Annotated in this window: 71 protein-coding genes and 5 pseudogenes; 41 read left to right on the plus strand and 35 right to left on the minus strand. The window is 45.2% G+C overall.

Annotated features, from left to right (window positions below; translation table 11 throughout):
* Positions 1-139: 139 nt before the first annotated feature.
* The gene (gene uraH / locus AB6E30_RS09800; protein ID WP_004732855.1) at positions 140-493 is read right to left on the minus strand and encodes a hydroxyisourate hydrolase; all 354 of its coding nucleotides are present in this window, start codon (positions 491-493) and stop codon (positions 140-142) included.
* Positions 494-904: 411 nt separating this feature from the next.
* On the opposite strand from uraH, the gene puuE reads away from it, so the two are divergent.
* The 9 genes from puuE to AB6E30_RS09845 all read left to right on the plus strand — a co-directional run bounded on the left by puuE (position 905) and on the right by AB6E30_RS09845 (position 7,934).
* Positions 905-1,843, plus strand: coding sequence for an allantoinase PuuE (puuE, locus tag AB6E30_RS09805; protein ID WP_137002191.1), 939 nt, complete (start codon positions 905-907; stop codon positions 1,841-1,843).
* Positions 1,844-1,865: 22 nt separating this feature from the next.
* Entirely contained in the window at positions 1,866-2,381 is a 516-nt protein-coding gene (gene uraD / locus AB6E30_RS09810; RefSeq protein WP_371724933.1) for a 2-oxo-4-hydroxy-4-carboxy-5-ureidoimidazoline decarboxylase, read from the plus strand.
* 123 nt (positions 2,382-2,504) lie between these two features.
* Entirely contained in the window at positions 2,505-3,491 is a 987-nt protein-coding gene (gene alc / locus AB6E30_RS09815; protein WP_136982325.1) for an allantoicase, read from the plus strand.
* Positions 3,492-3,505: 14 nt separating this feature from the next.
* Positions 3,506-4,066 (plus strand): ureidoglycolate lyase, encoded by a 561-nt coding sequence (locus tag AB6E30_RS09820; protein WP_017083066.1) that lies wholly within the window; start codon positions 3,506-3,508, stop codon positions 4,064-4,066.
* Positions 4,067-4,080: 14 nt separating this feature from the next.
* On the plus strand, positions 4,081-5,397 hold the full coding sequence (locus tag AB6E30_RS09825) for a urate hydroxylase PuuD (RefSeq protein ID WP_061037654.1): 1,317 nt from the start codon (positions 4,081-4,083) through the stop codon (positions 5,395-5,397).
* Positions 5,398-5,744: 347 nt separating this feature from the next.
* Complete coding sequence (locus AB6E30_RS09830) at positions 5,745-6,182, plus strand: hypothetical protein (protein ID WP_004732861.1); 438 nt, start codon at positions 5,745-5,747, stop codon at positions 6,180-6,182.
* Positions 6,183-6,412: 230 nt separating this feature from the next.
* A complete protein-coding gene (locus AB6E30_RS09835) occupies positions 6,413-6,652 on the plus strand; it encodes a hypothetical protein (protein WP_017086627.1) in 240 nt (79 codons plus the stop codon).
* Between the two features lie 16 nt (positions 6,653-6,668).
* Positions 6,669-7,142 (plus strand): GrpB family protein, encoded by a 474-nt coding sequence (locus tag AB6E30_RS09840; RefSeq protein ID WP_137002188.1) that lies wholly within the window; start codon positions 6,669-6,671, stop codon positions 7,140-7,142.
* Between the two features lie 267 nt (positions 7,143-7,409).
* On the plus strand, positions 7,410-7,934 hold the full coding sequence (locus AB6E30_RS09845) for a hypothetical protein (RefSeq protein ID WP_136982328.1): 525 nt from the start codon (positions 7,410-7,412) through the stop codon (positions 7,932-7,934).
* On the opposite strand, the gene AB6E30_RS09850 is transcribed toward AB6E30_RS09845, so the two are convergent.
* From AB6E30_RS09850 to AB6E30_RS09895, 10 genes are all read right to left on the minus strand, one after another.
* Positions 7,931-8,812 carry an AEC family transporter gene (locus AB6E30_RS09850; RefSeq protein ID WP_004732869.1) on the minus strand — a complete coding sequence of 294 codons (882 nt, stop codon included), beginning with the start codon at positions 8,810-8,812 and terminating at the stop codon, positions 7,931-7,933. The two genes, AB6E30_RS09845 and AB6E30_RS09850, sit on opposite strands and share 4 nt — an antisense overlap.
* A 287-nt stretch (positions 8,813-9,099) precedes the next feature.
* Positions 9,100-10,434 carry a guanine deaminase gene (gene guaD / locus AB6E30_RS09855; protein WP_372056039.1) on the minus strand — a complete coding sequence of 445 codons (1,335 nt, stop codon included), beginning with the start codon at positions 10,432-10,434 and terminating at the stop codon, positions 9,100-9,102.
* Between the two features lie 59 nt (positions 10,435-10,493).
* Complete coding sequence (xdhC, locus tag AB6E30_RS09860; protein WP_136982330.1) at positions 10,494-11,375, minus strand: xanthine dehydrogenase accessory protein XdhC; 882 nt, start codon at positions 11,373-11,375, stop codon at positions 10,494-10,496.
* 48 nt (positions 11,376-11,423) lie between these two features.
* Positions 11,424-13,814, minus strand: a complete 2,391-nt coding sequence (gene xdhB / locus AB6E30_RS09865) for a xanthine dehydrogenase molybdopterin binding subunit (protein ID WP_372103400.1) — start codon at positions 13,812-13,814, stop codon at positions 11,424-11,426.
* Entirely contained in the window at positions 13,807-15,252 is a 1,446-nt protein-coding gene (gene xdhA / locus AB6E30_RS09870; RefSeq protein WP_372103402.1) for a xanthine dehydrogenase small subunit, read from the minus strand. The genes xdhB and xdhA overlap by 8 nt, the downstream gene beginning before the upstream one ends.
* A 509-nt stretch (positions 15,253-15,761) precedes the next feature.
* The gene (locus AB6E30_RS09875) at positions 15,762-16,496 is read right to left on the minus strand and encodes a GntR family transcriptional regulator (protein WP_017061609.1); all 735 of its coding nucleotides are present in this window, start codon (positions 16,494-16,496) and stop codon (positions 15,762-15,764) included.
* 194 nt (positions 16,497-16,690) lie between these two features.
* A complete protein-coding gene (locus tag AB6E30_RS09880; RefSeq protein WP_108185318.1) occupies positions 16,691-17,377 on the minus strand; it encodes a DNA-3-methyladenine glycosylase I in 687 nt (228 codons plus the stop codon).
* 83 nt (positions 17,378-17,460) lie between these two features.
* On the minus strand, positions 17,461-17,976 hold the full coding sequence (locus tag AB6E30_RS09885) for an N-acetyltransferase (RefSeq protein ID WP_102320853.1): 516 nt from the start codon (positions 17,974-17,976) through the stop codon (positions 17,461-17,463).
* A 42-nt stretch (positions 17,977-18,018) separates the two neighbouring features.
* Positions 18,019-18,645 carry an HD domain-containing protein gene (locus tag AB6E30_RS09890; protein ID WP_372103405.1) on the minus strand — a complete coding sequence of 209 codons (627 nt, stop codon included), beginning with the start codon at positions 18,643-18,645 and terminating at the stop codon, positions 18,019-18,021.
* Between the two features lie 186 nt (positions 18,646-18,831).
* Positions 18,832-19,491, minus strand: a complete 660-nt coding sequence (locus tag AB6E30_RS09895; protein WP_017064987.1) for an HAD family phosphatase — start codon at positions 19,489-19,491, stop codon at positions 18,832-18,834.
* 411 nt (positions 19,492-19,902) lie between these two features.
* Here AB6E30_RS09895 and AB6E30_RS09900 point away from each other — a divergent pair, with 411 nt between their 5' ends.
* Complete coding sequence (locus tag AB6E30_RS09900) at positions 19,903-21,231, plus strand: anaerobic C4-dicarboxylate transporter (RefSeq protein WP_010432780.1); 1,329 nt, start codon at positions 19,903-19,905, stop codon at positions 21,229-21,231.
* Between the two features lie 105 nt (positions 21,232-21,336).
* Here the strand turns inward: AB6E30_RS09900 and AB6E30_RS09905 are convergent, their stop codons facing one another.
* From AB6E30_RS09905 to AB6E30_RS09925, 5 genes are all read right to left on the minus strand, one after another.
* On the minus strand, positions 21,337-21,660 hold the full coding sequence (locus AB6E30_RS09905) for a DUF4144 domain-containing protein (protein ID WP_372103408.1): 324 nt from the start codon (positions 21,658-21,660) through the stop codon (positions 21,337-21,339).
* Between the two features lie 31 nt (positions 21,661-21,691).
* Positions 21,692-21,958, minus strand: a complete 267-nt coding sequence (locus AB6E30_RS09910; RefSeq protein WP_017061615.1) for a Txe/YoeB family addiction module toxin — start codon at positions 21,956-21,958, stop codon at positions 21,692-21,694.
* Entirely contained in the window at positions 21,948-22,205 is a 258-nt protein-coding gene (locus AB6E30_RS09915; protein WP_102456248.1) for a type II toxin-antitoxin system Phd/YefM family antitoxin, read from the minus strand. The genes AB6E30_RS09910 and AB6E30_RS09915 overlap by 11 nt, the downstream gene beginning before the upstream one ends.
* Before the next feature lie 186 nt (positions 22,206-22,391).
* A complete protein-coding gene (locus AB6E30_RS09920) occupies positions 22,392-23,183 on the minus strand; it encodes a CLCA_X family protein (protein WP_372103411.1) in 792 nt (263 codons plus the stop codon).
* A 120-nt stretch (positions 23,184-23,303) separates the two neighbouring features.
* Positions 23,304-23,993, minus strand: coding sequence for a flavin reductase family protein (locus tag AB6E30_RS09925; protein ID WP_017061618.1), 690 nt, complete (start codon positions 23,991-23,993; stop codon positions 23,304-23,306).
* Between the two features lie 233 nt (positions 23,994-24,226).
* Here AB6E30_RS09925 and AB6E30_RS09930 point away from each other — a divergent pair, with 233 nt between their 5' ends.
* The 3 genes from AB6E30_RS09930 to AB6E30_RS09940 all read left to right on the plus strand — a co-directional run bounded on the left by AB6E30_RS09930 (position 24,227) and on the right by AB6E30_RS09940 (position 27,949).
* Positions 24,227-25,558: a ferric reductase-like transmembrane domain-containing protein gene (locus AB6E30_RS09930; protein ID WP_372103414.1), complete on the plus strand. Its 1,332-nt coding sequence runs from the start codon at positions 24,227-24,229 to the stop codon at positions 25,556-25,558.
* A gap of 139 nt (positions 25,559-25,697) precedes the next feature.
* A complete protein-coding gene (locus AB6E30_RS09935; RefSeq protein WP_017054885.1) occupies positions 25,698-26,105 on the plus strand; it encodes a hypothetical protein in 408 nt (135 codons plus the stop codon).
* A 470-nt stretch (positions 26,106-26,575) separates the two neighbouring features.
* A complete protein-coding gene (locus AB6E30_RS09940; protein WP_102320859.1) occupies positions 26,576-27,949 on the plus strand; it encodes a carbohydrate porin in 1,374 nt (457 codons plus the stop codon).
* A 134-nt stretch (positions 27,950-28,083) separates the two neighbouring features.
* Here AB6E30_RS09940 and AB6E30_RS09945 read toward each other — a convergent pair whose 3' ends face one another.
* Positions 28,084-29,070 (minus strand): LacI family DNA-binding transcriptional regulator, encoded by a 987-nt coding sequence (locus AB6E30_RS09945; RefSeq protein WP_017061622.1) that lies wholly within the window; start codon positions 29,068-29,070, stop codon positions 28,084-28,086.
* Between the two features lie 234 nt (positions 29,071-29,304).
* Between AB6E30_RS09945 and AB6E30_RS09950 the strand changes: the two genes are divergently transcribed.
* The 3 genes from AB6E30_RS09950 to AB6E30_RS09960 all read left to right on the plus strand — a co-directional run bounded on the left by AB6E30_RS09950 (position 29,305) and on the right by AB6E30_RS09960 (position 33,341).
* The gene (locus AB6E30_RS09950) at positions 29,305-30,744 is read left to right on the plus strand and encodes a sucrose-specific PTS transporter subunit IIBC (protein ID WP_017064972.1); all 1,440 of its coding nucleotides are present in this window, start codon (positions 29,305-29,307) and stop codon (positions 30,742-30,744) included.
* 195 nt (positions 30,745-30,939) lie between these two features.
* Positions 30,940-31,899: an aminoimidazole riboside kinase gene (locus AB6E30_RS09955; RefSeq protein WP_372103416.1), complete on the plus strand. Its 960-nt coding sequence runs from the start codon at positions 30,940-30,942 to the stop codon at positions 31,897-31,899.
* Positions 31,896-33,341 carry a sucrose-6-phosphate hydrolase gene (locus tag AB6E30_RS09960; protein ID WP_136974160.1) on the plus strand — a complete coding sequence of 482 codons (1,446 nt, stop codon included), beginning with the start codon at positions 31,896-31,898 and terminating at the stop codon, positions 33,339-33,341. The genes AB6E30_RS09955 and AB6E30_RS09960 overlap by 4 nt, the downstream gene beginning before the upstream one ends.
* A 142-nt stretch (positions 33,342-33,483) precedes the next feature.
* Here the strand turns inward: AB6E30_RS09960 and AB6E30_RS09965 are convergent, their stop codons facing one another.
* Positions 33,484-34,926, minus strand: a complete 1,443-nt coding sequence (locus tag AB6E30_RS09965; protein WP_372103419.1) for an N-acylglucosamine 2-epimerase — start codon at positions 34,924-34,926, stop codon at positions 33,484-33,486.
* A 235-nt stretch (positions 34,927-35,161) separates the two neighbouring features.
* Here AB6E30_RS09965 and AB6E30_RS09970 point away from each other — a divergent pair, with 235 nt between their 5' ends.
* Together AB6E30_RS09970 and AB6E30_RS09975 are read left to right on the plus strand one after the other, a co-directional pair.
* Positions 35,162-35,704: a DUF2975 domain-containing protein gene (locus AB6E30_RS09970; RefSeq protein WP_029222378.1), complete on the plus strand. Its 543-nt coding sequence runs from the start codon at positions 35,162-35,164 to the stop codon at positions 35,702-35,704.
* Positions 35,705-35,714: 10 nt separating this feature from the next.
* A complete protein-coding gene (locus AB6E30_RS09975) occupies positions 35,715-35,948 on the plus strand; it encodes a helix-turn-helix transcriptional regulator (protein WP_017076933.1) in 234 nt (77 codons plus the stop codon).
* A 76-nt stretch (positions 35,949-36,024) separates the two neighbouring features.
* Here AB6E30_RS09975 and AB6E30_RS09980 read toward each other — a convergent pair whose 3' ends face one another.
* Positions 36,025-36,672: a glutathione S-transferase family protein gene (locus AB6E30_RS09980; protein WP_017076932.1), complete on the minus strand. Its 648-nt coding sequence runs from the start codon at positions 36,670-36,672 to the stop codon at positions 36,025-36,027.
* A gap of 117 nt (positions 36,673-36,789) precedes the next feature.
* On the opposite strand from AB6E30_RS09980, the gene AB6E30_RS09985 reads away from it, so the two are divergent.
* Positions 36,790-37,641 (plus strand): LysR family transcriptional regulator, encoded by an 852-nt coding sequence (locus AB6E30_RS09985; protein WP_372103422.1) that lies wholly within the window; start codon positions 36,790-36,792, stop codon positions 37,639-37,641.
* An 18-nt stretch (positions 37,642-37,659) separates the two neighbouring features.
* Here AB6E30_RS09985 and AB6E30_RS09990 read toward each other — a convergent pair.
* The 3 genes and pseudogenes from AB6E30_RS09990 to AB6E30_RS10000 form a co-directional block, all read right to left on the minus strand.
* Positions 37,660-38,646: pseudogene (locus tag AB6E30_RS09990) on the minus strand (sigma-54-dependent Fis family transcriptional regulator); the annotation flags it as partial.
* Positions 38,647-38,884: 238 nt separating this feature from the next.
* The gene (locus AB6E30_RS09995; RefSeq protein WP_017061630.1) at positions 38,885-39,622 is read right to left on the minus strand and encodes an NUDIX domain-containing protein; all 738 of its coding nucleotides are present in this window, start codon (positions 39,620-39,622) and stop codon (positions 38,885-38,887) included.
* 224 nt (positions 39,623-39,846) lie between these two features.
* Positions 39,847-40,248: a hypothetical protein gene (locus AB6E30_RS10000; RefSeq protein WP_017061631.1), complete on the minus strand. Its 402-nt coding sequence runs from the start codon at positions 40,246-40,248 to the stop codon at positions 39,847-39,849.
* Between the two features lie 306 nt (positions 40,249-40,554).
* On the opposite strand from AB6E30_RS10000, the gene AB6E30_RS10005 reads away from it, so the two are divergent.
* Positions 40,555-41,637, plus strand: coding sequence for a pyridoxal phosphate-dependent aminotransferase (locus AB6E30_RS10005; RefSeq protein WP_017066506.1), 1,083 nt, complete (start codon positions 40,555-40,557; stop codon positions 41,635-41,637).
* A 77-nt stretch (positions 41,638-41,714) separates the two neighbouring features.
* Here AB6E30_RS10005 and fghA read toward each other — a convergent pair whose 3' ends face one another.
* Both fghA and AB6E30_RS10015 read right to left on the minus strand, forming a co-directional pair.
* Positions 41,715-42,554 (minus strand): S-formylglutathione hydrolase, encoded by an 840-nt coding sequence (gene fghA / locus AB6E30_RS10010; protein ID WP_102320866.1) that lies wholly within the window; start codon positions 42,552-42,554, stop codon positions 41,715-41,717.
* A 155-nt stretch (positions 42,555-42,709) separates the two neighbouring features.
* Positions 42,710-43,858 carry an S-(hydroxymethyl)glutathione dehydrogenase/class III alcohol dehydrogenase gene (locus AB6E30_RS10015; protein WP_004732902.1) on the minus strand — a complete coding sequence of 383 codons (1,149 nt, stop codon included), beginning with the start codon at positions 43,856-43,858 and terminating at the stop codon, positions 42,710-42,712.
* A gap of 320 nt (positions 43,859-44,178) precedes the next feature.
* Between AB6E30_RS10015 and AB6E30_RS10020 the strand changes: the two genes are divergently transcribed.
* From AB6E30_RS10020 to folM, 7 genes are all read left to right on the plus strand, one after another.
* Positions 44,179-44,523 carry a multidrug efflux SMR transporter gene (locus tag AB6E30_RS10020; RefSeq protein WP_017061635.1) on the plus strand — a complete coding sequence of 115 codons (345 nt, stop codon included), beginning with the start codon at positions 44,179-44,181 and terminating at the stop codon, positions 44,521-44,523.
* A 232-nt stretch (positions 44,524-44,755) separates the two neighbouring features.
* Entirely contained in the window at positions 44,756-47,053 is a 2,298-nt protein-coding gene (pflB, locus tag AB6E30_RS10025) for a formate C-acetyltransferase (RefSeq protein ID WP_372103425.1), read from the plus strand.
* 428 nt (positions 47,054-47,481) lie between these two features.
* Positions 47,482-48,057, plus strand: coding sequence for a hypothetical protein (locus AB6E30_RS10030; RefSeq protein ID WP_136999152.1), 576 nt, complete (start codon positions 47,482-47,484; stop codon positions 48,055-48,057).
* A 330-nt stretch (positions 48,058-48,387) separates the two neighbouring features.
* Complete coding sequence (folK, locus tag AB6E30_RS10035) at positions 48,388-48,885, plus strand: 2-amino-4-hydroxy-6-hydroxymethyldihydropteridine diphosphokinase (RefSeq protein WP_372103427.1); 498 nt, start codon at positions 48,388-48,390, stop codon at positions 48,883-48,885.
* A gap of 97 nt (positions 48,886-48,982) precedes the next feature.
* Entirely contained in the window at positions 48,983-49,354 is a 372-nt protein-coding gene (gene folX / locus AB6E30_RS10040) for a dihydroneopterin triphosphate 2'-epimerase (protein ID WP_017067658.1), read from the plus strand.
* A gap of 18 nt (positions 49,355-49,372) precedes the next feature.
* Positions 49,373-50,011, plus strand: a complete 639-nt coding sequence (gene folE, locus AB6E30_RS10045) for a GTP cyclohydrolase I FolE (RefSeq protein WP_048611743.1) — start codon at positions 49,373-49,375, stop codon at positions 50,009-50,011.
* Complete coding sequence (folM, locus tag AB6E30_RS10050) at positions 50,008-50,724, plus strand: dihydromonapterin reductase (RefSeq protein ID WP_372103430.1); 717 nt, start codon at positions 50,008-50,010, stop codon at positions 50,722-50,724. The genes folE and folM overlap by 4 nt, the downstream gene beginning before the upstream one ends.
* A gap of 104 nt (positions 50,725-50,828) precedes the next feature.
* On the opposite strand, the gene AB6E30_RS10055 is transcribed toward folM, so the two are convergent.
* Positions 50,829-51,749, minus strand: a complete 921-nt coding sequence (locus tag AB6E30_RS10055; protein ID WP_017061644.1) for a helix-turn-helix domain-containing protein — start codon at positions 51,747-51,749, stop codon at positions 50,829-50,831.
* Positions 51,750-51,949: 200 nt separating this feature from the next.
* Between AB6E30_RS10055 and AB6E30_RS10060 the strand changes: the two genes are divergently transcribed.
* From AB6E30_RS10060 to eat, 3 genes are read left to right on the plus strand one after another with little or no spacing between them, the layout of a single operon-like run.
* Positions 51,950-53,362 (plus strand): ethanolamine ammonia-lyase subunit EutB, encoded by a 1,413-nt coding sequence (locus AB6E30_RS10060; RefSeq protein ID WP_017061645.1) that lies wholly within the window; start codon positions 51,950-51,952, stop codon positions 53,360-53,362.
* On the plus strand, positions 53,355-54,224 hold the full coding sequence (gene eutC / locus AB6E30_RS10065; RefSeq protein WP_372103432.1) for an ethanolamine ammonia-lyase subunit EutC: 870 nt from the start codon (positions 53,355-53,357) through the stop codon (positions 54,222-54,224). The genes AB6E30_RS10060 and eutC overlap by 8 nt, the downstream gene beginning before the upstream one ends.
* 24 nt (positions 54,225-54,248) lie before the next feature.
* A complete protein-coding gene (gene eat, locus AB6E30_RS10070; protein ID WP_017061647.1) occupies positions 54,249-55,646 on the plus strand; it encodes an ethanolamine permease in 1,398 nt (465 codons plus the stop codon).
* 408 nt (positions 55,647-56,054) lie between these two features.
* Here the strand turns inward: eat and mpaA are convergent, their stop codons facing one another.
* On the minus strand, positions 56,055-56,762 hold the full coding sequence (gene mpaA, locus AB6E30_RS10075; protein ID WP_372103435.1) for a murein tripeptide amidase MpaA: 708 nt from the start codon (positions 56,760-56,762) through the stop codon (positions 56,055-56,057).
* A 173-nt stretch (positions 56,763-56,935) separates the two neighbouring features.
* Here mpaA and AB6E30_RS10080 point away from each other — a divergent pair, with 173 nt between their 5' ends.
* From AB6E30_RS10080 to AB6E30_RS10095, 4 genes and pseudogenes are all read left to right on the plus strand, one after another.
* A complete protein-coding gene (locus AB6E30_RS10080; RefSeq protein WP_372103438.1) occupies positions 56,936-58,561 on the plus strand; it encodes an ABC transporter substrate-binding protein in 1,626 nt (541 codons plus the stop codon).
* Between the two features lie 170 nt (positions 58,562-58,731).
* A pseudogene (locus tag AB6E30_RS10085) lies at positions 58,732-59,217 on the plus strand (LysR family transcriptional regulator); the annotation flags it as partial.
* Between the two features lie 10 nt (positions 59,218-59,227).
* Positions 59,228-59,451, plus strand: a pseudogene (locus AB6E30_RS10090) (GGDEF domain-containing protein); the annotation flags it as partial.
* 208 nt (positions 59,452-59,659) lie between these two features.
* The gene (locus AB6E30_RS10095) at positions 59,660-61,165 is read left to right on the plus strand and encodes a putative bifunctional diguanylate cyclase/phosphodiesterase (RefSeq protein WP_372056327.1); all 1,506 of its coding nucleotides are present in this window, start codon (positions 59,660-59,662) and stop codon (positions 61,163-61,165) included.
* A gap of 157 nt (positions 61,166-61,322) precedes the next feature.
* On the opposite strand, the gene AB6E30_RS10100 is transcribed toward AB6E30_RS10095, so the two are convergent.
* The 4 genes from AB6E30_RS10100 to AB6E30_RS10115 all read right to left on the minus strand — a co-directional run bounded on the left by AB6E30_RS10100 (position 61,323) and on the right by AB6E30_RS10115 (position 66,657).
* Positions 61,323-62,738, minus strand: coding sequence for a fructose-specific PTS transporter subunit EIIC (locus AB6E30_RS10100; RefSeq protein ID WP_372103441.1), 1,416 nt, complete (start codon positions 62,736-62,738; stop codon positions 61,323-61,325).
* A gap of 13 nt (positions 62,739-62,751) precedes the next feature.
* Complete coding sequence (locus AB6E30_RS10105; RefSeq protein WP_372103444.1) at positions 62,752-63,192, minus strand: PTS sugar transporter subunit IIA; 441 nt, start codon at positions 63,190-63,192, stop codon at positions 62,752-62,754.
* 248 nt (positions 63,193-63,440) lie between these two features.
* Positions 63,441-64,658 carry a mannose-6-phosphate isomerase, class I gene (manA, locus tag AB6E30_RS10110; protein ID WP_372103447.1) on the minus strand — a complete coding sequence of 406 codons (1,218 nt, stop codon included), beginning with the start codon at positions 64,656-64,658 and terminating at the stop codon, positions 63,441-63,443.
* Positions 64,659-64,752: 94 nt separating this feature from the next.
* On the minus strand, positions 64,753-66,657 hold the full coding sequence (locus tag AB6E30_RS10115) for a fructose-specific PTS transporter subunit EIIC (protein WP_372103450.1): 1,905 nt from the start codon (positions 66,655-66,657) through the stop codon (positions 64,753-64,755).
* Between the two features lie 379 nt (positions 66,658-67,036).
* On the opposite strand from AB6E30_RS10115, the gene AB6E30_RS10120 reads away from it, so the two are divergent.
* Together AB6E30_RS10120 and AB6E30_RS10125 are read left to right on the plus strand one after the other, a co-directional pair.
* Positions 67,037-67,876, plus strand: a complete 840-nt coding sequence (locus AB6E30_RS10120; protein ID WP_372103452.1) for a helix-turn-helix domain-containing protein — start codon at positions 67,037-67,039, stop codon at positions 67,874-67,876.
* 551 nt (positions 67,877-68,427) lie between these two features.
* Positions 68,428-70,206, plus strand: coding sequence for a sodium:solute symporter family transporter (locus tag AB6E30_RS10125; RefSeq protein WP_029236500.1), 1,779 nt, complete (start codon positions 68,428-68,430; stop codon positions 70,204-70,206).
* Between the two features lie 155 nt (positions 70,207-70,361).
* Here AB6E30_RS10125 and AB6E30_RS10130 read toward each other — a convergent pair whose 3' ends face one another.
* Positions 70,362-71,135 carry a PTS sugar transporter subunit IIA gene (locus tag AB6E30_RS10130; RefSeq protein WP_372103455.1) on the minus strand — a complete coding sequence of 258 codons (774 nt, stop codon included), beginning with the start codon at positions 71,133-71,135 and terminating at the stop codon, positions 70,362-70,364.
* A gap of 7 nt (positions 71,136-71,142) precedes the next feature.
* The gene (locus AB6E30_RS10135; protein ID WP_017061658.1) at positions 71,143-71,445 is read right to left on the minus strand and encodes a PTS fructose transporter subunit IIB; all 303 of its coding nucleotides are present in this window, start codon (positions 71,443-71,445) and stop codon (positions 71,143-71,145) included.
* Positions 71,446-71,773: 328 nt separating this feature from the next.
* On the opposite strand from AB6E30_RS10135, the gene AB6E30_RS10140 reads away from it, so the two are divergent.
* Positions 71,774-73,639 carry a fructose-specific PTS transporter subunit EIIC gene (locus AB6E30_RS10140; RefSeq protein WP_372103457.1) on the plus strand — a complete coding sequence of 622 codons (1,866 nt, stop codon included), beginning with the start codon at positions 71,774-71,776 and terminating at the stop codon, positions 73,637-73,639.
* 125 nt (positions 73,640-73,764) lie between these two features.
* Here AB6E30_RS10140 and AB6E30_RS10145 read toward each other — a convergent pair whose 3' ends face one another.
* Positions 73,765-74,349 carry a TetR/AcrR family transcriptional regulator gene (locus AB6E30_RS10145; protein WP_017064940.1) on the minus strand — a complete coding sequence of 195 codons (585 nt, stop codon included), beginning with the start codon at positions 74,347-74,349 and terminating at the stop codon, positions 73,765-73,767.
* A gap of 335 nt (positions 74,350-74,684) precedes the next feature.
* Between AB6E30_RS10145 and AB6E30_RS10150 the strand changes: the two are divergent.
* Positions 74,685-76,664: pseudogene (locus AB6E30_RS10150) on the plus strand (methyl-accepting chemotaxis protein).
* Positions 76,665-76,785: 121 nt separating this feature from the next.
* Here the strand turns inward: AB6E30_RS10150 and AB6E30_RS10155 are convergent.
* On the minus strand, positions 76,786-77,949 hold the full coding sequence (locus AB6E30_RS10155) for an amino acid permease (protein ID WP_372103464.1): 1,164 nt from the start codon (positions 77,947-77,949) through the stop codon (positions 76,786-76,788).
* Positions 77,950-78,222: 273 nt separating this feature from the next.
* Here AB6E30_RS10155 and AB6E30_RS10160 point away from each other — a divergent pair.
* Positions 78,223-78,621: pseudogene (locus AB6E30_RS10160) on the plus strand (GNAT family N-acetyltransferase); the annotation flags it as partial.
* 236 nt (positions 78,622-78,857) lie between these two features.
* Positions 78,858-79,406, plus strand: a complete 549-nt coding sequence (locus tag AB6E30_RS10165) for a carboxymuconolactone decarboxylase family protein (RefSeq protein WP_017061666.1) — start codon at positions 78,858-78,860, stop codon at positions 79,404-79,406.
* A gap of 114 nt (positions 79,407-79,520) precedes the next feature.
* Here AB6E30_RS10165 and AB6E30_RS10170 read toward each other — a convergent pair whose 3' ends face one another.
* The gene (locus tag AB6E30_RS10170; protein WP_372103459.1) at positions 79,521-80,948 is read right to left on the minus strand and encodes a PLP-dependent aminotransferase family protein; all 1,428 of its coding nucleotides are present in this window, start codon (positions 80,946-80,948) and stop codon (positions 79,521-79,523) included.
* Positions 80,949-81,072: 124 nt separating this feature from the next.
* On the opposite strand from AB6E30_RS10170, the gene AB6E30_RS10175 reads away from it, so the two are divergent.
* A complete protein-coding gene (locus AB6E30_RS10175; protein ID WP_372103461.1) occupies positions 81,073-81,972 on the plus strand; it encodes a DMT family transporter in 900 nt (299 codons plus the stop codon).
* Positions 81,973-82,089 lie beyond the last annotated feature (117 nt).

Consider the following 82,089-nt stretch of genomic DNA (forward strand, 5'->3'; position numbering starts at 1 on the left):
TATAACTCTTTACCATGCTGTTCAAAAAACACTCACGAAAGATCAACACGCCCTAGTGAGTGCACACCTTTTGGGATGTACACGTGAATTTGTTTATGATTTGGTGATTGAGCCTAGTTCGAAGCTCTAGGTCACGAGACTAACTGCCCCGATAGGTTGAGAAACTGTAAGGCGAGACGAGAAGAGGAACGTGATAATGCGCTTCTGGATCATCTAAGCCGAAACGAATAACCACATCGTCTAGGAAAGGCACACCATCCAATTCCACACCTTTGCTTTTGTAGTAATCCGCAACGTAGAACACCAATTGATATTTCCCCGGTCGGAAATCATTCCCTGCCAGAATCGGCGCATCGGTTCGGCCATCGGAGTTCGTGATTACCGTCGCCAGCTTTTCTGTTGAGTCTTCATTGACCTTATAAAGCTCTACCTTGATCTCTGCACCCGGTAAGCCGTGAGTCGTGTCTAATACGTGTGTTGTTAATCTTCCCATAGTCCTTTAATAGCGCTTTTGGCGCTCCTCTGTTCCGTGGTTTATCTGTCTGTTTCGACCTTGCAAAGAATGCAACTGGTCACTTTGTTATCACTAACTATGTACGAACTGTACACAATTAGTAAAGCGAATTGTTGGAAAAATGTTAACTATTGTGTCGTTTTTTCTGACTTTATAGATCTTGATTATCGTTTTTTGGTGAGTTTTGGTTTTATTAAGTTGTTGTTTTTAATTAGTAATAGTGCGTAAATTTAACTTGAATAACAAAATCTTTACATTGAGATAAATAATTGTATACAATAAATGTACAGGGGTAAGGTTGCTCTGTTTATCGAGAATCCATTTGGTTGAATCATTTGGTGACTCACTTAAAGAGCGGCTAAGCCAACCACTTATGTTAGGAGTACTTGGATGAATAAGGATTATTCAAGAAATTTGATCGGTTACGGAGCTAACCCTCCAAACCCTCAATGGCCAGGTAATGCGCGCGTCGCGGTTTCTTTTGTATTGAACTATGAAGAGGGCGGTGAGCGTTGTTTGTTACATGGAGATGACGAGTCTGAAGCCTTTCTTTCAGAGATCCCGTCAGCACAGCCGATCAAAGGCGAACGTCACATGAGCATGGAGTCCATCTATGAATATGGTAGCCGTGCGGGTGTATGGCGTGTTCTTCGCTTGTTCGATGAATATGAAATCCCACTGACCGTCTTTGCGGTTGCAATGGCGATTGAGCGTCACCCAGAGGTTGCCAAAGCCATGGTCGAAGCGGGGCATGAAATCTGTAGCCACGGTTATCGCTGGATCGACTATCAATACATTGATGAGTCTGAAGAGCGCGACCACATGACCAAAGCGATCGAGATCATCCAACAAGTGACGGGTCAACGCCCACAAGGTTGGTACACAGGTCGAACAGGTCCAAATACGCGTCGCTTAGTCGCAGAAGAAGGCGGCTTTCTTTACGACTCAGATGCCTATGATGATGACCTGCCTTATTGGCACACCGAGACTGGTCATCCGCAATTGGTGATCCCTTACACACTTGATGTGAACGACATGCGTTTTTCAACGGCGCAAGGCTTTAACTCTGGTGAGCAGTTCTTCCAATATCTGAAAGACACGTTTGATACCCTTTATATGGAAGGCGAAACCGCACCGAAAATTATGTCGGTTGGGTTGCATTGTCGTCTGATTGGTCGCCCCGGTCGTATTGCTGCATTAAGACGTTTCTTAGACTACGTAAAACAGCACGACAGCGTGTGGTTATGTCGTCGAATCGATATCGCCAACCACTGGCACCAACATCATCCATATCAACCAAATAACGCTAATCATCAACAGCAAAAGTAGCAGTGAAGCAAGGAGGCTTAACGTGACTGAATTTCGATCATGCCAACCAACAACCATGGACCGCGATACCTTTGTCGCTCACTTCGCTGATGTGTACGAGCACAGCCCATGGGTTGCAGAAGTGGTGTATGACCAAGGTTTGAATGCCGAAGATGATCATATCGAGAATCTTCATCTAAAAATGGCATCAACCTTGTTAAATGCCGACCAAGGCAAACAGTTGGCTTTGATCAATGCTCACCCAGATTTAGCGGGCAGAGCAGCAGTAAACGGCGAACTCACCGAGTCGTCGACCAAAGAACAAGCGGGGGCGGGCATCGACCAGTGCAGCGCCGAAGAATTTGAAAAATTCACTTCTTACAACAACAGCTACAAAAGTCGCTTCAATTTCCCTTTTATCATGGCGGTGAAGGGAGCCAATCGTTACCAAATTCTTGAGTCGTTCGAGATGCGATTAGGAAATGATAGTGAAACTGAGTTTGCTACGGCGATTCAAGAGATCAACAAGATCGCGATGTTTCGTCTCTGGGATATGTAAGTTAACGGAGTTAACAGCTATCTCAGCCCAGTCTTAGTGCGCTAAAGGTTTGATTTGTAAAAACATAAGCCACTAAGTTCTCATTTTATTATTACTTGATTAATTTCATAGGATTACACGGACATGACCCATAAATTTGAACAGTACATAAACCTTGCAGACGAAAAACTCGGCGCAGAAGCTACGTTCGCAACCGACGACTTTTTCGCCGATAAAAGCCGTTTACTCAGCCATGCAGCACCAGAGTGGAAAGACGACTTATACGACGACAACGGCAAGTGGATGGACGGTTGGGAAAGCAGACGCAAACGCGGTGAAGGTTACGACTACTGTGTCGTTCGCCTTGGCCTAGCTGGCACCATTGCTGGCGTTGATATTGATACCTCATTCTTCACAGGTAACTTTCCACCTTCGGCATCAATTGACGCGTGTTATTCACCACAAGGTGAGCCAACAGACTCAACAGAGTGGCAAGAAATTCTGCCTTCAATGGCATTACAAGGTGATCATCATCATCTTGAAGCGATTGAAAGTGACCAAGTATTTACGCACCTACGCTTGAACATCTACCCAGATGGCGGTGTCGCACGCCTACGTGTTTATGGCCGACCAAGTGTAGATTGGGACGCAATTGATTCTCAGCAACAAGTTGACCTAGCATCGGTTGAACACGGTGGCCGAGCACTCGCATGTAGCGATGAGCACTACGGCAACAAAGCCAACATCTTAGGCCCAGGCCGCGGTGAAAACATGGGTGATGGCTGGGAAACAGCACGTCGTCGTACACCGGGTAACGACTGGGTTATCGTGGCACTAGGCCACCCAGGTAACATCGAACGCATCGTTGTTGATACAGCCCACTTCAAAGGTAACTACCCAGATAGCTGCTCAATTCAAGCGGCTTATGTGAAGGGCGGTACCGACGACCAAGTAGAAACACAAAGCCTATTCTGGCGTGAACTGTTGCCTGCACAAAAGCTGCAAGCGCACGAAATTCACGAATTCATTTCTGAGGTAAACGACCTTGGTGCGATTACCCACGTACGTGCAAACATATTCCCAGATGGTGGTATCAGCCGTTTGCGTCTGTTTGGTACGAAAGCGAAATAGGTAAGGAAATGAGTATGAGTAATGGAATACGTCGTTTATCCATCGAACCGTTAACCAAGCAGGCTTTTGCAGAGTTTGGCGATGTTATCGAGTCCGATAATAGTGATTTCTTCATGATCAACAGTGGATCAACACGTCGCTACCACAAGCTAGCGACAACGGATGTGCAAGACCAAGATGGAGAAGCCATCATCAGCATCTTCCAAGCCACACCGTTGAGCTACCCACTGACCATCAAAATGTTAGAGCGTCATCCACTTGGCTCTCAGGCATTCATTCCATTACTTGGTCAACCCTATTTAATTGTTGTTGCGCCAAAAGGCGACGATCCAACATTAGCCAATAGCCGAGCTTTCTTGAGCAACGGTCGTCAAGGAGTGAACTATCACAAAGGGGTGTGGCATCACCCAGTTCTCGCTCTCACCGAACAAGACCAGTTCTTGATCGTCGATAGAGGCGGCGAGGGGCATAACTGTGATGAAGTTTATTTCGACAGCGATCGCGTGGCATTGCATTTGGACGACTTGCCAACGGACGACAATAAGGAAGAGCAACGCTTAGCTAAAGCGTTGTGATACAGGAGTTTATTATGGATCCGCATATTACAGAATGGTTGAATTTAGCAATACGCTGGGCTCACATGATTGTTGGTGTTGCGTGGATAGGCGCATCATTTTACTTTGTTTGGTTAGAGAACAACCTTAACCGAGTAAACCCAAAAACTGGCCTTTCAGGCGACTTATGGGCAATTCACGGCGGTGGTATTTATCACCTAGAGAAGTACAAACTTGCGCCACCAGAGATGCCAGAGCACCTGCACTGGTTCAAATGGGAAGCTTACTTCACGTGGATCACCGGTGTGTGTCTGCTGGGTGTGGTTTACTACCTCAACGCTGAGATTTACCTGATTGCACCGGGCTCTGGCCTTGATTCAACAACGGCAATCGCGATTGGTATTGGTTCATTCGTTGCCGGTTGGTTTATCTATGACTTACTGTGTGACTCACCATTAGGTAAAACCCCCGTGTTACTTGGCGTTGTGTTGTTTGTGCTGCTCGTTGCTGCTACGTACGGCCTAACTCAAGTGTTCAGTGGTCGTGGTGCCTACATCCACGTGGGTGCGATCATTGGTACCATCATGGTGGGTAACGTATTCCGCGTTATCATGCCTGCACAACGCAACTTGGTGAAAGCGATTGAAGAGAAGCGTGAACCGGATCCGGCACTGCCAGCGAAAGGCCTACTGCGCTCTCGTCACAACAACTACATGACACTGCCAGTGCTGTTCATCATGATCAGTAACCACTTTCCAAGCACTTACGGCTCGGAATACAACTGGTTGATCCTTGCTGGCCTCGCGATTTTCAGTATCTTGGTGCGTCACTACTTCAACACCCGTCATGGTAGTCAGAAGTTTGCATGGACAATACCTGTAGCGGCATTGGGTATGATCACGCTCGCGTTTGTTACCTCACCTTATGCGAAAAAGCAGATGACTCCGGTTGTGCAAGCACCAGTGGTTCAAGAAGTGCAAGTCAGCGCGACTGAATCAGCGACAGAAGAACTTGCTGCAAACGACACCGCTTCAACGACTAGTTCTCAGGCCGCACCAGCAGACCACGCAATGCAAACTGCTAGCGCAGGCGTCAGCTTTGAAACCATCAACAAAGTCATTCAAGAGCGCTGTTCTGTGTGTCACTCATCAACCCCGAGCCACGCCGCTTTTGCTGCTGCGCCAGGTGGTGTGATGTTTGATACGCCAGAAGAGATCAAAGCCAACGTCCCAAGGATTGTTGCTCAAACCGTAACAACTAAGGTGATGCCGCTCGGCAACATGACTCAAATGACTGACGAAGAACGCGCACTGATCGGCACTTGGGTAGAGCAAGGCGCTACGCTTCAATAATGATGTGAATCCTTTACCTAAGAGCATGAGTCTTAGGTGAGGCTTGGGGAGAGTTTGGTTTCGGGCACGCGCCAAACTCATCCCACCCTGTTTCCCCGGTTCCTATAACCGGGGCTTTTTGTTTTTGGACAAAGGAAATGCAGAATTATCATTCAGTTGGTGACTCTAGGTGCATATGTGGTTTAGAGTTCGAAGAATTGGGTTTTATTAAGTATTTTGGTGTAATCAAATCTTTATGTTACCTATGCTAACAATTTTACTTGATTATTCTTATTAAAGTTAAAGCTGTATTGAAATATCAAGTGTGCATCCACCTAAACTTGACCTAGGCATATAGGAAACCATTAATGAGTAACGTTATTCCATTTAGAAAGAAACCAACTTCAACTCAACACCCGAAAACAACGATTAAGATGAGCGATTGCCATTTTGAAGAAAATGGTATCGGTATGCTTTTAGGAGAAGGTGTAGAAGTTGAAATGGATACAACTACTTTCCTTAACAATGGCATGGGGATTGTTGCTGGCTCAACCGATGAAAAATTTCTTCAAGCGTTGTCTGAATCAAAACCTCAAGAAAGGCTAGGGTTTGCGAATGAACTAAATCAATTCGCTAGCATTCCAGATAAAGAACTACGTACACAAGAAATAGAGAAGTCTTCTATTTCCAGGAAATTATCTTCAATAGCCAATATTGCGACTGTCACAACTTGGCTTAATGAAGTTATTGAGGGCGTATCAAGCGTAGATTTTGAAGCGTTATTAAATACGATTATGGGTAGCTAGCGAGATAAAAACAGCTGAAGAGAACTTACTTAAGCTTGGTATCTCGCATAGGTGGCTTACAGTCTTTTAGCTATATCGTTTAGCAAGGAAGCTCTGTGAGTCATTGCATGTCGATAGTAAGTACTTACGTTTAAACTGATTCATTGCGTGCGCAGTCCTGTATAAGGTTCTTGATATGAATCTCTACCCATGGCACTTTTAGTCCAAATTGACTTTAGTTAGGACAAAAAATGGAAGACTTGATAGTCGCGTATTTTAGGGCATTGAGCTCATTCTTTAGGTATCTGTTTCAGTCGATATTGATTGAGTTCATTGGTTACGGAGCTGGCTGGATAGTTTGTAAAGTATTCACATTGGGGCGCTTCCCCCCATTGATTCCAACTGAAAAAGAGCGAACCAGAATCTCTTATATCGGAGCTATTAGCATCGTGTTGCTTCTGTTAGCAATTGGTGTGTTCAATAGTTTGTGATTCGGAGTAAGGATATATGAAATTTTATCCCGCGGAACAATACCAAGCAGCTTGCAACGAGCTGTTTATCCGATACGAACGTGACATCAAAAAGCTAATCCCTAACGCGAGAGTTGAGCACGTAGGTGCATCTTCTATTCCATCTGCAGTATCTAAAGGCGACTTGGATATATTCGTCGGTATTGAATCGAGTGAACTTGAGTACGCCATTGAACAACTCACAACACTCGGCTTCAATGAGAAACTCGATACCTTAAGAACGCCGGAGCTGTGCATGTTGGAGTCTACATCAGGACATGACGTGGCCTTGCAAGTAGTTGCCAATGGTTCTGAGTTCGAATGTTTTCTAAGGTTTCGTGACAAGCTACGTGCGAATCCGGCATTAGTGGAGCAATACAACACCCTCAAAATGTCTTGTGAAGGTTGGCCACAAGATGAATACCGCGAAAAGAAGTCGGCTTTTATCGAGCATGTGTTGGCTTTGAAATAACAACAAGTTTCGATTGGATATTATTCATCCAAATCCTAACTTTTTGTGCTGTTTTTACTTTCCTCTTACACTCTTTTCAAATATCGAATTTAGTATCAAATTTCTCTTTGTTATACAGGCAAGTCTCTCATTATGAAGAACTTCTTTGATAGCGAACTCATGCTCTCTAGCTCTTTGAATTTCGTTTTGCTATCGCTTGGGCTAACGCTCCTTTTTCATCTTCCGATTTGGTGTGGGTTCAACTTGAGCCGACGCAAATGGAAGCTTATGGATTATTTATGGCCGTTCTTGGCGGGTATCGGGATGCTGGGTGCAGTGTCTGAGATTCGTGCGAAAGTAGCGGGTGATTGGGTTGAAACCGAACAAACTAGAGCGGTGGCGATTTTAGAATCGGTTCAGCAGTTTTCTTTGGATAAATTAAGAAGCGACATCTGTACAGGTCAGCCATCTTTGGACTCTCACGGGCAACACCATGAGGCGTGTTTATGGTATTTGAACACGGCGATCACGTTCAAAGATGTCGATTTCACCTTGTTACCCAACGCATCGGATTTTACGGTTCCTGCGCCGAGCGTGTCGCTGGTTGAAAGCGATGCCGTGTGGGTGGATGGTATGCTGAGTCAGTATGAGAAGCAGAAAAACCAATACATAAAAACCAGAGAAGCGCAGGTGAAGCAGCCATTAGAAAGCCTCTTCTGGTATGTGAGTCCTTACTTAGTCTGTTTCGCTATTGCTCTGCGCCTTACTAAAGTGACGGCAGAGCTTAAACTGGATAAGTGCGTAAACAATTAACTCGACATAGACAGCGCGAACGACAGTAAAATAGGCAAGGTAACCACACTTAGGAAGTTGCCGAACAACACCATAGATGCGACTTTAGGCGGCTCGACATTGAACCGTTCAGCGAACAGGTAGTTCATCACGGCAGGTGGCAGCATGGTGAACAGCACCATCATTTGTAGGTGCAGCGTTGGCAGCGGGATAAAGAAGTAGATGATGGCGAAGGCGATGGCACCAGTAAACAGCGATTGAGCCGTACACAGCAAGCCAACTTTGAGTCCGCTTAGCTTCAAGTTCACCATTTGCGAACCCAACGACAACAGCATAATTGGGACAGCAGCTTGTCCAAGCAGTGAAGTGGCTTCGTAGATTGGATTCCATACTGCAATGCCAGACAGGTTGAGCGTCATCGCTAATGCTGCGGCTAAGAATATCGGCATCTTGAGGATCTGTTTGATCGGATTACCTTCGCTTAGTAGCGCTAAACCGACACTAATGTGCACGCATGCCGATACCACAAACAGCAATACCGCAGGGGCTAATGCACTCTCACCAAAGGTATAGGTGAACAGGGGAATGGCCAGGTTGCCACTGTTGCGGAACATATGTGGCGGCGCCCAAGCTTTGAAGTTGAGCTTAAAGATCTTACAGATTGGTATCATCAATAAAGCGGGCACCAACACCGCGACCAAAGAGGCGGTGATGAGTGGCAGTTGTTCGGTGTCGAGAGGCATGGTGGTCAGCGAGGCAAACACTAGCGCAGGAATACACACATCCATGTTGATGCGATTGATCGGTTTGAAATCGGGCTTGAGCCAACGACCCACCGCAAAGCCAGCACTGGCTAAAGCAAAAACGGGAAACAGAATGCTGACGACCTGTTCGAACATAGAATTCCTTTCTAGATTGAGTGCTTCCATTTAGCTGAGAAACGAATGTTTTAGAGAGACGCTAAAGTGAAGTATGAAGTCGATATGTATAAACATTAACCTATCAATATAATGACTTGGCGTCACCGAAGATCGTTGTTTGTGAACGGTTAATTTATATTTCTTTGAATGAAGCACAAAAAAGACCAGTGGCATCAGCAACTGGTCTTTCAAGGCTAGATAAATCTGGACGGATTTTTAATTAACGACGGCTGTCGCTGTCTAGCGATTGTTACTCGGTTTTCAGTCTAGCTAACGAGCTTTTGATAATCTTTGAAATTCACATCGTAGGCTTTCTCGCCGTAGATGTAAGTCTCGCTGACGGTTCTGTCGTCACCCAGGCTCATCAATACAAATAGCTTCTCTTCAAGCTTGGTCGCTTGTTCCATTCTAAAGCGCATCAATTGTGTGGCGTGTAAGTCCAACACCACGAAATCGGCTTCTTTTCCTACTTCCAAGTTGCCAATCTTGTCTTCTAAATGCAGTGAACGTGCACCACCTAATGTGGCTAAGAATAGCGACTTAGCTGGGTGCAATTTCTTATGTTGAAGCTGCATGATCTTATAGGCTTCACTCATGGTTTGTAGGATTGAGAAGCTAGTGCCTGCGCCGACATCAGTCCCCATACCAACACGAATGCCGTGCTCTTCCATTTCTGGTAATCGGAATAAACCTGAGCCTAAGAACAGGTTAGAGGTCGGGCAGAAAGCAATGGCAGATTCCGTGTCGGCTAGGCGCTTACATTCGCAATCAGACAAGTGAATGCCATGGGCGAAAACCGAACGTTTGTGCAGTAGGCCATAGTGGTCATACACATCCAAATAGCTGTCGCGCTCTGGGAACAGTTCTTTTACCCATTCAATCTCTTTCTCGTTTTCAGAAAGGTGCGTGTGCATATACACATCTGGGTACTCTTCTAGCAATTTACCAACGGTAGCCAATTGTTCTGGTGTACTGGTTGGCGCGAAACGAGGTGTCACGGCATAAAGCAAACGCCTGCGGTTGTGCCATTTCTCAATCAGTTCTTTGGAGTCGGCGTAGCCAGATTCTGGCGTGTCGGTGAGGTAATCAGGCGCATTGCGATCCATCAAAACCTTACCCGCAATCATACGTAGGTTGCGCTTCTCAGCTTCTTCAAAGAAAACGTTAACCGACTCTTTGTGTACCGTGCCGAACACGAGTGCCGTGGTTGTGCCGTTGCTTGCTAGTTCGTCTAGGAATAGCTTCGCCACTTTGTGTGCGTAGACTGGGTTTTTGAAGCGCTTTTCTTCTGGGAAGGTGTAGTTCTCTAACCAATCAAGAAGTTGCTCACCGTAAGACGCGATCATCCCTGTTTGAGGGTAGTGGATGTGCGTATCAATAAAGCCAGAGGTGATCAGCTTGTCTTTGTATTCTTTGACTTCGAGTGTTTTAGGTTGGCGAGCCAATACCTCGTCGACATGGCCCAAGTCGACGACATGGCCGTTCTCAACCACTAAAACACCGTCTTCAAAATAGTCGTAAGACTCATCGATGCCGACGTCTTTTGGGTCGGCGACGCTGTGTAAAATACTGGCGCGATAAGCTTTGCGTTGCGTTGTCATGTTTACTTCCTTTTAATGACTTCAGCGACGTTATGGCCACTGAAGCTTTGCGACTTGTGTTAGGCGATCTTCTCTTCCAATGGTGGTTCGCCTACGTCGCTTGGTTGACTGTGTTGATCGGTCAAACCCTGATTTCGATATTGTTTGGTTGGGCGCTTTTGTTCAAGCGCTTGGCCTTGATAGTGTGCGATCAGTTCACCCGCAACCGATACCGCAATTTCGGCAGGATGTTTGCCATTCACGGCGCTAATGCCAATCGGGCAAAGCATGGTTTCGATTTGTTCTTGGCTGTAGCCGCGCTGCTCTAAGCGGAAGTCGAACTTCTTACGCTTGGTAAGCGAGCCGATCATGCCAAAGTAACGGCTGTCTTCACGGTCAATAATGGCTTTGGTTAGGTCAAAATCGAGCTGGTGGTTGTGGGTCATCACAAGGTAATAACTGTTTGGTTGCATGTGTTTCACTTCACCGACTGGGTCGTCTGAGACAAGCTTTTTAACACCGTGTGGCAGCGTTTCAGGGAACACTTCTTCACGTTCATCAATCCAGGTCACACGGAAGGGTAGGGTTGCGACAATGTGCAGCAGCGCTTTGGCAACGTGGCCTGCGCCAAACAGCACAAGGTGGTTCTGCTGAGTGCCAATCGGTTCAAAGCTTAACGTTGCCATTCCGCCACAACATTGGCCTAAACGAGCACCTAGGTTGAAGCGTTCCACTTTGAGCGATTTTTCACTGGCAATCAGCATCTCTCGAGCCATTTTAGTGGCCACATGTTCAAGGTGACCACCACCAATCGTAGCGATGATTCGGTCACGAGTGACAAGCATTTTGGTGCCCGCATCGCGTGGAACGGAACCTCTGTCTTCAAGAACCGTCACCATCACACACGGTTCGTAGTTCTCTTCCAGTTTTGCCAGTTCGTGAATCCAATTATCCTTAAACATACGTCCTCCTAAATCCCTTCTATACTTCCCAAGCTATCATGAGCCTTATTAAGCCGTTTCTGATTGAACATCGACCGAAGTCGGAGCCGTTTCAGTGACTTCCTGAATCGCCATCAGAATACGCTCTGGTGTCGCAGGTGTGTTGAGCTTAGGAATCGCGCCATCGACGGCGACATAGCTAATGGCATCTTTCAGTGCGCTCCATACCGACATACCCAACATGAAAGGTGGCTCACCCACGGCTTTCGAGTTGAATACGGTGTCTTCTGGGTTGTTACGGTTTTCTAAAAGGTGCGTTCTGAAATCAATTGGCATATCAGCAATTGCAGGGATCTTGTAGCTCGCTGGGCCATTGGTCATCAAGCGGCCTTGCTGGTTCCAAACCAACTCTTCCGTCGTTAACCAACCAACACCTTGCACAAAGCCACCTTCGACTTGGCCGATATCAATCGCAGGGTTCAATGAAGCGCCCACATCATGCAGAATATCGACACGCAGAATCTTGTTCTCGCCGGTTAGGGTATCGACGATAACCTCTGAACAAGATGCTCCGTATGCGTAGTAGTAGAAAGGGCGACCGCGCGCTTTCTCGTGATCGTAATAGATCTTCGGAGTGCGGTAGAAACCAGTGCTCGAAAGCGAGATTTGGTTAAACCAAGCCAGTTCAACAAATGAGTTGAAGGTCATGATCTCATCGCGGATCTGCACCATGCCGTTCTTAAATACCACCTCTTCAGGCCACACTTTGAAGTGCGAAGAAGCGAAGTCGATCAGGCGCTGCTTAATGGTCATTGCGGCGTTTTGCGCGGCCTTACCGTTGAGGTCGGTGCCCGATGAGGCTGCGGTTGGTGATGTGTTCGGAACTTTGTCTGTGTTTGTAGCGGTGATCTGGATACGTTCGACATCGACTTGGAACTCCTGTGCAACGATTTGTGCCACTTTGATGTTCAAGCCTTGCCCCATTTCCGTACCACCGTGATTCAAATGAATACTGCCATCGGTGTAGATATGGATGAGCGCACCTGCTTGGTTCAAGAAAGTCGCAGTAAACGAGATGCCGAATTTCACTGGTGTGATCGCAAGGCCTTTCTTCAAGATAGGGCTCTGCTTGTTGAACTCGGCAATGTCTTTACGACGTGCGTGATAGTCACTGCTGCGTTCAAGCTGTTCGGTTATCTCAGGTAAAAAGTTGTCTTCAACGGTTTGGTAGTAATGGGTCACGTTACGGCCTTCTTCGCCGTAGTAGTTCGCCTTACGTACTTCCAAAGGATCTTTTTTCAGGTAACGCGCAATCTCGTCCATGATGTGTTCAATGGTCATCATGCCTTGCGGGCCACCAAAGCCACGGTAAGCGGTGTTCGATGCTGTGTTGGTTTTGCATCGATGACCGACCACTGTCGCATCGCCTAGGTAATAAGCGTTGTCTGAGTGGAACATCGCACGGTCGACAATAGAGCTTGATAAGTCTGGTGAGTAACCACAGTTACCTGCAACGGTAATGTCGGCACCTTGAATTACACCATTGTCGTCAAAACCGACCGTATATTGGTTGTAGAACGGGTGGCGTTTACCGGTTTGCTGCATGTCTTCACTGCGCAGCAAACGCATTTTTGTAGGTCGGCCTGTAAGGTGGGCAATAACCGCAGCCATACACGCTGGAGAGGCCGCTTGGGTCTCTTTACCACCGAAACCACCGCCCATGCGACGCATATCAATCACGACTTTGTGCATCGGCACGCCAATCACTTCCGCAACCAGTTTTTGAACTTCGGTCGGGTTTTGAGTCGAGGTGTAAACGATCATGCCGCCGTCTTCGGTTGGCATTACGCTACTGATTTGAGTCTCTAGATAGAAGTGCTCTTGGCCACCGATCTCTAGGTCACCAGAGATCACGTGTTTTGCTTTTGCCAGTGCTGCTTTTGAGTCACCACGTTGTTGAGTGTGGCTTTCTGTTACGAAGTGCTCTTTCTCTAGCGCTTCTTTTACATCAAGAATCGCAGGGAGTTCTTCGTATTCAATGATTGCAGCGTGTGCGGCTTTACGCGCGGTTTCTAAATCATTGGCAGCCACGGCAATCACAGGTTGGCCGTAGTATTCTACTTTGCCGTCTGCAAGCAGTGGGTCACCCGGTAGGATGGCGCCGATATCTAGCTCACCCGGTACGTCTTTCGCTTGAATGGCAATCGCCACGCCTTCGAATTCGTAACACGGTGACAGGTCTATTTTGGTGATATTCGCGTGTGCTTGAGTGCTCAGGCGTGCGTAGACGTGCAGCTGATTTGGGAACTCTAGGCGGTCATCAATGTACACCGCTTCGCCCGTGACTTGCTTGGCTGCACTATCGTGTTTAACGCTTTTACCTACGCCAGTTTTTAGGTCTTGTTTTGCAATGGTAACCATCTCTTCGTGGGTCATCGCATGCTCGTGTGATTTAGACATAAGACGTTACCCTTGTTTCGATTTGGTTGTTTTTGTTCTGCTGTTCAATGAAGTAACGACGCAACATATTGGCTGCCGACAATGAACGGTATTCTTGGCTGGCACGGAAATCAGATAGCGGCTCAAAGTCGTTATACAGTTCCTGCATCGCTAACTTAATATTAGCGTCTGTCCATGGTTTGCCTAATAACGTATTTTCACAACGCGCCGCGCGCTTAGGTGTTGCAGCCATACCGCCGAAAGCGATACGAGCGTAAGAAACCTTGCCGTCTTCGATTTGAATATCAAACGCACCACACACCGCAGAGATGTCGTCGTCTAAACGTTTAGACAGTTTGTAAGCTCGGAAGCTGTCGTTAGTTGGCTTAGGAATGATGATCTGTTCAATGAACTCACTCTCTTTTTGCGCCGTCACTTTGTAGCTGATGAAGTAATCTTCAATCGGCATGGTGCGTGACTCGTCACCGCAACGAAGTTTGATCTTTGCGTTAAGGGCAATCAGCAGAGGAGGGGTGTCACCGATAGGCGAAGCATTCGCTACATTACCGCCGATGGTGCCTTGGTTACGCACTTGCAGTGAAGCAAAGCGATGCAGCAGTTCACCAAAATCTGGGTAGTGTTTTTTCAATAGTGAGTAAGAATCACTGATAGGCAGGTTGGCACCAATGATTAGATCGGTGTCGGTCTCTTCACATACCTTCATGTCTTCAACAAGGTTCACGCTGATCAGTGTTTCAATCTCACGATGGAATTGCGTCACTTCCAGCGCTAAATCCGTACCGCCAGCAACCAGCTTAGCGTTCGGGTGGGCTTGAAAAAGCTTGGCCAACTCATCGGTGCTTTTTGGGGAAAAAGCGGTGAGGTGACCAAGGCGTAAGTTGGCCTCAGTGTCTTGAATGCTTTCTAGCTTCTTGATGGTGTTGCGTTCAAGTTCAGCAAATTGGTCGATCAAAGGTTGGTCTGTTGAAAGTGACATCGCAGCATCAACAATTGGTCGGTAGCCTGTACAACGACATAGGTTACCCGCCAGTGATTCCATGACGTCTTCTTTGCTCGCATCGGGTTTGTTTTTGCCTAGCGCAAACATCGACATGATGAAGCCCGGCGTGCAGTAACCACACTGTGAACCGTGAAAATCAACCACCGCTTTTTGCACTGGGTGCAATGAGCGATCTCGATTTTGCAGATCTTCTACTGTGATCAGTTGCTTGCCATGCAGCGCTGAAACGAACGTAAGGCAAGAGTTCACCGAGCGGTATTGCAGTTGTCCATCAACCACTTCACCCAGAACTACCGTACATGCGCCACATTCGCCCGACCCACAACCTTCTTTTGTACCCGTCTTATTTATCTTGGTACGAAGGTAGTTGAGCACTGTCATATTTGGCGACAGATTATCTTCGCGTCTTATTTCCTGATTGAGCAAAAAAGTAATCAAGAGACCTCCTTGTAAATCGACATATTTCCATGTGTATTCTTTTTGACTTCTAGGTCAATAATTATCCATCCTGACCCTGCGGTCAACTATTTATTTACAAAAATGTAACAAAGATGGCTTGTCGTGAATTGTATACAATTTAATTTTGGTCATAGTCGTCTGTTTTATAAGGGTTTGGATTGAGATTGAACAGTTTTATGGTGTGAATGAATGGATAGCTATGTATACAAGATAAAGACAAGATTTATGGCACTGTTGGGAGTGATTCTGTAGAGGCTAAGATCGTTGTTGAGGCTAGAATAGACAGTGTTTTAGATGGATGTGAGCCGATCGTCGTCTTTATTTTTAGGGGAGAGGGCACAAAAAAGAGAAGTAAACACTAAGGCTTACTTCTCTCCTGTATTGTTAATAAAAAGCTGTTAACAAAAAGCTGTTAACAAAAAGCTGTTAACAAAAAGCTGTTAACAAAAAGTTGTTAACGGATGGTTATTAAGCGCTTGTTGAATCTTCTATGACTTGCTCTTAAGCAGATCTGAGAACACGACATGCAGATCACTAGAAGCTGTGCTGCTGTCTAGGTTGAGCTTCGAACGAATATGGCTTAGGTGTTCTTGCATCAACTCTACGGCTTGTTGTTCATTGCCTGACTCTATCGCATCCAGTAAGCCTGAGTGTTCGTCTAGAGAACAGTTCGAGTGGTTGCCCGTTTCGTACTGAGCGATCAGCAGTGAAGTTTGCGATACCAAGCTGCGTTGGAAAGCCAGCAGTGGCGCGTTCTCTGCCATTTCAGCCAATTTGATGTGGAACTCACCAGACAAACGTAGGCCAGAGCCGTAATCGCCTTGGTCGAAAGCACAGTTCTCTTTCGCGACTAATTTTCTGCATTCTTCTATTTGAGCTTTGGTTGCGTTTTTCACCGCCAGCTCAGTGATAGCGATTTCCATCACTTCACGTGCTTTAAAGATTTGTTTGGCTTCGTCAACCGTTGGCGCAGCAATCACGGCTCCTCGGTTAGGACGGATCACCACAACTTGTTCTAAAGAAAGACGCAGTAAGGCACGGCGGATAATGGTGCGGCTAACGCTAAAGATTTCTGCTAACGCTTCTTCGCTTAATTTGGTGGCTGGTGGCAGCCTTTGTTCTAGTATCGCGTCGAAGATATGGCAGTAAACAACATCGTCTTGAGTCTGGCCTGTTACTTTCGTTTTTACACCTTTGGAGACAGAGTTTTTGAGAACTGTCATAGAGATAAGGACCCTTGTTTAGTCGAGTTGGGTTGGTCGAGAATAATTCATGAGTATTACTCTACATTGTATACATTTATCTATACAATGCCACTGGATGAAAGTGCGATGCACGCTTATTTGTTAATGACTTATAACATTTAGTTTGCAGGGAACTGTGTGCAATCTTGAGCTTTAAGCCATTTCTAATCCAACTAAACTCGATTATCGCCGCAGCTGTACGCCACGATCTGGCTGATTTCGCTCAGGCTACGACCTGACTGTTGCTGCCATTCGTTGAAGGCTTTACCCGCTGCCAGTTGTGCTCGCTTGGTGTTACGACCGCTATCAACCACGTCTGTGCTGCGTAGGTGTGCTTCAACATCTGATGACAAGATGAAGGTATCTTTACCCATTTGGCGCAGAGTGTAGGCACCAGTGTTACCGCCTAATCGCTTGCCGTGTTTCTTCAGATAATCCCAAAGTTCAGTGATACGTTCTGATGGCCAGTCGGCAACCATTTGTGAGAAGGAATCCGCCTCACGCTTAGCATTGTGGATCATGGTGGCATTGGCAGGGATGGTCATCACCTTAGTGAGGTGGCGAATAATGCGCGGGTCTTGCGCTTTTTGTTCCCACATTTCATTCGGCAGCATCAGCATTTTTTCGATATTGAATTCAAAGAACACTTCTTCAAATTGCGGCCATTTCTTCCTCACTACATTCCATGAAATACCACACTGGAATACTTTTTCAGTAAAGGCGGCTAGCCAACGATCGTCGGTGATTTGTGATAGCTCGGCTTGTGAAAGGGGCGCACGAATAATTTTTTCGAGTTCGGCCGCTCCGCCTTTGCGGTGAGCTGCACGTTGGTAAATAGTATCGAATTTTTCTTGAGTCATGAAGGTTCCAAATTACATCTGTGTATCTTGAGTATGTAGCCAATGCTTAATGATATGGGGTCAAATCTAGTAATTAAAACGAACTAGCTAAGCTTTAATTCCATTTGATATAGAGGCCAGGTTTTGCCATTGAATTCTTTGAACTTGGGTTCTTTGTCGACCACTTGAAAGCCAGCTTTGTCGTAGCAACGTTTTGCTCCGATATTCTGTTGAAAGACCGCCAAGCTGATGGTGGTGACATCAGGGATTTGTTTCGCAGCGTCTAATGCACTTTCTATCATGGATTGCCCAAACCCTTTGCCTCGTTGGTTTGGGTGAATGGCCACTCGGCAGAATCGAAGTTCACTGTCTGACATACGTTGAAACTCCATAAACCCGATCAGTTCTGAGTTATTGCCGTTCGAATTCAGTTCAGAGAGAGCACTAGACTCAGAGAAGGTATATAGCTCAACTTGAGGCTCTTGAGAGCGTTCGATGATGGAGGCGGCTTCTAACGGCCAACCAAAGGTTCGTCCGCCCCACAGTACATAGTCTTCGAGTGATGTGAACCAAGTGACGATCTCATTGGCATCGGAGGCTTTAAAGCGGTTTATTTCCATATCCTTGTCTCTTCCTTATCGCGTGTCTCTTTTTCTAAACCGCTAAACTTCCGTGCCCAACTGCTCAAGAAAGCCACGCATGTAATCGGTGCGCTTGTTGGCTTCTAACTTAGCGGATTCTGTATTCATGGTTTCAGCGAGCTTAAACAGCTTAACGTAGAAGTGGTCGACGCTGTAATGCTTGTCATCTAAGTCACGATGTTCAGCGAACGGGTCTTCGTGGTTATACAGTTCAGCGTTAAAGCTCTGACCCACATACAAACAGCGAGCGATACCAATTGCACCGAGAGAATCAAGGCGATCGGCATCTTGGACGATCTGAGCTTCTAAGGTTTCAGGTGTGATGTTGGCACTGTAGCTGTGCGTGACAATGGCATGATGGATCTCATCAAGATAGGACGCGGGGTAGTCGATAGATTTGAGGAAAGAGATCGCCTTGTCTGCTGCCATTTGTGAGCTTTGGGCTCTGTCTGGGTGATTCTTGGGAAAGGTGAAACAATCATGAAGGTAAGCGGCGGGCAGCACGACTTCAAGCTTAGCTTGTTCTTGAGCACACAAAGCCTTGGCGGTTTTGACTACGCGCTTAATATGGCTGATATCGTGCGCTGCATCTTGTGTCATCTCTTGCTGTGCAAAATCAAGCAGTTGGCTTTCAAATTTTTCTATCACGCGTCCCTTTCTCCATTATCAATATTGCTTCTCGATTTCCATCGTTTCACATCGACTGTAACAGTTTCTAGCGCGATTTTTTATCTTTTATAAAAGGAATACCCACAAAAAAAACCGACTCAGTGAGTCGGCTTAATAGAAAGGTTATTCTGTGTTGATTAAAGCGCTATTAACGGTAATCAGAGCTTATGCAGTGGCTTGTTGCAGCTGCGCCAATACATGATGCAGCGATGGGCTGATGGTGTGGCCAAGCGCTTTTACTTCTTCGCAAGGCTCAACCAAATCTGGAATTTGGAAGCTGATCATGTTGGCTGCCATTGATGCGCGAATACCGTTGTTTGAATCTTCAAACGCTAAGCAAGTTTCAGGTGCAACCCCTAGGCGTTCTGCCGCCAATAAGTAGATCTCTGGGTGAGGTTTGCCATGAGTCACTTCGCAGCCTGTGCTTAGTGAGGTGAAGTACGAATCTAGGCCAGCCAGCTCAAGCTTCTTCTTTGCGATATCAAGCTGAGTGGAGGTCGCTACCGCGATTGGAATGTCATTCGATTTTAGCCATTCAAGTAACTCAATCACGCCATCTTTTACCGGGATTGCTTGGTTTTTAACAATTGCACTGTAGCGGGTGCGCCATTCATTATTCAGCGCTGGGTAATCTAACCCTTCACCGTAACCATTTCGAAAAATCTGTTCGATGGTTTTTGCGTTACAACCAATGATGCCTAGGTAAACATCCTGCAAAAACGGAACACCTTGCGCATGACATGCTTCTTCAAAAACTTGCATACAAAGTCGCTCGGTGTCGAGCAGCAGCCCATCCATATCAAAAATAGCAGCTTGAAAATTCATATCCGTGGTTCTTAATGTGTTGTCATCGTGAGGGCGGGTATTTTGACATAGTGTCTAGTGATAGGCGAGTCAACGTTCAGTAAGAATATATCCAATCGGCTCGGCAATATGCTTCTGCATGACTTTAAATGTGATTGATTGTGGTTGAGATAATATCGTTCAGTTATGAGCCTTGTGTTTTATAGGCCATCCAGATCTAACAGAAACAATTATGATTATTCCACATAACAAATCTAGCTTGTGCGTCTGGCTTCTTATTACATTTCATAAACTTACAGGTCGGTTTACGTGACCATAATCTTATAAAAAACAATTACCGGGAGCCTGCAATCATAGTGTGACCAAGCAATAAGTAAATGGCTGAGCTTAGGGAGAAAATAACATTAGTCCACATTTTTAGCAGGGTTGCTTATGTTGTATTTTGAGTTTCTATTTTTATTAGTCGTCCTTTATATCGGATCTCGGTATGGCGGTATTGGCTTAGGTGTTGTTTCTGGTATTGGTTTGGTTATCGAGGTGTTTGTCTTCAAGATGCCACCAACGTCTCCACCTGTCACCGTGATGCTGATCATCCTCGCCGTTGTTACTTGTGCTTCGATTCTCGAAGCGGCAGGTGGTTTGAAATACATGCTGCAAGTGGCGGAAAGGGTGCTTAGAAAGAACCCGAAACGCGTTACCCTGATAGCTCCGTTCGTGACTTACTCGATGACTTTCTTATTGGGTACTGGCCACGCGGTTTACTCCATCATGCCGATCATTGGCGATGTTGCACTGAAGAACGGTATTCGTCCTGAGCGTCCAATGGCGGCAGCGTCAGTTGCGTCTCAACTAGCTATTACCGCATCTCCAATTTCAGCCGCTGTGGTGTACTACCTCGCGCAGCTTTCTGATATTCAACATTCTATTACTCTGCTTTCCATTTTGATGGTGACGGTACCTGCAACCTTATTTGGTACGTTTTTGCTTTCTTTGTACAGCTTGAAACGCGGCAAAGAACTGAATGACGATCCTGAATACCAAGCTCGTCTAAAAGATCCTGAGTGGAAAAAGCGTATCGAAAGCACTACTGCGACGTCTTTGGATGAAGTGCTGCCAACCTCGGCTCGTAATGCGGTTTTGATTTTCCTATTGTCGATTGTGGTGATTGTTATCGTGGCGATGGTGCCTGAGATCAGAACCATCGTTGACGGCGACAAGCCAATCAAGATGTCGGTGATCATCCAAATGATGATGCTCTGCTTCGGCGGTATCATTTTGCTGGCGACTAAAACTGACCCACGTGATGTGCCAAACGGCGTGGTATTCAAATCGGGTATGGTGGCGGCGATTGCTATCTTCGGTATCGCTTGGATGTCGGATACCTACTTCCAATACGCAATGCCTCAGTTCAAGTCTGGCATCGTGGAAATGGTGACCAACTACCCATGGACGTTTGCACTAGCGCTATTCATTGTATCGGTTGTGGTGAACTCGCAAGCCGCTACTGCACGTATGATGCTGCCTGTTGGGCTTGGATTAGGACTAGACCCAGCCCTGCTTATCGGCTTGATGCCAGCGGTTTACGGCTACTTCTTCATCCCGAACTACCCATCAGATATCGCAACAGTAAACTTCGATGTTTCTGGCACCACCAAGATTGGTAAGTGGTACTTCAACCATTCATTCATGTCGGTTGGTTTGATCGGTGTCGTGGGCGCATGTTGCTTAGGCTACGCACTGGCACAGATTTTTATCGCTTAATGTATTAGCTTTCTTTGAGATAGCTAAGACAACAAACAAAAACAGCGCCTAAATTGGCGCTGTTTTGTTTTAACAGGTTTCGTTTATTAGCTTTCAGGAGAGCTATTAACGTGGCTCAAAAGCCAGCGACTGAATTGCTTCTTCAATCGTTAGGAAGTGGATCTTCATCAGGCACACTTCAGCTTTTTGAAACTCGTGGTTTCGAATCAGCTTGGTCCCGCTTTCTACTGAATATTGCTCAGGCCGTTTCGCTAGAGACAGTTGATTTGATATCGATTGAAGTGCGTAGCTGTTACCCTCTGAATCAATGAGGTAATCATCTTCACCCAAGATCATCTCTGAGCATTCTGCTTGAAATTCGTGTTCGGATGCGACGTAAATAAGCTCATCATCACCGTCGAGTTTTACCAAAGATGGCCAACTGATCATTACTGCCCTTTCTATGTGCTGCTTACTGCTTTTAATAGTGGTGACGACAAGCAATTATATAAAAGTTATCGTCATCTGCTTTATACACTAATCGATTCTTGTCATCGATTCGTCTTGACCAAAAGCTAGACAGGTTGCCGACTAGTGGCTCCGGCTTTCCAATCCCTTCAAAGGGCGTTCTTTTGGCGGCTTCAATCAACTTATTTAGTTTCTTGAGCGTTTTCTTGTCTTGGGTTTGCCAGTATAGGTAATCTTCCCAAGCATTATCTGTAAATACAATCTTTCGATCATTCGTCATTATTCAATTCTCGAACGGTTGTATTTCCGACTTCGAGTTGAGCAATAGATTCAGCCAATCTTTCAGCGTTTTTAGGCGAGCTCATTAGGTACAAGGTTTCTTGCATTGAATTAAAATGATCAAGAGACATGACCACTGCATCTTCTGAATCTCGTCTGGTTATTACCGTAACATCAGAATCGTCTACCACTCTATCGAGCACAGACTTAAGGCTATTTCTGGCCTCAGTAAAAGAAACAATATTCATCACTTATTTACCCTGTTGTTTTTGGATATGTTTAATCTTTCTATATACACAGAATAGTTAATCATTCATGAATTAACTATTCTACATGTTCCGCTTGTTGTACATGTTATATCAGAGCTTACACATGATCAACTTATGGTACATGTCATTCATTGTAAATATGCAGAGAGTTACTGACTCAAAATGCTATTTACTCAAAGATCGGCCTAATGGTGCGAAGTAACCTTGCAGGGCTTGGTATATCTGTTCTCGGTGCGCCATATCAGGATACACGGGGTACATATCAGGCTTGGTTGTGCCATCCACTAGATAAGCGTTCTTGATATCGGAACACGATTCAATCACGGATTCAAAAGCGCGCGCCATCATCTCTGTGGGTAGTGAGAAGTAACGGGCAGACATCGCTTTGTCGGCAATCACACTGCGAGCCACATAATCGTGTTTGTCCGAGTTATTGTCGCTAAGCAGTGTGGCATCAAACAGAGACATCAAACTTTCGTTTAATGGATGAGGTCGCACCGTTCTATCGTGCAACCAACAGTCGCTGGCGAACAGGATCTGCTTGCGAGGGCCAGAGGTATCGCCGATTTCAAACGCTTTCTCAGCGATATAGTGGTCAAATGCATGCCAAAACTCGTGAGCGAGCGCGCCAGCTCCGGCATTCTTCGCGAGGGCTAATTCTCGTTGGTTCGGGGCATAGTGTGCTTGTACGCCTTTTCTGCCGCCACTGCCGAACGCTAAGCCTAATGTGCCGCGAAGGCCAATCGCTTCTGGTGGCAAAGCCAAGATGTAAGCCAAGTCGGCTAGCGAATCGAATATCAGGTTTGCGGCCAACTCTTTTTCTTCTTTCGTCACCCAAGCACCCACACGAATGCTGCCCATACCGAAGGTTTGTTTGATGTCCATGAATGACACCTGATCGCCATGTCGGTAGTCTGGGCCTTCGCGCGTTTTGTATTTAAAGTGAGTTAACTTCAAAAGGGTCCTTGGAAACAGACGTAAGAATGAATAGTGTGCTCAGTGAGATGCGCCTGTGTGAGATGCATCTCTTGGAATTAAAGGACGTTAGCACTTTTGATAGCAAATTGCCGAACAAAATTAGTTTAGATTGAGTTCGAAAGCTTCCCATGAAGTTGGGTTACCTTCACGAGTGAGTGGAAAGAGTGGCTGTTGTGGTTTTGCATAGCTTAATCGGTGCAGTCTTTGAGTTACGTGGTAGCTATCAAGCCCTGATACCGTGACCAAATCCAACGCTTCTAAATCAAGGTAGCCATCCGGCATCACGGCGCGTTTGGGTGCGTGAATCGTTATAACTTCACCGATCAACATTTGCGTTTGATTGCTTTCGATTGTTATCTGTTCTTTGAACGCTAACCCTATCTTTAAACTGCTCTCCAAGACGAAGGGAGCGGGGAATGTGTCGTCATAATAGGCCGTTAAGCCGACCGCGTTGAATTCTGAGACTGGTTTAGGGTAGCGAGCCGAGGTTTGATGGGCCTTTTTAACAAAGTCAGCACCAATGCTGTTAACGGTGAAGTACTTAGTTTCTAGGATGTTTTCTAGCGTATGACGTCGGCTTTTATCTGGGCGAACAATAAAACCAAGCAGCGCGGGATCAGACCCTAGGTGAATGACAGAGCTCACTATCGCAAGGTTTTCAAGCCCCTGTTTATCACAAGTACCAATTAGGTTGGCGCTTTTAAATCCAGATAGGGAGTTAACCAAACGAATGCGGTGGCGCGGGTCCATTGTTTGGATATCTTGTTTAGAAAGGGTCATGTCCTTCATATCTTCTCTTCTTCTCATTTATTGTTATCTTCGAGCATGCTCACTAACGGACTTATATGTACGAAGAATCCGCTTTTATCGATCAAAGAGCGCTTATTGGCCGTGGGCAGTTTGTCTCTTTTATCTCTGTTACAGCACAATGAACGAGATCCTTTGCATAGATTTACGTACGTTGACGTCCCTTTACATCACAGGAGCTAAAGTAATGATGTCGTCTTTATGAGTGTTAACAAATGAAAACAGTCCGCAATATCATTTGGGCAATGATTGCCACAATGTCAGCCTTTTGGTTTGCGATGGAACCGCAATTATTCGCTTCAAGCGATGTCTTTGAATGGCGCTCAGCCATGATTCAGTACTCAGGTATTTTGTCTCTGGTGTTAATGTCCATCACAATGATCTTGGCGATGCGTTTGCCTATGGTTGAGAATTGGCTGAAAGGTATGGATAAAGCATATCGAGTCCATAAATGGCTCGGTATCGGTGGTGTTGCACTGGGTGTGACACACTGGTTGTGGTACCAAATACCTAAGTCATTGGTGGTGTCTGGTGTGTTAGATAAGCCTGTTCGACACGATGGTTCAGGGCCGCAAGCTGTTTTGACTGGATGGGAGTTATGGGTCAATGAATTACGCGGTATTGCTCAGAGTATTGGCGAGTGGGGCTTCTACTTGTTGCTCATTTTACTGGTGGCGTCACTATGGGCGGCAGTGAAGTACAAACCGTTTAAATTGTCGCACCGTCTGATGTCGGTTGCGTACCTGTTTATCGCTTTCCACTCAGTAATCCTGCTTAAACGAGCGTATTGGGGAGAACCTATTTATTATCTAACTGTGGCATTTGCTTTGGCTGGGTCTATCACAGCGATTTACAGTTTGTTGGGCTTGGTTGGGCGTCGTAATCGTCACTCAGCGAAGATTATCTCGACTCGCTATTTTCCACAAGCTGAAGTGATGGAGCTGGTGTTAAAACCGGAGGCATCTTGGCAAGGTCACAAAGCTGGGCAGTTTGCGTACTTGCGTTTCGGTAATGAAGACCCGCATCCGTTTACCATTGTTTCTGGCAGTGATGATCCAGAGCTGCGCTTTTTGATCAAAGAGCTGGGTGATTTTACTAATGGCCTATATGAACGAGTGAAAGCGGGCGATGCGGTTACGGTTGAAGGACCCTATGGTCGACTTTATTTTGACCTAAGCAAGCCACAAATTTGGATTGCTGGTGGTGTCGGGATAGCGTCGTTTTTTGCAACACTTGAAGCGCTCAAAACAGAACGAGATCATCCTCGTATTCAACTGTTTTATTGTACTCGCGGTGTTGATAAGCAATTAATCGATGAGTTGTGGCACCTAGCACACGCGGTTGGTGTGAAGTTGACCGTGATAGATACCTTGCACTCACCGCGGCTAAACGCCGGAAGAATTGTCAATCAATGTGGCGACCTCAACGAGTACGAGATGTATTTCTGCGGGCCGGAGTTGTTCTCTACATCACTGAAAAAAGAATTAGACACCTATCAATTTGATATTGAAAAGCACTACCACGAAGAGCTGTTTGTGATGCGTTAAAGCCAACTATTGGAGCTGTGATTGTTAAATTAGTCAATCGGCACAGTGTAAAAAGGCGTAAAGTCACTCAATTTGTTATTGCAGCGGTTTGCTATTGAGCGATACCATATAGGGCTGTTTCTTTGGTAAAGATGTAATTATGTCAGATGAAAAACTCGCACTCGAATGGATGCGCCAACAAGCTCATAAAGTTGACCCATACGTTATCGATCCATCGTTTGATGAATGCGTTGAGTTGCTTGATCCTGCCTTCAAGAAAGGCAAGAGTGTTGCTCAACTCAAGTATCTGTTATCAGAAGCAGATCGCCGAGCGGGCGCGGCAGAACGTAAGCATGCGGCTTTAAAATACGCCAAAGAGAAAAGCCCAAATGCTGGTCAAATCTTGCGACTGCAAAGCAAGCTTCAACAAGTTCAGTTGGCTCTCAAGCTTGCCACTGGCGATAACAATATGACCATATCTCAGTTCTGTGCGGAGTACGATGTCTCTAAGCGTGACGGCAATACGGCATGGAATGAAAAGTTGGTGGAGCAGGGTAAGAGAAAGTAGTCTTTTAAACGCTTTATTCTTCTATAAACTGTCACGTTAGTTAATGTCATACACTTTTCAAAAAACGACCTATTGTTATCAATGAACGCCTTTCTAAAGCCTGAAAAATCGCTTCTCAGGCTTTAATTTTTATAGCCAACCTGTTGCATTTTTTAGCGCCTTTCCTAATTCTCGTACTGGATTTTCTCTCTATTTTTCTGAGATATCTAATGTGCGCGATACACTATTTTTCGCCCATTAATCAATTTCACTTGTGACAAAGTTATCAGAATTATGCATTTTCGGTAACGTTCCCGAAATTATCGATCTATCATCCACTCAGATACAAAAGTGAAGTAATCAACACGACTGATTTCTATTTCTTCTTCGATATAGAGCTTATACATCAAAAGTATAAGCCGAAATGTGCTTACGAATTGTTTTGGGAACGTTTGCAAATAATCCAAAACAATTAACGTGAGAACATCAGAATGAAACGACACATTTTAGCGGTTGCTGTAACAATGGGGCTAATGACTACATCGGTATTAGCAAGTGAAGACGTTGCAGCATTAGAGCAACGTATTAATGAATTAGAACAAAGGGTTGCACAAACAGAGCAGGTCTCTACCGAGGCCAATGAAAAGGCTTCTTCGTTTGAGTTTCACGGCTATGCTCGCTCTGGGTTATTGATCAACGACGACCTAAACGGCGCGACAGGTACTGGTCCTTACATGACAGCGGCGGGTGCCATTGGAGCTCCAATTGGACGTCTTGGTGTTGAAGATGATCATTACGTTGAAGCGAACTTGATTCATAAGCGATTTGCAGACGATGGCTCTAGTGCTTTGTTTCGTATCATGTTAGCCGACAGTACTGAAACAAATAACGAATGGACAGCCAGTGAAAGCCAGTTGAATGTACGACAAGTGTATTCAGAACTGAACCGTCTGAGCATGTTCTCTGAATCTGAAGCGTTTTCTGAAGCAACGTTTTGGGCGGGTAAACGATTCGATCGCGACAACTTTGATATTCACTTTTTCGATTCGGATATTGTCTTCTTATCAGGTACTGGTGCGGGCGTTTATGACGTTCAGATGAGCGACAACTGGAAAGCGAATTTCTCTATTTATGGCCGAGATTTTGGTGAGATTGATAGCTCGTCAACAGATGTAGAAAACTACATTGCAACCATGAATAACCGTATTGGCCAATGGCAAGTGATGTTGAGCGGTATGACCTCAGCAGACAACGATAGCCGCCTAAATGGCGCAGCTGAAAGCGGTGTACACGCAATGTTTGCGTACCATGGAGACAACTTCTTTGGTCTGAGCGAAGGCTTCTCTAAAACGGGTATGTTAGTGGGTAGTGGCCTAGGTGCAGAGCTAAAAGGCATCGGTTCAAATGGTGATCTACTGGATGACGCGAAAGCCGTTCGCCTGTTTAGCTACGGTGTCACTCGCATTGGCGACAACTGGCGCTTAGCACCTGCATTAATGGCAGAGCATAGCCAAGACCGTTTGAAGAAGAATGACGAGTTCACATGGGCTTCTTTAAACGTTCGATTAGCTCAAGAGTTCACAGAGAACTTTGAGATGGTTTACGAAGGTTCATTGCAATACATGGATTTAGACAACTCGACAGAGCAAGCGAGCGGCGGTTTCTACAAAGCGACAGTTGCACCAACACTCAAGCTTTCAACTAGCACTGGTTTCTTTGACCGACCAGAACTGCGTTTCGCTGTGAGCTATGTGGATTGGAGTGAAGACCTAAATGGTTACTCGATCAGCACTGAAGCAGATGCTGCAACGATGGGAGAGGGCGGCGAGGTTCTGTTTGCACTGCAGATGGAAACTTGGTTCTAATTGCTTGATATATCGTTTAGATAGAGAGTGTTACTCATGATGTGATAGTCGCATCAGCAAATGCCAACCTTATCGTTTCAACTCGAAGGTTGGCATTTTTTATCTTGGGATAACCTGATCTCTGAAATAAATCGCTAGCAAGACTCTCGGTCAATAGTGGTGAAGGTCAACACCATCTTGCTCATTTCAAAGCCTTTTTTCTCAATACGGTCGAGTAGCAGCTTGGCTCCATTTTCTCCCGCTTTATCAAACGCATAGTTAAACGTAGACAGCGTTGGTGTGCATACTGAAGCGAGCTCATCGTCACCTACACCGAGCACCAATATATCCTTTCCTGGAACGAGCCCCGCTTCCTGAATGGCTCTGATCGCACCGATTGCGATACGGTCAGTGGCGCAGAATAGGCCGTCGAGCTTGGTGTGCTCCTTGAGATACTGCTTCGCCAGTTGGTAACCTGATTCTATGGTGAAGTCGCCACGGGCGTGAAATTGCAGTGTGAGGTCGTTAAATTGAAGCGATTGAGCGAAGCCTTCCGATCTCATCTTATCAACCGCAATATCATCACCTTGCACACCGATGAATCCCATATGCTTACAAGCTTTCGCTATGAGGCGATTGCCCGCTTCAAACCCTACGCGAGTGTCGTCGTGCACAATGCTTGGGATGTTAAACATTGACCCGTCTTGACCAACCAATACCACGGGTACGGCAGAGCTTTGAATCGCTTTGACTAATTGGTTGTCGAGGTGGGTCGCGTACAGGATGATACCTTCAACACGCCTCTGGTTAAATATCTGAATATATTCAAGTTCTTTATGGTGTGTTTGGTGTGTGCTCGCTAATAATACATGCTTGCCCGCTTGCTCTAATACGGCGGTTAAACCATCGACACCCTGAGAGGTGGCATGGGAAGAAACCCTAGGAACAATCACGCCAACCAGGTTGGTTTTTTGGGACTTTAAGTCTTTAGCGACTTGGTTTGGGAGATAGCCACACTCTTCAACCGCTTTACGCACCTTCACCTTGGTCGCGTCTTTTACGCCATACTCATCATTGATTACTCTTGAAACCGTCGACTTGGAAACTCCAGCGAGACGAGCGACATCATGAAGACTAGCCATTATTCATTATCCAATTGTAATTTTAGTTTTGGGATTGTTTGCAAACAGAGCATCAAATTTACCTGTTATTAGGGGATTTTAACCCTGTCTTCTTATCCTAGGGAGATAATTTGAAGATCATTCTCACACTATTGAGCAGTTATCTTTGATCATTTGTTATTTGTAGGCAAAAATTTGTTTTGCAAACGTTCCCGAAAATTCAAAAGCTCAAATGATAATCCAATGGGGTATGTAATGAATTATCCAAAAATAGCAAAAGAGCTGCTTTCTCTATTAGGTGGTAAAAGTAATATCACCGCACTCGCACACTGCGCGACTCGTCTGCGTCTTGCGGTTGCAGACCAAGATAAAATTGATGAACAGGCGATTGATAACCTAGAAGGGGTTAAGGGCCAGTTTAAAGTGGCAGGTCAATATCAGATCATCTTTGGCTCAGGCATCGTAAACCAAGTTTATGCTGAGTTGGCTAAGCTGACTGAAATGACGGAAATGTCGACCAACGATGTGGCGTCTGCAGGTGCTGACAACCAAAATATCCTGCAACGCGCGGTGAAAGGCCTGTCTGATATTTTTGTACCAATCATTCCGGCGATTGTTGCTGGTGGTTTGTTGATGGGTATCTACAACCTATTGACGGCTCAAGGCTTATTCATTGATGGCAAATCTTTAATCGACGCTAATCCGGGTTTGACCGACTTAGCAAACATGATCAATACATTTGCTAATGCTCCTTTTGTGTACTTACCTATTTTATTAGCATTTTCAGCGAGTAAGAAGTTTGGTGGTAACCCATACCTTGGCGCGGCTTTAGGTATGTTGATGGTTCACCCAGACTTGCTTAACGGCTGGGGCTTCGGTGGCGCATCAGTGTCGGGCAGCATTCCGGTTTGGAACATTTTAGGTTTCGAAATCGAGAAAGTAGGCTATCAAGGTTCAGTACTACCCGTTCTTGTTTCTGCGTTTATTCTAGCGAAAGTTGAGCTTGGGCTGCGTAAAGTTATTCCTTCGGTTCTGGATAACTTGCTAACGCCGCTATTGGCGATTTTCATAACTGGTTTGTTAACATTCACGATTGTTGGTCCATTTACTCGTGATATCGGCTTCCTGCTTGGTGACGGCCTAAATTGGTTATACAACAGTGCTGGCTTCATTGGCGGTGCGGTGTTTGGTTTGATTTATGCGCCGTTTGTTATTACTGGTATGCACCATAGCTTTATTGCTATTGAAACTCAGCTGCTTGCGGATATCGCAACGACTGGCGGTACGTTCATCTTCCCTATCGCGGCGATGTCTAACGTGTCACAAGGTGCAGCGGCACTGGCGGTTGGTTTCATGAGTAAAGATAAGAAAATGAAAGGTATCGCGATTCCTTCTGGTGTGACTGGCTTGCTTGGTATTACTGAACCTGCAATGTTCGGTGTGAACTTGAAGCTTCGCTATCCATTCATTGCTGCGGTTTGTGCCGCTGCGATTTCAAGCGCGTTTATCACGATGTTCAATGTGAAAGCACAAGCACTGGGTGCGGCGGGTATTCCTGGCATCATCTCAATATCACCAGAAAAGATTGGCTACTACGTGGTAGGTATGATTATCGCGTTCGTGACTGCCTTTGCTCTGACCGTTGTTTTAGGTCTGCGCGAGCGCAGCAAGCAAAACATTAAAGCAACAGCTTAACGTTTCTCCCTAGAAGTGAAGCCCCCCTTTTCACTTCATTTCCTAAGCTTTGGGGTGCTAGCTAGGTGATTTGGCTTAGCTAGCCTTTTTATATTTTTACATGACAGCGTGAAGTGTCACCTTGCTTTTGGTTGCTACTGCTTTCGATTGCCATCGCTTTCGGTTGTCATGATTTTCAGTTTTAAGGTAAGAAAGATGAATCAAGTTTGGGTAACTGGAGACGCCGTCGTCGACCTCATTCCGGAGACTGACGCGACATTATTGAAATGTCCGGGCGGTGCGCCTGCTAATGTCGCGGTAGCGATTTCTCGCCTTTTAGGCAAAAGCGCATTTTTTGGCCGAGTGGGTAACGATCCGTTTGGCACTTTTATGGAAGTGACTCTGCAAAAGGAAGGTGTGAATACCGAGCGTTTGGTGAAGGACCCTGAACAACGCACGTCAACCGTGGTGGTCGATCTTGATGACCAAGGCGAGCGTAGCTTTACGTTTATGGTGAAGCCAAGTGCCGACCAGTTTATGTCTGTTGCAGACATTCCCGAATTTAAGAAAAACGAGTGGCTACACGTCTGCTCGATCTCTTTGGCTAATGAACCAAGCCGAAGCAGTACCTTCGAAGCGATCCGACGTATGAAAGCCGCGGGCGGTTACATCAGCTTCGATCCAAACCTTCGTGATGAAGTGTGGCAAAACCCATCTGAAATTAAGTCTGTGGTCATGAAAGCGGTTGAATTGGCTGATGTGGTTAAATTCTCAGAAGAAGAACTGAATTTCTTAACCGATTCAACTTCGATGGAACAAGGTTTGGCTAACATTGCAGATCTTAACAACACGCTTGTTCTGGTTACGCAGGGCGCGAAAGGCGTTTGGCGAGTATTTGAAAACCAAGGTGTGTTGATTTCAGGTCGCTCAGTGACGCCAGTGGATACCACGGGTGCAGGCGATGCTTTTGTTGGCGGTTTGCTTGCAAAGCTTTCTCAAGATGATGAGTGGAACAATCAACAAGTCGTCGATTCTGCAATTCAGTGGGCGAATGGGTGTGGTGCACTGGCGACCACGCAAAAAGGCGCAATGACCGCACTTCCAACGCAAGAAGCTCTTACTCAGTTTATTCAAAAAGACTCTTCAAATACGAATGCCGTAGAGGAGAGTGTATGAGTTTGAACTCGAACTGGACAGTAGAGCAAAGATATCGCCGTATAGAAGATATTTCTCTAGAGAGTATTGATGCGATGGTAGAGCTTCGCAAACAAGACTCTGGCTATCCAAGCTACCATATTGCGCCTAAGTTTGGTCTGCTTAATGATCCGAATGGTCTGTGTTTCTTTAATGGTGAACACCACCTATTTTACCAATGGACGCCAGTTGGCCCCGTCCATGGTATGAAGTACTGGTACCACCTTTCTACCAAAGACTTCGTTCATTTCGAAGACCACGGCATTGGCTTGCACCCAGACCAAGATTACGACTCTCACGGTGTTTACTCTGGTGGTGCATTGGTTGAAAACGACAATGCATTGTTGTTTTTTACAGGTAACAAGCGCGATGGAAATTGGTTGCGAGTGCCAACTCAATGTTTTGCCAAGATGTCTGCTGACGGCAAAATAGAAAAGCACGGCGTGGTTATCGAAAACGATCACTACACCGAACATTTCCGAGACCCAAAAGTGTGGAAACAGGGCGGCGATTATCTGATGGTTGTGGGTGCTCAAACGCCTCAAAATACTGGCTCTATGGCGCTATATTGCAGCCGAGACCTGATGAATTGGCAGCACAAAGGTCCAATTCAAACTCGTTACAACAACCTTGGCTATATGTGGGAATGCCCAGATTTCTTTGAAATAGAGAATCAGTCGGTGATGCTGTTTTCTCCACAAGGTGTATCTAGCGAAAATCCATACGATTTCAAAAATATCTACTCGGTGGCTTATATCGTCGGTGACCGCTTAAATCTCGATTCGGTAGAACTGGAAAACCACCAAGATATTGCGCAGCCAGATTATGGCTTCGATTTCTATGCACCACAGACTTATTTAGATGATACAGGCCGCCGTATTCTGATTGCTTGGATTGGTCTGCCTGAGATTGATACACCATCTAATGAGTATCAGTGGGCGGGCATGTTGTCGTTACCACGCGAACTTCAAATCCAAGATGGCTATCTTGTTCAGTCTGCTTTACCTGAATTGAAAGCGCTACAGGGTGAAGCTGTGGTGGTTGAAAATGCTCTTGAATTGGATACAACCAGCTTCATGGTTGAGCTCGAAACTGATACTGACGAGTTTGAGTTTACACTTGCTAACGTTGCGGGTGATAACATCGTGTTCAGTGCTACAGAAAAGGAGTTCATGCTTGATCGCAGTAAGATGTCTCAGCTCTACGCGGAAGAGTTTGGCTCAGTGAGAAAAGCACCGAGGTTGAGCACCAAGCAAACCATCGAGGTTTATGTTGATAAGTCAGTGATCGAAATCTTTATCAATGGCGGTAAGCACACAATGACCAGCCGTTTCTTCATTGATGACTTGAGTTCATTGTCGATGACTGGTGACGTGAACACCGTTTATCACTCGATGAACCCAATTAAAGGGTTGGACAACTAACCTCCGCTTATCTCCATCAAGAAAGCCGCTGATCAACAGCGGCTTTTGTTTGGTCTGCGACATCACTATTGTGCTAACTCTTTGACCTTGTCCATTCCCCGTAGCCCTGAATCTCAAGTCCATTTAGAACAAACAACCAACGCTAAGGTCGAATGTTATTGAAACTGACCTTCTGCGTTCCGTCATCTTTATTCAATAGCTCCACCACATCGCCTTGATAGTAATACGGTTCCATTGGCATCTCGCTGTTGGTCGGCCTTGCGTAATGCAATACTGCTGGCTTCGCGTCAACTTGCTGTGCGTATAGATAGCCAATCAGCGCATGTTCAAACTGGTGATAACCGTTGCCCCAATGGAAAGCTTTGGTGCGTTTTGGGTCAAGCCCGACACCGCCGTATTTATGGTCGACCCATACATCATGAAAAGTGGGTAGGGTGTATTGCAGGACGTCTTTCATTGAATCATCGACAAGTGAAACCGTCATTGCTGCTTGATCAAGCTCCGCCCATTCCCATGATGAAGCCCAATTTGTGTTTGGTCTGCTTTGCCAGCCAGTTATCTCTTGTCCTTTCCACGCTTTCTGAAGTTCTTCGCCATAATATTGGGATACACTCACGAAATTTTTCTGATATTGCGCATGAACGAGAGTGTGTTTCATCCCTTTGATGCCAAACTCTTTCCATTCAGAGTTATTCAATGTTTGGCCTGTAAGGTAAGTCATCCAATACGCTTTGATGGTGTGCCCAAAATCGTTGTGATTAGCATTCGGCATCTTGGCGGCTTTGCTGTGAATGGCCCCGTAGAAGCGTTGTTCATCTTCAGAGTGGTAGTGCTCGACCATGGTTTGTGTCAGCCAACTTAGATCATCAAGCCATCTTGTCTTGGTGGGCTCTTTTAGCAGGGGAGCGACTAACAGCATGTAACCGTTAATTTGATCAAGTTGCGCGACTAATTCACGTCGTGTGGCTTTTCCATCTTCACCGTCAGCAAGTACCCAAGCAAGACCACTGTTGTCGCTAAGTCGATATTTATCAAAGATAAAAGCTTGTTGTGCGATGAGTGCTTCTTCTACCTTTTTGTCTTGGGTCAGGTAGTAGTACATAGCAAGGCCAACCAGTGCGTACGCTTGATCTTGAGAGGTACGTTGCTGCCAATTCTGACTTGCTTTGCCCTCTTTTGTGTAGCCAATAAAGCCACCATTTTTCTTATCTTCTAGTTGATCAATGAGGTAGTAGGCGCCTTGCTTGGCAAGCGCTAAAGCCTGTTTGTCTCCGGTAAGATGGTAGAGCACGCCATAGGCATAAGTTTGACGTGATTTCATGCGCGTAAACTCTTTGCCGAAGTGGGGAGTGATCCAGCCTCTGTCTAATTCAGGACACACATCAGAAACATCGAGCAAGGTACCGTCATCACAACGAAACGTCGGGAAGTTGCCTATTGGTTCTCCTTGCGCGCTAGGCATTAGCCAATAAGGTGCCAGCCCTTCAGAGGCATGATTGATCCAGTCTTCTCCAGTGGGAAGGGTGACATTGGCAGATACGGCCAAGCTGGCCACGCTGAGTAATGCGATCGTTGCTCGTAACATGATGTTTATCTTAATGATTTGAGTTTCGTTGAATATAAACAATCGCATCTGCACATTGTGATTCGGTGATCACAATCGACCAAATTATTGCAGCTTCAATGAAAAATTATTTCGGTTATAAGTTCTTATGGAAATTGCAATTCAACAATAAATTATCGATAAACGATAATTTATTGTTGATCATCATTTGTTTTGATCTTAGTATTCCGTCGTCAACTCAACAGGAATACTAACTATGTCTAACATCCAAAAACAAAGCCGACGTGTGCGATTACTACTGCAGTCCTTTCTCGCACTCACTCCGATTATGGTGTGCTACTTCTGGCTAACCATTGAGACTCCCTATGACTTTATAAGTGCAACGGGTCTTTATTATTACGACATCGGGCATCTCACGATGTTGCCGCTGTCTATGACAACAAGAACGGTTGCTGCGTTCACCAGTTTAGCGATGTCCAGCATCCTTATGTACGCACTAATGGTTCTGATTCGTTTATTCCGTAATTATGAACGAGGCGAAATCTTCTCTTTGGAAAACGCAATGTCCTACCAGAAGCTTGGGTATAGCTTGTTCTATTGGGTATTAGGTTCAGTTATCTATAGTTCATTGATGTCAGTGATTCTATCGTTCAATAATCCCCCAGGCGAACGTATCTTGGGGATTAGTTTTGTAGGTATGGACTTTTTAACACTGATATTGGGTATAATTATTTTGATCATCTCATGGGTGATGAAAGAAGGTTATATTCTGGCTGATGAGCACAGCCAAACGATTTAAAGGACTTGTCATGACTATCCGCATTAATTTAGACATTATGATGGCAAAACGAAAAATGCGATTGAAGACATTGGCAAAAGAGGTTGGTATTACAGAAGCCAACTTGTCAGTATTAAAAAATGCTAAAGCAAAAGCCGTGAGGTTATCGACACTCGACAAACTGTGTGAGGTTTTAGAGTGCCAACCTGGTGATATTTTGGAGTTTGAACCGAATGATCACAGCGCCCCTGTTGCCAAAGAATAGTCTTTAAAGAAATCGCTTTCTAACCGCCTAATATAAAATGAGTCTCGATGCTATATCGAGACTCATCGCTATCTACTTATACCGGCTTGCCCGCCTCATCTTCTTCAACCACATCGGTTTCTAAGCTTGCCTCTGCTAGCCATTTTTGTATTGATGGGCTGTTAAGCACACGTTGTTGATACTGCGATGCTTTTTCTGAAAGCTGGATGCCATAGGTTTCTGCGCGTAATGCCACAGGTGCAAACATCGCATCGGCAATCGACCATTCACCAAACAACCATCCTTCAGGGTATTGTTCAATCTGCGTCGACCAAATGGCATCGATACGAGCGATGTCTTTCAAGGCGTCTTCACTGAGTTTTAGCTTTCGTTGTGCGCGGCAGTTCATCGGCATTTCATTTCTGACGGCAAAAAATCCAGAGTGCATCTCGGCGGAAATTGCTCGGGCATGGGCGCGTTCTTTCACTGAGCTAGGCCACGCTGCACCGTTCAAGTGGGCGTCGTTAACGTATTCGAGAATGGCCAATGAATCCCACACCGCAACGTCGCCGTCAACTAAGGTTGGAACCTTAGCCGTTGGCGTCACTTTCGCCAGAGTGTCGTAAAAATCAGAGGTGAATAGCTTGAGCTTGATGACTTCTGCATTGAGGTTGTAGTTATCGAATATCAGCCATGCACGCAGTGACCAAGTTGAGTAGTTCTGGTTTCCAATATAAAGCTGCATCGTTGCTTCCTTGCGTTTAGTGGGTATGCTTTGAGCCTAGGGGCATGCATTTGAGCTTAGGGGATTGTATTGCGGCGCACTAACGGATAATTTTGATGCAATACATTAATAAAAACGATGGGTGGTGATTTCAATATGGATATTGATGCTTTGCGAGGTTTTCTCGCGTTTGTGGAAACCAGTAGTTTCACACGTGCAGCGAAACAGATAAATCGCACCCAATCGGCATTCAGTGCTCAGATGCGTAAGTTGGAAGAAGAACTCAACGTCACTCTTTTCCAAAAAGAAGGGCGTAACTTAATACTCACTGAAGCAGGTTTGGCGCTGCGTTCTCATGCCGAACAGTTAGTCGCCCTTCACAATACAGCCCTCAAGCAAGTAAAGCGTTACGAAGACAAACAACCTCTACGACTCGGCTGCCCTGAAGACTACAACGACACCATTCTGCCGAAAGTCATTCGCCTGTTACAGCAAGCAGAGCCTACGTGCTCAATCCAAATATTCAGCCTGCCGAGCATTACGCTCAGAGAGTGGTTGGATGATGGCCGTTTAGATGCGGCGATTGTCACTCGAGCGCCCGACAGCGAAGAGGGTTATTGGCTTACACATGATGTGGGTGTTTGGATAAGCAGCTCTGACTATGCGTTTGATAGCTCCAAGCCTGTTCCATTAGCCTTGTTTCAAACGGACTGTAAATATCACGCTGCAGCAGTGAATGGTTTAACTAAGCAAGGTACGCCTTATCAGTTATTGGCGTGTAGCAATACCGCTTCGGCGCAGCGAGCGATCGTTAAAGCCGGATTAGCCATTGGTGCGATGGGTAAGCTCAGCGTGACTCCAGATTTGAGAATCCTCGATGATATGCCACCGTTGCCTTCGGTCGATATTGTGCTGATCCTAGCGACCAAGCATCACCCGGTATTGGATAAAGAAGTGCTCAATCAACTTGTGGAGTTGGATTCTGATTAGCTTAGATTCCTTTTCCTACTATAGAATCCCCAAGCTCTTTAGCTTTCGGTAAATGGTATTGCGGCTGATACCGAGTATTCTCGAAGTCTTACTTATGTTGCCTTGGTTGGCTTGATAAGTTTGCAGCAAGGTTTCTTCAACGGTGCTTCTTAAATCGTTACTCGCTGTACCTTTGATGGCATTAGGAGTCATTAGCTGATGCTGATTATCGTGTGCTAATGACGTGAGATGTTGAGCAAGGTGGCTGGGCACATGCTCGAGTGTGAGTTGGGGTTCATCACTTGCTAATAGAGCAGCAACCTTAAGTAAGTTGTCTAATTCGCGGATATTACCCGGCCAAGAATAGGCGCACAGTAAGCTCATCAAGTGCGGGCAGATTGTCTGTTCGTCTTCGGCGTATTTACGATGAATGTGCTCGATTAAAGCGTGCTTGTCTTGTCGGTGTTGTAGGCTTGGCAAGGTGAAGGCTAAGCCATTGAGTCTGTAATACAGGTCTTGCCTAAACTCACCTGTTGCGACTAACTGCTCGAGGTTTTTGTGAGTGGCAGCGATGATCTGGCAATCGACTTGGTAGCTTTGATTGGAACCAACTGGCACCACGGATTTGTCTTGCAGAACATGCAGCAGTCGGCACTGAGCTTCTAAAGGCATGTCGGCGATCTCATCTAGAAATAGAATGCCTTTATCCGCTTGACGGATCTTACCTTGGAATCCTTTGTGACTCGCGCCAGTAAAAGCCCCCGGTGCGTAGCCAAACAGTTCTGATTCGATTAGATCCTTCGGTAGTGCTCCACAATTCACCGCCACTAAGGGGGCCGATTTACGTTGGCTTTGCTTGTGTAACGCTTTAACAAACTCCCCCTTGCCGACGCCTGTTTCTCCTAGGATTAATAGGCTAATCCCTTTATCGATAACCTTATTGGCCTGCTGCCAAGCGTGTTCTATCTGTTGTTCACCATGGTGTAAATCACACGATGCTGAAATGGAGCGCGTGCGTTTGGTGGTTACAAGAAGTCGGGTATCGGCCGTGAGACACATAAGATGATGCTCGATCACTACCAAAACACTAAGAACCTATTAATTAGCTACGATACTAATCCGTTAGGCTTTTTCTAAAATAGATAGGTTCTAGAACAGTCTAATTAGGAAGTTACTAGCAACGAGATGGCTTAAACAATATAAGTAAAATGAAAAGCAAAACGCCAAGTTCTTATGAGCTTGGCGTTTTTATGTTTGAATCGCTTTAGTTTTTCGAAAAGAAGATCTCTGGCTTATGGTTCGGGCCATAGTTGCCTTCTAGTTGGGTAAGTTCTAATCCTTGTTTGCCTATCAAAGAGCCGACCAATTGGCGGTTAAACGGGTAGCTGTCGGGGTTGTTAATATATTCTTCAACATCTATCCATTTAGCTTCTGCAATTTCATCAGTGTCTTGAATCGCAATTTCTTGAGTTTGAGCGATAAGGTGACAAATAAAGTAGAGGTTTGATTTACCGAATTGATACGGGTGTCTTGTCGCCATGCCAACCACTGAAACGAACGTTGCCTCGATACCGGTTTCTTCCAAGGTTTCTCGAACCACGGATTCTTCAATGCCTTCACCCAACTCAATATGACCGCCCGGTAATTTGTAACCCGTCATGCCGTGCTCTTTGATCATCAGAACTTGATTGTGTTCGTTAGTGATTAACGCACCAGCACCCAAGGTGTGGGTCGGAATGAAAGGCACAAACTCTACAATCTCGGATTTGTGGATCAGCGTAATCTCGTCTTCTAAGCAGTTGTGAAACACAAAGCCAAGCTCAGTCGCCACCGGAATAAGGTGCGAGAGTGAAATAGGTAAGCTAATCCAAATGATGCCTTTGTTATTCTGCTTTGAAAATTCGGTGATCTCGCTGAGTTCGGCATTGAATGAGTCAACATCGTGAGGGGCTGTTGCTGGGTCAATGATGATGCCGTTAAATTTGTCGAGCGTAAATTCCACGGGTGATCCTTTATTATTTTGATTTATTGGGCGTCGAGCATGGTCTGAGCTTATCGTATCTAAAGAGCTTATAACACCTTGAGAGCAAGGGCAGCAGTGAATCAAAAGTAGGCAATGCAGTTTATGTCGAACGGGTCGGGATAAGTGGAGGGTGTTGCTAGAAACAAAAACTGCGCTTGGAAGCCAAAGCGCAGTTTTAAAATGAGGTTTATTGCAGTTCGATTTTAACGAATATAGTTCGCGTTAATACTCACGTACCAGTGTTGAAGCTTGCCATCAGATTTCTTGATCCACAAATCGTTGGTGTAGCTATCAATCTTGCCGTTAACCGTAAGGTTGAATGTGTTCTCGTCGAATTCGCCAAGCTTCACGAACTGGTCCGTGGTAATCAGGAATGGGTCCATGTCGTCTACACCAACCACATCTGAAATCACATAGTAGTGGTAAGTCAGCGGCTTGCTCGCATCATTCGGGTTGCTGCGATACGCAACAAGCTTGAATGGTTCCGTTAATGGAACGTCGAGCGTTTGCTTGTCCATGGTCGCTGGAATTGGAATAAACAGCCAAGCGGTAAACAGACCGCTCAATAAAACCATCAGGAAGAAAAGAGTCTTAATTGCTTTCATAGCAACCTTCAAAATATGGGGGATGTTAATGGGGCTATGGTAACTAGGGAGAGTAAAGATGCAAGCTCTGTTATTACCCTATCTTATCTCAGCTTAATCTAGCGCAAAGAAAGCGGTTCGGTTAACTCGAAATGTAAACACGAGTGCTTAACTCTTGATTATGGCTTAAGAGAATTCGTTATTTGAACCAATCTTGGTTTTTAACCAGTCTCTCGAAACAAGGCGAAGAACTGTCGCGAAATGACCTATATAGATAAAATTCAGTACGATAAGAATAGCGCATGAATATTTTTTGAGCGTTTTCTTATGCATTTAAATCCACGGTTAAGTGGCGAATACCATTCTTATGTCGATCACTCATTTCGTATCGATTGTTCACTTGGCTCCAATCCATTTGGCGCACCAGAAATTCCTGAACATGTGATCAAAGATATTATCTACGGTATTGATAAGTACTATTGCCACAGGGAGCTTTCGGAGCTGACTTATCTGACTCGCCAGTTTATTGGGATTGAAGATTGTCGTATTACGTACACCACGGGCTCTCTTGGGGCGCTAGAACTTATCTTCAATAAACTTATCGATCACAACAATCGCACCATGATAGGCATTGGCCCTCAGTTTGTTGAAGCAGTATCAGAGTTCACTTTGGTGGGCGGGAAGTACCAGTCCATCAACATGTTTGATTATCAAAACGAGTCGGATCTGTTCGGTGTGTTGGCATCAAAAATAAGCAGTCAAAATCCTGCCTTGGTGTATATCGATAATCCCAACAACCCAACGGGTCGAATCTACGACAGAGCTTATCTGGTCGAGATAGCGAGAGTATGTGAGCGTTCTGGCGCTATTTTGATTGTCGACGAGGCATATGGTGAATACCTGACTCCTGAACAGTCTATGCTCGATCAAACCTTGGTCTTGGACAACTTAATAGTTTTACGAACCTTTTCTAAGGGCTTAGGCCTTGCAGGGATTCGACTCGGTTACTTAGCCAGCAGTGAAAACCTGACTTCTGCAATCGAGGCTGCGGTGAGTGTGTTCACGCCGACTTACCCTTCAATAAAAATCGCATCGGCGACCTTACCCAATGCGAAACACTTCTTAGAAATGAACCGCAGCAAAACTGAATACTTTAAGCAGCAAATGATCGGCTTGTTGTCTGTGCACGATATTGAAGTGGTTGGAACGTCAATATCGACGCCCATTATGTTGCTGAAAAAAACAGGAACTAACCTTTCAAAGCTATTTGAGAGTATCGGTATTAAGACGTGCTCCGGTGTCGATTTTGCAATTACGTGCGACGCGATGACTGAAGAGTATGTTCGATTACGAATTGTTGGAAATGATGTGGATTTAGAAGCGTTAAAGCAGCGTATTCAGCAGTTATAAAAGCAACCGTTATAAAATCATCAGGCATTAAAAAGCCCGCACCTTGTGTTTACAAAGTGCGGGCTAAATTCATCTGGCTACTTGTTTAAGTAAGCAGCGTGGAACTCAATGTGTTCATCAATAAAGCTAGAGATGAAGTAGTAGCTGTGGTCGTAACCAGGCTGCATACGTAGATCTAAATCGGCATTGGTTACCTTAGCGGCTTCGACTAATTGCTCAGGCTTAAGCTGCTCAATCAGGAAGTTATCGGCTTCGCCTTGGTCGACCAACATTGGCAGCTTAGTGCCTTTGGCTTTTAGAAGCTCAGAGGCGTCGTACTGCTTCCACTCTTCAATATCTAAGCCCAAGTATTGGTTAAATGCTTTTTGGCCCCAAGGGCATTGCATTGGGTTACTGATTGGGCTAAATGCAGAGATAGAACGGTAGCTATCTTCGTTTTTAATGCCAATCGTTAGGGCACCATGTCCGCCCATGCTGTGACCAGAAATCGATTTTACGGATGTAACAGGGAAGAACGACTCAATTAATGCAGGGAGCTCTGTTACCACGTAATCGTACATGTGGTAATGGCTGTCCCATGGCGCTTGAGTGGCATTCACATAGAAGCCTGCACCTTGGCCGAGATCGTAATTTTCATCGTCGGCAACACCTTCGCCACGTGGGCTAGTGTCTGGTGCAACAATCGCGATGCCTTGCTCAGCCGCGGCTTTGAACGCGCCGGCTTTTTGCATGAAGTTTTCATCGGTACAGGTTAAGCCTGATAACCAATACAAAACAGGAACTGGGTTTTCTTTGCTTGCGTTAGGCGGCAAGAAAATCGCAAAACGCATGTTGCAGTCAAGCGTTGCAGAAAAGTGGGTGTATTGTTTGTGCCAACCACCAGCAACCTTTGCTTGGCTAATGTTTTCGATTGTCATCTATTGTGCTCCGTTAGGTTGATGGTTTTGGGGAATAACATGTCTATATCATTTAAAGTTTCACCACCCACCGGGCAGGAGGTGGTGAAGACAGTTTGTTGCTATTCATTTGTAGCTGTGGCCTCGATGCTCGAAAGAATCGAGGCCAAGATGTGTTACTTATCCATGTGTAGAACAGTACGGATAGATTCACCTTTGTGCATTAGGTCGAATGCTTCGTTAACGTCTTGCAGACCCATAGTGTGAGTAATGAACTCTTGAAGACCAAACTCACCTGCCATGTAGCGGTTAACGATTTCTGGAAGCTCAGAGCGGCCTTTAACACCACCGAAAGCAGAACCACGCCATACGCGACCAGTCACTAGTTGGAATGGACGAGTTGAGATCTCTTGACCTGCGCCTGCAACACCGATGATTACAGATTCGCCCCAACCTTTGTGGCAGCACTCAAGTGCTTGACGCATCACGTTTACGTTACCGATACACTCGAAAGAGTACTCAACACCACCGTCTGTCATCTCTACGATAACGTCTTGGATTGGCTTGTCGAATTTAGTTGGGTTGATGCAGTCTGTCGCGCCAAGCTGTTTTGCTAGCTCGAATTTGCTCTCGTTGATATCTACACCGATGATGCGGTTAGCACCAGCCATGCGAGCACCAATGATTGCAGAAAGACCGATACCGCCTAGGCCGAATACAGCAACGTTGTCGCCTTTTTCAACTTTAGCTGTGTTAAGTACCGCGCCCATGCCTGTTGTTACACCACAACCTAGAAGACAAACTTCTTCAAGTGGTGCTTCTTTGCTTACTTTCGCTAGAGAGATTTCTGGAAGTACTGTGTACTCAGAGAAAGTCGAGCAGCCCATGTAATGGAAAATCGTTTCGCCATTGATAGAGAAGCGGCTTGTACCGTCTGGCATTAGGCCTTTACCTTGCGTTTCACGAACGGCTTGGCATAGGTTAGTTTTACCAGATTTACAGAACTTACATTCGCCACATTCAGCTGTGTAAAGTGGGATAACGTGGTCGCCAATCTCAACACTTGTAACGCCTTCGCCGATCATCTCAACGATACCGCCACCTTCGTGACCAAGAATTGAAGGGAAGATACCTTCTGGATCGTCACCTGATAATGTGAATGCGTCAGTGTGACAAACACCAGTAGCAACGATGCGAACTAGAACCTCACCAGCTTTAGGAAGTTGTACATCAACTTCTTCCATTTTTAGTGGCTCGCCAGCTGCCCATGCAACCATTGCTTTTGATTTGATATGCGTTTGACCAGGTTTAATTTCGATTGTCATTGGATGTTTCCTATATGTCAGTACAGCGGATAACTGTGCAATTAAATTCAACCCGTTAAGCGTAGTTGAGCTTAATTGTTTCCGCTCTCTCGTTTTGTTGGAGCTAGTATAGGTGTGAGTGCATGTTTTGATAATCCCCTTAAATAGAAAATGATTATTACTTATTTGTAATAATAGAGCATTTAGGTTCCTCGTGTTAACCGAAAGTCACACTTAAGAATTATTAAGGTACGTCATAATAATTGCTTACTGAAAATCACATGAATTGGAAATAAAACTACAATATTCTGAGCGCCGTATTTAATGTTGTGGACTCATACATGCTTTTATCTCTTCCGCCTCCAGTGATGCTGTCACTTGCCATCGTGCTTGAAGTTGTCGCGACTTCTTTATTGCCTAAAACGCAGCAATTTACTTCCCTTCCTGCGACCGCCGCAGTACTCGTCGGTTATGGCTTTGCTTTTTATCTGTTGTCTCTCACGGTTCAAACCATGTCTTTGGGTGTGGCGTATGCGATTTGGTGTGGCGCAGGGATAGTGTTGGTCGCGGCGTTGTCTTGGTTGGTCTACGGGCAAAAGCTAGACATCTACGCGATCATTGGCATCGCTTTGATTCTGTCTGGTGTGGTGGTCATTAACCTGTTTTCAACGTCGGTGAGTCACTAAGAGTCTATTTCCTACTTCTGAAGGAACAAACTAATTGGAATCTAGAGTAGTTAGCCTTCAACTTAAGGTATTGAATATAATATAGTAATTCCAATAAATGCATTTTGTGCATGTATTTTATGAAAACAGCTCACTTTACTCATAGATTGGTCGGTTTAGTATAGCCAGCAGAAACCAATGATTATAAATAATCATAGATATTATCTTTTTATCAATAACTTAGGGGGTCATTATGACTATTCCGACAACCGATATGATGGAAGCTTGGACGGGATTTCAAGCTGGCGACTGGCAAACATCCGTTAATGCACGTGATTTTATTCAGCGAAACTACACCCCTTATGAAGGCGATGAGTCTTTTCTTGCGGACGTGTCGGAGTCGACGACACAGCTATGGGAGTCGGTGCTAGAAGGTATTAAAGAAGAAAGCCGCACTCATGCCCCTGTCGATTTTGATACTGATATCGTTTCCACTATCACCTCACACGATGCCGGTTACATTGTAAAAAACCTCGAAAAAATCGTGGGTCTACAAACCGATAAACCACTGAAACGCGGCATCATCGCCAATGGTGGTATTCGAATGGTGAAAACGTCGTGCGAAGTGTACGGTCGTGAATTAGAGCCACAAATCGAAAAGATCTTCACTGAGTACCGCAAAACGCATAACCAAGTAGCGTTCGATCTTTATACCGACGAAATTAAAGCATGTCGCCGTTCTGGTATTATTACTGGTCTGCCGGATGCTTATGGTCGTGGACGCATTATCGGCGACTACCGTCGTCTTGCTTTGTACGGTATCGACTTCCTAAAATTAGACAAAAATGAGCAATTCAAATCGACTCAGAAGATGCTTGAAACGGGTGGTGATTTAGATAAGACATTGCGTCTACGTGAAGAGCTTACTGATCAAATTCGTGCCCTTGATGAAATGCGAGAAATGGGTTTGAAGTACGGCATTGATATGTCTTCTCCTGCTCGTACTGCGCAAGAAGCAATCCAATTTACCTATTTCGGTTACTTAGCTGCGGTTAAGTCTCAAAATGGTGCTGCGATGTCGCTAGGCCGCACATCAACCTTCCTAGATGTTTACATCGAACGAGACCTTAAACTTGGTCTGATTGATGAAAAACAAGCGCAAGAGTTGATTGACCATTTCATCATGAAGCTTCGTATGGTTCGTTTTCTACGCACTCCTGAATACGATTCATTGTTCTCTGGCGACCCAATTTGGGCAACAGAAGCAATGGCTGGTATGGGTGTTGATGGTCGTACACTCGTTAGCAAAACGACTTTCCGTTACTTGCACACATTGCACACGATGGGCCCAGCGCCAGAACCGAACATGACGGTTCTATGGTCTGAACAACTGCCTATCGCGTTTAAACAATACGCGGCTAAAGTGTCTATCGAAACCTCATCACTTCAGTATGAGAACGACGATCTAATGCGTGCGGATTTTGATAACGACGATTACGCGATTGCGTGTTGTGTAAGCCCGCAGGTGGTTGGCCAACATATGCAGTTTTTTGGTGCTCGTGCAAACCTTGCTAAAGCGTTGCTTTACACCATTAACGGTGGTGTTGATGAAAAATCTAACATGCAGGTTGGTCCTCAAGTTGCTCGTATCGAAGATGAAGTTCTCGATTTTGACCGCTTAATGCCTCGCTTTGATGACATGATGGATTGGCTTGCAACGCAATACGTCACTGCGCTGAACGTGATCCATTACTCGCATGACCGTTATAGCTATGAAGCATCGTTAATGGCGTTAATGGATCGCGATGTTCATCGCACAATGGCTTGTGGTATTGCAGGGCTGTCGGTTGTTGCTGACTCGCTTGCGGCTATCAAATACGCGAAGGTAACACCAGTACGTAACGAAGATGGCATCGCTGTCGACTTTGATATTGAAGGCGAATATCCAAAATTCGGCAACAACGATTCACGTGTCGATGATATTGCTTGTGATTTGGTTGAACGTTTTATGAAGAAAATTCAGAAAAGGAACACCTACCGTGAAGCGGTTCCAACTCAATCTATCCTTACGATTACTTCAAACGTTGTATATGGTAAAAAAACCGGTAATACGCCTGATGGTCGCCGCGCTGGTATGCCATTTGGCCCGGGCGCAAACCCAATGCACGGTCGTGATGAGAAAGGGGCGGTGGCTTCACTTTCTTCAGTTGCCAAACTGCCGTTCGAGTACGCTAAAGATGGTATTTCTTACACCTTCTCAATCGTACCAAATGCACTAGGTAAAGATGACTTAAGCCAAAAAGTGAACCTAGCAGCACTAATGGATGGTTACTTCCACCACGAGGAAAATGCAGGTTCGATTCGTGTTGAGGGTGGGCAACATCTTAACGTGAACGTGCTTAACCGTGACATGTTGTTGGATGCCGTCGAACATCCAGAAAAATACCCACAGTTAACCATCCGAGTCTCGGGTTACGCAGTACGATTCAACTCGCTAACACGTGAGCAGCAACAAGATGTAATTAGCCGTACGTTTACTGCTAAGATCTAACCGTAAACTTCAAGTTATACGGTCCTAAAAAGCGCGAGAATGACATCCGTCTCTCGCGCTTTTTTGTGTGTTGAGTATGGCGGTAATTGGAATTACTTTGATTCTGTCTGGCGTGGTGGTCACTAGGGCCTCTAACTTATTTTTGCCCCAAAATGAGTCTAAAAAGCAGAAATTATCCATAAGAATAATTTTGGTCAACAGGCTGTTGGCTAAATTTAGGACCCTTAAGCGTAAAATAAACAATTACCCAGACGTTTTTGTAATTTTATCGACTCATGAAATATGCATCAAGTTGATTTCCTGAGGCATTAACCCTACAATGTTCATGCTTATACCAAATATAAAAGGGAATTAATTCAATGTATTATAGAGCGATAGGGTTGGCAGTAGCGATTTCGCTGGGATTGTCTGGTTGTCAGAGTACTTCAATGACAAAAACAAAAGAGACTAAACGAAGTTATGCTGTTTTTGATCTGAAAGTAGCGGAAAATGTTTCTTCAACAGATATGGCGAAAGCGATTAAAACGGCTCTACAGGCGAATACCTCTTCTGTGAGGATCACGGAAGATTTACCACCTCACCCATTACCAAAAGATGCACCTCGATTTCAATTAGTAAATCCATTCGGTAGTAATTCAACCCTATCAGCATTAGCCGGTGGTTCGGTAAAAATTCCTACGTGTGATGGAGCATTAGTATATGCTCAAGCTGCGGATAGTTCGATGAATTCACATGGTGAAAACACTCAATTTTATACTTGTTTATGGCAATATGAAGATGGTTACCATGTAGATATATATACTCAGTTTGATATCGAGTCTGGGGGGTTGGATAACTTAGGTAAAGATCTCGTTCGAAGTTTTATGGGGGATTCTAGCCAGTTTATTCCTCGCACGATTGCAAGTATTAGAGACAATTTAGGGGCTTTAGATGCAGAAGCAACTCTTGTTACAGCTTACCCTTCAGACTTTGAAACATTAATCAAAGAGCGACAGTCTCAATAGTAGAAATTAATATCTATGTTATGAAGTTCACTATGGTGTGAACTTCATTTCTATTATACAAATTTAACACTGATTATTTTTCCATTACTCCTACGTTTTTTTGGTAAAAACCTAGATCGCACTATAGACTCATTTTTGTCCAGAGCCTTCATAAGCTGAATTTTTACTCGTGGCACTTCCTAGTTCGAAAGTCCCTCTTTCCAACTTAGAACCGATCTCAATATGAGTTGTCGGGAGATTTTCATTTACCCTCCCGACATCAAACGGATACATAGCTGATCTTCCCAGCGACTTACAACGTAAGAGGTTCGTTAAAAGGGAGAAAACAATATGGCCACCGTCTATGTCAGCATCGGAAGCAACATTAACCGCGAACATCACGTCACAGAATCTCTCAAAGCATTGAATAGCCGCTTTGCACCTCTACACATTTCTAATTTCTACGATTGTGAGCCTGTTGGTTTTGAAGGGGACAACTTCCTTAACCTAGTCGCAGGGTTTGAATGTGACCTTTCTATCGCTGAACTGGCTAAGGTTCTGCATCAAATCGAGATAGACAATGCTCGCAAGCGTGAAACTAAAGAATACGCTTCGCGTACGATGGATATCGATATCCTTCTCTACGGTAACGAAGTCGGCATTATTGATGGAGTAGAGCTGCCTCGAGGTGAAATCACCGAGTACGCTTTTGTGCTTCGACCGTTAGTTGATGTTGCCGCGCAAGAACTTCATCCCACTCTAGATATCTCTTTTCAGCATCTCTGGAACAACTTCGATCAGCTGAGTCAGAAAACCGAACTTATACCGTTCGAGGTCAGCTTCACTTAGTCCCTGTAACTGCTTTAAACAGAACGCTTGAGCTTTATTGATCTTTTCCTCTAATAGGCACGTAACTCACTCTACCTTCTAAGGATCGGAAACTGTTATGAATCACAATGCGATTATCACCATCACAAATCTCAGATTAAGAACCTTCATCGGCTTCAACGAAGAAGAAAAAACCAAGCAGCAAGACATCGTCATAAATGCGGAGATCCATTATCCCGCGAACAACCTTTGCCTCTCTGATGATGTGGAGAACGCACTTAACTACAAAAATATCTGCAAAAAAATTATTGAACATGTTGAATCTGGACGGTTTCTGCTTTTAGAAAAGTTAACCAGCGACGTACTCGGTATTTGTATCGACCATTCATGGGTCCGATACGCTCAGGTGAGAATTGACAAGCCTCATGCTCTACGTTTCGCCGATTCCGTCTCGCTCACCCTGAGCTATGAAGCAGAACTTGAAGATTAACTCATAAGGAGCGACTCAATGCTAACCACAGAAGCTGAAAAAGTAAGAGAAGCTTTGCTCGAAAAGGGGCTTGAAACCCCGATGACATCGAGTGAAATGAACCCCGACCAGAAGTACAACCGCATCAAAGGGCTTTTGACGGAAGTTGTCAGTACGCTCGGGCTGGATTTAACCGATGACAGTCTCGCTGAAACACCTCATCGCATTGCAAAGATGTACGTTCACGAGATATTTTCAGGGCTCGACTACAATAACTTCCCCAAAATTAGTGTTATCGACAACAAAATGTCAGTTGATGAAATGGTTAAGGTATCGGATATAGATTTAACTTCGACGTGCGAACATCACTTCATCACCATCGATGGTTTAGCACAAGTGGCTTATATCCCAGAATCCAAGATTCTTGGGCTATCTAAAATAAACCGTATTGTTCGATTCTTTGCTCAGCGTCCGCAGGTTCAAGAACGCCTTACTCAACAAATCCTGGTCGCGATACAGGCTCTGGTTGAAACAGAAAATGTGGCTGTGACGATTAAAGCAACTCACTACTGCGTTAAATCGAGAGGCGTTATGGACGCTAACTCTGAAACCACCACAACCGCGCTTGGTGGCAGTTTCAAAACTAACCCTCAAACTAGAGCTGAGTTTTTACGATGAGTGAAACGATTCTAATAACTGGAGTGGGGAAGCGTTTAGGATTCGCTCTGGCGCAGCAACTTATATCTGACGGATACAAAGTCGTTGGCACTTACCGAAGCGACTATCCCCAGCTGAAAATACTGCGCGACAGTGGAGCCGACTTGCAACAGGTAGATTTTTATCAACAAAGTAGCTTAGAGGGTTTTTTGCATTATGTTGGTCAAGAATATAAGGCGATTCGAGCCATCATCCATAACGCTTCCGACTGGCAACCGGAGAACAAAAAAAATCCCAGTGAAAACGCATTACAAATCATGCACCAGATGATGACGATTCACGCCACCGTGCCTTATCTGGTTAATTTAATGCTCAAAGACCAACTAATGTCTGGCGATAAAACGTCGGACATCATCCACATCAGTGATTACGTTGCGGAAAAAGGCAGTAAAAAACACATCGCTTACGCGGCCAGTAAAGCCGCACTCAACAACCTGACGCTGTCGTTCTCAGCGATGCTGGCTCCCAAGGTGAAAGTCAATACTGTCTCTCCTGCCATGATAAAATTCAATGAACATGATGACGAGGCGTACAAAACCAAAGCTCTGAAAAAAGCACTGATTCCCGCAGAGGCAGGCTTTGAAGAAGTGATAGATGGCATTAAGTTTGTTTTGGCTAGTCACTATATGACAGGAAGGACTTTGCACCTTGATGGCGGCAGGCACTTGAAGTGAAGTTCATGCGTTGTGATCTTGAGGCAGGATAGTCAACTAATCTATTCGTCTTTCATATCGTCTAACTACATTTTTTTAAGTTGTCCCTCGACACTTTTTGGGTTTTAGACATTAGAACGTGTTTGCATGGGCGACTCACCAAACAACTGCTTGTAGCTTTGGCAAAAATATCCCAGATGAAAAAAACCAAAGTCAAAGGCGATTTCATTGATGCACCGTTGTTCGCTCGGATTTTGCAGAATGCGCCGTACCTGGTTGAGACGTACATTTTGTATAAATTGTTTTGGTGATATGCCACAACAGGACTCAAAGGTGTATTGCAGCGTACGGCGACTGACATAAACCGCATCGCACAGTTCAGACACGGTGACGGGTTTACGGTACTGCGAGTTATCTAGGTACTGCCTAATTCGACGCATTGTGTTCTCACGCTGTGAGGCATTGGTTTTTTGCATATTTTGATTAGACGATTGAGCGAACAATTCGACCAACATATCTTGAACAATGGATTGATGAGTTTGAAAAGACCAGCGAGATTGACTCGGGGAGAGTAGTAAGCTCAAGTAAGCTTTTATTTGTTGGGTGTAGTGTTGAGAGCAACCAAGAAAGTGGCTCTTGCTGTTTAATGATTCAATCTCTAGCTGTTGCTGAATCATTTCAACCAGTGAAGGGCTTATGACTAACCCATAAATAGAAAAGGTTTCTGGCGTAAGTAGCTCAAAATCCGCCCCAGCCTCACGGATCAAAATACTATCAGGATTACCTTGTGCGTAATTGATGTGTAAAGGTCTATCGTTAGCACTGATCCCTAACCAAATCCCTTCATTAATACGACATTGCTGCTTGAGTTTTCGGTTGCTGTCTTCTCGAAATAGGTGCACGTGAGAAAATTTTCGTTCACGGATCTGACCTAGAAAACTTCCTTGACTCAGTTGGTCATATTCTTGCTGCCAGTTAAAGAGGCTGGCTGCCTGCTGATTTGCATCAAATGTGTTGAATGTGCACAAATTAGGTGCATAACGCATCAATTCTTCATCCTTTCTCATCATTCCATGACCTACCCATGTGACCCATATTAGTACAGTGTGTCTTTAAGTTTATGTTTATTAATGCTTTTTTATGTTTGCCGATTCTTGATATTCATTCGGTTCAAAAATCGCTTAATTACTCATATATACAAAAGGTTATTGAGCAAGAACTGAACCAGTTTATGAAGAGGGAATTTATGACAGCAGCTTATCGCCGACAACAAGGGCACCTGGTTTTTAACTTTGAGTCGTTAGCAGATCTGATGGCAAAGGCTACGCCAGAGCGTTCAGGGGATGTTTTGGCTGGTGTATCTGCGACTTCTGCTGCAGAGCGTGTTGTAGCTCAGATGACACTGGCAGACTTGCCCCTAAAGACGTTTTTAAATGAAGCGGTGATCCCTTATGAAAGTGATGAAGTTACTCGTTTAATCATTGATAGCCATGATAGAGAGGCGTTTAAAGCGATTGATCACCTTACAGTGGGAGACTTTCGGAACTGGCTGCTAAGTGATGAAGCCGATAGTCTCACGCTTGCAAAGCTGCGTCCTGGTTTAACTCCAGAAATGGTGGCTGCAGTGAGTAAGATCATGCGTAATCAGGATTTGATCCAAGTCGCCAAAAAATGTCGGGTAGTGACTGCGTTTCGTAACACCATTGGCTTGCCTAGTCGTTTATCCACCCGTTTACAGCCCAATCATCCAACCGATTCTCTCAATGGCATTGCCGCCAGTATTTTTGATGGTTTGATGTATGGCAATGGTGATGCTGTGATCGGCATTAATCCCGCAACAGATAATGTACCACAGGCAATTAAGTTGATGAATCTGATGGAAGAGGTCATTCAACACTACCAGATCCCGACCCAATCTTGCGTATTAACCCATGTTACAAACACGATTGAAGCGATTGAGATGGGCGCTCCGGTGGATCTCGTCTTTCAATCTATTGGTGGCACTCAAGGTACGAACGACACCTTTGGTATTAACCTTTCGATCCTTAAAGAAGCAAACGAAGCGGCGCTTTCGCTGAACCGAGGCACCGTTGGAAGTAACGTCATGTACTTTGAGACTGGGCAAGGAACATCTCTCTCTGCCAATGCTTTTCATGGTGTGGACCAACAAACTTGTGAGACACGGGCTTATGCCGTAGCGCGTCATTTTAATCCATTGTTGGTTAATACCGTGGTCGGCTTTATCGGCCCTGAATATCTCTTTGATGGAAAACAGATTATTCGAGCAGGGCTTGAGGACCATTTTTGTGGCAAATTGCTTGGCCTGCCGATGGGGTGTGATATCTGCTATACCAACCATGCCTATGCCGATCAAAATGATATGGATAACTTACTGACATTGCTCGGTGTCGCTGAGTGCTCGTTCATTATGGGGATTCCGGGTTCCGATGACATCATGCTCAATTATCAAACAACCTCGTTTCATGATGCACTTTATGCACGCAAGGTGTTGGGTTTAAAACCTGCGCCGGAGTTTGAGGAGTGGCTAACTCAGATGCAGATTTTTGATGATGTAAAAGATGTGCGCCTAAATGAACGACTCTCCGGCTCATTTGCTGGCGCTCTAGCACAACTTAATGGAGGCCCCGCACATGGGTAAGGTGGTCTCTATGGCAAAACATTCTGCTTCTAAGTTGGTAACTCAAAACCCTTGGCACGAGCTTAAAGGTTTTACATCGGCACGTATTGCACTGGGTCGAAGTGGAAATAGCGTTCCAACTAAAGAGTTGCTTTCATTTCAACTCGACCATGCACAGGCGATGGATGCCGTTCATTGTGCTTTAGATGTGGATTTATTGGTTGAGCTCATCGCTCAATCAAACTCGGTCATTCAACACACTTCTCAGGCACCAATTAAGGCGCACAGCAAAGCGACAGACAGATTCATGTATTTGCAAAGGCCGGATCTTGGTCGTGAGCTTGATGACGTCTGTTGGAATCAGTTGCAAGCCGTTCTTCATTCAGAGTCTCCCCCGTTTGATCTCGCGATAGTAGTGGCTGATGGCTTGTCTTCAATTGCCATTCAAAATCATGCAAATCCAGTCATTGAGCATCTGCTTTCTTTATTAGGGGAAGACGAAGTGCCGTGGCATGTTGCTCCTATTACTGTTGTGAGGCAGGGCCGAGTGGCAATAGGAGATGATGTTTGCGAGTGCTTACAAGCCAAGATGGTGGTGGTTTTGATTGGTGAGCGCCCGGGACTGACCTCTCCAGATAGCATGGGTATGTACCTGACTTGGCAGGCGAGAAGAGGAACAAAAGATTCTGATAGGAACTGCATTTCTAATATTCGCCCACAGGGGTTGGCTTATGAAGATGCGTGTAAGCGAGCGGTATACCTATTGAAGGAAGCTCGTCGGCTAGAGCTTTCAGGAGTCAACCTTAAAGACCGTTCGAGTATCGAGGAAGAAGGTGGTGAGCAGTTAGAAGACAAGCACACAGGCAATTTTTTAATTGGATAAAAGACAAAAATAGAGGGATTTACAATGTCAGAACATCAGGAATATTTGGCGCAAAGACAACTTAAAAGGGGCACTGCTGGGTGGATTTTGCTAGCAGGGTTAGGCGTTTCATACGTGATCTCTGGTGACTTTGCAGGCTGGAACTTTGGTATCGGTCAAGCTGGCTGGGGAGGCTTTCTTATTGCTGCAATTGCTATGGCGGTGATGTACTTTACCCTTGTCCTTTCTTTGGCGGAGATGTCTGCGGCTATTCCCGCTGCAGGAGGTGGCTATAGTTTTGCTCGACAAGCCATGGGACCAACGGGGGGATTTTTTACCGGCTTATCCGTCTTAATTGAGTATGCCCTTGCACCTGCCGCGATTGTCATTTTTATTGGCTCAGCGGTGAATGAACTAATGGGTATCGATGGTCCTCTTGTTTACGCGATCTTTTATGCCATCTTTATTGGTATTCATATGGCAGGGGTAGGAGAAGCTCTGAAAGTCATGATGGTCATCAGTGGGTTAGCCGTACTAGCAATTCTTATGACAGCAGGCGTATTGGTTAGTGAGTTTGATGCTAATAATCTGTTTGATATCGCTCCGGCAACCGCACAAGCCACAGAACTACTTCCTTTTGGTTGGTATGGTGTATGGGCGGCACTACCGTTTGCAATGTGGCTTTTTCTTGCGGTAGAAGGGGTTCCATTGGCTGCTGAAGAGGCGAAAAACCCGGCCAAGGATGTACCCAAAGGTATTATCGGCGCAATGTTATTCTTACTGGTCACCGCTACCTTAGTCGTTCTGCTGCTTGCGGGCGCTGTGGGTTCTGAAGCGATTGCGAATAGTGCCGTTCCTCTAGTCGATGCCTTGAAGTTGACCGGTAATCCAACCGTTGCAACGGCTGTTAATATACTAGGACTTGCAGGACTTATTGCTTCATTCTTCTCGATTATCTACGGTTATAGCCGCTTAGTGTTTGCATTGTCTCGTGCGGGTTACTTGCCTCAAAGCTTGTCGCTTACAAACAAAAACAAAGTGCCTGCTCGTGCTTTAGTGGTGCCGGGTGTGTTTGGTTTTGCTGTGTCATTGACCGGAGAAGGCGACCTGATCTTGGCGATGGCGGTAGTGGGGGCGACAGTGTCTTATGCATTAATGTCGCTTAGTCATATATTGTTGCGTATCAAGCAACCAGAGCTTCACCGTCCATACAAAACACCGGGTGGCATGCTGACTTCCGGCACTTCACTAGTGCTGTCGCTTATTGCAATGACGGGTGTTTATGCTTTTGACCCATCTGCATTCTTTATGACTATGGGACTCTTTGTGATTGGTGGTGCTTATTATGGCCTATATAGCCGTAATAAATTGGTCGCATCGACCGCTGAGGAAGAGTTTGAGATGCTGTCGGTTGCAGAGAAAGAGCTTGAGGCTACTAATTAGATTCAATTTCTAATGGTATTTAAGGCTCTAGTGCTTTGCTGGAGCCTTTATTACACTACTTGTAGTAACTTGCGTGTAAACCCCAATCGTCATCACCTCTAACGATAAATATTAATTTAGAAATAGTGCTGTTTTAGGATCATTTTCTTGGAACGTTTTTGTCCAGACACTTGTCATGATTTTTTATAACGAGTTAGATTCATAGCGACGAGCCCCGAAGTTCATTGATAGTGAAGTTTTCATCGCGCTAATCATGTCGATTGCCTTTCTCTAAAGATAAGTTGAAATGATGCAAAGGAAGAATTCGGCATAGATTATGAATGGGATTGATTCAGTAGACGGAATATATGATTCACTAGTAATTAGGATGAATTACTGTTCGCATGTGTATATGTAGCCTACTCCAGACTAATTTCCCTCACACCCCAACACTGCCACAAACGCATCCAAATACTTCTCTATAGTTAAATCCGCAGAAACTGGCGGAAGTTCTACGGTAATGCATGGCAGGTTTCTTTCCTGACACCATGTGCCGAATGAGCCTGGGGTTTCGTAATCCACGTCTTCAACGAGCGGTAGGTTGAATTGTTTGCTTAGCCAAGTGGCAAGCTCCGATTGGGTTGGGTCATCGACCATGGCGAGAGGTTCGTGGAAAGAGATGACGAATTTTGGCTTACGCTGTTCAATGAGTGTGATGAGGGACTGCACTTCAGGTTCAAGTTGTTCGGCTTGGCCGGTTTTCACTTTTACATCTCTGACTGGTGTGTGGGAGCTCCAGCGATAGACAGTGCCGTTTGCTGTCCAATTTTGAGTTGGGAAGGCACGGTTTAGGTCGACTTGGTTTGCGTTGGCACGTGTTCCTAATTGATTGCCATCTGGGTTCATAGACAGAATCACATCGTGTCGCAAGTTGGCGGCTGGCAAACTTCTTAGTGCACAAGACAAACCTGCGATAGAAGCGGTTTCGTCACCGTGCGTGCCTGCTAAGATCAGCCCGCGAGATTCGCTTTCTACTTGCGCGGGGAAATAGAGCAAGGGTGCGCCCAATACTGACTTTCCATATGTTAGCGGCTTTATTGAAAATGCAGCTCTTTCTGTTCTTGGAATTAAACTCACCTTAATCTCCTGATTGATCAAGTACTATCAAGTATTCACTATTGGCTATATTAGTCATTAACTAAGTCCATTAGATGAACCCCTTTAAATAAACCATAGCGTCAAAACTCGTCAACCGTCGCATTGTTAATTTTATTACTTGCTTCAAAGATAGGCTAGGAGAGCAAACAAACATGGATTTTAAAAAACATTCAACGGCTTTACTCATTTCATCTCTATTGACCCCTTTTATATCAGTAACTGCCGTTGCTGAAACCTTACCTGCTGGTGTTTCACTGGCAAAAGACCAGCATTTAGTTCGCGCGAACGATGCAGAAGCGGCGACGCTTGATCCTGCGAAAGCAGAAGGCCTGCCAGAAATGCACATCCTACGTGACCTATTTGAGGGTTTAGTGATCCAAGATCGCGATGGCAATATCACTCCAGGTGTCGCGGAATCTTGGGAAACCGAAGACAACCAGACGTTTGTATTCCACCTGCGTAAAGACGCGAAATGGTCGAATGGCGATCCGGTGACGGCCGATGATTTCGTGTATGCGTTAAGACGCGCGGTCGACCCGAAACTCGCTTCGCCAAACGTGTGGTATCTCAAGCTCACCAAGATCAACAACATTGCTGACGTAGCAGAAGGTAAGAAACCCGTTGAAGAGCTCGGTATTTCGGCCGTCGATAAGCACACGGTGAAGTTCGAGCTTGATAGCAAAGTGCCGTACTTTGTTGCGATGACAGGTCACACCTCCATGATGCCCGTTCATAAGGCAACGCTAGAAAACAGCGATAAGCCTTGGAGTGACCCTAAGCAGTTTGTCGGTAATGGCGCGTTTGTGTTGGACGAGTGGGTGGTTAACGAACGTATTGAACTGAAGAAGAACCCTAACTACTGGGACAGCTCAGATACCAATCTAACCCAAGTGACTTACATTCCGTTCGAAAACCAAAATGCTTCGATTAACCGTTATGCAGTGGGCGAGGTCGATATCACGTCTGATGTGCCGACACACATGGCGCAGCAGCTCAAAACCAAATACCAAGATGCGTTTACCGCGGTTCCTCTGCTGTGTACTTACTACTACGCGTTCAATACCACGCGACCTCCATTCGATGACGCGCGAGTACGTAAAGCGGTGTCTTATTCGATGATGCGTGATGTCATCACCAATGGTGTCACTCAGGTGGGTAACTTGCCGGCTTATACCTTTGCTCATGAATACACGGCAGGCTTTGATGCGACTCAGCCTGAATACAGCACATGGACTCAAAAGGAGCGCGACCAAAAGGCGAAAGAGCTGTTGAAAGAAGCGGGCTACGATGCGGCTAATCCATTGGATTTCAAATTGCTTTATAACACCAGTGAGTCGAATAAGTCGATTGCAGTGGCTATCGCTTCCATGCTGAAAGGCAATTTAGGCGCGCAAGTTGAGCTGGAAAATCAAGAGTGGAAATCTTACCTAGTATCACGTCGCCAAGGTGATTTTGATGTGATGCGCGCCTCTTGGTGTGGTGACTACAATGAAGCGTCAACCTTCTTGAGCTTATTGCGCTCTGAGTCTTCGGGTAACTTTGCGCGTTATAACAATGACAAGTACGACGTTGCAATGGACAGCGCATTGTCATCAACCAACGAGCAAGATCGCCAAGGATTCTATAATCAAGCGGAGCAGTTACTGGCTGAAGATATGCCTATCGCACCCATCTATTACTACATGCAGGCTCGTCTAGTGCGACCAAGTGTTGGCGGCTTTGCAAAGAACAACGTGGAAGGGCGTATCTATTCTAAGGATCTCTACATCAAAGAGTAATTGCGTTTGATTCACGCGGCGACACACCGCTAAGAACATGAAATAAAGAAAAGGGACGTTGATCATAAATATCTGATCAACGTCCCTTCGTCATTAATCTGTAACGGTAAGCGCAAAAAACTGAAACCTGATTGAAGTATTTTTCACTTTTATTTCAATCAGGTGAAGCCATGTTACCCCCTCTACGTGCCCTTGTTGCGTTCGAAGCTGTTGCCCGCCTCGGTTCTATTGGCGTTGCTGCGCGCGAGCTTTGTGTTACCCAAGCTGCGGTGAGTCAGCAGCTTAAAAGTTTAGAAACCTTTCTCGATACCACATTGTTTGAGCGAAGCTCCAAAGGCGTAAAGCTGACGTCAGCTGCCCAGCACTATCAACCGATTGTGGCAGGCTCACTTGCTCACCTTAAATTGCAGACTCAAATCTTGTTCGGGGAAAAAGAAACCGACGTGTTGAGCCTGCGCGTTAATCACACTTTTTGCCATAACTGGCTGTTACCTCGCCTGCCATCTTTTTATCAAAAATACCCTTTTATCAGGCTCGATATTCAGCTGGTGGACTGGCCATCAACCAATCCTTGTCAGAATGTCGATATCGAACTAACCAACGGCAAGGTCGAAAGCGAAGACACCCATAGTGAGCGACTGTTTCAGGAGCATAGGTAACTGGTGTGCAGCCCTTTCAGAGAAATTACGCTCAGCAATTCAGAAGATCAAACTTGAGCAACAACCAACTCTAACAATTAAGTCTAGTTTTGGTATTAGCTTGCTATCAGAAAAGGAAAAGTGGAAAGACTGTGCGATCGCGCGCTTTATCAAGCAAAGCTAAAAGGACGAAATACAATTGTGATTGAAGAGTCATACCCGGCATCAACAAAAGCGATCGGCAGCTCTTAGTTTGACTAAGAGCCAACATCCACACAAATTATTTTTGGCATGTTTAGCCCTAAAAGGCTTTCGTCGTGCAAAGTGATGACGAAAATCGGTAAATAAAAGTCAAAAATAAAAACGCGAGCGGTAGATTGCGATTTATGTTGGTGCTACGTTATGAGCAATTTATAACATATAAGTCATGACACATTAGACTGAGAGATAGCAGCTAACGATGAACAAGACAAAAAGATATCCGGCCAGCATAGTATTCAGCTACCTAATACTTTCATCTTTATGGGTTTTATTTTCTGATCTCGCGGTTGAATCATTATCAAATGACTTGCGTGAACATGCCTTAGCACAGACAGTCAAAGGTCTGGTATTTATCATTCTAACGTCTGCTCTGTTATGGGTAATGGTTCGGAAAAATAATCGCGATTTAGAGAGCGCCAACGATCTTGATAGTGTCACCGGGCTTCATAGCCCATCAGTTTTTTATCGATATTTAAATAAAAGACTGAAAAATTCTCAAGCCATTGACCATTATGTCCTCTTCTTATTAGACATTGATAACTTCAAATCTGTCGCTGACCAGATCGGATTCGAAAATACAAATTCATTTTTAAAAGACATTGCACGATCTATTGAATTTCCTATTGAGCATCAACCACTTTCGTCACGGGTACATTCCGATGGTTTCGCATGTTTAGTCAAACTCGATGATAAGGAAGATATTGAATCCTACATTGCTCTCGTACATCGTAGATTTAACCAGTGTGCTTATCGTTATGATATCCACGCCACTTGTTGTATTGGCGCTGCTCTATTCCCCTCGGATGGGAATAATGCCAAGCAACTCATGGCATCAGCAACCCACGCCTTAACTGAAGCAAAGAAAAGCAAGGACACGATTGAATTTCATGACCCAAAACTCACTGAGCTTGAACGTCAACGACAAGAAATGGTGCAAGAATTACGTAAAGCGATTGATGACAAAGCGATTGATATTGTGTTTCAGCCTAAATTCAACATTGAAAGTAAATTTGTCGCTGGCGTGGAGGTGTTGTCTCGTTGGACGCATGAGCGCTATGGTGTCGTTTCACCGGATATCTTTGTCGCGCTAGCAGAAGAGAATCATTTTTGTCGTGATTTGACTACGTTAGTTCTAGAGAAGACTGCGTCACAACTTAGGGCTAATGGCTTGCTAGGGAATGCGCTTAATAGTGTCTCGGTCAATATTTCAGCGGTAGAGCTAAATAGCGTTGATGACATGAACCATCTGGATGAATATCTACGAAAGGATCCCGAGTTTGCTCGCTTACTTTGTCTTGAAATTACTGAAACCGCTATTTTGAAAGATATAGATCAGTGTGCGATCGCTGTTCAGAAGTTAAAAAAACAAGGGGTGTCCTTTTCGATAGATGATTTTGGTGTTGGCTACACGTCTTTTGGTATATTTAGCAAATTGGATGTAGATGAAATCAAAGTCGATCGCAGTTACATCAATGGGTTGGAAGATGATTATCGTTCTAGAGCCATAACGTCTGGTATTATTGATATAGCGCGAGGGTTTGGCATTAGTGTAGTGGCTGAAGGGGTTGAAAATGCTCAACAACTGTCAATTTTGAAAATGTTAAATTGCGAACAAGCCCAAGGTTATTATTTGGGCTACCCGATGCCATATAAACAGTTGAAAGAAAGTCTCACCTCTGAAATAGAACCATGTTCAACAACATAATTTAATACTTTTTCATCTAGGCTACAGAGATACAGATGACTTGTATCGAGAAGGATGCTGTTGGCCTAACTATAAGAAATCCCCATTCGTTGACTAGACGAATGGGGATTTTAGTTACTAGGGGGTAGTAATTTTATCTTTTAACTTGTTTCAGGTTTTAGATAGCCACCATAGTCGCGGCTTTCTTCATTGCTTCCTTGGTTGAACACTCAATTACGTTCGCGTTCGCAAAGCGGTGAGCGTCTTTCACTTGAATATCGTGAGCTAAGATAACCAGTCTTGCGTTCGCTACATCTAGGTCGGTAATACGGTTCTGAATACCGTTTTGACCTTGAGTTTCTACCTTAATCTTAAGGCCTGCGGCTAAACCTGCTTTTTCCAGTGCTTTCGCTGCCATGAAGGTGTGTGCAACACCTGAAGGGCAACATGTTACTGCTACGATGTCGTACTCGCCTTCGCCTGCTACAGGTGCTGTTTGAGCTTGAACTGGCGCTGCTTCAACCATGTCATCTTCTGTTTCTACTGCGACTGGTTTCCAGAAGCCAACGATAACCGCTGTGGTTAGCGAGCCAAGTGCAATACCTACTACGTACATTGGAATGTTGCTTGATACAGGTGCAGTGATTAGGCCGCCCCAAGGTGCGTGAAGTAGAACGTCTGTCATGAAGCCAAACACACAACCCACGATACCACCGGCAACGATTGAAGGAAGTACGCGCATTGGGTCATTCGCTGCGAACGGGATAGCGCCTTCAGAGATACCGATAGACCCCATGATTGCTGCAGCTTTACCTGCTTCTTGCTCTTGTTTAGAGAACTTGTTTTTGAATAGGAACGTTGCCAATGCCATGCCTAGAGGTGGTGTACAAATCGCGATGCCTACGCCGCCCATTAGCCACGGTTGTGTGTCTACTTGAGTTTGAGCAAATAGGGTCGCTACTTTGTTGATAGGGCCGCCCATATCAAACGCCGTCATACCACCAAGGATTGTGCCCAGAACCATCTTAGATGCGCCAGCCATTGAAGCTAGGAACTCGTTCATTGAAGCCATGAACAGTTTGATTGGCTCACCGATGCCCCACATTACAATACCTGCAGAGATTAGCGTACCGACAAGAGGGTAGATGAAGTATGCACCTAATGCTGTCATGTTGGTAGAAAGTGGGATCTTCTTAAGTTGAAGCACTACGCCACCGGCAATAAAGCCAGCCACGATACAACCAAGGAAGCCGCCGCCCATGTCAGCCATGATGCCAGAAGAGATCATTGCAGGAGCAAGTGCTGGTTTGTCTGCGATTGAGTAACCAATAAAGCCGCCAAGAATGATTGGGAAAAGAACAAGGCCTTTGATACCGATATTAGAGATGTCTGCCAGCAAGCCGTCGGCCGGAACCGCACCTTTGCCTGATGCCATGACCGCTAACGCCAACAGAACACCACCGGCTACGATGAAAGGTAGCATGTGTGAGGTTCCGAAAAGCAGGTGGCCTTTCATGGTGCTAAGGATTTTTTTAAAGTCGCTACTACTGTTTTTATTATTGGTATTCGTAGCTTGAGTTGTTAGGGTGCTCATAATTTTCTACGCCTTATGAATTAATTAAAATATTAAGGATCTGTTGTTCGTCTTTTGCGTTATGGATATCTTGAATAAATTCATCGCTGAATTTTCCAAATAGTTCTTGTAGTACATAAATATGATGGTCAGCACCGTTATCGGGTGAGGCAATCATAAAAAACACGGTTGGATTAATGCCGTCTTCATCGCCATACTCGATACCTTGACGCTTAACACCGACAGCGATTGCTGGCTCAGTTACTGCCTTGCTTTTTGAGTGTGGATAAGCGATGCCGTCCATCGAGGTAATACTTTGAGATTCACGAATTTCGATGTCTGCCAAGAAGGCTTCTTTACTGCTGATTCGCTTGTTCTCAAATAACATGCTTGCCAATTCTTCAAACAGTTCTTTTTTATTATTCGCTTGAAGGTTGTTATTAATTAAGTTGACGTTGGTTAGCTGTGGGATCATTTATTAACTCATTCACTATTGAAGTTCTTGAATTAAAATTAATGGATTAACCCGATTCGCGAAATAGCAAATAAAAGCCCTTCACTGTACATTTGTACCAAGCAAAATTAAGTGTGATTTGCATCATTCATCCAGTGTGAGATGGGTCATATTTGATGGCGTTTTTCGGTGTTGAAATAACTTTTTGTAGGAACAAAAATGCCCCGCAAAAGCAGGGCATGAACAGTGTGTACTGAGTTCTGAGGGAGTTAGCTGTAAGCGCGCGCTACGCGTCCAGCGCAATCCAGTTTGTAACTCTCAGCATAAGCCGGAACGAATACCGAATGGCCTTTCTCTATCACGCAGGTTTCACCACATTGATGAGTGAGCACCATAGACTCGTCGAGCGGCAATAGGATCTCGGCACCTTCGGTCGTGATCTGGCGTTGATGCGAATTTTGCACGATAGAGAACTTAAAATCCTCGACAGGGATTTGGTATTCCATCACATCACCTTGCTCAATCGGGCTGAGCAATAATCTATCCGCGGGCTTTTCGTTAAATCGTGTACAAGAAACCAGTTCATTCACGTCCATGTACTTAGGCGTTAACCCAGCACGCAGCACATTGTCTGAGTTCGCCATGATCTCTAAGCCTGTGCCCTTGATGTAAGCATGAGGGGTTTCAGCATCCAGATACATGGCTTGCCCCGGTTTTAGGGTAATCACGTTCAATAGCAGCGGAGCGAACAAGCCGACATCACCTGGGTATTGAGCTTCAAGCTCTGAAATCAATTGGAACACAGGTGTATCTGAAAGCTTAGCCTTCATCAGCAGCATGGTTAACGCCATGCCTTTTTGCTCGCCTTCCAGAGACAATAAGCTCGCGAAGAAGCTGGCTAATCCATTGGGCGTTTGGTCGCCCGCGAGATCGTTAACCATCGAATGAAGCTCTGCAATGTCGAGATAATGGAAGTGTTCAAGGATCTCGTTGATCGACCTAAAGCCATTCATCGCGGTGTAGTCGGTTAATGCATACACCAGCTCCGGCTTGTGGTTGGGATCCTTGTAGTTGCGGTTGCCAGCCGTCATCGGAATGCCTTGCTGCTCTTCAAGAGCATAGCCAGATTCGGCTTGCTGCTTGTTCGGGTGAACTTGAACAGAGAGCGCTTTCTCAGCCGCTAATACCTTAAACAGATACGGAAGTTCACCAAAACGACTTGCGACTTTCTCACTTAGAAACAGGTTTAGGTTCTTGGAAATCAGGTTCGACAACGTGGTTTGCTGACCATTGTCAGTGACCATCGAACAACCATTAGGGTGAGCACCCATCCAGATCTCCGCTTGCGGCTCACCAGACTGGTTATCAGTACCAAACAGTTGGCTGAACGAAGAAGGGCTACCCCATGCGTAGTTCTGAATCACGTTAGTCATAGGGTAGAAAAAACGTTGGGCGAACGAATCGTTCGCTAAAGAAAAATCAGACATCGAAATCACCATGAAGGGAAACATGGCTTGAGCTCTACTCGGCTTAATGAAATGCGAGACTAGAGTGGGCTCAAGCCATTGGAGTTGAAATGGCTTAAGCCGCTGCTGTTGCTAGCTTGGCTTTGCGTAGATTTTTAAGTGCGATACAAGTAACCGCAGTTACGCCTGCACCAGACGCCATGCACAACAGTGCTAGCAGTGGGTAGTTCATTGCGCCAAGTAGAGCGACCACTGGACCACCGTGAGCAACACTGTTGGTGATACCAAACGAGAACGCCATTACCGCAGCAGTCATTGAGCCAAGCACGTTGGCTGGGATAACTGACATTGGATCTTGAGCCGCGAATGGAATCGCACCTTCAGAGATACCCACCAAGCCCATCGCGCCTGCTGCTTTACCTGCTTCAATCTCAGAAGATTCGAATAGGTCGAACTTACGGCCAAGTCTGGTTGCGATAGCCATACCAAGGGGAGCGACAGGGATTGCACACGCCATTGCACCCATGAACTGAGTTTGACCGCTGGCAATCATGCCGACTGAGAATAGGAACGCCACCTTGTTGAACGGGCCGCCCATATCAAAGCCGGCCATGCCACCAAGGACAATACCAAGCAGAACCACGTTGCCTGTACTCATGCTGGTTAGCAGTGCAGTAAGAGCATCCATCAGCCCAGCGATAGGTGCGCCAATAACAAAAATGAACAAACCTGCGATGAACAAAGAGCCAGTGATCGGAGCGATCATGATAGGCACAAGCGGTTGAACGAATTTGTGGTAGTTAAACGAAGTAATCCATTTAACGAAGTAACCCACTAATAAACCCGCGATGATTGCGCCAATGAAGCCAGTACCTGCGTCAGCGCCATAGAAAGAGCCGTTGTTGGCAATCCAGCCGCCAATTAAGCCAGGGGTTAGGGCAGGGCGGTCAGCAATCGCGTAAGCAATGTAGCCAGCCAAGATTGGGATCATCAGGGTGAAGGCCACCACACCCACCTCTAGGATTTGGTTCCACATGCTGCCAGCAGGAATTGCCATGCCAGATTCACTCGGCTCACCGCCAATGGCTAGTGCTAGGGCAATCAAAAGACCGCCCGTCACCACGAATGGGATCATGTGAGATACGCCATTCATCAAGTAACGGTAAAGGTCTGAACGTGCTTGCGAGGCTTTCTCTGCAACAGATTGGTTGGTCGGTGCTTGTTCTGCTTGGTAGCTTGGCGCGTTGAGTGCTTGCTTAATCAAGCCTTGCGCGTCTTTGATTGGCGCTTTTACGTTGGTTTTGATAACGCATTTTCCGGCAAAGCGAGCCATGTCGACCTGTTTGTCACAAGCCACCACAATCGCATCTGCGCGTTCGATCTCTTCTCGAGTTGGGCTGTTCTTAACGCCAATAGAACCGTTGGTTTCGACCTTGATGTCGTAGCCAAGAGCCGCCGCGCCTTTTTCTAGTGCTTCGGCTGCTAAATATGTGTGTGCGACGCCAGCTGGGCAGCCTGTCACACCAATGATGAAGCCTTGCTTCTCAACATTGGTTTCTGTCTCAGCAGGTTCAGGTTTGGTAAGCAGTAGCTCTAATGCCGCTTGTTCAGATTGAGCATTCATGAAGTTTTCAATGAAACCTTCTTCAATCAATTTTGAAGAAAGCTCTGCCAGTACTTCGATGTGGTGATTATCGCCGCCATCAGGAGAGGCAATCATGAAGAACAGTTTTGATGGCTGGCCGTCATCGGCGCCGTACTCGATACCCTGTTGATGGACACCGATAACAACCGCGGGTTTGATGACCGCAGCGCTTTTCGCGTGTGGCAGAGCAATACCTTCTTCAAATCCGGTATTACCTTGTTCTTCACGAGCTTTAATGTCGGTAAGGAACTGTGCTTTGTCTGAAATTCGACCTTGTGCGTACAGCACCTCGATCAGCTCTTTAAATACGTCTTCTTTTGAATTAGCGCTAAGCGAAAGCTTAATCAAATTTTGGTTGATCAATGTCGTGATCATAATGAACCCCTACTCTGTTTTTATTTTGTTAGGGGTATTCTGGAATCTACGGCTTGCCTTCTGTAGTGAAGAAAAAATGCATTTACTGGATGATTGTTGCCTTATAAATGGAGTGTGATTTTGATCGGTTAGGAGTGCCTGTTTGGGGGAGTGTTGACAGCTTTTATGAGGTTATAACGCTTTTATTGATAAGGGCTTAGATTGATTTTTCTATCATGATAACAGTGTTCTAAATCTGGCCTTAGACTGGAGATTTATTTCCACTACTGGATTTTTGTAACCTAGATCTCAAATTGTGATTTTGCTCAATAGCGCTATGTTTCACTAAGGAGTATATCTATTCCCGTAGCCTTATTGCTGCTTATAAGAGTTCGAAACAATGATATTTCATGACCTAATCTCGTCGGTATTAAACGAGCTAGAACCGTTTCATAACATCTGGTTTGCGGGAGATTTTCACACGCCTTCAGCATTCAGTTATCAGGTGAACTTTTCGCGTTTAGAGCTGGTGCTCGACGGTGAGTATATTAATGAAATGGAGAGTCATGATCGCAAGATCACCAATGTTGTTGCGAAAGCAGGGGATGCGATTTTCATCCCGCCTAACTGTTGGAACAAGCCGAACTGGGATACTGATTGTTCGGTACTGAGTATGTTGTTTGGGCGTCGTCAGCTTGGTTTAAGCTTGGTGAGCAAGCGCAAAGGGGAAGAGAGCTTCTACGATATCCAAAAGCATAGTATTCAGACTCGCTCTGGCTTTGCGATTGATAATATTTTGGAGGCGCTCAGCTCGTTAGCGCGCGAGAGCAACAAGCAGCCGATGGATGAGTTATTGCTGCAAGCGTTGCTTCAATACAGCAAGACGATGCTGGATGCGCCTGTCGAGAAGTCTCACAGCCGCGTACAGGATGTGTATCAAGGGATTTGTATCTACATTCAAGAGAACTTCCACCGCCAAATAACCCGAGACAGCATTGCCTCACGTTTTAGCATTTCATCGAACCACTTGTCGCGAATGTTTCGTCAACAAGGCCACATGACCCTGGCGGAGTACATTACCCGTGTTCGTGTCGACCGCGCTAAGTTCATGCTTAAGAAGTACAACTTCAAACTCAATGAAGTGTCAGTCCGCTGTGGCTTTAAAGATGTGAACTACTTCTGCCGAGTATTTAAAAACCGAACAGGAAAAACCCCAACCGAATATCGTGGTTCAATCTAATATACTCTAAAGTTCCCTTTTCTGACCTGAGCTTATGCGACCGAAATTTGTATGACTAGAGCATCACTGCTGGCTCTGAGCTGTGGTGGTCACTTACTTTGTGTTTTCCTCTAGTGTTTATTCCTACGCTTCATCTCTAAGCTCGTTTTTCTATTTATCCCACTTCACTAAATACCCCTAATTAATAACATTAAGGGTTAGCTTTGCGAGTTGCTTATTATTTCCGCTCTCTATTAATTGAATTAAACGTGTGAGAGTTGATGTATTAACGCGATGCATTTAATGGATGATAAGTAAATTAAAAACCACTTATCGAGACGATAAAATCTTGTTGTTGTTGTCCGGTTTACTGATTTAAATGTTTTTAAGCTATTGATTTTAAATGCTTACTTCGCTTCGGCTTATTCTTTGTTTACTAACGTGTAATTCATGTCTCGAAATCAAATATTCAGGTTTATACGCCCCATCACAACCTTGACTTATAATACTACAAATTAAAAATTCTATAGATAATATGATCTTCAGATATTCATCATAAAGAAGACTTATACATGGAACTCAATACGCTGATCGTAGGAATTTATTTCCTTTTCCTTATAGCAATAGGTTGGATGTTTAGAACGTTCACCAGTACAACCAGTGATTATTTCCGCGGGGGCGGTAACATGCTTTGGTGGATGGTTGGCGCGACTGCGTTTATGACACAGTTCAGTGCTTGGACCTTCACTGGCGCAGCGGGTAAAGCGTATGCCGATGGTATGGCTGTCGCGGTTATCTTCTTAGCGAACGCATTTGGTTACCTGATGAACTACCTGTACTTCGCTCCGAAATTCCGTCAACTGCGTGTGGTAACGCCAATTGACGCGATTCGTATGCGTTTTGGTAGCTTCAACGAACAAGTATTTACTTGGTCTGGCATGCCGAACAGTATTGTTTCTGCAGGTATCTGGCTGAACGGTTTGGCGATCATCGCATCGGGCATCTTTGGCTTCGACATGACGACAACCATCGTTCTGACTGGTCTTGTTGTACTTGTTATGTCGGTGACAGGCGGCTCTTGGGCGGTTATCGCGTCTGACTTCATGCAGATGGTTATTATCATGGCGGTAACCGTAACGTGTGCTGCAGTGGCTATCGTACAAGGTGGTGGCGTTACTGAAATCATCAACGATTTCCCTGTAGCAGAAGGCGCATCATTCGTTTCTGGTAACAATCTGAACTACGTAAGCATCTTCGGAATTTGGGCATTCTTCATCTTCTTCAAACAGTTCAGTATCACCAACAACATGTTGAACTCTTACCGTTACCTAGCGGCAAAAGACTCAAAGAACGCGAAGAAAGCGGCACTGTTGGCATGTATTCTGATGACCATCGGTCCAATCATTTGGTTCATGCCACCTTGGTTCGTTGCAGGACAAGGCGTTGACCTTGCAGCACATTACCCAGACGCAGGCTCTAAAGCAGGCGACTTCGCTTACCTTTACTTCGTAGAGCAATACATGCCAGCGGGTATGGTGGGGCTTCTAATCGCAGCGATGTTTGCGGCAACTATGTCTTCTATGGACTCAGGCTTAAACCGTAACTCTGGTATCTTTGTAATCAACTTCTATCAACCGATTCTTCGTCCAAACGCGACAGAGAAAGAGCTGATGATTGTGTCTAAGTTGATGTCTACCTTCTTCGGTCTAGCTATCATCCTTATCGCGCTGTTTATCAATTCGCTAAAAGGCTTGAGCTTGTTCGACACCATGATGTACGTGGGTGCACTTATTGGCTTCCCAATGACCATTCCAGCATTCTGTGGCTTCTTCCTTAAGAAGACTCCGGACTGGGCAGGTTGGGGTACGCTAGTGGTCGGTGCGATTGTGTCTTACATCGTTGGTTTCGTGATTACCGCTGAAATGCTACAAAACTTGTTCAACCTAGAGCCTCTAACAGGCCGCGAATGGTCTGACTTGAAAGTTGCAGTAGGTCTGATTGCGCACCTAGTGTTTACTGGCGGCTTCTTTGTTCTTTCGACATTGTTCTACAAACCACTAGAAGCGTCTCGTCAGAAAGATGTTGATACCTTCTTCAACAACCTTGCGACACCATTGGTTTCTGAATCAACAGCACAGAAGAAACTGGACAACAAACAACGTCACATGCTGGGCTCACTGATCGCAGTGTCTGGTGTGGCAGTGATGGCGATGTTTGCTCTACCGAACCCATTCTGGGGAAGAATGATGTTCGTACTGTGTGGCGGTATCGTATTCGTAGTTGGTTTGCTGTTGGTGAAAGCTGTAGACGACTCGGTTGAGGATGCGAAACAAGCGAAAAAAACAGCTTAAGTTAGCTAACCAGTTAAACAAGTAATTAAACATAAAACGGCTGAGCTCTAATGCTCAGCCGTTTTTTATTGTATGAGAAAATGAGCTTATAACGATTGGATAGGTGTCACAACAGGGGATTAATGGATGCTTTGAGTTTGACCAGAAGAGATGAATTAGATAAGGCGTGACGAGATGTACATCAACAAGGCTTGTAGGTCGACACCGCTTCGAGTCTTTTGCAGACGTTCATTGACCTGATCGTGAAGCAGGTTTCGAGTTAGGTTGGTCGCCGCCACAATGTGCTCACGCTGTGGCTTAGTTGGCAGAACGAGTGCAATAGCAACGTGCACTTCGCCGATGCGCGATGCCCAGTCAATCGGGTGGTCACTGACAATAACGGCAATTGAGAGATCTTGAGTCGATTCAAACATCACATGCGGCAAGGCGATACCCGGTGACACGCAGGTTGAAGAGCGTTCTTCTCGCTTAATGAATGCCAGAATTAGTTCATCTGGGTCTTCTGGATAAACAAGGTGAGCGAGCCCTTTTAAGCACTCAAATTTGGTCAGTTGGGTTTGCGCCTTAGCGTGGTGCCATTTGATGTCACAAGGCGGGCATATTTGTGGCATTCGCTGGATTAAATCTTTAGAGAATTCATGGTTCACTTGTGACCCAACCATGTCGTAATGCTCAGCAATTACATCTTTGAGAACGAAACAGGCCAGCTCCGCATCAATCCCAACCGCGGTTATCTGACACAAGTCACCGCGAAGTAAACCTACTTGCAGCATCGCGACGGATTTGGATAGATCAGCGGTTCGATTTTGAGTGATGTTGATAATGCGGATGTTGCTTTTGAACTTCTTCGCTAAGCGAGTCAGCGGCTGCGCGACATGTGAGTTTGCGGCAGGATCGTTAACGAAGAAGGTGATCTGGTATTCGTTCATCAAAAGCTTAAGTTCGACAATGCTTAATAAAGACTTTATCGATACTCAACAATACCTCTTCCATTGGAACAAATACGGTTTTAGCTGGGTCAAATCGGCTTAGTTGTCCGATGTCGATATCAGAGACGATCAACACCTTGTCTGCGAGGGTAATATCTTGGGCTGTCAGTAAGTTTTCAATACCCATAGCGCCTTGCGTCTCAACCTTGATTGAAACGTTGAACTTAGGGGCTGTTTTATTTAGAGCATCAGCTGCCATATAGGTGTGCGCAATGCCTGTAGGGCACGCAGTTACCGCTACAATTCTCATTATTATTCTCGGCTTAATCTCGTCCCTGTTACGTTACAAAAGCTACCTTTCAGAAGCTACCTTGGAAAAGCTATCTTGCATGGAAAATCCAGTATAGAAAGCTCGCATGGCGGAGGGACGATATTGTTATGGGTTCTGTGGATTTTATGGATTGGCGTTTTTTATTCCAAGGTGAAAGTCACACTCTGAGTTCTTGGTTACAATAATCCAGTTAATGCACCTTTCGTCCTATATATTGAGTGCCTTCACACCGTTAATCTTTTCATCTTATTAACCTTATCACTTACGTAATTACTTCAGTCTGAAATCAGGCGAGGCAGAGCAGCATATGGATATCACCAACATTATCGAGCCCGAGATTATCTGTTTGGATTTACAAGCAGACTCAAAACAGGCGGTATTTGAAGAGCTTGTTGAACTGCTCGACCGTGCCGGTAAGCTCTCTAATAAACGTGAATTCCTTGACGACATCTGGAAGCGTGAAGCCATCGGTAATACTGGCTTTGATGATGGTATTGCGATTCCACATGCGAAAAGTACTGCCGTCGCTAAACCTGCTGTCGCAGTAGGCATTAGCCGAACGGGCATTGATTATGGTGCTGATGGCGGTGAACTCTCCGATGTGTTCTTTATGCTCGCTTCACCAGACAACAACGACGACCACCATATCGAGGTACTGGCTCAGATTTCGACCAGACTTATCGAAGATGGCTTTGTTACAAAATTAAAGGCGGTTGAGTCGGTTGAGGAAGCTCAAGAGCTGTTTCTTGAAGCCAATTCAGAATCGTTCGATAGCTACGCATCTAGCCATCATGAAGTGTATGTCGAACCACTAAGCCCTTGGGCACAATCTCTTAATCGCCTCAAAGAACACTTATTATACGGCACCTCACACATGATTCCTTTCGTGGTTGCAGGTGGTGTGCTTTTGTCTTTGTCGGTGATGATGTCGGGTCATGGTGCAGTACCTGAAAGCGGTGTGTTAGCAGATATCGCACAGATGGGCATCGCGGGGTTAACCCTGTTTACAGCGGTGCTCGGTGGTTACATCGCGTATTCAATGGCCGACAAACCGGGTTTAGCGCCCGGTATGATTGGTTCTTGGGTTGCGGTGAATCAATACAATACCGGCTTTCTCGGTGCAATTGTGGTCGGTTTCTTCGCTGGTTTTGTGGTGAATCTACTTAAGAAGATCAAACTGCCAGACAGCATGATCTCGCTGAGCTCTATCTTCATCTATCCATTAGTCGGCACCTTCGTGACCTGTGGTGCGGTGATGTGGGTGATTGGCTCTCCGATAGCTCAAGTAATGCTTGAGATGAACCAAATGCTCACGGGCATGGCAGGCTCCGGAAAAATGGTATTGGGCAGTATTTTAGGTGCAATGACGGCCTTTGATATGGGCGGCCCGATCAATAAAGTAGCAACGCTGTTTGCCCAAACTCAGGTGAATACTCAACCATGGTTGATGGGCGGTGTTGGTATTGCGATTTGTACACCACCACTAGGCATGGCACTGGCGACTTTCTTATCGCCAAAGAAATTCAAAAGAGACGAACGTGAAGCAGGTAAAGCGGCGGGTATCATGGGTATGATTGGCATCAGTGAAGGCGCGATTCCTTTTGCTGCCGCCGATCCTGCGCGCGTTCTGCCTGCGGTTGTTGCTGGTGGCATTGTCGGTAACGTGGTTGGCTTTATGTTCCATGTAGTGAACCATGCACCATGGGGCGGCTGGATTGTGCTGCCAGTGGTAGATGGCAAGATTGGTTATATCGTCGGCACACTAGCAGGTGCTCTAACGACAGCCCTGATCGTAATTCTTCTGAAGAAGAACGTGGTCGAAGGTGAAGTGAATTCTAATCAGTTAACCGGTGGTTCGGTAACGGAAGAAGGGCAAGCAGATGTATTGGCGATCACTTCTTGTCCATCTGGTGTTGCCCACACTTTCTTAGCGGCGAAGTCTTTAGAAAAGGCGGCGCATCATCTTGGGGTTCGGATTAAAGTCGAAACCCAAGGTGCCAACGGAATAGGTAATCGCATTACCCAGAAAGACATTGAAAGGGCGAGGTTGGTGATCTTTGCTCACGATGTGGCGATTAAAGAAGTAGAGCGCTTTGCGAACGTTAAAATCTTAGATGTCAGCACCAAAGAGGCGATGCTTAATGCGCAAGCGTTGATCATGAGAAAGGTGTAATCCTTAAACCGCAAAGTTTATCATCTATAAAATTAACTAGATCAAAACTAAAAAGACTCCGCTCATGCTGGTTAAGGTGAAAGTGGAGTCTTTTTGTATCGCTTACTAATCTATAAGTTCAACCCTTAAAAAGGGTGGTACTTAAATACGTCTTCAACCATAGAATTAAGCAAATCGATATCGTCACAGGTTTTGGCGTAGGTACGCAGGCCTGCGATCTGAACCTGAACATGTCGAGCAAGTTGAGTCGGTTCACGCTCTTTGCTTATCTCACCCAATTCTTGTGATTCTGCGATCAGCTTAGCGAACTCACCTTCCATGATTTTGAGTGATTTCTTTGCTTCTTCTAATAATTCGGCGTGTTCATCAGTCAGTTCTGCTACCGTTTTTGCCAGCATACACATGCCATTTGGCGAACTTTGTTTTGATTCGACCACAGCACGTTTGACGAAGCTTTCGAGCGCTTTGATTGGAGAGTCTGTTTCACTGCGGAAGCGGTTCAGATTCAGGATGCCAAGTTCGGTATAGCGAGCAAGCGTCTCTTTAAACAGACCTTCTTTGCTGCCGAACGTCGCGTAGATGCTGCCCGGACGCATATCAATCACGTCTTGCAGGTTGCGCATAGAAGTCGCATGAAAGCCCTTTTCCCAATACAGGTTCGTTGCTTTATCTACTACATCTTGTCTATCGAACTTCGCAGTCTTGGCCATAACATCTACTTCATTAATCTGAACATATGTTCAATATTTTATGCTGAACGCCCGTTCTAGTAAAGGTGTGTTTAGCTGCTTTGCGCAGGCTTAGAACATCAAAGAGTTAATAAAACATCCAGATCATCAGGAAATAATCTTAATCATCAATAACTTCTACGGTCTTGTGCTGAGCGCCGTAGTAGGTACCTTCATCGCATCGCGATCTGTGTGTCACGGTAATTGATGCACATTGATCAAGTTGAATAATTATACAGTCACAATTGAGGCGCATCTTATTAAGGGTGTGCGAGTTAGATGACTGAAAAGATTTGTTAGCTGCTAGGGAAATGATAATGAAATTAACCGATATGTCTTTTAAGCAAAAAATCATCGCTTTGCTTATTTTACCGATCTTAGGGTTTCTCTGGCTCAGTGTTTCTGCGATATTCAAAGGCGTAGAAACAAAGACTGAAATGTCCTCATTGAATCAACTGACACGCCTTTCGGTTGTGTACAGTGAGTTAGTACATGAGTTACAAAAAGAGCGAGGCATGACAGCTGGCTTTATTGGCTCTCAAGGAACCAAGTTTGTCAGTGAATTAGCCGCGCAGAGAACCAACGCCGACAACCGACGTAATGAAAGAAACGATTATTGGCAGTCTGCCAATATCAACCTGCCACAGATCAACCGTTTGAATACAGAGATCAGCCAAAGCCTAAATCAAATCACTTCTATTCGTAATCGGGTCGATTCTCAATCGATTCCGCTGTCTGAGGCTTTGGGTTATTACACCCAACTTAATGCAAAGCTGCTGAGCGTATCGGCGTTAATTGCTGAGCTTAGCTCTGATGCTGCCATCACCACTGAAACCATCGCTTACTACAACTTTTTACAAGGTAAAGAGCGAGCGGGTATCGAGCGTGCTGTCCTAAATAATACCTTCTCTAAAAATGAATTTGGCCCAGGCATGTTGGTTAAATTCATCTCTTTGGTGACTGAGCAAAATACCTACTTCTCAAACTTTGAGGTATTGAGCAACCCAGCTAACGTTCGTTTCTTTGAACAACAATTGAATGATCGTTCGTTGGCAGAAGTAGAAAAGCTTCGTGGTTTGGCTGAATCTAAGATGAGCGGTTTTGATGTTGATCCTGTGTACTGGTTCTCGCAATCTACCGCTCGTATTGTTCAGCTAAAGAAAACAGAAAACCGCCTAGCAGAGTCGCTTATTGCACTGACAGAGAAAAAAATGTCAGAGGCGCAGTCTGCGATGATGATGAGTATTGGTCTGTTTGCTTTGATAACCTTGTTCGCGACCTTCGTGAGCTATAAGGCGATCAGCGACCTGACGATGAGAGTAAAAGATCTTACAGTGATGTTGTCTAAGGTTCGTAATGACAACGACTTAACAGTTCGCGCTAAGTTCGTTGGCAACAGCGAGCTTGGACAGATCTCTTCGGCACTCAACGAAACGCTAGAGAAGTTTTCAAACGTTATCGACAACCTGTCTCAGTCGAGTCTGACCTTAGCTTCAGCCGCTGAAGAAACCTCACAAACCTGTCACTACAATTCGAACACGCTAGTGCAATAACAAGACCAAATTGGCTTGGTTGCGACGGCGACAGAAGAGTTATCAGCAACGGTAAATGAGGTGGCGGCTAAAACTCAGCAGACAGCAAGTTCCGCTAAACTGGTCGATGAGCAGTCTCAAGAAGGTTTGAGTACGGTACAAAACTCTTACCACTCTATCGAAAAACTGGCATCTGAAATTAATGATCTAGCGGAAAAGATCACGCACTTACACGAGAGCAGTAATAACATCAACAGTGTGATTGATGTGATTAAGTCCGTCGCTGAACAGACTAACTTGTTAGCATTGAACGCGGCAATTGAAGCGGCAAGAGCGGGTGAGCAAGGTCGTGGATTTGCGGTAGTGGCTGATGAAGTTCGCACGTTAGCACAGCGTACTCAGCAGTCGACAGCTGAAATTGAAGGTTTCATCAGCTCGTTACAGTCTGATGTGCAAACCGCGTTTAATGTGATTGATAACAGTCAGAAGATGTCGTCTAAAGCGGTTGAGGATTCAAAAGAGGTGGAACACACCTTACAAGGTATCTCAGCATCGGTGAGCGAGATCTTTAGCATGACTGAGCAGATCGCAACCGCTACCGAAGAGCAAGCGGTAGTGACTCAAGATATTGCTCAAAACGTCATGGCAGTAGAGCAGAAGTCGACAGAATCTACGACAGCTGCAACGCAAATAGCTGCAACAGCCAAAGAACAAGCTCAGTTAGCAGCTTCATTGAAAGATATTGCGAGTACGTTTAAGAGCTAACTAGCAAGCACTCCAATAAGAAGTAAAATGCCCGTTAGTCTCTACTTTTAATAGCAGGACTAACGGGCTATTTGTATCTGCTGTCTTCTAAATGGCAACAGATAGTCCATTCAATGGGAATCTACCCCATAAACCAAGACACGAAAATCAACGCACCAAAACCAAATGTCGCCATTAATGCCGTGTCGCCACCGGCTGCTGTGTAGCTGCCTTCGGTTTGTAGGTGAGGGAAGTCAGGTCTGCGAACCTTAACTACCATTGCGAGTGGGCCCCAGATAGCTAGGAACACCAGGACCATGCCTGCATAGTCCAGCATGCTTACAAACTGGCTAGCGAACAGCTCAGCTAATACCAAAGGTAAGATGAAGGTTAGCGCATAAGCCAACGCTTTGTTGTTGGTCACCGCATCTTTGTTTTGGTCGTAAAGCGCCATCGACACGCCGAGGAAAGAAGTCACCAAGGCCAGAGCAGAGAACAGAGCGATCACCACTTTCAACCAAGCAGATTGGCCGCTGAACGCAGAGATCAACTCAGAGATATTGTGGAACTGGCTTATCGCGTCTGTGCCAAGGTTGCCGATAATCGCGAATAACCAAGTTAGGTAGCAAATTAATGGAATCACTGAGCCTAGCAGAATCATATTGCGGATCTGCTTTTGAGTTGCTTCACGGTTGTAGATAACCAGTGACGGGATCACCACCATAGAGGCAAAGCTAGTAAAGATAACTGCGCTGTATTGCACCACGTCGTTGGCCGTGTATTGGCTGGTTTGAGTTAGGTAATCAAGGCGAATGTTGCTAAATAATGACGCGATAACGATAAACAGCATCACGACCATCAAGATGAATAAGCCACGATTAAGTTTGTCTATGTAAGACTTGCCCGCCACTACAATTACACCCGTTAATAGGCTAAAAGCTGTGTAAGCTGCAGAGGTCGATACATCAATACCAACATCGAGCAGTAGCTTGTGGATGATGTCACCGACACCCAAGATATAAGCGATGAGCATGCACACCAGCAGTAGGTAAAAAAGTGCATTGATAAAGTGTTTACCTTTGCTGCCCAGAGTGAGGTAAGCAACACTGCTCATGCCACTGTTGTCTTTAGTTTTAGTGCATGCTTCTGCCAGTAGGAGTGCAGAGTATGTGGTGCCGATAAAGATAAGTAGCATCAGCACTGAGCTGATCATGAAGCCAAATTGAGCCAACACCATGGGAATAGCAAGCATGCCAGCCCCTAATGCAGTTCCTGACAGAATCAAAGAACTGCCGAATAATTTCATATTCAAGAAAGCAACCTCAAAGTATCCAATTAATTTTTTGTTGGATTGTAAATATTTGTTGCCAAGCCTAACAAATTACTCAGTAAAGTTAGGGGTTAATTTCTAATAAATTTTGAATTTTTCTAAAAAATTTAAGCAGGAATTTCTGGTGTATATGTGTGGTTGATTTAAGTATTCACTCGGTGAGTTTATTTATCGTTTAGTTAACGTTCGTCCATTATTGAATGATTTAGAAATTGGCAAAATTCAGTTAAAAAGAAGTATGTTTATGAGCTAATTGAAGATGATTCTAGTGAGTCGGATGCGGATAGTACGATTGTAGGCTCGATTATCTTTACGCCGCTTTCATTTGATGATGAAACCAAGGCATATTTGCTTTCGCCAGTGGCGGTGAGCACTCAGATGCAAAAGCGTGGTATTGGTCAGCGCCTGATTAACTTCGGTTTGCAGTTTCTAAAAGAGCAGGGTATTGAGCTTGCAGTGACGTACGGTGATCCTGACTACTATTCAAAAGTGGGCTTTGGGCAAATTACCGTTGAGCAGGTCCCAGCGCCCTTTGAATTGAGTTTCCCTCACGGTTGGTTGGCTCAATTGTTAACTGGTGGTGAAATCAAAGTAACAAGTGGCAAGTCGAGTTGTGTTAAAGGCTTGGCTCACGCAGAATATTGGTAGCCGCTTGCAAAAAATTGAGAAAAAGAGAAAGCCCATCAGGTGTTGCCTGTTGGGCTTTCTCGTTATGAACAAAAGATATCCGTCAGGCTTCAATGTACAGTTTGAACGAGTGTTCAAAATAACACTTGAACGATCGTTCTTGTTTGATCTATATTGTTTTCACACCAACGGAGAACATTCATTAATTGCTCCGTGATTGAATAACTTTAGAACCGAAAATTGATAGGGATAGAGCAATGAGCAACTTCAAAATTCACTCAGTAGAATCCGCGCCAGAGCAAAGCCAACCTATTCTTGAGGGCGCTAAAAAGCAGATGGGCAGAGTGCCGGGCTTGTTTGGTGTGTTGGCTGAATCTCCAAACACACTTAAGGCTTACACCCAGCTTCATCAGGCATTTAGTGACTCATCTTTCGATGCTGAAGAGCTAACGGTTGTTTGGCAAACCATCAACGTTGAACACGAATGTCACTACTGCGTTCCAGCGCACACAGGTATCGCACATTCAATGAAGGTTGATCCTGCAATCACCGAAGCACTGCGTAATCGCACGGCTCTACCCACTGAAAAACTGCAAGCACTGCATGATTTTACGCTGAGCATGGTGCGTAACCGCGGCAATGTGCCTGAAAGTGAAATGGCAGCATTTTTCGAAGCGGGCTACGGTCAACAACAAGTGTTAGAAGTGATTCTTGGCCTGTCTCAGAAAGTGATCAGTAATTACGTAAACCACGTTGCTAAAACGCCAGTCGACAAAGTATTTGAACAGTTCGCTTGGCAAGGTTAATCGCATTTAACTAACCATCGTATTTAAGCAACTCAAGATATGATAATGATGAAAGCCCCGCTCAGTTGAGTGGGGCTTTGTTGTTTGGGTTGAATATGGAATTAACAAGGTTACCTAACGTACGTGCCTAGCGATTATCTTCGCTAGTGTCACAAGCCCTTCTTTCCACTCTTTGCTCTCTTCAATGTTGGCGACAGTGAAGCGCAGACAGTGTTTATATTGGTCGTTGGTGCCAAATACTGTTCCGGGTAAGATCCCCAATTTATGCTTCAAACAATCTTGATAGACCGCGTAGCTATCGACCGATTCAGGCAGTGTTATCCAGTTTAAAAAAGAGCCTTCCGGTTTTGATAGGTGGTATTGCCCGACAAGGTGTGGGTAGCTATCTAGTGCTTGTATTAACAGGCTTTGGAATTGCTTTTGATTGGTTTGGTAGAGCCGCTTCATCTTAGACAAATGACTGCGATATTTGCCGGTAGTGAGAAATTGACCCACAGCGGATTGCATCAGATTTGAGCTGCCCATGTTGTCGCATAAAAGGTACTTTTCGACCAAAGGTTGGTAGCGCCCAGACAGTAACCAACCGATTCGCAAGCGTGAGTCTAATGTTTTAGACAGTGAGTTGACGTAGATGACTCTATCTTGATCATCAAGCTCTTTGAGGCTCGCGATTGGTGTGTCGAATGCCAAGCTACCGAACACATCGTCTTCGATAATTGGTAAAGATCCGGTGATCTCCAGTAATGCTTTTCGATTCGCCAATGGCATTCTTGAGCCGGTTGGGTTAGTAAAGTTTGGCGTTAGCAGTAAGGTTTTCACTTCCCATTTGTCCAACGCACTCTGTAGTGATGGGATATCAATACCGTGGCTAACGCTGCTTGGGATTTCAAGGGCTTGCAAGCCAAGTGATTCAAGTAAAAGTAGATTACCGAAATAACAGGGCGACTCGACCGCCACGATGTCGCCGGGCTTGGTGAGCGCACGTAGTGCCAAACTGATTGCCTGTTGAGCACCATGAGTAATCGCAATCTCTTTCGATCCCGCAGGCACACCAAGATCATGAGTGATCTTTAACAATTGCTTTACTAATTGCTCGTCGCCGGGGGGTAATTGGTAATAACCGGGAAGCTGAGTTTGTAATCGACTGTGACGGCCAATCTCGGCATACAAACTTCGAATCGCAGGGTTGTTGATATTCGGGTGGGCCGAGCCTGTCAATAGTTTCAGACGACCTTTTGGACGAGAGAGTACCGATTTAGTGACAGACAATAGATCGACTTTTTGAGGTTGGCTTGATGCATCCCAGCTGGTGGTGCTCGGTGCTTTCACGCGATAGCCTGATTTAGGCACAGAATAAACCCAGCCTGTGGCTTCCAGTTCTTGATAGGCACGAATCACGGTATTTTTACTCACACCAAGCTGTTCGCTTAATTGACGGATTGAGGGAAGACGATCGTCTGGATGAAAAAGTCCCTTATCGATCTGAGCCTTAATATGTTGTTCGGTAGCAAGGTATTTATTGCCGCTGAGTTCTGCTTCCACGTGTTTCTCCCTCGTTGCACACTCTCAATCTGTAACCATATAAAGTGTTATATCTGTATCTTTATTAGTTATCTGTACCCAACTAAGGTAACAGCATTGATGAATAGTTGACCAGAGGTTTGTAATGCTGATTAAAATGATTCCGTTTGTGTTTGTAATATTGTGGTCGTCAGGCTTTGTCGGCGCACGTCTTGGTGTGGAATACGCGGAACCCGCAACATTACTTTCATTGAGGATGGTGGCCAACGTGGCGCTGTTCTTGGTTTTGATTGCAATCCTTAAGCGTCGTATTCCTCGTGGTCGAGCATTCTTCCACGCAAGTGTGGTTGGCATCTTGATTCATGGTTTCTACCTTGGTGGCACCTATCTGGCGATTGATATGGGTATGCCCGCCGGGTTGAGCTCTCTACTTGTTGGCTTACAACCGATTCTGACCGCCTTGATTATGATCAGCTGTACTTCGCAGCGTTTTAATTTTGCACAGTGGTTGGGATTAGCGCTTGGTTTTGCGGGTATTAGTTTGGTGTTGATGGGTAATATTGAATGGCAGTCAGACGACCAAAAAGGCTTGGCAACATTATTGTGTTTGGTTTCTTTGGTGGGTATTACCTGCGGCACTCTGTATCAGAAGCGCTTCTGTCAGGGGACAGATATGGTCGGCGGTGCGATGGTGCAATACTTGGCTTCGGCTGCGCTGTTTCTGCCGTTCGCAATGCGTTACGAAACGATGCAGGTGAACTGGACTGTAGAATTCACGCTGACTCTAATCTGGCTGGTGGTTGTTTTGTCTTGTGTTGCCATATTATTGCTGCTTTACATGGTAGAGCATGGTGCATCTTCAAGTGTGGCCTCAGTGTTTTACTTAGTTCCACCGACGACAGCAATTCAAGCTTGGCTTATTTTCGGTGAGTCGTTCGACATCTACGGCGCAATGGGTTTCGCCTTGTCTGCCGCTGCGGTTTATTTGGTGGTGAGGAAGCCTGAGTTAATGAAGGCTCGCAGACGAACAGTGTTAGAGCGGTAGTTTGTATACCAAAACTCACTCTACTTAAAGCTGATGACTAGAAACAAAAAAGAGCCTGAATATGAACTGACCCCCAATAGTTGGACACCAATTATTGGGGGTCTTTTTATGTCCAAA

It is taken from the genome of Vibrio sp. 10N.247.311.12 (assembly GCF_041467515.1).
Lineage (GTDB): Bacteria > Pseudomonadota > Gammaproteobacteria > Enterobacterales > Vibrionaceae > Vibrio > Vibrio crassostreae_C.

What these genes read in the sequence shown, in the direction of transcription:
- AB6E30_RS10100 (WP_372103441.1), bottom strand. Translation starts at nt 62,738, where the DNA reads ATGAGCACCCTAACAACTCAAGCTACGAATACCAATAATAAAAACAGT.
- folM (WP_372103430.1), top strand. Translation starts at nt 50,008, where the DNA reads ATGAGTGAAACGATTCTAATAACTGGAGTGGGGAAGCGTTTAGGATTC.
- AB6E30_RS09885 (WP_102320853.1), bottom strand. Translation starts at nt 17,976, where the DNA reads ATGGAAATAAACCGCTTTAAAGCCTCCGATGCCAATGAGATCGTCACT.
- pflB (WP_372103425.1), top strand. Translation starts at nt 44,756, where the DNA reads ATGACTATTCCGACAACCGATATGATGGAAGCTTGGACGGGATTTCAA.
- eutC (WP_372103432.1), top strand. Translation starts at nt 53,355, where the DNA reads ATGGGTAAGGTGGTCTCTATGGCAAAACATTCTGCTTCTAAGTTGGTA.
- AB6E30_RS09935 (WP_017054885.1), top strand. Translation starts at nt 25,698, where the DNA reads ATGTCAGATGAAAAACTCGCACTCGAATGGATGCGCCAACAAGCTCAT.
- AB6E30_RS10000 (WP_017061631.1), bottom strand. Translation starts at nt 40,248, where the DNA reads ATGAAAGCAATTAAGACTCTTTTCTTCCTGATGGTTTTATTGAGCGGT.
- alc (WP_136982325.1), top strand. Translation starts at nt 2,505, where the DNA reads ATGACCCATAAATTTGAACAGTACATAAACCTTGCAGACGAAAAACTC.
- AB6E30_RS09950 (WP_017064972.1), top strand. Translation starts at nt 29,305, where the DNA reads ATGAATTATCCAAAAATAGCAAAAGAGCTGCTTTCTCTATTAGGTGGT.
- AB6E30_RS09900 (WP_010432780.1), top strand. Translation starts at nt 19,903, where the DNA reads ATGTTGTATTTTGAGTTTCTATTTTTATTAGTCGTCCTTTATATCGGA.
- AB6E30_RS09970 (WP_029222378.1), top strand. Translation starts at nt 35,162, where the DNA reads ATGTCTAACATCCAAAAACAAAGCCGACGTGTGCGATTACTACTGCAG.
- fghA (WP_102320866.1), bottom strand. Translation starts at nt 42,554, where the DNA reads ATGACAATCGAAAACATTAGCCAAGCAAAGGTTGCTGGTGGTTGGCAC.
- AB6E30_RS09960 (WP_136974160.1), top strand. Translation starts at nt 31,896, where the DNA reads ATGAGTTTGAACTCGAACTGGACAGTAGAGCAAAGATATCGCCGTATA.
- AB6E30_RS09975 (WP_017076933.1), top strand. Translation starts at nt 35,715, where the DNA reads ATGACTATCCGCATTAATTTAGACATTATGATGGCAAAACGAAAAATG.
- AB6E30_RS10105 (WP_372103444.1), bottom strand. Translation starts at nt 63,192, where the DNA reads ATGATCCCACAGCTAACCAACGTCAACTTAATTAATAACAACCTTCAA.
- AB6E30_RS09875 (WP_017061609.1), bottom strand. Translation starts at nt 16,496, where the DNA reads ATGACAGTTCTCAAAAACTCTGTCTCCAAAGGTGTAAAAACGAAAGTA.
- AB6E30_RS09850 (WP_004732869.1), bottom strand. Translation starts at nt 8,812, where the DNA reads ATGTTCGAACAGGTCGTCAGCATTCTGTTTCCCGTTTTTGCTTTAGCC.
- folX (WP_017067658.1), top strand. Translation starts at nt 48,983, where the DNA reads ATGAATCACAATGCGATTATCACCATCACAAATCTCAGATTAAGAACC.
- AB6E30_RS09930 (WP_372103414.1), top strand. Translation starts at nt 24,227, where the DNA reads ATGAAAACAGTCCGCAATATCATTTGGGCAATGATTGCCACAATGTCA.
- AB6E30_RS09945 (WP_017061622.1), bottom strand. Translation starts at nt 29,070, where the DNA reads ATGGCTAGTCTTCATGATGTCGCTCGTCTCGCTGGAGTTTCCAAGTCG.
- AB6E30_RS10015 (WP_004732902.1), bottom strand. Translation starts at nt 43,858, where the DNA reads ATGACAATCGAAATTAAACCTGGTCAAACGCATATCAAATCAAAAGCA.
- AB6E30_RS10080 (WP_372103438.1), top strand. Translation starts at nt 56,936, where the DNA reads ATGGATTTTAAAAAACATTCAACGGCTTTACTCATTTCATCTCTATTG.
- AB6E30_RS10175 (WP_372103461.1), top strand. Translation starts at nt 81,073, where the DNA reads ATGCTGATTAAAATGATTCCGTTTGTGTTTGTAATATTGTGGTCGTCA.
- AB6E30_RS10095 (WP_372056327.1), top strand. Translation starts at nt 59,660, where the DNA reads ATGAACAAGACAAAAAGATATCCGGCCAGCATAGTATTCAGCTACCTA.
- uraH (WP_004732855.1), bottom strand. Translation starts at nt 493, where the DNA reads ATGGGAAGATTAACAACACACGTATTAGACACGACTCACGGCTTACCG.
- AB6E30_RS10135 (WP_017061658.1), bottom strand. Translation starts at nt 71,445, where the DNA reads ATGAGAATTGTAGCGGTAACTGCGTGCCCTACAGGCATTGCGCACACC.
- AB6E30_RS09845 (WP_136982328.1), top strand. Translation starts at nt 7,410, where the DNA reads ATGGATTATTTATGGCCGTTCTTGGCGGGTATCGGGATGCTGGGTGCA.
- folK (WP_372103427.1), top strand. Translation starts at nt 48,388, where the DNA reads ATGGCCACCGTCTATGTCAGCATCGGAAGCAACATTAACCGCGAACAT.
- xdhB (WP_372103400.1), bottom strand. Translation starts at nt 13,814, where the DNA reads ATGTCTAAATCACACGAGCATGCGATGACCCACGAAGAGATGGTTACC.
- AB6E30_RS09880 (WP_108185318.1), bottom strand. Translation starts at nt 17,377, where the DNA reads ATGACTCAAGAAAAATTCGATACTATTTACCAACGTGCAGCTCACCGC.
- AB6E30_RS09910 (WP_017061615.1), bottom strand. Translation starts at nt 21,958, where the DNA reads ATGACGAATGATCGAAAGATTGTATTTACAGATAATGCTTGGGAAGAT.
- AB6E30_RS09830 (WP_004732861.1), top strand. Translation starts at nt 5,745, where the DNA reads ATGAGTAACGTTATTCCATTTAGAAAGAAACCAACTTCAACTCAACAC.
- AB6E30_RS09955 (WP_372103416.1), top strand. Translation starts at nt 30,940, where the DNA reads ATGAATCAAGTTTGGGTAACTGGAGACGCCGTCGTCGACCTCATTCCG.
- guaD (WP_372056039.1), bottom strand. Translation starts at nt 10,434, where the DNA reads ATGACAACGCAACGCAAAGCTTATCGCGCCAGTATTTTACACAGCGTC.
- puuE (WP_137002191.1), top strand. Translation starts at nt 905, where the DNA reads ATGAATAAGGATTATTCAAGAAATTTGATCGGTTACGGAGCTAACCCT.
- AB6E30_RS10165 (WP_017061666.1), top strand. Translation starts at nt 78,858, where the DNA reads ATGAGCAACTTCAAAATTCACTCAGTAGAATCCGCGCCAGAGCAAAGC.
- AB6E30_RS09985 (WP_372103422.1), top strand. Translation starts at nt 36,790, where the DNA reads ATGGGTGGTGATTTCAATATGGATATTGATGCTTTGCGAGGTTTTCTC.
- AB6E30_RS09980 (WP_017076932.1), bottom strand. Translation starts at nt 36,672, where the DNA reads ATGCAGCTTTATATTGGAAACCAGAACTACTCAACTTGGTCACTGCGT.
- xdhC (WP_136982330.1), bottom strand. Translation starts at nt 11,375, where the DNA reads ATGTTTAAGGATAATTGGATTCACGAACTGGCAAAACTGGAAGAGAAC.
- AB6E30_RS10120 (WP_372103452.1), top strand. Translation starts at nt 67,037, where the DNA reads ATGATATTTCATGACCTAATCTCGTCGGTATTAAACGAGCTAGAACCG.
- AB6E30_RS10030 (WP_136999152.1), top strand. Translation starts at nt 47,482, where the DNA reads ATGACAAAAACAAAAGAGACTAAACGAAGTTATGCTGTTTTTGATCTG.
- AB6E30_RS10060 (WP_017061645.1), top strand. Translation starts at nt 51,950, where the DNA reads ATGACAGCAGCTTATCGCCGACAACAAGGGCACCTGGTTTTTAACTTT.
- AB6E30_RS10125 (WP_029236500.1), top strand. Translation starts at nt 68,428, where the DNA reads ATGGAACTCAATACGCTGATCGTAGGAATTTATTTCCTTTTCCTTATA.
- AB6E30_RS09895 (WP_017064987.1), bottom strand. Translation starts at nt 19,491, where the DNA reads ATGAATTTTCAAGCTGCTATTTTTGATATGGATGGGCTGCTGCTCGAC.
- folE (WP_048611743.1), top strand. Translation starts at nt 49,373, where the DNA reads ATGCTAACCACAGAAGCTGAAAAAGTAAGAGAAGCTTTGCTCGAAAAG.
- AB6E30_RS10005 (WP_017066506.1), top strand. Translation starts at nt 40,555, where the DNA reads ATGCATTTAAATCCACGGTTAAGTGGCGAATACCATTCTTATGTCGAT.
- AB6E30_RS09940 (WP_102320859.1), top strand. Translation starts at nt 26,576, where the DNA reads ATGAAACGACACATTTTAGCGGTTGCTGTAACAATGGGGCTAATGACT.
- AB6E30_RS10115 (WP_372103450.1), bottom strand. Translation starts at nt 66,657, where the DNA reads ATGATCACGACATTGATCAACCAAAATTTGATTAAGCTTTCGCTTAGC.
- AB6E30_RS10055 (WP_017061644.1), bottom strand. Translation starts at nt 51,749, where the DNA reads ATGCGTTATGCACCTAATTTGTGCACATTCAACACATTTGATGCAAAT.
- AB6E30_RS09965 (WP_372103419.1), bottom strand. Translation starts at nt 34,926, where the DNA reads ATGTTACGAGCAACGATCGCATTACTCAGCGTGGCCAGCTTGGCCGTA.
- AB6E30_RS09905 (WP_372103408.1), bottom strand. Translation starts at nt 21,660, where the DNA reads ATGATCAGTTGGCCATCTTTGGTAAAACTCGACGGTGATGATGAGCTT.
- AB6E30_RS09925 (WP_017061618.1), bottom strand. Translation starts at nt 23,993, where the DNA reads ATGAAGGACATGACCCTTTCTAAACAAGATATCCAAACAATGGACCCG.
- AB6E30_RS09825 (WP_061037654.1), top strand. Translation starts at nt 4,081, where the DNA reads ATGGATCCGCATATTACAGAATGGTTGAATTTAGCAATACGCTGGGCT.
- AB6E30_RS10020 (WP_017061635.1), top strand. Translation starts at nt 44,179, where the DNA reads ATGCTTTTATCTCTTCCGCCTCCAGTGATGCTGTCACTTGCCATCGTG.
- AB6E30_RS09820 (WP_017083066.1), top strand. Translation starts at nt 3,506, where the DNA reads ATGAGTAATGGAATACGTCGTTTATCCATCGAACCGTTAACCAAGCAG.
- AB6E30_RS09915 (WP_102456248.1), bottom strand. Translation starts at nt 22,205, where the DNA reads ATGAATATTGTTTCTTTTACTGAGGCCAGAAATAGCCTTAAGTCTGTG.
- AB6E30_RS10155 (WP_372103464.1), bottom strand. Translation starts at nt 77,949, where the DNA reads ATGAAATTATTCGGCAGTTCTTTGATTCTGTCAGGAACTGCATTAGGG.
- AB6E30_RS10145 (WP_017064940.1), bottom strand. Translation starts at nt 74,349, where the DNA reads ATGGCCAAGACTGCGAAGTTCGATAGACAAGATGTAGTAGATAAAGCA.
- AB6E30_RS10140 (WP_372103457.1), top strand. Translation starts at nt 71,774, where the DNA reads ATGGATATCACCAACATTATCGAGCCCGAGATTATCTGTTTGGATTTA.
- eat (WP_017061647.1), top strand. Translation starts at nt 54,249, where the DNA reads ATGTCAGAACATCAGGAATATTTGGCGCAAAGACAACTTAAAAGGGGC.
- manA (WP_372103447.1), bottom strand. Translation starts at nt 64,658, where the DNA reads ATGTCTGATTTTTCTTTAGCGAACGATTCGTTCGCCCAACGTTTTTTC.
- AB6E30_RS09835 (WP_017086627.1), top strand. Translation starts at nt 6,413, where the DNA reads ATGGAAGACTTGATAGTCGCGTATTTTAGGGCATTGAGCTCATTCTTT.
- AB6E30_RS10130 (WP_372103455.1), bottom strand. Translation starts at nt 71,135, where the DNA reads ATGAACGAATACCAGATCACCTTCTTCGTTAACGATCCTGCCGCAAAC.
- AB6E30_RS09840 (WP_137002188.1), top strand. Translation starts at nt 6,669, where the DNA reads ATGAAATTTTATCCCGCGGAACAATACCAAGCAGCTTGCAACGAGCTG.